Here is a 112,382-nt window from a genome sequence, read left to right on the forward strand (position 1 = left end):
CCGGCGTCCGACCAGATCGTGTCGGAAGGCGCGCGGCTGCGCTATCGCTCGGCCGGCCAGTTCATCGCACCGATGACGATCCGCATGCCGTGCGGCGGCGGCATCTACGGCGGCCAGACGCACAGCCAGAGCCCGGAGGCGATGTTCACGCAGGTGTGCGGGCTGCGCACGGTGATGCCGTCGAATCCGTACGACGCGAAGGGGCTCTTGATCGCATCGATCGAGAACGACGATCCGGTGATTTTCCTGGAGCCGAAACGGCTGTACAACGGGCCGTTCGACGGCCATCACGATCGGCCGGTCACGTCGTGGCTCAAGCATCCGGCAAGCGCGGTGCCCGAGGGCTACTACACGGTGCCGCTCGATACGGCCGCCGTGGTGCGGCCCGGCAACGACGTGACGGTGCTGACCTACGGCACGACGGTGCACGTGTCGCTCGCCGCGGCCGAGGAGACGGGCATCGACGCGGAGGTGATCGACCTGCGCACGCTGTGGCCGCTCGACCTCGACACGATCGTCGCGTCGGTGCGCAAGACCGGGCGCTGCGTCGTGGTGCACGAGGCAACGCGCACCTGCGGTTACGGTGCGGAACTGGTGTCGCTGGTCCAGGAACATTGCTTCTACCACCTCGAAGCGCCGGTCGAGCGCACGACGGGCTGGGACACGCCGTATCCGCATGCGCAGGAATGGGCGTACTTTCCGGGCCCGGCCCGGGTCGGTGAAGCGTTGCGACGCGTGATGGAGGCGTGAGATGGGGATTCATGTCATCAAGATGCCGGATATCGGCGAAGGGATTGCCGAGGTCGAGCTGGTGGCCTGGCACGTGGAAGTCGGGCAGACGATCAGGGAAGATCAGCCGCTCGCCGACGTGATGACCGACAAGGCGGCGGTCGAGATTCCGTCGCCCGTGACGGGCAAGGTGATTGAACTCGGTGGCCGGATCGGCGAGATGATGGCGGTCGGCAGCGAACTGATTCGCCTCGAGGTCGAAGGCGACGGCAACCTGAAGGCCGGTGCACCGGTGCGAGAATCAAAGGTAGAAACCTCACCGGTCGCGGCAGCGCCGTCGAAGGCAGTGGCCGAGGCGCCGGCAGAGTCGCCTGCAAGGCCGGCGGCGAAGCACGCACCCGCGGAGCCGCGTCGCGCGAAGCACGCCGAGCACACGGAGCACACGGAGCACACGGAGCACGTAGGGCTGCCGCGTGCGGCGCTCGCAGCGGGTGAGCGCCCGCTCGCGTCGCCGGCCGTGCGCCAGCGCGCATGGGACATGGGCATCGAGCTGCGCTATGTGCGCGGCACCGGTGAAGCAGGGCGGATCCTGCACGCCGATCTCGACGCGTATGCGCGCACCGGCAGCGGTGCGGCGCGCGGATCACGCGGATCGCAAGCGCATGGCTACGACGAACGCAACGACGAAACCGAAGTGCCGGTGATCGGCTTGCGGCGCGCGATCGCGCGCAAGATGCAGGAAGCGAAGCGCCGCATTCCGCACTTCAGCTACGTCGAGGAGATCGACGTCACCGAGCTCGAATCGCTGCGTACGGAACTGAACCGCCGCCACGGCGACACGCGCGGCAAGCTCACGCCGCTACCGTTGCTGATCCGCGCGATGGTGATCGCGCTGCGCGACTTTCCGCAGATCAACGCGCGCTTCGACGACGAAGCGGGTGTCGTCACGCGCTACGGCGCGGTGCACATGGGCGTTGCGACGCAGACGGACGGCGGCCTCACGGTGCCCGTGCTGCGTCACGCCGAAGCGCGCGACGTGTGGTCGATCTCTGCCGAGATCGCGCGGCTCGCCGATGCGGTGCGCGCGAACCGCGCGCAGCGCGACGAGCTGAGCGGTTCGACGATCACGATCTCGAGCCTCGGCGCGCTCGGCGGCATCGTGTCGACGCCGGTCATCAATCATCCCGAGGTCGGCATCGTCGGCGTGAACCGGATCGTCGAGCGGCCGATGATCCGCGACGGCGCGGTCGTCGCGCGCAAGATGATGAACCTGTCGTCGTCGTTCGACCATCGCGTCGTCGACGGGGCGGACGCGGCCGAATTCATCCAGGCCGTGCGCGCGGTGCTCGAACGCCCGGCACTGCTGTTCGTGGAGTGAGCGCGATGAAGAACGAACACACCACGCTGCTCGTGATCGGCGGCGGCCCGGGCGGCTACGTCGCCGCGATTCGCGCCGGCCAGCTCGGCATTCCGACCGTGCTCGTCGAGCGCGACCGGCTCGGCGGCACGTGCCTGAATATCGGCTGCATTCCGTCGAAGGCGCTGATCCACGTGGCCGACGCATTCGAGCAGGCCCGCGGTCATGCCGGCGAAGGCGCGCTCGGGATTCGCGTGCGTACGCCCGAGATCGACATCGCGAAAAGCGTCGCATGGAAGGACGGCATCGTCGACCGGCTGACGCGCGGCGTCGGCGCGCTGCTCAAGAAGAACGGCGTGCGCGTGCTGCACGGCGACGCGCAGGTGGTCGACGGCAAGACCGTCGACGTCGTCGCCGGCGGCCACGCGACGCGAATCAGCTGCGAGCACCTGTTGCTCGCGACCGGTTCCGAACCGGTCGCGCTGCCGTCGATGCCGTTCGGCGGGCATGTCGTTTCGTCCACCGAGGCGCTGTCGCCTGCGACGTTGCCGAAGCGGCTGGTCGTCGTCGGGGCCGGGTATATCGGGCTCGAACTCGGGATCGTCTATCGCAAGCTCGGCGTCGACGTGAGCGTCGTCGAAGCGGCGGAGCGCGTGTTGCCCGCATACGATGCGGAACTCGCGCGGCCGGTCGCCGATTCGCTCGCGCGGCTGGGCGTGCGGCTGTTGCTCGGCCACAAGGTGCTCGGGCTCGCGGAACACGGCGCGGTGCGCGTGCAGGCCGCCGACGGCGCGGAGCAGACGCTGCCGGCCGATCGCGTGCTGGTCGCGGTGGGCCGCCGGCCGCGAGTCGACGGCTTCGGGCTCGAGTCGCTGCCGCTCGATCGCAATGGTCGCGCGCTGTGGATCGACGACGAATGCCGGACGTCGATGCGCAACGTCTGGGCGATCGGCGATGTCGCCGGCGAGCCGATGCTTGCGCATCGCGCGATGGCGCAAGGCGAGATGGTGGCCGAGCTGATTGCCGGCAAGCGCCGCAAGTTCATGCCCGCGTCGATCCCGGCCGTGTGCTTCACCGATCCTGAGATCGTCACGGCCGGCTGGTCGCCGGACGACGCACGTGCGGCCGATGTCGATTGCGTGAGCGCCTCGTTCCCGTTCGCGGCGAACGGGCGCGCGATGACGCTGCAGGCGACCGACGGCTTCGTGCGCGTCGTCGCGCGGCGCGACAACCACCTGATCGTCGGCTGGCAGGCGGTCGGGCGCGGCGTGTCGGAGCTGGCCGCGGCGTTCTCGCAGTCGCTGGAGATGGGCGCGCGGCTGGAGGACATCGGCGGCACGATCCATGCGCATCCGACACTCGGCGAAGCGCTGCAGGAGGCCGCGCTGCGCGCGCTCGGGCATGCGTTGCATGTCTGACGCGCGGACGGGTGTCGCGCCCGGCGTGTCGCGGCAGGCGGCCGGTTCGTCGCGTGCGTCCTGTAACTTTTAGAGATGTTGGAGGGTTGCCGGCGCCGGGCCGGCCGACGATCATGTGGGAAGCCGGAAACCGGGCCGTTCCCGGCCCGCCAACGCAGGCTCCACACGGAAGAAACCGGACATGAAATTGCTGCTCGTCGGCGCGACCGGACTCGTCGGGCGACACGTCCTCGAAGTCGCGCTCGCCGATGCGCGGGTCGATCAGGTGATCGTCCTCGCGCGCCGCCCGTTGTCGCCGCATCCGAAGATGCGCGCGATCGAGGTCGATTTCGATCATCTGCCCGACGCGGCCGACTGGTGGCATGCCGATGCGGTGATCTGCACGCTCGGCACCACGATGCGGGCCGCCGGCTCGCAGGCGGCGTTCCGGCGCGTCGACCACGACTATCCGCTCGCGGTCGCGCGGCTCGCGCACCGCTACGGCACGCCGGCTTACGTGCTGAATTCCGCACTCGGCGCGGATCCGGCGTCGCGCATCTTCTACAACCGCGTGAAGGGCGAGGTCGAGCAGGCGCTGGCCGGCGTCGGGTTCGCGTCGCTCACCTGTGTGCGGCCCGGCCTGATCGGCGGCAGCCGCGACGAATTCAGGTTCGGCGAGCGTCTGTTCGTGTTCGCGTTGAACGTGGCCCGACCCGTGTTGCCGGCGAAGTGGCGCGTGAATCCCGCGTCGCGGATTGCCCGCGCGATGCTCGACGCGGCGATCGACGCGCGGCCGGGCGTGCAGGTCATCGCGTCGAGCCAGCTCGTCTGATGCGCAACGGGCGGCCCGCGCCGGTCACTGACCCGCGCAACCGTCGAGCCCGCCGAAGTGTCCGGCGAGCGCGGCCGTGCACGCGTCCGGCGCTTCGCTGCCGTCGCAGTTCCTCGGCGTCGCGAGCTGGAATTCGACCGTATGGCTCAACTTGCTCGCGGGCAGCCGGCGCATCTTCCCCGCGGCGACCCACGGCGCCGCGGCGTGGTCCGGCAGGAAGCCGACATGCGCGCCGGACAGGATGAAGATCACGTTGGCCTCGACTTTTTTGAACGATGACGGAACTCACCTGGCGCAAGGCCGTTCCCGACGATGCGGCCGCGTGCATCGCACTGCGCGGCAAGACGCGCGAGAACGCATTCACCGAGGCGCAGTTGCGCGGCCTCGGCATCACCGTCGAAAGCTGGGGCGACGGGATCCGCGACGGCCTGTTCTCGGGCCACGTATGCTGCGCGAACGGGCGCATGGTTGGCTACTGCTTCGGCGACACCGGTTCGGGCGAGATTGTCGTGCTCGCGATCCTGCCCGAGTACGAGGGGGCAGGAATCGGCAAGCGGCTGCTGCGGCAGGTGATCGACGCGCTCGCGGCGAACGGTTTCACGTCGCTGTTTCTGGGGTGCTCGACCGACCCCGCGTCACGCTCGCACGGCTTCTACCGGCATCTGGGCTGGATGCCGACGGGGATGCTCGACGACGCAGGCGATGAAATCCTGACGCTGCGAATCGGGCAGCACGCGTGACGGCACGCGTCGGGCGGCGCCCGGCGCATCATCGATTCGTAAAACTGTTTCGTCATACCAAGCGATAGCGCGGACGCGGCACCCGTGCTGACCTACGATGGAAGCGTTGCTTCCATCGTCCACACGAGCCGTGTGCACCCACTACCGCGCCCCTGGCGAAGACCCCGGCATCAGCGAACTCAAGATCGGCATCGGCGATCTGTTCCGCCGCGATCCGTGGGCACCCGACGTGTATCCCGACTACGCGGCGCCGGTCGCGCGCGCCGACGGCGACGGCCTCGAGGTCGTTGCGGCCGTGTTCGGCTTCTGGCCGAAATTCATGCAGCCGGAGCGGCTCGACGAGAACGGCCGTAAAAAGAAGAAACTCGATACGATGAACGCGCGGTCGGAAACGGTCGGCTCGTCGCGGCTCTACGGCACCGCGTGGCGCAACGGCCAGCGCTGCCTGATTCCGGTGTGCTGGATCTTCGAGCCCTGCTACGAAACCGGTCGCAACGTGTGGCACCGGATCGGCGTCACCGGCTGGCAACCGTGCTGCGTCGCCGGCATCTGGCGGCGCTACGAAGGCGACGACGGCCGCGAACGCGTGGGCATGGCGATGCTCACGGTCAACGCCGACGCGCACCCGCTGTTCGCGCGGATGCATCGGCCCGGCGAAGAGAAGCGGGGTGTCGTGATCCTGCGCCGGGACGATTACGACGAATGGCTGCATGCGGGTGACGTCGAGGCAGCCCGGCGCATGCTGAACCTGCTTCCCGCCGCCGACATGGCGGCCGAGCCCGATCAGGCATCGCCCGCCCGCACCTGACCTTTCATTATTCCGACGCCGGACTTTCGACTCGACAGGTCGAACGTATGCCGATTGCTCGGACAATTTCGAAAATGGGCCGATACCGGGTAATCACCGATACCTCGCAAGTTGTATATACAAAATCATCCGCTGGCAATGTCGGCACACGTCGTGCCGCTTGCGCGCCAGTGCGCAGACCATGCGTGCGTGGCGCATGCCGGCGTTCCACGGCGCCCCGCACCCGCAGAGCCGAAAGGGCGGCTCGCAGTTTCCCGTTTCGTTCAAACCATTTGTGATCCTGAGTATTTTGGAGATTTCCCCGTGTCAACGAATCCCAGTGGAAAAGCCGGCGGCCTGATCGAAGTACGTTCGATCGACTTCATTCCCGACGCCGAGCGCCACGGCGGCTTGCTGAGCCAGTTCACCCTGTGGCTGTCGGCCAACATGCAGATCACGGCCATCGTCACGGGCGCGCTCGCGGTGGTGCTCGGCGGCGACGTGTTCTGGTCGCTGGTCGCGCTGCTGCTCGGCCAGTTCATCGGCGGCGCGGTGATGGCGCTGCATGGCGCGCAGGGGCCGCAGCTCGGGCTGCCGCAGATGATCTCGAGCCGTGTGCAGTTCGGCGTCTATGGCGCGATGATCCCGATCGTGCTCGTATGCCTGATGTACATCGGCTTTTCCGCCAGCGGCTCGGTGCTGGCCGGGCAGGCCGTCGCGCAGCTGCTGCACGTCGACGACGCGGCCGGGATCCTGTTGTTCGCGGCCGTGATCGTCGTGCTGACCGTGTTCGGCTATCGTGCGATCCATGCCGTCGGCCGGATCGCGAGCGTGGTCGGCATCGCCGCGTTCGTCTACATGTTCACGCAGCTGTTCGCGAACCACGACATCGGCGCGCTGCTCGCGAACAAGCATTTCTCGCTCGCGAGCTTCCTGCTGTCGATGTCGCTGTCCGCGTCGTGGCAGATCGCGTTCGGCCCGTATGTTGCCGACTATTCGCGCTACCTGCCGCGCTCGACGTCGTCGGTCGCGACGTTCGTCGCGGTCGGCCTGGGCTCGGTGATCGGCGCACAGGCGGCGATGGTGTTCGGCGTGTTCGCGGCCGCGCTGGCCGGCAGCCAGTTCGCGCACCATGAAGTGTCGTATATCGTCGGCCTCGGCTCGACGGGCGCCGTGGCTGCGCTGCTGTACTTCAGCATCGCGTTCGGCAAGGTGACGGTGACGGCGCTCAACGCATACGGCAGCTTCATGTCGATGGCGACGATCGTCAGCGGCTTTCGCGGCAAGGGCGCCGTGTCGTCGAAGAGCCGCCTCGTCTACATCTTCGGGATGATCTGCGTATCCACGTTGATCGCACTCGCGGGCCGCCATTCGTTCCTGAAGGAATTCACTGCGTTCATCCTGTTCCTGCTCGCGTTCTTCACGCCGTGGAGCGCGATCAACCTGGTCGACTACTACTGCTTCACGCGCTCGCGCTACGACGTGCCGGCGCTGTCCGATCCGGACGGCCGCTACGGCCGCTGGAACGTGATGGCGATCACGATCTACGTGGTCGGCATCCTCGTGCAGTTGCCGTTCATGTCGACGCACATCTACACGGGGCCGCTCGTCGACGCGCTCGGCGGCACCGACATCTCGTGGATTCTCGGCCTGGTCGTGCCGGCCGTGCTGTATTACATCGGCGCGCGCACATCGCGCCGCAGCATTCCCGAACGCCTGATCCTGCCGCTCGAACGCGGCGAAGTTCACCACTGACCACACGTCACGCGCATCGGGCCGGCGGGCTGCCGGCCTGACTGTCGCGCGAGCCGGGCGCTGCCTGCGCCGGGCGCTTCCCCATGTTTCCTTTCCCGCGATACCGGTGCGGCGCGACTGCCGCACGAGGTGTCGTTTCATTCTCTGACCATTGAATAGTATGACTAAACAAATGAGAGCCCGCGGGAGCGATTCCCGGGCGCGGATGGTGCATGCCGGTCTTCGCATGACGGTGGCGGCGGCGTGCGTCGCCGGATCGGGCGCGGCGCTCGCGCAGGACGGCGTCACGCTGTACGGCGTGATCGACGAATTCGCGCAGTACGTGAATACGGGCAACGGCTACACGGCGGCGATCAATTCGGGCGGCCAGTGGGGCAGCCGGTTCGGGCTGAAGGGCGGCGAGGATATCGGCGGCGGGCAGAAGATCGAGTTCGCGCTGGAGAACGGCTTCAACCCGAACGACGGCTCGCTGGCGAGTTCGGGCAGCCTGTTCAACCGGCAGGCGTGGGTCGGCATCGCGGGGCAGTGGGGCAAGGTGCGCGCGGGCCGCCAGAATTCGCCGTTGTTCAACGACCAGGGCGGACAGGATGCGTTCGGCGGCGTCACGCAGGCGTCCGGCATGGACAACCTGACCGTGTTCGCGTTCCGCACCAGCAATACGCTGTCGTACCAGAGCCCGGAGATCGCAGGCTTCCAGGGCGGGCTGTACTTCGGGTTCGGCGATGCAGGCGGCGTGCGTTCGGCAGGCTCCAGCCAGCAGTTTGACCTGACCTACGAACACGGGCCGTTCGGTGCGTTCGTCGCGGGCCAGTGGCTGAAGAACGCGACGGCGACCACGACCGATCGCACGATCATGGCCGGCGCGTCGTACGAGATCGGCAAGGCAACCGTGTACGGCGGCTTCTCCGCGGTGAAGTGGGCCGATCTCGGCATCGATTCGCGCGTGTACGGGCTGTCGGTCAAATACCAGTTCAATCCGGCGAACTACGTGGCGCTCGGCTACGCGTATCTGCACGACCAGTCGTCGCAGGGCAACAATGCGGACCAGCTCGGGCTGATGTACGAGTACGACCTGTCGAAGCGCACGAGCTTCTACGGCGCGCTGTCGTACCTGCGCAACCGCAACCAGGCCGGCTATACGCTCGCCGGTGCGGCGAACCCCGGCCTGCCGCTCGCGTATCCGGGTGCGAATGCGCGCGGCGTGCAGCTCGGCATCGTGCATCGGTTCTGACGAAGCCGACGCGCCGGGCCGTGTGCGCCCGGCGCCTTCCGCGGGCGCGTTCGCGCCGTTACTTTCCCAGCCGCTCCGCGAGCGAATAGCGCTGCATGCAGCGCTCCATCGCGTCGAGAAACGCCAGCTCGGCCGCGTTCATCTTGCGATCGCGATGCCACAGCAGGAACACGTCGACATCGACGAGCCCGTCGTCGGGCGGCAGCCGCCACAGCCGCTGCTGCGCGATGTCGTCGCGCACGATGTGCTCGGGCAGGCAGCCGATCCCGTAACCCGCGAAGATCAGCCGCCGCACTTCCTCGAGGCTCGGCGACGACGCGACGATGCGCCCCGTGAAGCCCTTCTGGTCGCGGAACACGGTGAGCGGCGACAGGCTGTCGCCAATCTGGTCGCTCGTGAACGACACGAAATTTTCGGCGAGCAGATCGTCCATCCGCAGTTGCGTCTGCCCGAACAGCCGGTGATGACGGCCGCAGTAGATCGCATAGCGCTGACGCAGGAAGCAGCGCATCTCGAGCTTGTCGTGCGGCGTGCGGCACAGGCCGAGCCCGGCCGTGGCCGTCTTCTGCAGCAGTGAAGACAGAATGTCCGACGAGCGCATCACTTCGATCTGCAGGTCGATGCGCGGATATGCGCGATGGAATTCCGCGAGGAATTCGTCGTAGACGGGCGACTCGATGCGGCTCACCGTCAGGAGCCGGATCGAACCCGTCAGGTCGGCCGTGCTGTCGTCGATTTCGGTTTCGAGGCGCGAGATGCCGCCGTAGATGTCGCTCGCGATCCGGTAGACGGCTTCGCCGGCAGGCGTTGGCGCGAAGTGCGTGCCGCGCCGCTCGATCAGCTTGCGCTCGAGCGTGTCCTCGAGTCGCCGCAATGCCTGGCTCACGGCCGGCTGCGTCACGTGCAGGCGCGCGGCCGCGCGGCTCACGCTGCGCTCCTGAATGATCACCAGATAAGTGCGCAGCAGGTTCCAGTCGAGGCGGTCGTTCAGGAACGGGGCGAGGTCGGGGCGCATCGGGTCTCCGGGCGGGGTGTCAAGGCGGTATTAGTTGAATTTATACGGTGAATAATAACTTGAAATTTGACTAATGATTTGCGGCCACCGATAAAGGAGGGGTGCCGCAGTGTGCGGCGCAAGGCCGCGACAGACGGCCGTCCACGATATTGCGCGTCGCTCCGCAGTGGCGCGCATCAGGAGCCCGCATGACCCAGTCCCTTTCTTCCGCCCGCCAGCCGGGACGCGCCGCGACGGCCGCGTTCATCGGCACGATGATCGAGTGGTACGACTTCTACATCTACGCGACCGCCGCCGCGCTCGTGTTCGGCGAACTCTATTTCCCGTCGCACGACCGCTTCGTCAGCACGATGGCGTCGTTCGCGACATTCGCGGTCGGCTTCTTCGCACGGCCGCTCGGCGGCGTGATCTTCGGCCATCTCGGCGATCGCATCGGCCGCAAGAAGGCGCTGATGACGACGCTGATGATGATGGGCGTTGCAACCGTCTGCGTCGGGCTGCTGCCCGATTACTCGAAGGTCGGCATGCTCGCGCCGGTGCTGCTCGTCGCACTGCGCGTGGTGCAGGGGATCGCGGTTGGCGGCGAATGGGGCGGCGCGGTGCTGATGGCGGGCGAGCATGCGCCACAGGGGCGCCGCACGTTCTTCGCGTCGTTCGCGCAGCTCGGCAGCCCGGCCGGGCTGATCCTGTCGCTGATTGCGTTCCGCGCGGTGACGTCGATGGACAAGGCCGACTTCCTCGCGTGGGGCTGGCGCCTGCCGTTTCTCGCGAGTTCGGTGCTGCTCGTGGTGGGCATCCTGATCCGGCTCGGCGTGAACGAGTCGCCGGAATTCGCGCGCGTGAAGGAAACCCATCGCACGGTGAAGCTGCCGGTCGCGGAAGTGTTCCGCTCCTCGTCGGGGCTCGTGGCGCTCTGCATCGGCGCGAACACGATCGGCATCGCGGGCGTCTATTTCACGAACACGTTCATGATCGCGTACACGACGCAGTACGTCGGCGTCTCGCGTTCGCTGATCCTCGACAGCCTGTTCGCGGTCGCGATCATCCAGTTCGTCGCGCAGCCGATCGCCGCGTGGGTCGCCGAACGCATCGGCGGCGCGCGCTTCCTGAAGCTCGCGGCGCTGCTCGCGATGCTGTCGCCGTATCCGATGTTCATGCTCGTGCAGGGCGGCACGTCCGCATCGCTGATTGCCGGCATCGCGCTCGCGGTGGTCTGCATGGCCGGCTTCTATTCGGTGATCGCGGGCTTCGTGAGCGACGTGTTCCCCGCACACGTGCGCTATTCGGCGATCTCGCTCGCTTACCAGATCTGCGGCGCGATCGCGGGCGGGCTGACGCCGCTCGTCGGCACGTGGCTCGCGCATCGCTTCGCGGGCCAGTGGTGGCCGCTCGCGGTGTTCTACACGTGTCTGGCCGGCATTTCGCTGCTCTGCATCGTCGCGCTCGACGCGCGCCGCGCGGCACGGCCGGCCGCCGCCGAAGCGCTCGGCTCGCAGTGATCCCCAACGAACGAATTCATCCGGAGTGCACATGAAAGACCTGCTGGAAATCGACGGCGCCCGTTTGTGGCAGAGCCTGGCGGACATGGCGCGCATCGGCGCGACGCCGCGCGGCGGCGTGCGGCGCCTGGCGCTCACCGACGACGATCGTCGCGGGCGTGACCTGTTCGCGCAGTGGTGCCGCGACGCGGGGATGACGGTGAGCGTCGACGCTGTCGGCAACCTGTTCGCGCGGCGCGACGGCGTCGATGCGCAGGCCGCGCCGGTGCTGGTTGGCAGCCATCTCGACACGCAACCCGAAGGCGGCCGCTTCGACGGTGTCTACGGCGTGCTCGCTGCACTCGAGCTCGTGCGCACGCTGAACGACGCAGGCATCGCGACCGACAAGCCGCTGGAGATCGTGTCGTGGACCAACGAGGAGGGCGCGCGCTTCGCGCCGGCGATGCTCGGCTCGGCCGTGTTCACGGGCGCGTTGCCGCTCGACGATGCGCTTGCCAGGCAGGACGCCGACGGCGTCACGCTCGGCGCGGCACTGGACGCATGCGGCTATCGCGGCACGCGTACGGCGGGCGGTGCGGTCGATGCGTACTTCGAAGCGCATATCGAACAGGGCCCCGTGCTCGAGGCGAACGGCACGACGATCGGCATCGTCACGGGCGGGCAGGCGATCCGCTGGCTCGACGTGACGGTGACGGGCGTGGCCGCGCATGCGGGCACGACGCCGATGCCATATCGCAAGGACGCCTGTTTCGCGAGCGCGCAGATTGCGCTCGAACTCGAACGGATCGTCACCGGTTATGCGCCGCGCGGACTCGCGACGATCGGGCAGGTCGGCATCCGCAACGCGTCGCGCAACACCATTGCCGGCGATGTGACGTTCACGGTCGACCTGCGCCATCACGAGGATGCGCAAGTCGATGCGATGGAGCGCGAATTGCGCGATGCGTGCGCACGTATCGCCGCTGCGCGCGGCGTGCAGGTCGCGATCGATACCTGCTGGCGCAGCCCGGCGACACCGTTCGATCGCGACTGCGTGGAACTGGTCGCGCAGGCGTCCGCCGCGTTCGGCTATTCGAACGAGCGGATCGTCAGTGGCGCCGGGCACGACGCGATCCTGCTTGCGCGCCGCGTCCCGACCGCGATGGTGTTCATCCCGTGCGTCGACGGCCTGTCGCACAACGAAGCCGAGGATGCACTGCCCGACGACGTGACGCGCGGCACGAACGTGCTGCTGCATGCGGTGCTCGCGCGCGCCGGCGTCGCGGCGGGCGTTGCCGCGGCGGCCGCCGCGCTGGATGCGTGACGCGGCGAACCGTGAAATCGACAGATCGACAAACCGACGAGGGCGAACGATGAAGACCTATTTCCATCCCGAGCAGTTGCTGCACCATCCGCGCAGCTACCTGTCGCGCGGCCAGATGCGTGAGCCGCAGGAAGTGCCCGAGCGTGCGGCGCGGCTCGTCGCGGCCGTCCGGTCGCTCGACTTCGACGTGCGCGAACCGGCCGACCGCGGCACCGCGCCGATCGCGGCCGTGCATGACATGAATTACCTGCGCTTCCTGGAAGAAGCGCACCGCGACTGGAAGCAGATGCCCGACGACTGGGGCGACGAAGTGATGTCGAACGTGTTCGTGCGCGACCCGAACCCGCTACGCGGCGTGCTCGCGAAAGCCGCGCGCTACCTGGCCGACGGCAGTTGCCCGGTCGGTGCGAACACGTGGCGCGCCGCGTACTGGTCCGCGCAGGGCGCGCTTGCGGCCGCGGTCGACGTCAACGACGGCGCGCGCGAGGCATACGCTCTGTGCCGGCCGCCAGGCCACCACGCACGCCGCGACGCGGCCGGTGGCTTCTGCTACCTGAACAATGCGGCGATCGCCGCGCAGTCGCTGCTCGGCCGCCATCGCCGGGTCGCGATCCTCGACACCGACATGCATCACGGGCAGGGCGTGCAGGAGATCTTCTACGGCCGCGACGACGTGCTGTACGTTTCGATCCACGGCGACCCGACCAACTTCTACCCGGTCGTCGCGGGCTACGAGGAAGAGACGGGCACGGGGGCTGGCGACGGTTTCAACCTCAACCTGCCGATGCCGCATGGCGCGCCGGAGTCGGCGTTCTTCGAGCGGCTCGACGACGCGCTGCGTGCGCTCGCGCGGTTCCAGCCGGATGCGCTCGTGCTCGCGCTCGGCTTCGATATCTACAAGGACGATCCGCAGTCGCAGGTGGCCGTCACGACCGGCGGCTTCGGGCGGCTTGGCGGCGCGATCGGCGCACTCGGGTTGCCGACGGTGATCGTGCAGGAAGGCGGCTATCACCTCGACAGTCTCGACGCAAACGCGCGTGCGTTTTTCGGCGGGTTTGCCGCTGCCCGCTGACACATCCGGACGGCTGGTGTACGACGTTTGCCGCGCGGTATCGGCATGGCGAACGTCGGGGCCAGATTGCGTGCCGCCGATTCGAGCGTACGCTGGGCGGATCCAGGAAGGAGAGGGTTGAACCATGAAGGCCGCCGGACGGATCGGAAAGGGCGCGTTCGCACTCGCGATGCTGGGCGCGGGGCCGCTCGCCTGCGTGGCCGAGCCGTCGATCCCGCTCAGGGTCAGTCTCACGATTCCGGAAATCTGCACGATCGACGCGGCCGGTGGCCCGGGTGCGCGCGCTGGCACGGGAGGCGACGCCCCGAGCGTCAGTTGCGTGCACGGCACCCCGTTCCTGCTCAGCCGCGCGCAGGGGGAGCGCGCGGCCCTGCTGCCGCCACGCAGCCCTGGAATCGGTGGGCCCGCGGCCTGGACCGTCACGTTCTGAGCAGCGTATCGACCGCTTCGACCGTTAGAAACTGATCGTCGCGGTGATCATGTCGCTGTAGTTGCCGGGCGCGGGCGTGGTCTGTGCCGGCACCGCGCCGTACACGGTCACGACCTGCGACGTGCCGGTGCCGACGCCTGTGACCGTCGCGCTGCTGCCCGTGCCGTCGCCCCACGCGACCGCGTGCGTGGCGTCCGTGTAAAGCCCATAGCCGATCGTCCCGCCACCGCCGCTGCGCTGCATCTGGCGCGCCATCACGTTGCCGCTGCTGCCGGCGCTCAGCGCGATCTTCCACGCGTCGCCGTTGGTGCACTGCGCGGTGATCGTGCCGGTCGTCGCGAGCGTGCCCGACAGCACGCTCGCGGTGCCGAAGCTCACGTTGGTCGCGCTGATGTTGCAGTTGTTGACGACGTTCGCCGTCGCGCCGAACGGGAAGGTGCCGCTCGAGGCCGTCAGCGATGCGCAGGTCGGCGCACCGAGCAGGTAGAACCCCGTGTTGAGCGACGTCGTGTTGCCGCCGAACTGCTGCGAGTAGGTCGTGGTGCTGTTGCCGGTCGTCGGCACGGTCGGCTGGTTTCCGGTGATCTGTCCGTACACGGTGACCGTCGCGGACGCGCTCGTGCCGAGCGCGGGCTTGACCAGCGTGACGGACGCAGGTGTCGTGCCCGAATACACGGAGCCCCATGCGACGGAATGCCCGCCGTCGAGATAGAGGTCGTACTGCATCGCGTTGCTGCCGTTGACGAGGCTGCGCGGGCTCGTGCCGCCGAGGTTCAGGCATACGACCACGTTCGGCGTCAGCGAGACGGTCGACCACGTGCAGGTGATGCTGACCGTGCCGGTCGCGGTGACCGGCGCGTTCGAGATCGGGCTGACCGAGCCGAAGCTCACGTCCGACGCGGTGGCCGTGCAGCTTTCGGCGAGTGCGTGACGAGGCGAACCGCACCACGCGATGAAGGCCACGAGGATCAGCAGCGCGAGCCTCATTGCATCCCCCGGCACATGAGCGGCCCGATGGTCGGCAGCGTGCCGTTGCCGGGCGCGGTGAACGCGAACGCTGCTTCGCAGCGCTGCGTGCCGTAGTCGATCGCCAGATGGTTGTCGTCCTTCAATCCGTCGATGAACGTGAGCCCGTCGTAGCCGACGATCGTGTCCGTGCCGCTTTCCGCATGATGTACGCGCGCGCCGGCCGGCAGCGGGCGGCCGGCGGTGTCGTGCAGGATCACCGACGCCGCGCGATAGCGCGCCACGCCGAAATGCGCGACGACGCCCGATTGCGCCTGTGGCACGACCGTCATCGACGTGCGGGTGATCCGCGCATCGGCGGGCAGCTTCATCGCGTCGATCGCGATCTGGTTGTTCTGGTACGCGTTCAGGTCCGGCACGAGCAGATGCCCGGCACGATCGGTCGTGCCGATCACGCGGTTTTCGTGCAGCACCGGAATGCCCGCGACGCCGTCGGTCGATACCAGTGCGAAGCCATCGTTGATGCGGCGTGACAGTTGCAGGCTGCCGTCCAGGAACACCAATGCGCCGCTGACGTCGAGCGATGCGCCAGTCTGGCGGTCGATGCTCTGCGCGGCCGCGATGACTTCGCCTGCATGGCCGAGATAGCGCAGTTGCGCCTGCCGGTAGGGCACTGCGCCCGTGCCGCCGGTCTGCACGCCCCAGCCCCAGCCGCCGCCGTAGTCGGGCGGGCGGCTCGCGTCGACGGTGTAGTTCGACTGGCCGCGCTGGCGCCCGACGGTCGCATTGATCGACGTGTTGCGGCCGAGCCCGATGTTCAGCGATACGAACGCGCCGTTCGCGCCCTGCTGCGCGAAGTCGCGGTACGCGCTCACGCTCAGCGACGCGAGATCGCCGAAGCTCAGCGTGTACGACACCGTGCCGATCCGCGCGCTCGGGCCTTGCGGCAGCCGGAAGCCGATATAGCTGAGCGACAGCGTCTGGCGGTGCATGAACGGCAGCGCGAGCGTCGCCTGGTCCGTCACCGCCGGCACCGTCGCGCCGTCGCGCGACGCGAGGTCGCCGTAGCGGCCGAACGCGCGGATCGTCTGCGCGTTGATCGAGAAGCGCGGCTCGATCAGTTGATAGCCGACGCTTACCTGCGTGCCCGGATAGCGGCCGGCACTGCCGGCGACCGCGCCGCTCACGACGCCCGCGTAGCCGAGCCGCAGCAGCGCGCCGACGCCGGCGTTGAGCACGCCGCCGGTCGCTTCCGCATGCCCCTCGACAGTCAGCGCATCGGTGACGCCGCGCCGCATCGAGCCGCTGACGGCCGGCCGTGCGTCGTAGTCGAACGACTGCAGTCCGTAGTTGCGGCGCAGGAAGCCGGCTTCGAACGAATAGCTCGACAGCCCGGCGGACAGCATGCGCGTGTCGACATAGAGCGGCACGGACGTCGCGACGGTGCGCCCGAGTGCGTCGCGCGTGATGACGGTCGCCTGGCCGGCACCGGTGATGCCCGGCACGTCGTGGATGATGAACGGGCCGCTCGGCACGTTGCCGGTGTACTGGCGCACGTTGTTGATGTAGAGGTCGACGGCCGACGGTACGGCGGCGGAGCCCGCGAGCGACGGGATCGGGAACGTCACGAGATCGGGCCGCAGCGCGAAGTTGCTGCGCCACTGGAAGCCGCCGAGGCGCACCGAGCGCGTCCATGCGAGCGATCCCGAGATCGTGTCGCCGATCTGCGTCGTGCTCGGCCGCGCCGGGTCCGAGCGGCTCCATGACGTATCGAAGCGCGTGTAGCGCCGGTGGCCGTTGTAGAAGGTCGCGGCGCCCGTGGTGTCGAACACGCCGCCCGGATCGAAGTAGCGCACGTCGGTATAGAGCGAGTACTGCCGGTCGCCGAGCGTCTGCGCGTACGCCTCGTAGTTGATCGCGATTCCGCGCGACGCGCTGGCCGCCTGCGTGGGCGGCAACGCGCGGCTGTCGACCGCGTACGGCCGGCGCAGCGTGTCGGGCATCTGGAGGTCGATGCTCTGGTGTGCCGCGTCGTAGCGGTAGCGCAGGCCGGGAATCGTGTCGAGGTCGACCGTCGTCGCATCGGCGATGCCGAGCCGGTCGGTCGCGACGCCGATCGTGTGCAGGTCGGCGCCGCTCGCCGACAGGTGGCCGTCGCGTTCGCGGAAGTGCGCGAGCAGCGTCGTGTTTTCGCCGTTGACGCTGACTTCGAGGATCACGTCGTGCATGCTGTCGGTCATCACGAGTGTAGTCGGTTCGTCTGCGCGTGCGCAGCCGAGCGCGAGCAGGCCGCCGGCCCCGACGGCCGCGAGTGCGGCGCGCAGCGAGCGTCGCGGCGTCCCGCGTCCGTTGGCCGGGGGCGTGCCGGCGCGTGGCGAAGGGGAAGGGGCCGGGCGGCGCACCGGCGGTCTAGCCCGGCGGCTCCACCGCGACGACCGCACTGGCCGGCTGCGAATTGACGGCCGCCCGCACCGTGACCTTGCCGCCGAGCGCGACGCCGGCCGGCAGCGGCACGCTCCACTGGCCCGTGCGCCCCGCGAGCGCATAGCCGAGCAGGCCGCGCGTGAGCGGATAAGTCTGGCCGTCGCCGGTCACGAGTTCGACCGACGCCAGTTGTGCGCGCCGCGTGCCGCCGTTGTGCACCCGCAGCACCCAGCCGCCGTTGCCGCGCAGGAGCGCCCAGTCGAGCTGCGGTGCGCCGTTGGTCGCCGGCTCGACGAACACCGGAATCGAATAGCGCAGCCGGATCGACACGCCGTTGGCCGGCGCTTCGCCGGGCTGCGGCAGCTCGTCGATCAGCAGCCGGTAAGTCTGCTCGGCGCCGGCTGTCGTGCGCGACGCGCGCACGACGCGGATCAGCTGTTCGGACTGCGTGCCGACTTCGATGAGCGGTGGGCTGGCCAGCAGATCCTGGGTGGGCATCAGCGTGTCCTGGCCGTCGGCCTGGTCCCAGCGGAACACGCGCACCTGCCCGTACACGGGGCGCTCGCCCGGATTGCGCAGCGTGATGCCGGTGGCCGTATCGTCGGCGCCGAATTCGATCGTGACGGGGGAAATCTGCAGCGACGCGGCGTGCGCGGCACCGGCCGCACACAGCAGCGCGGCGAGCGTTCGACGTAATGCGGACATGGGGAGCAGCGCCGGTCAGAAGTAGACGGTTGCGGTGACGGTCGTCTGATAGGTGTCCGGCTTCGGCGTCGCTTGCGCAGGCACCTGGCCGTAGACGGTCAAGGATTGCGCGGCGCCCGTCCCGGTGCCGGCCACGGTGTCCGTGCCTTGCGTGTTGCCCCAGATCGTCGTGCGTCCGGCATCCTGGTAGAGCTGGAAGCCGACGGTCGTCGACGTGTTGCCGGTCGACGTGCCGGCCATCAGCCGGCTCGCGACGCTCGACCCGGTGACCGTGCCCGCGTCGAGACCGACGTTGTAAGGCGTCGTGTTGGTACAGGTGACACTCATGGTCGTCTGCTGGTTGATCGCGGTAGCCAGTACCCCGCTGGTGCCGAAGGCGAGCGGGTTCGCTGCGATCGTGCAGTTCGGCTGCAGCGTCAGCGTGACGTTGAAGGTGGCGGTCGCCGTGCCGTTCGAATAAGTGGCTGCGTCGGCGGCTGGTGTCGAAAGGCCGATTGATAGCGCGAGCGACAATGTTGTGGATGCGATGGCGACTTTCACACAGATCCCTCATCGATCGGATTTTCGTTGGATTTATGCCGCGCTTCGCATGCCACGGTATCGCAAATGCTGATACGAATCGGCAAGTCTTTCAATCTTAAAATTTGCGCTGTTTCATTTTGTTACATTTGAGCTGAATATTGATTGAATAAAGACAGGAAATATTTCGCTTTTCGATTTTTTGCGCATGCCGAGCGAAATATTATCTTGCGATGCAGCAATCGCTTCAAGGTTCATGCGGGATGCGTCATGGATTTGCGGCTGATTCGGCGCGATGAATCGGCCCGTACGGAATGGATAATTAATGCGTATTCTGGAGTGGAGTAGATGGAGGGTGAATCATTCAAGTGGATTGAATTGATTCCGGTGGTTGGTAAATGAATTGAATTCGGAGTGAAGCGGGATTTGCAGATATTCCGAATGTTCGGGATTGAAGGGTTGGTGAACCTGAATCGACGCCCGAAAAGAAAACGGCCGCATTGCGCGGCCGTGAGCGTGTTTGCCGCGAAGGGCAGCGGGCCGTCGCGCATCGCCGGCGCGCGACGTGTCGCGCTTACGAATTCGCGGCGGCCGGTGCGCGGCGCTGCTGCGCGATCTGCAGGAAGACGAGCGCGAGTCCGGCCGCGGCGATCAGCCCGCCGACGAGCGGCACGGCCGCGTAACCGAAGCCCGTCGAGATCGCCGCGCCGCCGGCGGCCGCGCCGAGCGCGTTGCCGAGGTTGAACGCGCCGATGTTGACGGCCGACGCGAGGCCCGGCGCTTCGTGGGCCGCCCGCATCACGCGCATCTGCAGCGGCGGCACGACCGCGAACGTCGCGATACCCCACACGAGCAGCGTGACGGCGGCACCGGCATGCGTGCTGGCAAGCACCGGGAACGCGGCCATCGTGGCGATCAGCAGCAGCAGGAAACCGATCAGCGTGCCGTCGAGCGAGCGGTCGGCCAGGCGCCCGCCTGCGATGTTGCCGATCGAGAAGCCGACGCCGATCAGCACCAGCATCGCGGTCACGAAGCCGGGCGTCGCGCCGGTCACGTGTTCGAGCGTCGGCGCGACATACGTGTAGAGCGTGAACATCGCGCCGGCGCCGAGCACGGTCGTCCCGAGTGCGCCGAGCACGACGGGGCGCGTCAGCACCGACAGTTCGGCGCGCAGGTCGGGCATCTTGCCGGCTTCGCCCTTCGGCAGTGCGGCGAACAGCCCGGCGATCGCAACCAGGCCGAGGCCGGCCGTCGCCGCGAACGACATGCGCCAGCCGATGATCTGGCCGAGCCAGGTCGCGGCCGGCACGCCGCCGACGTTCGCGATCGTGAGCCCCATGAACATCGTCGCGACTGCGCTGGCCTGCTTTTCGCGCGGCACGAGGCTGGCCGCGACCACCGAGCCGAGCCCGAAGAATGCGCCGTGGTTGAGGCTCGTCACGAGGCGGGCGAGCAGCAGCGTCGTGTAGCCCGGCGCGAACGCCGACAGCAGGTTGCCGATCGTGAAGATCGACATCAGCGCGATCAGCGCCGAGCGGCGCGACCAGCGCGCGAGCAGCAGCGTCATCAGCGGCGCGCCGACCATCACGCCGATCGCATAGGCGCTGATCAGCATGCCGGCTTGCGGAATCGATACGTGCACGCCGTCGGCGATCACGGGCAGCAGGCCCATCGGCGAGAACTCGGTCGTGCCGATGCCGAACGCGCCCGCGGCGAGTGCCAGCAGCGGTAGCGCGGCGCTGCCGCCCGGGCGGGAAGGAGAGGAAGTCGTGGGGTTCACGCGATGAATTCCTGTAGTCGAGGGGCCACGGCATGGAGCCGTTGAGGACAGGGTGAAGTGTGCCTGCATGACTTTTGCGGAAAAAGCCGCATCCGGACGAAATTATCTTGATTTCATCTCAACAATGCAGCGTGAGTACGAAGCCTGCTGCTGGCGTGGGCGACCCAGGGGGCCCCGCGAAAGCTTCGTGAAATAAGAAAGGCGCGGCTTTCGACCTGGAGATCGCGATCCATGGGTGCCTCGATGTGGGCTGACGGTCGCGCCGCCCGGCAATCCGGAAGCGGGCCGCCGATCGTCCGGCAGCGCCGACCGCGCGGATCGGGCGGGCCAGCCAGCTGACGGCCATCACCCCGCGCGAGCGCCGCATCATCGCCGAAAACCCCTTGCAGACAAGGCACACGGGCAAAAAAAGCCCCGGTCACAGGGGGACCGTGACCGGGGCAGAAAGGCATCCTCTCTTTGGCACGAGGGTTGGATGCGCGCGAAGTATATTTCGGCGCGTGACAGTTCGAACCGGCGTTAAACGGCCGTTTTTCGTGTCAATTTAAAAACACCGTCGGTGCGGCGCCGGAGGTCGGCAATCTGAAAGATTTTTTAGCAGACGTGATGCCGGTGTTTAGTGCATCAAGACAGCTAAGGAGGGAGGCGCCCGATCGTCGGTCGACGGTTCGAATCGCGCCGATCGATCGTATGCCTGACGCGTCGGACGAGCAGCATCCGGTCAGTTCGCTTCGCCGGCTGCATCGCGCACGGCCTCGAGAAACCGTGCGACGGCGGGCGACGGGGGCATTGCGGCACCGTCGAACACGAACTCGATGTCGAAGCGGCTCGCGAGCTCGTCGAGCGCGACGAGCCGGACCGTATGCGGGCAAGTTGGCGAGGCGCTTTCGGGCACGAACGCACAGCCCATTCCGGCCGCGACGAGGCCGATCAGCGTCGGGATATCGCTGCCGACCTGCGCGATGCGCGGCGAGAAGCCGGCCAGCTGGCACTGCGCCATCAGGAACCGGTGATGCGCGGCGGAGCGCTGCGCGTCGAACCAGACGAACGGCTCGTTCGCGACGTCGGCCAGCGTGCGCGGCGCGGTGAAGTGTCCGCCCGGCGGCGCGGGCATGGCGAGCACGAAGCGATCGCTCAGCAACCGAACGCCCGACAGGTGCGGCGCCTCGTCCCGACGCCACGCCATGATTCCGCCGTCGAGCTGGCCGCGCACCAGCGCGCTCGCCTGTTCGGCCGACAACATCGGCGCGATCGACAGCTTCACGTCCGGGCATGCGTCGCGAAACGCCTTGAGGACGTTCGCGACGACGGGCAGCGGCAGGCAGTTCGGCAACGCGCCGAGCCGCAGTTCGCCCAGCTGGCCGGCCGCGCTGCGCAATGCGCGCTCACGGCTGTCCTGCAGCGTCGCGAGCAGGCCGGTTGCGTCCTGCAGGAAGCTTGCGCCGGCCGCCGTGAGCGTGACGCCGGTGGCGCGGCGGACCAGCAGCGGCGTGCCGATCGCGTCCTCGAGTTCGCGGATCTGTCGCGACAGCGCGGGCTGGACGATGCCGGCCGCGCGGGCGCCGGCCATCACGCTGCCGGCTTGTGCGACGGCCACGAAGTAGCGCAGGTGACGCAATTCGATCTTGCGCATGCGGTATCCGTTCCGGTTCATGGTTATGGATATACCTGTGAAGCATAGCAGGCGCCATTCGATGGTATTGGAAAGCATGGGAAGCGTGCCGTACGATGACCGCCATCGCCGCTCGCCCTTGCGGGCCGCGTGCGCTCCCTCCGTCCCCATTGGTCTCGTCCCATGCCGCTTCATATCCCGACCCCTTATATCCGCTCGCAAATCGCGTCCCGCCGGCTCGGCAGGACCATCCGGCTGAAGCTCGACGCGCTGCAGCCGTCGGGCTCGTTCAAGCTGCGCGGCATCGGCGCCGCTTGCGAAGCGCGACATGCGGCCGGCGCGCGGCGGTTCGTGTCGTCGTCGGGCGGCAACGCGGGCATCGCGGTCGCGTATTGCGGCCGCGAACTCGGCGTGCCGGTGCTCGTCGTCGTGCCGGAAAGCGCATCGGCCCGCGCACGCGAGCTGATTCGTGTCGAGGGCGCGGAGGTGGTCGTGCACGGCGCGAGCTGGGCCGAGGCGAATGCGTTCGCGCAGTCGGTACTCGGCGAGCACGACGCGTTCGTGCACCCGTTCGACGATCCCGTGCTGTGGCAAGGCCACGCGACGATGATCGACGAGATGGCAGCGGCCGGCCCGAAGCCCGACGCGGTCGTGGTCGCGGTCGGCGGCGGCGGGCTGCTGTGTGGTGTGCTCGAAGGGCTGGCGCGCAACGGCTGGCACGACGTGCCGGTGGTCGCGGCCGAAACGGAAGGCGCCGATTGCTATGCGCGCTCGCTTGCGCAGGGGCGCCCGGTCGAATTGCCGGCGATCACGAGCATCGCGACGTCGCTCGGCGCGAAGCGGCCGTGCGATGCGGCGGTCGAATGGGCGACACGGCACGAGATTCATCCGGTCGTCGTGTCCGACGCCGACGCGGTGGCCGCGTCGCTGCGATTCCTCGATGAACACCGGATTGTTGTCGAGCCCGCATGCGGTGCCGCGCTGGCCGCGCTCGAGCGGCCGGTGCCCGTGCTCGCGTCGGCGACGGATATCGCCGTGATCGTCTGCGGCGGCGTGACGGCGACCGTCGAGCAGTTGCAGGCACTGAACGCGACATCGCGGTAGGCGGGGCGGGCGGCGCGCGTCGGCCTGTCGGGGGATGGCCGGACGGCCGTCGATCCCGGCGACTGTCGGCATCGGCCGGGCATGCCCGCCGCGATGCGTCGACGCAAAGTCGGCGACACAACGGGCAGGCAGCCCGACGCGCGGAAATTCCTGTGGGGAATGACGGGGGAGGGTGCGTATCGTCGCGCTGCGCCGGGTGCGGCCGGGCGCGACGATACGGGCGCCGGTCAGTTTGCGGCCGGTGCGCTCGCGCCGGACGGTGCGGACGATGCGACGGGGTTGGCGGCAGCAGGTGCCGGCGACGTGCTCGAAGGTGCCGATGCCGATACGGGGGCCGATGCGGTGGGCGCAGCCGCGGCCGGTGCGCGCGTCGCAGCGGCCGGCGCCGATGCTGCTGCGGCAGGTTGCGATGCCGGGCCGGAAGCCGATGCCGGTGCGGAAACCGGCACGGGAGCCAAAGCCGGCGTGGATGCCGACCCGGAGGCCGGTGCAGGCGCGATAGCCGGCGAGGGCATCGACGAGGCCGCCGGAGCATGCGCCGCACCCGCAGCCGGTACCGCCCCCGAACCGGACGCTGCCACCGGCGCCGCAGCGCGGGCCATCGCCGGCGCGACCACGGCCGACGCCGCGGCCGGCACCGCGCTCGCACCCGACTCGGGCGCGACGACCGGCAGCGACAGCGGCACCGGCGCCGCGGGCGGCGTCGGCACGACCGGCGTCGTCATCTTCATCGGCTCGCCCTGCGGCGTCGGCGCGGGTTCGGGCAGCGGCGCGACGGGTTCTTTCTCGGCGGCCTTGACGGTTGCACGGTCGCGGCGGGCCGGGTCGATCTTCAGGAAATGTTCGACGAGATTGAAGAAGCGTTCATAGAACACGCCGGCGGGAATCGTCTCGCTGGCGGTCTTGACGAGCGCGTCGTCGCTCGACCCGATCGGCAGCGACAGCGAGCCGAACACGCTGAGGCCGACGCTGGCCGACGTATTCGACTTCTTCAGCGTGTAGCGATCCTGCACCGCATTCACGTACGCGATGCTCGACGTGCCGTCCGCGTTCGCGTCCGCGCATACGACGTGAAACTCGATCACGACGTGCATGTCGTTGTTCGGCTGGAAATTCTTGCTGCCGTCGACCGCATCGTTGCGCGACGACGACACCACATAGCCCTGGCTCAGCAGCGCGCGCCGCGCGGCCTCGCAGGCCGCGTCGGATTTCGAGTGGAACGTATGCGCATACGGGCTGCTGGTCGCGTCGAACTGTTCCTGCTGGTAGATCGGCTTGGGCGGCGACGAGCACGCCGCCAGCACGGTCGCGGCCGCGAGCGCGCACGAAACGGAAAACAGGCGAAATCGGTTGTGCATGGCGTCTTTCAGAAGGCTTGGCGAGAGGTCGCGCAACGGCGGCGCCTGGATGAAGCGCGCGGCAATCTCGTAAGGCCGGGGCGCCATTATAGTTTCGTTTGATGTCGTGCTCACTTCAGTCGGCCGGCGCGCCGCGTGCCGCGGCCAGCAATTGCGACGTCAGCGGATGGTGTTCGCCGCGCCGCGAGCGGATCGCGTGGATCTCCTCGGTCACGTCGCCCGCGCGCCCGAGCCGGCGCAACCCGCGCAGCAGCGACGCGTCGTTCGCGCCGAGTTCGCTCAGCGGAAACACGCCGAGGCCGCGCGCCGCGAACACGGCCATCAGCGCACTGTCCTCGAATTCCCCGGCCACGCGCGGCACGATCCGTTCGCCTTCCAGCCACAGGTCGAGGCGCGCGCGCAGCGCCGAATGCGCGGTCGGCAGCAGCACGGGCAGGTCGGCCAGGCACTGCGGAAAGTGCTGCCGCGCGGCCGGCGTGACGAGCGCCGCGGGGCCATACCAGTCGACCGGCGACGCGACGAGCCGCTCGCTCGTCACGCGCAGGTTCGAACCGGACGGCGCGCCCTGGCCGGCCAGCACCAGATCGAGATGATGCAGCGCGAGCTCCGCGAGCAGCGCATCGTGCTCGCCCTCGTGGCACAGCAGCCGCAGCGTGGGTGTATCCAGCACAGGCGCGAGGATCGCGTGCGCGGCGAGCTTGGAGATGCCATCGGCGAGGCCGACCGCGAGCCGCACGGTCGGCTGGCTGGCCGCCGCGCGCACGTCGTCGGGAATCAGCCGCCCCATCTCGAAGATCACCTCCGCGCGCGCAAACGCGGCCTGACCGGCATCGGTCATCGTGACGCCGCGTCCGGCCGGGCGCAGCAACTGGTGCCCGAGCGCTTTCTCCAGCTCGCGCACCTGCGCGCTGATCGTCTGCACGGCCATGTCGAGCCGCCCGGCCGCCCGCGCGAAGCCGCCTTCCTTCACGACGACCCAGAAATAGTACAGATGGCGGAAATTGAGCATCGGATCGTAATTTCGGAAAAACCGAACCAAAAATCAGATTCTCTCTGATTTTTCCGAAGTGCAGGGCGGCATATCATCGGGTTTTCCACTTTCGTATCGGCCCATTTCATGGACTACCTGCTGACGCTTGCCGTTGACCCTGCCGTCTGGGCTGCGCTCCTGACGCTCGTCGTGATGGAAGTCGTGCTCGGCATCGACAACCTGATCTTCATCTCGATCCTCAGCAACAAGCTGCCCGAAGCGCAGCGCGCTCGCACGCAGCGCCTCGGCATCGCGCTCGCGCTGGTGATGCGCCTTGCGCTGCTCGGCAGCGTCGCGTGGATCGCGAGCCTGACCGAACCGGTGTTCACGCTGTTTGACCATGCGTTCTCGTGGCGCGACCTGATCCTGCTGTCGGGTGGCCTGTTCCTCGTCTGGAAGGCGACGACCGAGATCCATCACCACGTGTCGCACGACGGTGAAGGCGCGGGCGGTGCCGGCGGCGCGGTCGGCCTGACGATGTGGGCCGCGATCGGCCAGATCGTGATGCTCGACATCGTGTTCTCGATCGACAGCATCGTGACGGCGATCGGCATGACCGAACACGTGCCGATCATGTTCGTCGCGGTGATCGTCGCCGTCGCCGTGATGCTGTTCGCGGCACAGCCGCTCGCCCGTTTCATCGACCGCAACCCGACCATCGTGATGCTCGCGCTGTCGTTCCTGGTCGTGATCGGCATGACGCTGATCGCAGAAGGTTTCGGTTCGCATGTGCCGAAGGGTTACATCTACGCGGCAATGGCGTTCTCGGCTTTCGTCGAAGGCATGAACATGCTGGCGCGGCGCGCGAAGGCGAAGCGTTCGGCACCGACGGAAGGTCGCTGAGCTACCGCGCGTGAAGCCGGCCGCCGCGGCGGCAGGTTCGCGCGCCTCATACGGAATCCAGACGAAATTCGCACGGAAAGGAGAAGCGCGATGAAATGCCCAGTCTGCAAGACGCCCGACCTGCTGATGGCCGAGCGCCAGTCGATCGAGATCGACTACTGTCCGACCTGCCGCGGCGTGTGGCTCGATCGCGGCGAGCTCGACAAGCTGATCGCGCGCGAGACCGGCGACACACCGGTGCGTCGCGACGAGCCGCCTGTGCGGCACGATGCGCACGCGCCGCGCGGCCAAGAGGGCGGGTGGGGGCGCGACGCTCGCTCGCATGACGATCGTGACAGACGCGACGGCCGCTCGCACGGCGATCGCTACAAGCACGACGGCCAGCGTCGCCGGAAATCGGTGTTCGACCTGTTCGACTTCGACTGATTGCGCCGTGCGCCGTAAAGAAAAGCCCCGCCGGGCGCGTACCCGGCGGGGCTTTTTCATGCGTTCGCGGTGGTGGTACGCACCAATGCTTACGCGTTGCCCGCCGTCACGTCGATGCGGCGCGGACGCGTTTCCTCGCGGCGCGGAATCGTCAGCGTCAGCACGCCGTCGCGCAGGTTCGCGTCGATCCTCGACGTGTCGAGGTCGGCGCTCAGCACGAAGCTGCGCGCATAGCGCGTCGCCCGAACTTCGGCGTGACGCACGCGCAGGTCGGCCGGCGTGTCGAGGTGCGTGTCGGCCTCGATCGTCAGCGTGTTGTCGTGCACCTTCACGTCGAGGTTCTCGCGCGGCACGCCGGGCAGGTCGGCCCGCAGCGTGACGCCGAGATGATTCTCGACGATGTCGACGGCCGGCGTGATCGCGGGCCGGCGGGCGGCTTCGGCGGCAGCGGGGTGAACCGTGTTCGTCTGACGCTCGGCCAGGGTCGGGTTCGCATTCATGTCGGTATCCTCAATATTATTGAACGGTGATCGCGCGTGGCTTCGATGCCTCGCGCCGGCCGACGCGAATCAGCAGGCAGCCGTTTTCGTAGCGGGCGCTGACCTGGTCGGGATCCGCGTCCCGCGGCAGTTCGACGACACGGCGGAATGCGCCGTGAAAGCGCTCCTGTGCATAGGTGCGCAGATCGTCGCCTTCGCTGCGCGGCGCCGGCTTGCGCTCGCCGCTGATCGTCAGCAGATCCTTGTCGATCGATACGTCGAAGTCGGCCGCGGCCATGCCGGGCGCGAACGCGACGATCTCGATGGCGCCGTCGGTGGCGCCCACGTTGAGCGCGGGAAAGGCGCCGGGCCGCACCGCGCGAATGCCGGACGGACGTTCGCCGAGCAGGTTCGCCACCTGCCGCTGCACGCGGGCGAATTCGTCGAACAGGTCGCTGCCGAAATGGATACCGCTCATGTTGGTCCTCCTGAACAGGGAACGCGGGAGACGTGACGGCGCGACGCCTGCGGCGGGCGCGACGCGGGAGCTCCACTGGGTCGAAACGGGGGCAGTGCGTTGGTTGGTGCACGGCCCGACGACGTGTAATTAGTGGCCGCCGCAGCGCATTTCAAGGGGGGAGTCTGCAATCTGCATCAATGCATGCGCGTGCGATTCGATGCGACAATCGCCGCGATCTGTTTGCAGACCAACGACACGGGACAATCATGGACATTCGACGCATCGCGATCGTCGGCGCCGGCGTGATCGGCGCGAGCTGGGCCGCTTTCTATCTGACGCAGGGCTTCGACGTCGTCGCGACCGATCCGGCGCCGCAAGCCGACGCGCGGCTGCGCGACGCGCTGGCTGCATTTCTCGGCGACCGGGCCGCCGAACTTTCCGCGCGGCTGTCGTTCGACGCCGATCTCGCGCGCGCGCTCGACGGCGTCGACTTCGTGCAGGAGAACGGCCCGGAGCGGCTCGACCTGAAGCGGGCGCTGTACCGGCAGATGGACGATGTGCTGCCCGCGCACGTGCCGATCGCGTCGAGTTCGTCGGGCCTGAAAATGTCGGACATCCAGACCGCATGCGACAAGCATCCGGAACGTTGCCTGATCGCGCATCCGTTCAATCCGCCGCACCTGATTCCGCTCGTCGAGCTGGTTGGCGGCGATGCCACCAGCCAGGACGTGATCGCGCGCGTGAAGGATTTCTACGATGCGCTCGGCAAGCAGACGATCGTCCTCAACAAGGAGATGACCGGCCACGTCGCGAACCGGCTCGCGGCCGCGCTGTTCCGCGAGGTGTATCACCTCGTCGGCGAAGGTGTCGTGAGCGTGGCCGATGCGGACAAGGCCGTCGCATGGGGCCCCGGCCTGCGCTGGGGGCTGATGGGGCAGTGCCTGACCTATCACCTCGGCGGCGGCGCGGGCGGGATCGCGCACTTTCTCGAACACCTGTCGGGGCCGATCACGAGCTGGTGGGACGACCTCGGCACGCCTTCGTTCGATCCGGACGTCGATCGCAAGCTGAACGACGAATTGCGCGCGATCCAGGGCGCGCGTTCGATGCAGGAACTGGCGGCCGAGCGCGACCGGCTGCTCGTCGAATTGATCGACGCGCGGCGCCGCAGCTTCCTGCCCTGATCGCGCCGGAGCGTCGGCGTCCGGCTATTGCTGCGAGGTTGCCTGCGGCGCCGGCGGCGTCTGGGCCAGCCATGCGGGGCTGGCGGCCTGCACGAGTTCGCGGTTGCGCGCACGGGTCGCGGCGCTCGGCGGGTAGTTGCCGTCGTTCGTCGGCAGTTCGCCGTCGAGATAGGCCTGCTTGAGTTGCGCGATGACTTCCGCGCGGGTCAGCCCCTGTTCGGGCGCCGCGGTATCGGTCGTCTGGGCAAAGGCTGGGGACAGCAGGGCGGCGGCGGCGGTCGCGACGGCGAATCGCAGGATATTCATGGCGTGCTCCGATCAAGGGGAAGGGGTACCGGATGCGCGCGGCGGCTGGCCGTGCGTTCCGATGGGTCCCATTGTCGCGAGCGGGTGCTGCGCGGACGATGACGCGTTCCGGGCAAAGCTGTCAGTTGCGGGCGCGATCCCTCCTGCGTGTGTCGCGCCCGGTGCGGTTGGTTACAACTCTGATGCCGCCGTGATCAGCGTCGCTTCGAGTGCGAGCGTCGAACGCGACGCGGCTGTCGGCCGGTCGATCACGTATTCGAGTTCGCCGAGTTCGGGCAGCCCCGCGTCGAGCCGCGCGAGCCCGGCCGGGATCACGTAGCCGGCGAACGCGCTGACGCCGAGCCCCGCGCTTGCAGCGGCGCGCAACACCGCGACGCTGCTGCTCACGACCGCGATCCGGTACGGCCGCCCGACGGCTTCGAGCGATTCGAGCACGCGGCGGCGCGATACGCTCGGCTCCGGATGCATCGCGAGCGGCAGCACGGCCTCGTGGCCGGTGATCCGCGAATCAGGGCCCGTACACCAGTACAGCGGCTCGCTGCGGATCACGCGGCCGCGCCGGCTGCCTGCAATGCGCTTCGCAAACACGAGATCGTGCCGCCCTTCGTCGAGCGCATCGAACAGGTCGCCCGACAGCCCGGTCGAAATCGCGAGCTCGACTTCCGGATTGCGCTGCACGAAGCTCGCGAGCGCGGCCGTCAGGTGCGCCGACGCGAAATCCTCCGACATCGCGAGCCGCACCTTGCCCGACAGCGGCGGCCCGCACACCGACGTGACGGCTTCGTCCATCAGCTCGAGGATGCGCACCGCGTAGCGGAACAGCGCGTCGCCGTGCTGCGACAGGTGCACGTTGCGCGTGTCGCGTTCGAACAGCGGCCGGTCGAGCAGCTCCTCGAGGCGGCGGATATGCTGGCTGACGGTCGACTGCGACAGGCTCACGCGCTCGGACGCAGCAGTGAAGCTGCCGGACTGGGCGACGGCGACGAAGCTGCGCAGCAGCTCGGGCGGTAACGGACGCATTGCTAAATCCACTGAATCGGTTTCGACAACTTCATAAATGGCCGGATATTGCGGCGCTAGTATCGGATCACGCGCCGGTGCGGCCCATGCAAGGGGCACATCGGACGCGTAGCCCGTGTCGCGCCGCCAGCTCCATCGGTCAGTCTAAGCCATCCGGCGTCCGGCCCGAAACCGCATCATCCCATCGACCGCCCGAGAATGCGCTCGCACGACGAGCCGCCGGGTCGCGGCGCCCCGCCGCAGGAGACAGACTGTCCGCGCCCGGGACCGGCGTGCGGGCCTGGCTCCCGCACGCGTCAGGCGCCCGTCACGAAGAGACTGGAGACGACTCATGATCATCTACGGAACCGCGCTGCTGGCGTTCTGCCACCTGGCCGGACTGTTCCTCGGCGACCTGCTCGGCAGCGCGATCGGCGTGAAGACCAACGTCGGCGGCGTCGGCATCGCGATGCTGCTGCTGATCTGCCTGCGCCTGTGGCTGCACCGGCGCGGCTGGCTGCCGAAGGAGACCGAGGCCGGCGTCGGCTTCTGGGGCGCGATGTACATCCCCGTCGTCGTGGCGATGGCCGCGAACCAGAACGTCGTCGCCGCGCTGAAAGGCGGCCCGGTCGCGCTGCTGGCCGCCGTCGGCGCGGTCGCGATCTGCGCATGCTGCATCGCGGTACTCGTGCGCACCGGGCGCGACGACACGGCCTTCGCGGGCGTGCCGCAATTCGAAGAACAGTGAAGGAGGCCGCCATGCTGCAGATGCTCGAAAAAACCGTCGCCCACAACGGGCTCGTCGCGTCGTTCGCACTGGTCGGCCTGATCATGTGGCTGTCGTCGATCGCGTCGCGCAAGCTCACGTTCGGCCGCGTACACGGCTCCGCGATCGCGATCGTGATCGGCCTTGTGCTCGCCTATGTCGGCGGCGCGTTCACCGGCGGCGAGAAGGGGCTCGCCGACGTGCGGCTGTTCGCCGGTGTCGGCCTGATGGGCGGCGCGATGCTGCGCGATTTCGCGATCGTCGCGACCGCGTTCGAAGTGCAGCCGACCGAGGCGCGCAAGGCCGGCCTCGTCGGCGTCGTGTCGCTGCTGCTCGGCACCGTGCTGCCGTTCATCGTCGGCGCGAGCATCGCGCGCGCGTTCGGTTACACCGATGCGGTCAGCATGACGACGATCGGCGCGGGCGCCGTCACCTACATCGTCGGGCCCGTCACGGGCGCGGCGATCGGCGCGAGCTCCGACGTGATCGCGCTCAGCATCGCGACGGGGCTGGTCAAGGCGATCATCGTGATGGTCGGCACGCCGGTTGCGGCCAACTTCATGGGCCTGAAGACGCCGCGCTCCGCGATGATCTTCGGCGGCCTGGCCGGCACCGTGAGCGGCGTGAGCGCAGGCCTCGCCGCGACCGACCGCCGGCTCGTGCCGTACGGTGCGCTCGTCGCGACGTTCCATACCGGCGTCGGCTGCCTGCTCGGCCCGTCGGTGCTGTTCTTCACGACGCGCGCGCTGGTCGGCGCGTAGCACGTCGCGTGCGATTCGGGCGGCCCGCGCGTGCAGCCGGCGTGCGCGGGCCCGGGCACGCCGCATCCATCGCGGCGTCCTCTGAGTCGCATTCGTCAACATCATCAATCGGCGGCGGCGCCAGGCTTAGAATGCCGCTGAACCATCGAAGCGGGAGAACTGTTCATGACGGGATGGAATCACGCGCGGCAGGCGCGCGATGCACGCCTCGCGGCCGGTGCGCGTTTCGCGCAGGGCAAGCGGGTCGACGCGCGCGACACCGTGGCGTTGCTCGAAGCGGTGCTGCGGCCAGGCGACCGCGTCTGCCTCGAAGGCGACAACCAGAAGCAGGCCGACCTGCTCGCGACGGCGCTCGCCGACGTCGACAGCGCGAAGATCCACGACCTGCACATGGTGCAGTCGGGCGTCGTGCTGCCCGAGCATCTCGACGTGTTCGAGCGCGGCATCGCGAAGCGTCTCGACTTCGCGTATTCGGGCCCGCAGTCGCAGCGCATTGCGAAGCTGCTGTTCGGCGGCAAGATCGCGCTCGGCGCGGTGCATACCTATCTCGAGCTGTTTGCACGCTACTTCATCGACCTCACGCCGCAGGTCGCGCTGATCGCCGCGGTCAGTGCCGATCGCGACGGCAACCTGTACACCGGCCCGAACACCGAAGATACGCCGACCGTCGTCGAGGCCACCGCGTTCAAGGACGGCATCGTGATCGCGCAGGTCGATCGCATCGTCGACAAGGTGCCGCGCGTCGACATCCCGGGCGACCGCGTGCATTTCGTCGTCGAGGCCGGCCGGCCGTTCTACGTCGAGCCGCTGTTCACGCGCGATCCGGCCGCGATCACCGAAACGCAGATCCTCACCGCGATGCTCGCGATCAAGGGCGTCTACGAGCCGTACGGCATCAAGCGCCTGAACCACGGGATCGGCTTCAACACGGCCGCGATCGAGCTGCTGTTGCCGACCTACGGCGAGAAGCTCGGGCTGAAGGGCAAGGTCTGCTCGCACTGGGCGCTCAATCCGCACCCGACGCTGATTCCCGCGATCGAGTCGGGCTGGGTCGAGCAGATCCACTGCTTCGGCTCGGAGGTCGGGATGGACGACTACATCCGCGCACGCTCCGACATTTGGTTCACGGGCCCCGACGGGTCGCTGCGCTCGAACCGCGCGTTCTGCCAGACGGCCGGCCTCTATGCGTGCGACATGTTCATCGGCTCGACGCTGCAGATCGACCTGTCCGGCCATTCGTCGACGGTCACGGCCGAGCGCATTGCCGGCTTCGGCGGCGCGCCGAACATGGGCAGCGACGCGCGCGGCCGGCGCCACCCGAGCGAGCCATGGCTGAAGGCCGGCGCGGAAGCCGACCCCGACACGCCGGCGGCACTCAGGCGCGGCCGCAAGCTGGTCGTGCAGATCGGCGAGACGTTCGGCGACAAGAACGCGCCGATGTTCGTCGAGAAGCTCGACGCGCTGAAGCTCGCCGACAAGCTGCAGCTCGACCTCGCGCCGATCATGGTCTATGGCGACGACGTCACGCACATCGTCACCGAGGAAGGGATCGCGAACCTGCTGATGTGCCGCGACAAGGATGAACGCGAGCACGCGATCCGCGGCGTGGCCGGCTATACGGAGATCGGCCGGGGCCGCGACCGCAGGATGGTCGAGCGGCTGCGCGAACGCGGCGTGATCCGTCGCCCGGAGGATCTCGGCATCGATCCGCTCGACGCCGATCGGCGCTGGCTCGCCGCGCGTTCGATCAAGGATCTCGTGCACTGGTCGGGCGGGCTCTATGCGCCGCCGGCCCGGTTCCGCAACTGGTGAGGAAGAGGGCATGGAACAGTTGAACTATCGCTTCACTGCGCGCGAGCGCGCGAAGGGCGAGCAGGCCGCGGCGCTGGTCGGCGTCGTGGCATCCGGCAATCTCGAAGTGCTCGTCGAGCGCGTGCTGCCGGGCAATGAATGCGAGATCGACATCCGCACCGCGGCGGTCGGTTTCGGTGCGGTGTGGCAGGCCGTCGTCACGGATTTCGTCGAGCGGCGCACGCCGGGCGGGTTGAAGCTGTCGATCAACGACGGCGGCGCACGGCCCGACATGGTGTCGCTGCGGCTCGCGCAGGCCGTGCGCGCGATCGAGGGAGACGCCAAATGAACAATCCCCACGCTCACATTGATTCGCTGCCTCCCGCGGGGGCGGGCGCCTCCCCAGGGGCGGCCCATCGGGAGGCGCCGAACGACGCGATCCACGACACGCCCGCGTTCGTCGCGAACGGCGCGAGCTGGTACGAAGCATCGGCACGGCAGCGCATCGACGGGCTGCTCGACGCCGGCAGTTTCAGCGAATTCCTCGGCCCGGCCGAGCGCGTGACGAGCCCGCACCTGCCGCTGTTCGACCTGCCGCAGCAGTTCGACGACGGAATGGTGGTCGGCCACGGCCGGCTCGACGGGCAGCCGGTGTTCGTCGCCGCGCAGGAAGGCCGCTTCATGGGCGGCGCGTTCGGCGAAGTGCACGGCGCGAAGCTCACCGGGCTGCTGCGTGCCGCGCGCGAAGTCGGCAAGCCGGTGCTGATCCTGTTCGATACGGGAGGCGTGCGGCTGCAGGAAGCGAACGCAGGCGAACTCGCGATCGCCGAGATCATGCGCGCGCTCGTGGAAGCGCGCACGTCCGGCGTGCCGGTGATCGGGCTGATCGGCGGGCGCGCGGGCTGCTATGGCGGCGGCGGGTTGCTCGCCGCGTGCTGCTCGGCGCTCGCGGTGTCGGAGCAAGGCCGCATCAGCGTGTCGGGCCCCGAGGTGATCGAGACCAATCGCGGCGTCGAGGAGTTCGATGCGAAAGACCGCGCACTCATCTGGCGCACGATGGGCGGCAAGCACCGGCGGCTGCTCGGCGGCGCGGATCGCTACGTGGCCGACACACCCGATGCGTTCCGTGCGGCGGCGCTCGAGCTGATCGGCCGCGCGCCGAAGTTCGATGCGGCAATGCTGCGCGCGGAACAGGCCCGCCTTGAGGCGCGTGTCGAGCGATTCGGCGCATGCAAGGATGCGCTCGACGTGTGGCGCACGCTCGGTGCGGAAGCGCCCGAAGCGATTCCCGGAATGCCCGACGATGCGTTCGCCGCGCTCGCCGACCAACTGCAGGAGCCGCAGCATGACGCTCGATGAAGTCCTGACCTCGCTGTTTCCGAAAGGCCATGCGATCGCGCGCACCGGCGGCCTGCTGACGGGCCACGCGGAGCTGGCCGGCACGCGTGTCGACGTGATCGGTGTCGCCGACCGTTTGCCGTTCGGCATCGACGAGGCGCTGACGCTCGCGGCGCGCGTGCTCGACACGATCGCGCGCGGTGGCGACACGCCGATCCTCGTGCTGGTCGACAGCGACAGCCAGCGGATGAGCAAGCGCGACGAACTGCTCGGCCTGAACGAAGGGCTGTCGCATCTCGCGAAGTGCCTGATGCACGCGGATCTCGCCGGGCACCGGACGATCGGCGTCCTGTACGGCCACACGGCCGCGGGCGCGTTCATCGCGACCGCGCTCGCGACGCGCACGCTGCTCGCGGTGCCGGGCGCGGAGCCGGAAGTGATGGACCTGCCGTCGATGTCGCGCGTGACCAAGCTGCCGATCGACGTGCTGAAGGAGATGTCGCGCTCGACGCCGGTGTTCGCGCCGGGACTCGACAACCTCGTGAAGATGGGCGCCGTCGACGCCGTGCTCGATCCGGCCCGTGCGCTCGACGCGCAGGTCGGCGAATGGCTCGGCAAGCCGGCCGACCGCGTCGACCGGCGTGCGGCGCGCGGCCGGCCGGTCGCGACCGATGTCGCTCGGCGCGTCGAGGCACTCGCGCGTGCCGCACGCTGAGCTGCCGCTGCGCCGCCACACGCTCGTCACGCTGACGGCGGCGGGGTGGGGCGCGGCATTCGCGCGCGATCCCGCGCTCGCGGCGGATCCGCTCGTGCAGGCATGGGCCGCGCGTGGCTGGCCGCTGATCGTGCGCCGCGCGTCGCCCGACGAGGCCGATGCCGGCCGTGTGCCGCTCGGCCTGCCGCTGCCGCCTGCCGCGGGCAAGCGGCGCATCGCGCTGAACGCGGCGGCTGACGCGCTCGCGACGGTCGGCCCGCTGCCCGCGTTGGCCGACGTGCTCGCGGCCGCGCCCGACGCATGGCGCACGGCGTTGCGCGAGCTCGATGCGCTCGGCGCGCGTTGCGGCGTGCAGGGCCGCGTGTTCGGCAGCCTCGCATGGCAGGCACTGACGGGCGAGCGCTACCTGAGCGAGTCGTCCGATCTCGACATCGTGTTCCCGCTGCCGGACTCCGCATCGATCGCGCCGCTGCTCGACGGCCTCGCGGCGATCGACGCACGCGCGCCGATGCGCATCGACGGCGAACTGCTGCGCGACGACGGCGCGGGCGTCAACTGGCGCGAACTGCGTGCGCGGCAGCCTGAAGTCGCGGTCAAGACCGCAATCGCCGTCGAACTGATGCCGGCCGAAGCATTCACCGGAGGCGCGCGATGAGCGCATGGGCTGCCTGCCGCGTACCGGCGCCGTCCGAAGCCGAGCGCATCGCCGAACTGGCCGAGCGCAGCCTCGTGCTCGAGATCGAGACCTATCCGAAGCCGGGGCTCGTCAGTCATGTCGACACCGGCAGTCATTCGGACATGGATGCCGCGACGTTCGCCCGCAGCGCCGCCGTGCTGCGGCCGTACTTTGCAGAACTCGCCGACGCGGGCGCGCGCGATGCGGACATGGCCGTGCTGCGCAAGATCGGCCTGCGTGCCGAGCACGCGATGCTTGCCGCGACCGGCGGCGTCAATACGCATCGCGGCGCGATCTTCGGGCTCGGGCTGCTGTGTGCGGCCGCGGGCCGGCGCGCGATGCCGGGAACCCTGCCGGGCGGGATGACGCTCGGCGCGTTCGTTTCCCGTCGCTGGGGAGCCGATATCCTCGGCGGCCCGCGCTTGCCCGACAGCCACGGCGAGTGCGCGAGCCGCCGCTACGGCGTCGGCGGCGCGCGTCGCGAGGCGGCCGACGGTTTCCCGGCCGTCTATGCGGTCGGGCTGCCCGCACTGCGCCGCGCGCAGCGTGACCTGCCTGGCGATTCGGAAGCCGCGCGCGTCGATGCGTGCTTCGCGCTGATCGCCGCGCTCGACGATACGAACCTGCTGCACCGGGGCGGCCAGGCCGGCCTCGCGTTCGCACGGGCGGCCGCACGCGCGTTCGTGGCCCGCGGCGGCGTGCGTGCGCGCGACTGGCGGCTGCGCGCGGCTGCCGTGCATCGTGCGTTCGTGGCGCGGCGGCTGAGCCCGGGCGGCGCGGCCGACCTGCTCGCGATGAGCGTCTTCGTCGAAGCGCTCGAAGCCGACGGGGGCGCGCGATGACGCTGGCCATCCTCTGTTCGGGACAGGGCGCGCAGCGTGCCGACATGTTCGACCTGACCGGTGCCGCGCCGCAGGCCGATGCGCTGTTCGCGCACGCCGGCCGGCTGCTCGGCGAGGATCCGCGCGCCTGGGTCCGGCAGGCCGGGCCGGACGCGCTGCGTGAAAACCGTGCCGCGCAGATCCTCTGCACGGTCCAGGCACTCGCCGCCGCCGCGCTGCTCGACGCGATGTGGCCGCGCCGGCGCTGCGTTGCCGGCTACAGCGTCGGCGAAGTCGCGTCGTGGAGCGTCGCGGGGATGATCGAGCCGGCCGCCGCGCTCGACCTGGCCGATGCGCGTGCGCGTGCCATGGATGCCGCGAGCGGCGGCGACGAGCGGATGGTGTTCGTGCGCGGCCTGACGCGCGCGCAGCTAGCGCGCTTGTGCGACGGCCGCGACGCGGCGATCGCGATCGCGAACCCCGGCGACGCGTTCGTGGTCGCGGGGCGGCAGGCCGATGTCGATGCGGTGGCCGACGACGCGTCACGCGCCGGCGCGCTGCGCGTCGCGCCGGTCTGCGTGCGGATCGCGTCGCACACGCGCCGGCTCGCCGCTGCCGTGCCGGTGTTTCGTGCGTCGCTCGCCGCGACGCACGTGCGGCGGCCGCTGCCGGGCACGCGACTGCTTTCGGGCATCGACGGCGCATCGGTGCTCGATCCCGATACGGGCCTCGACAAGCTGGCCCGGCAGATCGCGGAGCCGGTCGAGTGGGCGGCCTGTCTTGCCGCCTGCGTGGAGGCCGGTGCGACTGCGTTCCTCGAGCTCGGCCCCGGCCGCGCGCTGGCCGAGATGGCTGGTGGCGCGTATCCGGCGCTGCCGGCGCGCAGCCTCGCGGATTTTCGTTCCGTCGACGGTGTGGCGAGCTGGCTCGCGCGCGTCGCGGCGGGCTGATCGACGGCGTGGAAAACGGGCTGTAACCCGTCCGCCGGGCGCCGGTTTTGCGTTGTGTGTTGCGCCGGCGCAGCAGCATCGCAGCCGGTGCTTGCCACGCGAATTGGCGTCGCTACAATGGCGCCCGCCATGAGACCAGCCGCCTTCCTTCTCGCCGCGCTTTGCTGCGCGGCGAGCGCCCACGCCGCCCAGATTCCGTCCGATGCCGGATCGGTCGGCACATACTTTTCGTATGACAACGCGGCGGCCGACGCGACCGTCGACCTGATCGGGCAGGCGCAGCACCGCGTGCTGCTGGCAGGCTATACGCACGTGCCGCCGGCGGTCGCGAGCGCGCTGCGCGCGGCCCGCTCGCGCGGGATCGAAGTGCGTGTCGTGCTCGTGCGTTCGCCGCGCGCGGGCAGGTACAGCGGCGCGGGCTATCTGAAGTCCTCGGGTATCGACGTGGCGATCGATTCGCGGCACGGTGATCCCGCGCCGCGCTTCGTGATCGTCGACGACAGTGTCGCGCTGACGACGCTGTCGGAGGGCGCGGCCACGCATGCGGAGACGGTGAATGTGTTCCAGCGTGCGCCCGAGCTTGCGCAATCCTATGCGCAGTCGTTCTGGCGGCTGTACCGGCAGGCCGGCGGCCTCTGACCCTTTCCTGCGACGCCACGCGCACCGGTGTGACCCCGCTTGCATCGGCGCTGCCGATGAACCATGCTCGTTGACAGGCGCCGGCGCGCGGTTCGCGCATCCGGCGCAACGGCAGGGAGCCGATCGTGTTCGAGTGTTTTGCCGATCGCGCCGACGCGGGTTACCAACTGGCCGGCGCATTGCGCGATTACGCGGGGCGTAGCAATGTCGTCGTGCTCGCATTGCCGCGCGGCGGCGTGCCCGTCGCGTACCCGGTCGCTTGCGCGCTGCACGCGCCGCTCGACGTGCTGGTCGTGCGCAAGCTCGGCGTGCCGTACGACCCCGAGCTCGCGATGGGCGCGATCGCGACGGGCGGCGCGATTCATCTGCAGCGTTCGGTGCTCCGCTCGATGAACGTGTCCGGCGAACAGCTCGCCGACGTGATCGCGCGCGAGACGGCCGAACTGCATCGACGCGAAGCGCTGTATCGCGGTGCCGCGCCGCCGCTGCCGGTCGAGGGGCGGATCGCGATCGTCGTCGACGACGGCATCGCGACCGGCGCGTCGATGCGCGTCGCGCTGCAGGCGTTGCGCGAGCGCCATCCGGCGCGGATCGTGGCGGCTGCCCCGGTCGCGCCGGCGGGTGCACGGCATGCATTCGACGATCTGGCCGATGCGTTCGTCACGGTGACGCAGCCGCTGCCGTTCTTCGGGATCAGCCAGTTCTACGCGCGCTTCGAGCAGACGAGCGACGACGAAGTACGGGCTTTGCTCGACGCGGCGCGGCTCTGATGCGGCGTCACGTCCGCCTGATGCGGCGTGGACGAGGGCGGCGGGTTTCGGCCCACGCGAACACGCGCTGCAGCATCGGATGGACATCCCCGTGCCAGCGCGCCCCCGTGAACAGCCCGTAGTGATCGCAGTCGTCGATGTCGACGCGATAGCGCTCGTCGTCGGCGAGGCCGCTGCACAGGTCGAGCGCCGCATGCGTCTGGCCGGCGCCCGTGACCTTGTCGCACGCGCCTTCGACGGTCAGCAGCGCGACGCCGCGCAAAGCCGCCGGCTCGACACGCCGGTCGCCCACGTCCCACGTGCCGAGCGCGAGGCTCATGCGCTGGAACACGACGTCGACCGTGTCGAGGAAATACTCGGCCGGCATGTCGAGCAGCGCCGTGTATTCGAGCAGCGCGCGCCGCGCGCCGGCGAGCCCGGCCATGTCGAAGCGCGACGCTGCCAGCGCATACGCTTCGATCAGCGACAGGAAGCGCTGCGGGTACACCAGCGCGATCTCGCCCTGCTGCAGATAGGTCGGAAATACGTGGCGGCCATGCCCCGCGAAGCCGGGCGGCACGACGTCGATCAGGTGGCGGCGGCACCAGCCGAGCGAATGGGCGGCGGCGGCGGTGCCGAGCGCACTCGGGTTCCGGCGCGCATCGAGCGGGCCGCCGATCAGCGTGACGCTCGCGGGCGGCGCGAGGCCGCGCGCGGCACGCAGCGCGAGCGCGCCGAGCACCGGCACGGTCGCCTGGCACACGGCGACGACATGCAGCGGCCGGTCGTCGTGCGCGAGCCCGTCGACGAAGCCGTCGAGCGTCGCGACATACTCGTCGAGCCCGAAGCGGCCCGAAGCGAGCGGCACGTCGCGCGCATTGCGCCAGTCGGTCACGCAGACGTCGCCGTCCGCAAGCAGCGTCTCGACGGTTTCCCGCATCATCACGGCCGCATGTCCGGCGAGCGGTGCGCACAGCAGCACCGTGCGCCGCGCATCGGCACGCGCGAAGCGCCGCAGGTCGCAGAACGGCGTGCGCGCGACGACGCGCTCGCCGGCGGCCGGCCACCCGATGTCGAAGTGCGGCGGCTTGTCCGGCGGCCCGAGCAGCGGCTCGAACAGGTCGTCGTAGCACGACGACGCGGCATGCGGCAGCGTGGCTGCGGGCCACGCGTCGAATGCGTGCCGGGTCGCCGCGCGCCAGGCGCGCATCCATTCCCGCTGCTGCTCGACGAGGGCATACCACATGGCGAACCTTGGGGCGGATGGGGCGTGAACTTGCATTATGGTCACTGTGGCCGGACAACGTGAGCCCCGCGTGCGGCAGGCCGATGCGCATCAGGCGCACGGGGCGGGGGCCGGCTGCACACGTTCCGCTGTTTCGGCGAACGCATTCGTGGAGCCGGCACCAGCCCGTTGCCGGCGGGAACGGGCCCTAGGCGACGCCGCGCGACGCTGCTACAGTCGTCGATCCCATTCCCCTCAAGCGGAGCGTTTGCGATGAAGCTGATCGGCATGCTGGATTCCCCGTTCGTGCGTCGTGTCGCCATTTCGGCGAAGCTGCTCGACCTCCCGTTCGAACACGAGTCGATCTCGGTGTTTCGTCACTTCGAGCAGTTCAGGGCGATCAACCCGGTCGTCAAGGCACCGACGCTCGTGACCGGCGACGGCGCGACGCTGCTCGATTCGTCGCTGATCGTCGACTATCTCGATCACCTGGTCGCGCCCGGGCGGCGCCTGCTGCCCGATGCCGCCGATGCCCGGCTGCGCGCGCTCGTGCCGGTCGGCTTCGCGCTGGCGGCCGCCGAGAAGACGGTGCAGGTCGTCTACGAGCAGGCGCTGCGTCCGGCCGACAAGCAGCACGCGCCGTGGCTCGAGCGCGTGCTGAGCCAGATCGAGGGCGCGTACGGCGCACTGGAGCCGCTCGTCGCGGCCGCGAACGGCTGGTTCGGCGGTGCGCGCCTGCTGCAGTCCGACGTGACGGTCGCGGTGGCATGGCGTTTCACGCAGTTCATGGCCGCCGACTATCCGGCGCTCGCGCGGATCGATCCGGCCCGTTATCCGGCACTGGCTGCGCATTCGGCACGGGCGGAAGCGCTGCCGGCGTTCGTCGAAACGCCGCTCGTCTAGGCGTCGCGGCGGCGCGCGACGCGGCTCCGCTCGCTACCCGCCGCCCGCTCGGCCTTGCCGGGCAAGCCTTTGCCGATTGTTCTCGGCGGCTGACAAGTGACTTCGCATTCGCGCTGTTTATCCGGAAGCAGCCGCTCCCTAGAATCCACTCCATCGAATATGCGTTGCCTGATGGAGCCGATGATGAAAGCCCTGATCGAATCGAGCCTGTACCACCCGTCCGTCGTGTTGCCGCTTGCCGCGCTGACACAGTTGATGGTCGAGCGCGATTTCAATCTCAGTCAGGTCGGGCTGATCGTCGCGGCGCGCGGTGCGCAGGCCGCCGTATCGCGCTCCCGTGCGCTGATTTTCTGCCGCGACGGCGCAGCGCAGGCATGACGGCGCTTGCGGCGCATGGATGAAAAAAAGCCCGGCCGGCGCAAGCCGGACGGGCGGATCGGGTTCGATCGGGCCCCGGCTTCGGCCGGGGCTTTTTCATGGGCGACGCTCAGGCGCGTGCCGGCGACACGGCACTGTACATCTCCGATTCGTCGTCCTCGCGCATCTGGCGCACGAGCTGATGGGCTTCGCGGCGCGTCGCGACGGCCGGCGGCGAGCCCTTGAGCGGCTGGCGCGCGGTTTCGGCGAGCGCGACGACCGACACGATGCCGATCACGGCGGCGCCCATCATGTAGTACGCGGGCATCATCAGGTTGTGCGTGACGTCGACGAGCCATGCGGTGACGAGCGGCGTCGTGCCGCCGAACAGCGACACCGACACGTTGAAGCCGATCGCGAGCGCGCCGTAGCGGATCTCGGTCGGGAACAGCGCCGGCAGCGCCGACGGCATCACGCCGGTAAAGCACGACAGCAGCACGCCGAGGATCAGCAGGCCGCCGAACACCGACGCCGTGGTGCCCGCATGGATCAGCATCATCGACGGGATCGACAGCGCCAGCAGGCCGACGCAGCCGGCGAGCATCACGGGCTTGCGGCCGATCCGGTCGGACAGGCGGCCGGCGGCGAGCGTCAGCGGCATCATCAGTACCATCACGATCAGCACGAGCACGAGGCTGTGCGATTCGTCGAAGTGCAGCGTCGACGACATGAAGCTCGGCAGGTACGACAGCACCATGTAGTCGGTCACGTTGAAGATCAGCACGAGGCCGACGCACAGCAGCAGCGCACGCCAGTTGCGCATCAGCGTTTCGCGGAAGCGCGCCTTCGGCACGGCCTTGTCCTGCGCTTCGCGCTCTTCGGCCTGGCGCTTGAATGCGGGCGTTTCCTCGAGCTTCATCCGGATGTAGAGGCCGATCAGGCCGAGCGGGCCCGCGATCAGGAAAGGCACGCGCCAGCCCCACGACAGCAGCGCTTCCTGCGACAGCGACGCGGTGAGCAGCGCGACGACGCCGGCGCCCAGCACGTATCCGATCAGCGTGCCGAACTCGAGGAAGCTGCCCATGAAGCCGCGACGCTTGTCGGTCGAGAATTCGGCGATGAAGGTGGCGGCGCCGCCGTATTCGCCGCCGGTCGAGAAGCCCTGCACGAGGCGGGCGACGAGCAGCAGCACGGGCGCCATGATGCCGATCGACGCGTAGCTGGGGATCAGGCCGATCGCGAACGTGCCGGCGGCCATCATGATCATCGTGGCGGCGAGCACGCGCTGGCGGCCGATACGGTCGCCGAGCGGGCCGAACACCATGCCGCCGAGCGGGCGCACGAGGAACGCGGCCGCGAACGTGCCGAAGGTCGCAAGCAACTGCGCAGACGGGCTGCTGGACGGGAAGAACACCTTGCCGAGCGTGACGGCGATGTAGCTGTAGACGCCGAAGTCGAACCATTCCATCGCATTGCCGATGGCCATTGCGCTGACGGCGCGCTTGAGGAGGCTCTGGTCGACGACGGTGATGTCGTCCGCGACGAGCGGGGCTTCGCCGGACGACGAAGCGGAGGAAGAGGCAGCGGTCGGGCTGACGTGTGTTGCGGTCAAGGTCATGCACTCCTTTGACTGCGCCGGACGGGCGGGCCGTCCGACACGGTTTGCCGGCGAGCGCGGTGTCGAGTGCGGCGCGTCGGGGCAGGCCATTAAGCACTTACTGCACAGGAGGCGGTAAAGGGCCGTAAGGGGCTGCTTCGACGCGGGCCCGATGGGCCGTCGCGACAGTGCGCTCATGAAGAATGGGCCGCGTGATGCAGGCGGCAGATGCCGGTGCGGACGATGTCCGGCGTTCCGGCAAGCGCCCCGGAGGGGCAACGAAACGAGAAAAGCGGGCCTGTCGGGCGGGCTTTCCTGTGAGTGCAATTTCGGTCGAAGGGCCGGCATGCGATGCGCGGACAGACTTCTCTCGAAATCGAATAGACAGAGATTGAATGTTGAAACAGGCGACATGATAGCACGATGACGGATGATCGTGCAAATTGCCGGGAAACGCCCGTCTGGCGGGGCGTCCGGCGGGGACGGCTCGGGTATGATCGGCGGCGCGCGGCGGGCCCGCGCAACCCCCGGTGAAGGGGGCGAATTCACGAGGAACCGGATGACCGAACTGATGAGGATCGCGGCGCTGTTCGCCGCCACCGCGCTGGCCGAAATCGTCGGCTGTTACCTGCCTTGGCTCGTGTTGAAGGATGGCCGGCCGGTGTGGCTGCTGGTGCCGGCCGCGCTGTCGCTTGCGCTGTTCGCGTGGCTGCTGACGCTGCACCCGAGTGCGGCGGGGCGCACCTATGCCGCGTACGGCGGCGTGTATATCGCGGTGGCGCTGGTCTGGCTGCGGGTGGTCGACGGCGTCGCGCTGACCCGCTGGGATGTGGCCGGCGCGGCGCTCGCGCTCGGCGGAATGGCGGTCATCGCGCTGCAGCCGCGCGCGTGAGCGCGGCCACGGCGCGGGCCGTGAGCCGTCTGCTTCAAGCCGTTTCGGTGGCGCCCGCGTCGGCGGACAAGCGCCACACGCAGGTACCCTTGACCGACTTGTCGAGCTCGTCGAGCTGCGCCAGGTGCGCGGCGAGCTCGTCGTCGCTCGCGGCCACCACAGCCAGGTCGAGCGCGGCGAGCGACACGCGCTGGCCGTTTGCTGCACCGCCGTCGGCGCCCGCGTCGTCGAGCATGTCGATCACGAGGCTGTCCTGGCCGCGCGTCATCGCGAGATACACCTCGGCGAGCAGCTCCGAGTCGAGCAGTGCGCCGTGCAGCGTGCGGTGCGCGTTGCTGATGCCGAAGCGGTCGCACAGCGCGTCGAGCGAGTTGCGCTTGCCCGGGAACATCTGCTTGGCCTGCACCAGCGTGTCGATCACGCCGCCGCAATGCTCGCTGAACGGCGGCAGGCCGAGCCGCGCGAATTCGGCGTCGAGAAAGCCCAGGTCGAACGGCGCGTTGTGGATGATCAGCTCGGCGTCTTTCACGAAGTCGCGGATCTGGTCGGCGACTTCCGCGAATTTCGGCTTGTCGCTGAGGAATTCGGTCGTGAGACCGTGCACTGCGAGTGCGCCCGGATCGCTGTCGCGCTCGGGGTTCACGTAGAAGTGCAGGTTGTTGCCGGTGAGCCGCCGGTTCAGCAGCTCGACGCAGCCGATTTCGATGAGGCGGTCGCCCGTGCGGGCGTTCAGGCCGGTGGTTTCGGTATCGAGAATGATCTGGCGCATGTCGGGAAAAACGAAGGAAACAGGGGAGCGGCCCGTGTTCAGGCCGTGAGCGATTCGACGCCGCGATTCGCGAGTGCGTCTGCGCGCTCGTTTTCGGGATGGCCCGCGTGGCCCTTGACCCAGCGCCACTCGACCTCGTGCTGTGCGACGAGGGCGTCGAGCCGCTTCCACAGGTCGGCGTTCTTCACGGGTGTCTTTGCCGCGGTGATCCAGCCTTTCTTCTTCCAGCCGTGGATCCACTCGCTGATGCCTTTCTGCACGTATTGCGAGTCGGTATGTACGATCACCTGGCACGGCCGCTTCAGCGCTTCGAGCGCGGCGATCACGCCCATCAGCTCCATGCGGTTGTTGGTCGTGTTGGGCTCGCCGCCGAACAGCTCCTTCTCCTTGTCGCCGTAGCGCATCAGTGCGCCCCAGCCGCCGGGGCCGGGGTTGCCCTTGCAGGCGCCGTCGGTATAGATGTCGATGGTATCGGTTGTCATGAATGTTCTTGATGGGTGGTCGGGGAGGCCGCCGGCGTCAGGCCCGGCGAGAGCACGGGCTTCTTCATCCTGATCTGGCCGACGAGACGCATGCCGCGCACGCGCTTGACGGCCGTCACCATGTAGACGGCGCCGAAGATCGGCCACCAGCGGTCGCCGGCGGCTTCCATGAAGCCGTAGCGGGACAGCCACTTGTCGGTGACGAGCGGCGGCCGGTAGCAGCCGAAGCGGCCGCGTTCGAGGTCGAAGCCGAGCAGCTTGATCCAGTCCTTGAGCCGGATGAACGCGATCTGGTCGCGCGTGGCCGGCACGAACGGGCGGTTCGCCATGCGCCCGAACGATTGCCGCATGCCCCACAGGCTCAGCGAATTGAAGCCGGTGATCACGAGCTGGCCTTCCGGCATCAGCACGCGCTCGGCCTCGCGCAGCAGGCGGTGCGGGTCGGACGTGAATTCGAGCGTGTGCGGCATCACGATCAAGTCGACGCTTTGCGACTCGAACGGCAGGTCGAGCAGGTCGCACCAGGTCGTGCTGCGGCCGTCGGGCGCGTGCTCGGGCGCACGCGCTTCGCGCGCCCACGGAAACTGGTACGGCGCGCTTGCGCCGCTTGCCGGATCGAGCACGAGGCCGCGATACGGCATGCGGTTCTCGCGCAGCGCGTCGAGCTGCGGCAGGCCGAGCTGCAGCGCGTGGAACCCGAAGACGTCGGACACGATCCGGTCGAGCTGCGCCTGCTCCCAGCCCAGCACGTAGCGGCCGGGAGGCGAGTCGGTCCAGGCGGGCCAGTCTATAATTTGACGGTCAGACATAACGATGATTGCGCGCCCATGAACGAGCTGGAATACGTGCCGGTTCCGGCATTCGATGACAACTATATCTGGCTCGTCTCGGACGGCCGCGATGCGATCGCCGTCGATCCGGGTGAAGCCGCGCCGGTACGCCGGGTTCTAGCCGAACGAGGCTGGCGGTTGACCGCTATTTTACTCACGCACCATCACGCCGACCACGTCGGCGGTGTCGCGGCACTGCGAGATAGCCAACCGGACGATGTTCCGCTCACTGTTTACGGCCCCGCGGCCGAGGCGATCGGCGTAGTCACGCGGCCGCTTTCGGGCGGCGCGCGCGTGACGCTCGACGCACCGGCCGTCGCGTTCGACGTGCTCGACGTGCCGGGCCATACGCGCGGCCACATCGCCTATTTCCAGGCGGCCGGGCAGGGCGCGGCGGCGCCGCACGTGTTTTGCGGCGACACGCTGTTCTCGTGCGGCTGCGGCCGCCTGTTCGAAGGCACGCCCGCGCAGATGCTCGCGTCGCTCGATGCGCTCGCGGCGCTGCCGGGCGACACGCACGTACATTGCGCACACGAATACACGCTGTCGAACATCCGCTTCGCGCTCGCGTGCGAGCCCGGCAATGCGGCGCTTGCCGCGTGGCGCGACGAAGCGCAGGCGCTGCGCGCGCGCGGCGTGCCGACGCTGCCCACTACGATTGCTCACGAGCGTGCCGTTAACCCGTTCATGCGGGCGGACAGCGCGGTGATTCATGCCACGCTCGAGGCCGAGCTGCACGAAACGGTGCCGGATCGTCTGGCGGCATTTACGCTGATGCGCGAGTGGAAAAACCGGTTCCGATGATGATTTCCGGAGGACTCCAAAGCTCAAGCGGTGTCTGTAAAAATTGCTCCAAATGTAGGATTTCGCTGAGTTTTCGGTGTTTTTATTGACGTGAAGCACGCACTTCCGTAGTATCGCCTGCAATTTCCAGCCGTCGGAAGCCGAGATTTTCATGCGACTTATATTGAGTGCGATGGTGGTGCTGCTACTCGCCGCTTGTGCGAGCCAGCCCCCTGTCGCCAACAACGCCGCCGATTCGCAGGCGACGTCCAACTACCTCCGTAAATCAGCCACCGCCAAAGAAACTGTCGACGTCGACAAGCAATCCGTCGGCGACCTGACCAGTGCCGACTCCGATCTGTGGGGTCGCATTCGCCGCGGCTTCCAGATGCCGGACCTGCAGAGCGACCTCGTCGACATGCAGACGACCTGGTACACGCAGCGTCCCGACTACGTGCAGCGCATGACCGAGCGCTCGCAGAAGTACCTGTACCACATCGTCGAGGAGCTCGAGGCGCGTCACATGCCGACCGAGCTCGCGCTGCTGCCGTTCATCGAGTCCGCGTACAACCCGCAGGCGCTGTCGGTCGCGAAGGCGGCCGGCATGTGGCAGTTCATGCCCGGCACGGGCCGTACGTACAACCTGAAGCGCAACATGTGGCAGGACGAGCGCCGCGACGTGCTCGCGTCGACGAGCGCCGCGCTCGACTACCTGTCGCGCCTGCATGACATGTTCGGCGACTGGTACCTGGCGCTGGCCGCGTACAACTGGGGCGAGGGCAACGTGCAGCGCGCGATCGCGCGCAACCAGGCGGCCGGCCTGCCGACCGACTACCAGAGCCTGCGGATGCCGAACGAGACGCGCAACTACGTGCCGAAGCTGCAGGCGGTGAAGAACATCATCGCAAGCCCGAAGCAGTATGGCCTGACGCTGCCGGACATCCCGAACCACCCGTATTTCGTGACGGTCACGACGTCGCGCGACATCGACGTCGCGGTGGCGGCGAAACTCGCGAACCTGCCGCTCGACGAGTTCCGTTCGCTGAACCCGTCGTTCTCGAAGCCGGTGATCCTCGGTGCGACCGAGCCGCAGATCCTGCTGCCGTTCGACAACGCGTCGGCATTCGAGAAGAACCTGAAGGGGTACAACGGCCAGCTTTCGTCGTGGACCACCTATACGGTCAGCGAACGTGCACGACCGGCAGCGATTGCCGAGAAGATCGGCGTCGACGCCGATACGCTGATGTCGATCAACAAGATTCCGGCCGGCATGCGCCTGAAGCCGGGCTCGACGATCGTCGTGCCGCGCGGCGATGACGACGACGAGGACATCAGCGCCGACGTCGCCGAAAACGGTGCGCTCGCGATGGAACCCGATGTGCCCGACACGCGCAAGATGCTGATCCGCGTGCGCCGCAAGCAGTCGATGGCGGCGATCGCCGGCCGCTACGGCGTGTCGGTCGGCCAGCTCAAGGCGTGGAACCGCACGCACCGCGATCTCGCGATGCCGGGCCAGGCGCTCGTGCTGCACGTGCCGGTCGGCCGTTCGGTGCCGGCGGAACCCGGTCCGGAGCGGATCGCGACGTCGGCCGGCGGTGCGCACATCGAGCGCGCGAGCCTGGCGGTGGGCGGCAAGTCGCACGGCGCGAAGCGCGGCGCGGCGAAGCCGGCGGCCAAATCGGCGAAGGCGGCTCCCGCGAAAGCGGCGCCGGCCAAGGCCGCCGCGCACAAGGGCAAGAAGAAGTAACGCCGCCGCGAACGCATCGTGCGGCCGGCCCGGTTCGCGCGATTGCGCTATCATCCGACGAAATGCGACGAAACGCCGTCACCGAGGTGACGGCGTTTTTGTTTGTGCGCAGCGCGGGGGCGCTGCGTCGCATGTCTTCATATAACGAGGGGAAGCGATGTCGTCGGTGCAGGTGAGGGTGCTCGCGCTGTTTTCGGTCGGGTATTTCGTGTCGTATGTGTTTCGCGGCGTCAATCTGGGCTTCGCGCCGTTCGTCACGCACGAGATCGGGTTGTCGGCCGCCGATCTCGGCCTGCTCACCAGTCTCTATTTCCTCGGCTTCGCGGGCGCGCAAATTCCGGCCGGCGTGATGCTCGACCACTTCGGCCCGCGGCGCGTGACGGCCGGCATGCTGCTGTTCGCGGCCGCCGGGGCAGCCGTGTTCGGCGCCGCGCACAGCCTCGGCACGATGATGGTCGGCCGGCTGCTGATTGGTGTCGGCGTATCGGTGTGTCTCGGCGCGGCGTTCAAGGCGCTCGCGCAGCATTTCCCGGTCGGCCGGCTGCCGCTCGTCAACGGCCTCGTGATGGCCGTGGGCGGCCTCGGCGGCGTGATGGTCGGCTCGCCGCTGACCTGGCTGCTCGGCTGGACGAACTGGCGCGCGATCTGTTTCGGCCTCGCGGTGCTGACGGTGATCGTCGCGGCGTCGATCGGCCTGGGCGCGCCGGAAGCGAAGCAGGTGCGCCACCAGGGCGGGCTCGTCAGCCAGTTCAAGGGCACATGGCACATCCTGAGTAGCCGCGCGTTCTGGAAGATCTCGTCGTTCTCCGTCGTCACGCAGGGCGTGTTCTACGCGATGCAGTCGCTGTGGGTCGGGCCATACCTACGCGACGTCGCGGGGTTCGATGCGCCGCATGCCGCGCGCCTCGTGTCGGTGCTCGGCTTTGCGATGATGGCCGGCTGCGTCGGCTTCGGCGCCGCGGCGCGCGTGCTCGAGCGGCGCGGCGTGCCCGTGTACGCGTTCTGCGGCGTCGGCATGGCGCTGTTCGTCGCGACGCAGGCCGCGATCGTCGCGCGCGTGCCGTTGCCGCCTGCCGTGCTATGGGCTGCATACGGGATGTTTGGTGGCGTCGGCATCCTGACCTACGCGGTGATGGCCGGGCATTTTCCCGCTCACCTGATCGGCCGCGCGAATACGACGCTCACGCTCGTGATCTTCCTGCTGATCTTTGCGTTCCAGATCGGTGTCGGTGCGGTGCTGTCGCACTGGCCCGCGGTCGACGGCCACTATCCGGCCGCCGCGCACTTCACCGCGTGGGGCGTGCTGCTCGCGCTGCAGCTCGCGAGCGCGGTCTGGTACGTCTGGCCCGCGCGCGGCGCTGGCCAAGCACACTGATCCGGCGGTACGCTGGCGGGTGGGGCGGCCGCGTAAACGGGGCCGCAGCGCGTTGCGCCGCGTCGCCGGGCGCGGCATGTGCACGATCGGACGGCCATATCGATTGAAGATAAGGCCATTTTCGGGCTATAATTTGAAAGTTTGTGCTGATCAACCTCGCACCCTAGCGCCTACCTCATTCATCCCGTTCATCCGCCGCACGCCGCCTGCCGGGCGATGCCGCGAAGCCTCGTGCGCCACGCGCCGGCTTCGCGTCTCGACAACGCAGGCCGCGTCCAGCAAGCGACCACGCGCGCCCACGCAGCGCGGCGCTCGCGCGGCAGGGTAAACAGGTCGGCAGCAGGGTGTTCCCCAAGGAGCCTCCCGTGTTGCCGTCTTTTACTCCCGCCTTGCTTGCACTCGCCGACGGCACGGTCTTTCGTGGTTATTCGATCGGGGCCGAAGGCCACACGATCGGCGAAGTCGTGTTCAATACCGCGATCACCGGCTATCAGGAAATCCTGACTGACCCGAGCTACTCGCGCCAGATCGTCACGCTCACCTACCCGCATATCGGCAACGTCGGCGTCAACGCCGAAGACGTCGAAGCCACGAAAGTCCATGCCGCCGGCCTGATCATCCGTGATCTGCCCACGCTCGCGTCGAATTTCCGCATGGAGCGCACGCTCGGCGATTACCTGCGCGACGAAGGCGTCGTCGCGATCGCCGGCATCGATACCCGCAAGCTGACCCGCATCCTGCGCGACAAGGGCGCGCAGAGCGGCTGCATCCTGGCCGGCTCGGACGACGAGGCGAAGGCGATCGAACTCGCGCGCTCGTTCGCAGGCCTTGCAGGCATGGACCTCGCGAAGGTCGTGTCGACCACGAAGCCGTTCGAGTGGAAGCAGACCGAATGGCGCCTCGAAGGCGGCTACGGCATGCAGGAAGCGCCGAAGTACCGTGTCGTCGCGTACGATTTCGGCGTCAAGTACAACATCCTGCGCATGCTCGCGGAGCGCGGCTGCCACGTGACGGTGCTGCCGGCACAGGCGAGCGCGGAAGACGCGCTCGCGCTGAATCCGGACGGTGTGTTCCTGTCGAACGGCCCCGGCGATCCGGAGCCGTGCGACTACGCGATCGCGGCCACGAAGCAGTTCATCGAGCGCGGCGTGCCGACCTTCGGCATCTGCCTGGGTCACCAGATCATGGGCCTCGCGGTTGGCGCGAAGACGCTGAAGATGAAGACGGGCCACCACGGCGCGAACCACCCGGTAAAGGATCTCGGCGACGGTCGTGTCGTGATCACGTCGCAGAACCACGGCTTCGCGGTCGATGCGGATTCGCTGCCGGCCAACGCGCGCGTGACGCACGTGTCGCTGTTCGACGGCACGCTGCAGGGCTTCGAGCTGACCGACAAGCCGGCATTCTGCTTCCAGGGTCACCCGGAAGCGTCGCCCGGCCCGCACGACATCGGCTACCTGTTCGACCGTTTCACCGCGCTGATGGACGCGGCGAAGCAGCGCAACGCTTAACGTCACCGACGCAACCGAAGGACGGGAGATTCGCATCATGTTCGGCCACGCACTCGGCATCACGGATATCTGGACCTACGTGTTCGGCGTGATCTTCATCATCCTGCTGCCGGGGCCGAACTCGATGTATGTGCTGTCGCTCGCGGCGCAGCGCGGCGTGAAGGCCGGCTATCGCGCGGCGTGCGGCGTGTTCGTCGGCGATACGGTGCTGATGGTGCTGTCCGCCGCCGGCGTCGCGTCGCTGCTGAAGGCGAATCCGCTGCTGTTCTCCGTCGTCAAGTACGGCGGCGCCGCGTATCTGCTCTACATCGGCACCGGCATGCTGCGCAGCGCGTGGCAGAAGCTGCGCGCGTCGGCTCATGCGCCGGCCGACGCGCCGCCCGCGGTCGACGGCGAGCGGCCGTTCCGCAAGGCGCTGATCGTGAGCCTGCTGAATCCGAAGGCGATCCTGTTCTTCATCTCGTTCTTCATCCAGTTCGTCGACCCGGCATTCCCGCATCCCGCGCTGTCGTTCGTCGTGCTCGGGGCGATCGCGCAATGCGCGAGCTTCCTGTACCTGAGCACGCTGATCTTCGCGGGTGCGCGGCTTGCCGAGCACTTCCGCCGCCGCCGCAAGCTTGCAGCAGGCGCGGCGAGCAGCGTGGGCGGCCTGTTCATCGGTTTCTCGGTGAAGCTCGCGCTCGCCACGATGAGCTGAGCGCAGCCGGCCGACCCACGACAACGATTACTTATTGAATTCACAAGCCATGCCAAAACGCACAGACATCAAGAGCATCCTCATCATCGGCGCCGGCCCGATCATCATCGGCCAGGCGTGCGAGTTCGACTATTCGGGCGCGCAGGCTTGCAAGGCGTTGCGTGAGGAGGGCTACAAGGTCGTTCTCGTCAACAGCAATCCGGCGACGATCATGACCGACCCGAATACGGCCGACGTGACCTACATCGAGCCGATCACGTGGGAAGTCGTCGCGCGCATCATCGAGAAGGAGCGCCCGGACGCGATCCTGCCGACGATGGGCGGCCAGACCGCGCTGAACTGCGCGCTCGACCTGCACCACCACGGCGTGCTCGAGAAGTTCGGCGTCGAGCTGATCGGCGCGTCGCCGGAAGCGATCGACAAGGCGGAAGACCGCCAGAAGTTCAAGGACGCGATGACCAAGATCGGTCTCGGTTCCGCGAAGTCGGGTGTCGCGCACTCGATGGAAGAAGCGACCCAGGTGCACGCCGAGATCATGGCGCTCACCGGCGGCAGCGGCTACCCGGTCGTGATTCGTCCGTCGTTCACGCTCGGCGGCTCGGGCGGCGGCATCGCGTACAACCGCGAGGAGTTCGAGGAGATCTGCAGGCGCGGTCTGGATCTCTCGCCCACGCGCGAGCTGCTGATCGAAGAGTCGCTGCTCGGCTGGAAGGAATACGAGATGGAAGTCGTGCGCGACCGCGCCGACAACTGCATCATCGTCTGCTCGATCGAAAACCTCGACCCGATGGGCGTGCACACCGGCGACTCGATCACGGTCGCGCCGGCGCAGACGCTCACCGACAAGGAATACCAGATCCTGCGTAACGCATCGCTCGCGGTGCTGCGCGAGATCGGTGTCGACACGGGCGGCTCGAACGTGCAGTTCTCGATCAACCCGAAGGACGGCCGCATGGTCGTCATCGAGATGAACCCGCGCGTGTCGCGTTCGTCGGCGCTCGCGTCGAAGGCCACCGGCTTCCCGATCGCGAAGGTTGCCGCGAAGCTGGCGGTCGGCTATACGCTCGACGAGCTGAAGAACGAAATCACCGGCGGCCAGACGCCGGCGTCGTTCGAGCCGACGATCGACTACGTCGTCACGAAGATCCCGCGTTTCGCGTTCGAGAAATTCCGCGAAGCCGATTCGCGCCTGACGACGCAGATGAAGTCGGTCGGCGAAGTGATGGCGATCGGCCGCACGTTCCAGGAATCGTTCCAGAAGGCGCTGCGCGGCCTCGAGGTCGGTGTCGACGGTCTCGACGAGAAGTCGACCGACCGCGACGAGATCGCGATCGAGATCCACGAGCCGGGCCCGGACCGCATCTGGTACGTCGGCGATGCATTCCGCATCGGCATGACGGCCCAGGAAATCTTCGCGGAAACCGCGATCGATCCGTGGTTCCTCGAGCAGATCGAGCAGATCATCCTGAAGGAAAAGGCGCTCGCCGGCCGCACGCTCGCATCGCTGACGTTCGACGAGCTGCGCTACCTGAAGCAGAGCGGCTTCTCCGACCGCCGCCTCGCGAAGCTGCTGGGCGCGACGCCGGAAGATGTGCGCAAGCGCCGCGTCGAGCTCAACGTGCGCCCGGTCTACAAGCGCGTCGACACCTGCGCGGCCGAATTCGCGACGAAAACCGCGTACATGTACTCGACCTACGAGGACGAGTGCGAGGCGCAGCCGACCACCAACAAGAAGATCATGGTGCTGGGCGGCGGCCCGAACCGGATCGGCCAGGGTATCGAGTTCGACTACTGCTGCGTGCACGCGGCGCTCGCGATGCGCGAGGACGGTTACGAAACGATCATGGTCAACTGCAACCCGGAAACGGTGTCGACCGACTATGACACGTCCGACCGCCTGTACTTCGAGCCGCTGACGCTCGAAGACGTGCTCGAGATCGTCGACAAGGAAAAGCCGGTCGGCGTGATCGTCCAGTACGGCGGCCAGACGCCGCTGAAGCTCGCGCTCGACCTCGAGGCGCACGGCGTGCCGATCGTCGGCACGTCGCCGGACATGATCGATGCGGCCGAAGACCGCGAACGCTTCCAGAAGCTGCTGCAGGACCTCGGCCTGCGCCAGCCGCCGAACCGCACCGCGCGCGCCGAAGACGAAGCGCTCGCACTGGCCGCCGAAATCGGCTATCCGCTGGTCGTGCGCCCGTCGTACGTGCTGGGCGGCCGCGCGATGGAAATCGTCCACGAGCCGCGCGACCTCGAACGCTACATGCGCGAGGCCGTGAAGGTGTCGAACGATTCGCCGGTGCTGCTCGACCGCTTCCTGAACGACGCGATCGAATGCGACGTCGATTGCATCTGCGACGGCGAAGCGGTGTTCATCGGCGGCGTGATGGAGCACATCGAGCAGGCAGGCGTCCACTCGGGCGACTCTGCATGCTCGCTGCCGCCGTACTCGCTGTCGAAGGAAACGGTTGCCGAGCTGAAGCGCCAGACGGGCGCGATGGCGAAGGCGCTGAACGTGGTCGGCCTGATGAACGTGCAGTTCGCGATCCAGCAGGTGCCGCAGGCGGACGGTTCGAAGCAGGACATCATCTACGTGCTGGAAGTGAACCCGCGCGCATCGCGCACGGTGCCGTACGTGTCGAAGGCGACCAGCCTGCCGCTCGCGAAGATCGCGGCGCGCGCGATGGTCGGCCAGAAGCTCGCGCAGCAGGGCGTGACGAAGGAAGTCGAGCCGCCGTACTTCAGCGTGAAGGAAGCCGTGTTCCCGTTCGTCAAGTTCCCCACCGTCGATCCGGTCCTCGGGCCTGAAATGCGTTCGACGGGCGAAGTGATGGGTGTCGGCCAGACGTTCGGCGAAGCGCTGTTCAAGTCGCAGCTCGCGGCCGGTTCGCGCCTGCCGGAGTCGGGCACGGTGCTGCTGACCGTGATGGATGCCGACAAGCCGAAGGCGGTCGAAGTCGCGCGCATGCTGCACGACCTCGGCTACCCGATCGTCGCGACCAAGGGCACGGCTGCCGCGATCGAAGCGGCCGGCGTGCCGGTGAAGGTCGTGAACAAGGTGAAGGACGGCCGTCCGCACATCGTCGACATGATCAAGAACGGCGAGATCGCACTCGTGTTCACGACGGTCGACGAAACGCGCCAGGCGATCGCCGATTCGCGTTCGATCCGCATGAGTGCGCAGGCGCACAAGGTCACGTACTACACGACGATGTCGGGCGCGCGCGCGGCGGTTGAAGGCTTGCGCTACCTGAAGGATCTGGAAGTCTATGATTTACAAGGTCTTCACGCTCGCCTAAACTAAGCAGTCAGTTACCTGTCGAAGCAATACGTGCCGCGATTAGGCGGTGTTTCCAGTGCATCGGAAGCGCGCTTAATCGCGGTGATTTTTTTTAAAGCCGTTTTTAGCGATTGAGCCGTTTATGAGCACCATTCCGTTGACAAAGCGTGGCGCAGAGCAACTGCGCGATGAATTGCAGCGCCTCAAGTCCGTCGAGCGGCCGGCCGTGATCAACGCGATCGCGGAGGCCCGCGCACAGGGCGACCTGTCCGAAAACGCCGAATACGATGCCGCGAAGGAAAAGCAGGGCTTCATCGAGGGTCGTATCGCGGAAATCGAATCGAAGCTGTCGGCCGCACAGGTCATCGATCCCACCGTGCTCGATGCCGAGGGCCGCGTGGTTTTCGCATCGACCGTCGAACTCGAGGATCTCGAGTCAGGCGACACCGTCAAGTACCAGATCGTCGGTGACGACGAAGCCGATATCGATCACGGCCTGATCTCGGTCAGCTCGCCGATCGCGCGCGCGCTGATCGGCAAGTCCGAAGGCGACGTCGCGGCCGTGCAGGCGCCGAGCGGCGTGCGCGAGTACGAAATCATCTCGGTCAGCTACATCTGAAGCGGGGCGACGTGATGCCGCATCGCGTGTTCCGTCTGCTGTCGGCCGTGTGGGTCGGCAGCCTGTTGACGATCGGGTATGCGGTCGCGCCCGTGCTGTTCAAGACGCTGGAGCGGATGACGGCCGGTTCGGTCGCCGCCCAGCTGTTCCGTATCGAGGCGATCCTCGGTGTCGTGTGCGGCGTGCTGCTGCTCGCCTTGTCGAACCAGCAGGTGCGGCGCGGCAGCAGCGAATATCGCCGCGTGCGCTGGATCGTCGCCGCGATGGTCGTGTGCGTGCTGGTCGGGTATTTCGCGCTGCAGCCGTTCATGAACGCGCTGCGGGTAGCCGCGATGGATGCCGGCACCGATATCGCGAACTCGCCGTATGCGAGCCGTTTCGGGATGCTGCACGGCGTCTCGAGCGTGTTCTACCTCGTCGAGAGTGTGCTGGGGCTGATGCTGATCTGGCGTCTGCCGGCGCGCGACGCCTGACGCGAGTGCCACACAGGCCCGATCGATGCCGGGCCCGCGGGCAGGGCGGCGGTACGGTGGTGCCGCGCCGCCCCGATGCTTACTTGTCCTGGAACGGACGCTTCGTGCTGGCCTGGCGCTTCTTGGCGCGCTTCACGTTACCGCCTGCCGTCACGCGCTCGTTGCCGCGCACGACGACCTTCGTCGGCTTCGGGCGGCGCACCGGGCTTGCGTTCGGCGACACCTTGACGACCTTGACGGTACGCGGTGCGCGGCCTTTCTTGTCGTCGGCGGCTTCGGCTGCGCTCGGCAGCGTGCCGGCACGACGGCCGCGGGCCGGGGCCGCTGCGGCGGCTTCGGGCTTCCAGATCACCAGCAGCTTGCCGATGTGCTGGATCGGCGCCGCGCTCAGGCGATCGCAGATCTCGTCGTAGATCGCGATGCGCTCGTCGCGCTCGTCGCCGAACACGCGGATCTTGATCAGCTGGTGCGCGTTGAGGTGCACCTTGATTTCCGTCAGCACGGCGTCGGTCAGCCCTTCGGCGCCGATCAGCACGACGGGCTTGAGCGCATGGGCCTGGGAGCGCAGCGCGGAGCGCTCGGCGGGAGAAAGCGAAAGGGCGGGCATGGAAATGTCGAAATCTAAATAAGGGCGCGCTGACTGAAAAGCGATCGCGGAAAGTTACCGCGTCAGTCGTGCGCCGAAACCACGTAAAATCGCGGCTTGGGCCTGAAAAGGGGCCGCAGCCGCGCGAAGAAGACGCGTATTATCCGCTAAAAGCGCGGCTTCACGAAGCAATTGGCAGCAATCTCTCTCTCGAATGGCAAAAAACCGCTTCAACCAGCACTGGCTGCACGACCACATCAACGACCCGTACGTCAAAATGGCGCAGCGGGAGGGCTATCGCGCGCGCGCCGCGTACAAGCTGAAGGAAATCGACGAGCAGGACAAGCTGATCCGTCCGGGCCAGGTGATCGTCGACCTCGGCGCAACGCCGGGCAGCTGGAGCCAGTATGCCCGCAACAAGCTCGCGCAGGGCAAGAAGCGTGACGCGGAACGCGAAGGCGGCATCGACGGCACGATCGTGGCGCTCGACATCCTGCCGATGGAGCCGATTGCCGACGTCCACTTCCTCCAGGGCGACTTCCGCGAGGATGAAGTCCTTCACCAGCTCGAGGAAGTGCTCGAAGGGCGCGCGGTGGACCTTGTTATTTCCGACATGGCCCCCAACCTCTCTGGCGTGGCCTCGGCGGACGCGGCGCGCATCGAGCATCTGTGCGATCTGGCGCTCGAATTCGCACAGAATCACCTGAAGCCGGACGGTGCGCTGCTCGTGAAATGCTTTCACGGCAGCGGCTACAGCCAGATCGTCGAGAAATTCAAACAGCAGTTTAAGACCGTCGCGCCGCGCAAGCCGAAGGCGTCCCGCGACAAATCGTCCGAAACGTTCATTTTGGGTCGGCATCTGAAACGTCCGCGCTGATGCGCAGCAGGGTGCCGCAAACGGGCTCCGGCCCTTGCCAGACAAGCGAAGCGCTATCGCGGCGGTTGTCAATGCTTATGGCGAGGGTGGTCGGACTGGATTAGAATGACCGAGGGGCGCCGCAAGGAAAATGTAGGCGCTCGTCTACGAGTGAAGGAGTGGTGCTTTGAACAACAATATGTTTTCGAAGGCAGCGGTGTGGCTGGTAATCGCACTGGTGCTGTTTACGGTGTTCAAGCAGTTCGACAAGCCCCGCGTCCAGGAAGGCGTGTCCTATTCGCAGTTCATGGACGACGCCAAGAACGGCAAGGTCAAGAACGTCATCGTTCAGGGGCGCAACCTCACCGTCACTCCGGCTGATGGCCAGAAATACCAGATCGTGTCGCCCGGCGACATCTGGATGGTTGGCGATCTGATGAAGTACGGCGTGCAGGTCAGCGGCAAGGCCGACGACGAGCCGAATGCGCTGATGTCCGCGCTGTACTACCTCGGGCCGACGATCCTGATCATCGTGTTCTGGTTCTACATGATGCGGCAGATGCAGGGAGGCGGCAAAGGCGGCGCGTTCTCGTTCGGCAAATCGCGCGCGCGGCTGATCGACGAGAACAACAACGCGGTGAACTTCTCCGACGTCGCAGGCTGCGACGAAGCAAAGGAAGAGGTGTCCGAGCTCGTCGACTTCCTGCGCGATCCGCAGAAATTCCAGAAGCTGGGCGGTCGCATTCCGCGCGGCGTGCTGCTCGTCGGCCCCCCGGGTACCGGCAAGACACTGCTGGCCCGTGCGATCGCCGGTGAAGCGAAGGTGCCGTTCTTCAGCATCTCGGGTTCGGACTTCGTCGAAATGTTCGTCGGCGTCGGCGCGGCCCGTGTGCGCGACATGTTCGAGCAGGCGAAGAAGCATGCGCCGTGCATCGTGTTCATCGACGAAATCGACGCGGTCGGCCGTCATCGCGGCGCCGGCATGGGCGGCGGCAACGACGAACGCGAGCAGACGCTGAACCAGATGCTCGTCGAGATGGACGGCTTCGAGGCGAACTCGGGCGTGATCGTGATCGCCGCAACCAACCGTTCCGACGTGCTCGACAAGGCGTTGCTGCGTCCGGGCCGTTTCGACCGTCAGGTCTACGTCGGCCTGCCGGATATCCGCGGCCGCGAGCAGATCATGCGCGTGCACCTGCGCAAGGTGCCGATCTCGAACGACGTCGATGCGGCAGTGATCGCGCGCGGCACGCCGGGCTTCTCGGGCGCCGATCTCGCGAACCTCGTGAACGAGGCTGCGCTGTTCGCCGCACGCCGTGGCAAACGCATCGTCGAGATGCAGGATTTCGAGGACGCGAAGGACAAGATCTTCATGGGTCCGGAGCGCAAGTCGGCCGTGATCCGCGAGGAAGCGAAGCGCGCCACCGCGTATCACGAGTCGGGCCACGCGGTGATCGCGAAGCTGTTGCCGAAGGCCGACCCCGTGCACAAGGTCACGATCATTCCGCGCGGTCGCGCGCTGGGTGTCACGTGGCAGCTGCCGGAGCATGACAACGAAACGTACTCGAAGGACTACCTGATGGATCGCCTCGCGATCCTGTTCGGTGGTCGGGTAGCGGAAGAGCTGTTCATGAACCTCGTCAGCACCGGCGCATCGGACGACTTCAACAAGGCAACGCAGACGGCACGCGCGATGGTGGCCCGTTTCGGCATGACCGATGCGCTCGGGCCGATGGTTTACGTCGACGACGAGAACGATGCATCGCCGTTCGGCCGTGGCTTCACGCGCACGATCTCGGAAGCGACGCAGCAGAAGGTCGATTCGGAAATCCGCCGCGTGCTCGACGAACAGTACGGCCTTGCGCGCCGCCTGCTCGAAGAGAACCGCGACAAGGTCGAAGCGATGACCGCCGCACTGATGGAGTGGGAGACGATCGATGCCGATCAGATCAACGACATCATGGAAGGCCGTCCGCCGCGCTCGCCGAAGAGCTCGCCGGCTGTCGGCGGCGATTCGTCGGGTGGTGGCAGCAGCACCGAGGTGAAGCCCGGCAACGCGCCGGCGCCTGCTACGCCGGCGGCATAATCTCCGCTTTAGCGCCGTTCACGGGCTGGTGTGGCTTCACACCGGCCCGTTTTGCATTCATTCACGCCAGTTTCTCGTGTCCGATTCCGCCGTTTCCCCATTCATTCCTGCGCCACTCCAGTGCGGCCGCTTCGAACTGACGTTCGAACGCCCGCTCGTGATGGGCATCCTCAACGCGACGCCCGATTCGTTCTCCGACGGCGGCCGCTTCCTTGCGCGCGACGATGCGCTGCGCCAGGCCGAGCGGATGATTGCCGAAGGCGTCGACCTCCTCGATATTGGCGGCGAATCGACGCGCCCCGGCGCGCCGCCCGTGCCGCTCGACGAGGAACTCGCGCGCGTGATCCCGCTCGTCGAAGCGCTGCGGCCGCTGAACGTGCCGTTGTCGATCGATACTTACAAGCCGGCCGTGATGCGCGCGGCGCTCGCCGCAGGCGCCGACCTGATCAACGACATCTGGGGGTTTCGCCAGCCGGGTGCGATCGACGCGGTGCGCGAGGGCAACTGCGGGTTGTGTGCGATGCATATGCTCGGTGAGCCACAGACGATGCAGGTCGGCGAACCCGATTACGGCGACGTCGTGACCGACGTGCGCGATTTTCTCGCGGCGCGCGCGCAGGCGCTGCGCGATGCGGGGATTGCGCCGGAACGGATCTGTGTCGATCCCGGCTTCGGGTTCGGCAAGGCGGTCGTCGACGACAACTACGCCCTGCTGGCCGCGTTGCCGCGCACGGCACCCGCGCGGCCCGACGGGCGCGCGTATCCGATACTCGCGGGCATGTCGCGCAAGTCGATGCTCGGTGCGGTGATCGGCGGCAAGCCGCCGATGGAGCGCGTCGCGGCGAGCGTGGCAGCCGCATTGTGCGCGGTCGAGCGCGGGGCGGCGATCGTGCGCGTGCACGACGTCGCGGCGACGGTCGATGCGCTGAAAATCTGGAATGCCGTGCGCGAAGCCGCGCGGCAACGATAAGTCAGAAGACGAAGGAGGAAGATTCGCTATGGGACGTCGATATTTCGGCACGGACGGCATTCGCGGCACGGTGGGCGAGGCGCCCATCACGCCGGATTTCGTGTTGCGTCTCGGCTACGCGGCCGGCAAGGTGCTGGCCAGCTCGGCCGATGTCGCGGCAGGCTCGCGTCCGACCGTGCTGATCGGCAAGGACACGCGCGTGTCGGGCTACATGCTCGAAGCCGCGCTCGAGGCCGGATTCTCGGCGGCCGGCGTCGACGTGATGCTCGCCGGCCCGATGCCGACGCCGGGCGTCGCGTACCTGACGCGTGCGCTGCGCCTGTCGGCGGGTGTCGTGATCAGCGCATCGCACAACCCGTATCACGACAACGGGATCAAGTTTTTCTCCGCTGACGGCAACAAGCTGCCGGACGACACCGAAGCCGCGATCGAAGCGTGGCTCGACAAGCCGCTCGAATGCGCGACGTCCGACGGTCTCGGCAAGGCGCGCCGCCTTGACGACGCGGCCGGCCGCTACATCGAGTTCTGCAAGAGCACGTTCCCGGCTGCGTTCAACCTGCGCGGGCTGAAGCTCGTGATCGACTGCGCGCATGGCGCCGCATACCAGATCGCGCCGCACGTGTTCCACGAACTCGGCGCGGACGTGATCCCGATCGGCGTCGCGCCGAACGGCTTCAACATCAACGACGGCGTCGGTGCGACCGCGCCGGACGCGCTGATGCGTGCGGTGCGCGCGAATCACGCCGATCTCGGTATCGCGCTCGACGGCGATGCGGACCGCCTGCAGGTCGTCGACTCGACCGGCCGCCTGTACAACGGCGACGAGCTGCTCTACGTGCTCGTGAAGGACCGGATCGCGACCGACGGCAAGGTCGAAGGTGCGGTCGGCACGCTGATGACGAACCTCGCCGTCGAAGTCGCGCTGCAGCGCGAGGGCGTGAAGTTCGTCCGGGCGGCAGTCGGCGACCGCTACGTGCTCGAGCAGTTGCGCGAGCACGGCTGGCAGCTCGGCGCGGAAGGCTCGGGCCACATCCTGTCGCTCGACCGCCACTCGACCGGCGACGGCATCGTGTCGGCGCTGCTCGTGCTGGCCGCGCTGAAGCGCAGCGGCCAGACCCTCGCGCAGATGCTCGATGGCGTCACGCTGTTCCCGCAGAAGCTGATCAACGTGAGGATGAAGCCGGGCGCCGACTGGAAGGGCAGCACGTCGATTCGCGCCGCGATCGACGCCGCCGAAGCCGCACTCGCCGGCAGCGGCCGCGTGCTGATCCGCGCATCGGGCACGGAGCCCGTGCTGCGTGTGATGGTCGAAGCGCAGCAGGCGGCTGATGCAGTCCGCCATGCGGAGATGATCGCCGACGCGGTACGCGCGGCGACGACCTGACGCGCAGGCCGGGCGCGGGGCGGTCAAACGCCCGCGCGCCGGCTTTCCGCTGAACCGGCATGCGGCGCCTTCGGGGCGCCGCGATTTCGTCAGACGCAAAGGTTTGCGATACCTATAAGAAGGGTTCGTCGATCACCGTACTCCGGGGGCGAAAAATCGTCGGACCCCTGATATCGGGCCCGCCACGCGTGGCGGCTTTCCGTGCCGCCGACACTGCGCTACGATCCGCTCGTACCCACGTGAAACGGTTCGTCTCCCGTCCCTTCCAGGGCAGGCAATTCTTGCCGCCATTGCCGTTCCGGTGCCGTCCGGGCGCAGCCCACGCCCCCCTGATACTCCCTTTCAACCAGTCATGTTACTGTCACGCCAGTTTCATCGATTGTCACATTACCGTCATGAGGAGCCCCTAACCTTCGCGGTGCCGTAGTCATCCGCTCACACACTGGAGGTCTCATGAAATTGATGCAAACCGCGATTGCCGGCCTGGCTGGCGCGCTTTTCGCCGTCGCCGCCCACGCTGCCGACATCACGGGCGCAGGCAGCACGTTCGCGATGCCGATCTATACGAAATGGGCTGCTGACTACCAGCAGACCGGCGGCGCGAAGGTCAACTATCAAGGTATCGGTTCGTCGGGCGGCCTGAAGCAGATCGTCGCGAAGACGGTCGATTTTGCCGGTTCGGACGCTCCGCTGAAGGATGAAGAGCTCGCGAAGGAAGGCCTGTTCCAGTTCCCGACGGTGGTCGGCGGCGTGGTGCCCGTCGTCAACGTGCCGGGCGTGAAGGCCGGTGAACTGACGCTGTCGGGCCCGGTGCTCGGCGACATCTACCTCGGCAAGATCAAGAAGTGGAACGACCCGGCGATCGCAGCGCTGAACCCGAAGGTCAAGCTGCCGGACACGGACATCGCCGTGGTTCGCCGTGCTGACGGCTCGGGCACGAGCTTCATCTGGACGAACTACCTGTCGAAGGTCAACGACGAGTGGAAGTCGAAGATTGGCGAAGGCACGACGGTCAACTGGCCGACGGGCACGGGCGGCAAGGGCAACGACGGCGTGGCAGCCTTCGTGCAGCGCCTGCCGGGCGCAGTCGGCTACGTCGAATGGGCGTACGCTAAGAAGAACAACATGGTCTACACGGCCCTGAAGAACTCGACGGGCACGGTGGTCGAGCCGAAGACGGAAACGTTCAAGGCCGCTGCTGCCGGCGCGAACTGGTCGAAGTCGTTCTACCAGATCCTGACGAACCAGCCGGGCAAGGAAGCATGGCCGGTCGTCGGCGCGACGTTCGTGCTGCTGCACGCCAAGCAGGAAAAGCCGGAGCAGGGCGCGGAAACGCTGAAGTTCTTCAGCTGGGCGTTCAAGAACGGCGAGAAGGCTGCTGACAGCCTGGACTACATCTCGCTGCCGCCGGCAGTCGAAGCGGAAATCCGCAAGCAGTGGAAGGTCAAGGTGACGGACGCGTCGGGCAAGTCGGTCGCCGCCGAGTAAGCATTGCAGCGGTTCGCTGCCCGGCCGCGCCGGTCGGGCAGTGTGTGCGGTAAAGCCGGGCGTTACGGCGCCCGGCAATCAAAAGCAGGCACCCATGTCTGATATTTCCTATACGTCCTCACGGTCCGCCGACGTTGCGCAGCAACGCGCGCCGAGCCGCCTCGGGGATGTCGTATTCGGCGGTCTTGCACGGCTTGCCGCCGTCGTGACCCTGCTGCTGCTCGGCGGGATCATCGTTTCCCTGATCATCGCGTCGATGCCGACCATCCAGAAGTTCGGCCTCGGCTTCCTGTGGCAATCCGAGTGGGATCCCAACTCGGACATCTACGGCGCGCTCGTGCCGATCTACGGCACGATCGTCACGTCGGTCATCGCGCTCGTCATCGCCGTGCCGGTCAGCTTCGGCATCGCGCTGTTCCTTACCGAGCTCTCGCCCGTGTGGCTGCGCCGCCCGCTCGGCATCGCGATCGAACTGCTCGCCGCGATTCCGTCGATCGTGTACGGCATGTGGGGCCTGCTCGTATTCGCGCCGATCTTCGCGGAATATTTCCAGAAGCCGCTCGGCCACCTGTTCAAGGATGTCTGGATTATCGGCCCGCTTACCGCCGGCCCGCCGATCGGTATCGGCATCCTGGCAGCGGGCGTGATCCTCGCGATCATGATCATCCCGTACATCGCATCGGTGATGCGTGACGTGTTCGAAGTCACGCCCGTGCTGCTGAAAGAGTCGGCGTACGGGATTGGCTGCACGACCTGGGAAGTGATGTGGAAGGTCGTGCTGCCCTATACGAAGACCGGCGTGATCGGCGGCGTGATGCTCGGCCTCGGCCGCGCGCTCGGCGAGACGATGGCCGTGACCTTCGTGATCGGCAACACGAACCTGCTCGACAGCGTGTCGCTGTTCGCACCGGGCAACAGCATCACGTCGGCACTGGCAAACGAATTCGCGGAGGCGCAACCGGGCCTGCATACGTCCGCGCTGATGGAACTGGGCCTGATCCTGTTCGTGATCACGTTCATCGTGCTGTCCATCTCCAAACTGCTGCTGCTTCGTCTCGAGAAGGGAGAGGGCAAGAAATGAGCGAGCCCATCATGAATTTCCCCGGGCCGGACGGCGCCGTGCTCGAAGCGATGCGCAACCGCTTGCAGCGCAAGCGCAAGGCCGTGAACGCGATCGCGCTGGCCGCATCGCTCGGCGCGATGGCGTTCGGCCTGCTGTGGCTCGTGTGGATTCTCTACACGACGGTGCATCTCGGCGTCAGCGGCCTGTCGCTGCAACTGTTCACGGAATCGACGCCGGCACCGAACACGGAAGGCGGCGGTCTCGCGAACGCGATCGTCGGCAGCCTGCTGCTGTGCGGTTTCGGCACGCTGGTCGGCACGCCGATCGGCATCCTCGCGGGCGTCTATCTCGCCGAATACGGCCAGAAGAACCTGCTGGCGAGCACGATCCGCTTCATCAACGACATCCTGCTGTCCGCGCCGTCGATCGTCATCGGCCTGTTCGTGTACGCGATCGTCGTCGCGAAGTCGGGTCGCTTCTCGGGCTGGGCCGGCGTGATCGCGCTCGCCCTGCTGCAGATCCCGATCGTGATCCGCACGACCGAGAACATGCTGAAGCTCGTGCCGAACGCGCTGCGCGAAGCGGCCTTCGCGCTCGGCACGCCGAAGTGGCGCATGGTGCTGAAGATCACGCTGCGCGCATCGGTCGGCGGGATCGTGACGGGTGTGCTGCTCGCCATCGCCCGGATCGCCGGCGAAACGGCGCCGCTGCTGTTCACGGCCCTGTCGAACCAGTTCTTCTCGTGGGATATGGGCCAGCCGATGGCGAACCTGCCCGTCACGATCTACAAGTTCGCGATGAGCCCGTTCGCGGAATGGCAGTCGCTCGCATGGGCGGGCGTGTTCCTGATTACGCTCGGGGTGCTCGGACTCAACATCCTGGCGCGCTCGATCTTCTCGAAAAAGTAACGGCGGAGCAATCCGATGAATATGGCAGAAAGCCACCTGAATCCCGTCGAGCGCACCGCTGCGCCCGCCGGCACGCAAGATGCGGCGCACGGCCGTCCGCTGGCGCCGCTGAACGCGAAGATCGAGGTCAACAACCTCAACTTCTTCTACAACAAGTTCCATGCGCTGAAGAACATCAACCTGCGCATTCCCGAAGGGAAGGTGACGGCGTTCATCGGCCCGTCGGGCTGCGGCAAGTCGACACTGCTGCGCACGTTCAACAAGATGTTTGCGCTCTACCCGGAGCAGCGCGCCGAAGGCGAAATCCTGATGGACGGCGAGAACCTGCTGACGACGAAGCGCGACATCTCGCTGCTGCGCGCGCGTATCGGCATGGTGTTCCAGAAGCCGACTCCGTTCCCGATGTCGATCTACGACAACATCGCGTTCGGCGTGAAGATGTTCGAAAAGCTCACGCGTTCGGAAATGGACGACCGCGTCGAGTGGGCGCTCACGAAGGCCGCGCTGTGGAACGAAGTGAAGGACAAGCTGAACCAGAGCGGCTACGGCCTCTCCGGCGGCCAGCAGCAGCGTCTGTGCATCGCGCGCGGCATCGCGATCCGCCCGGAAGTGCTGCTGCTCGACGAACCGTGCTCGGCGCTCGATCCGATCTCGACGGGCCGCATCGAGGAACTGATCGCGGAGCTGAAGAGCGACTACACGGTCGTGATCGTTACGCACAACATGCAGCAGGCCGCACGCTGCTCGGATTACACGGCCTACATGTACCTGGGCGAGCTGATCGAATTCGGCGATACCGAAAAGATCTTCATCAAGCCGGTGCGCAAGGAAACGGAAGACTACATCACCGGCCGCTTCGGCTGATGACGGAGAACAACAGCCATGTCGGATAAACATCTGTCGAGCCAGTTCGACGCGGACCTGAATGCCGTGTCGTCGAAAGTGCTGGAAATGGGCGGGCTCGTCGAGTCGCAGATCGTCGGTGCGATGTACGCGCTGAACGAATTCGATCGCGATACGGCCGAGAAGGTGATCGCGGCCGAGGAAACGCTGAACGCGATGGAAGTCGACATCGACCAGGAGTGCGGCAACATCATCGCGCGGAGGCAGCCTGCCGCGCGTGACCTGCGCCTTTTGATGTCGATTTCGAAAACGATTACGAACCTCGAGCGCGCAGGCGACGAGGCCGAGAAGATCGCGAAGCGCGTGCGCCGCCTGGTCGACGAGCCGGCCGCACGCACGGTCAACATCGCCGAGATCAAGGTGTCGGGCGAGATGGCCGTGACGATCCTGCGCCGCGCGCTCGACGCGTTTGCGCGTCTCGATACGGTGGCCGCCGCGCAGATCGTCAAGGACGACAAGGAAATCGACCTGGAATTCCGTGCGTTCGTGCGCAAGCTCGTGTCGTACATGCAGGAAGATCCGCGCACGATTTCGGTCGGCCTCGAATACCTGTTCATCGCGAAAGCGATCGAGCGGATCGGCGACCACGCGAAGAATATCGCCGAATTCATCATCTACATCGTGAAGGGCACGGACGTGCGGCACCAGCCGCGCGACACGCTCGATCGCGAAGCCAACAGTTAATCGACTCCGTAAGGAAGAACAGAGGTGCCGATGCCCAGCAACATTCTCGTCGTTGAAGATGAGCCCGCGATTTCCGAACTGATCTCGGTGAATCTCCAGCACGCCGGTCACTGCCCGATTCGTGCGTACAACGCCGAACAGGCGCAAAACCTGATCAGCGACGTGCTGCCCGATCTCGTGCTGCTCGACTGGATGCTGCCGGGCAAGTCCGGTATCGCGTTCGCGCGCGACCTGCGCAACAACGAACGGACCAAGCACATCCCGATCATCATGCTGACTGCGCGCGGCGATGAGCAGGACAAGGTGCTCGGCCTCGAAATCGGCGCGGACGATTACGTGACGAAGCCGTTCTCGCCGAAGGAGCTGATGGCGCGGATCAAGGCCGTGCTGCGTCGCCGTGCGCCGCAGCTGACCGAGGACGTCGTGTCGATCAACGGGCTGCGCCTCGACCCGGCCACGCATCGCGTTGCCGCGCATGCGGAAGGCAGCGAGATCAAGCTCGATCTCGGCCCGACCGAGTTCCGCCTGCTGCATTTCTTCATGACGCATCCGGAGCGCGTGCACAGCCGCACGCAACTGCTCGACCAGGTGTGGGGCGACCACGTGTTCGTCGAGGAGCGTACCGTCGACGTGCACATCAAACGATTGCGCGCGGCCTTGAAACCGGCCGGCTGCGATGCGATGATCGAGACCGTGCGCGGCAGCGGCTACCGGCTCGCCAAGCACGCGTAACGTATCCGCGCATGCCGTGTGCCACGGCATGTCGTTCATTCTTTCGGGCGCTGAATCATGAACATCATCTGGGCGCGCTTTCTGGTGTCGCTCGTGCTGCTCGTGCTGATCGGCGTATTGGTCGGCGTGTTCGCCGGCCCGACCGCGGGCCTCGTGTTCGTGGTCGTGATGCTGGTCGCGCAGGGCTTTTTCAGTACCTTTCATACGCAGCGTCTGTGGCGGCTGCTCGACGCGCCGGTCTATGGCGAGGTGCCGAGTGCGCCGGGCATCTGGGGCGAGATCTACTATCGTCTGCACAAGCTCGCGAAGCAGTGGCACGCGCAGGTGCGTCAGGTCGAGCAGCAGCATTCCCGCTTCATCCAGGCGATCCAGGCGTCGCCGAACGGCGTCGCGATGCTCGACGACCACGACCAGATCGAGTGGTGCAATGCGATCGCCGAGGTCCATTTCGGCCTCGACGCGAAGCGCGACCTGCGCCAGCACATCACCAACCTGGTTCGCCATCCCGAGTTCGTCCGCTACCTGAACGCACAGCATTACGACGAGACGCTCGTGATGCGCGGCATGGGCGACTCGCGGCAGAACGTGCTGGAAGTGCAGGTGTTTCCGTACGGCGAGAACCGCAAGCTGCTGCTCACGCAGGACATCACCGAGCTCGAGCGTACCGACGCGATGCGGCGCGATTTCGTCGCGAACGTGTCGCACGAATTGAAGACGCCGCTCACCGTGCTGTCGGGCTTCCTCGAGACGATGCGCGAGCTGCCGCTGAACGAGGAAGACCGCGCGCGTTATCTCGAGATGATGGAGCAGCAGGCATCGCGGATGCGGCACATCGTCACCGACCTGCTGGTGCTCGCGAAGCTGGAAGGCGAGAGCAAGCCGCCGCTCGATCACGCGATCGACATGCGCGCCGTGTTCGACCATCTGAAGGAGGACGCGCAGACGCTGTCGAACGGGCATCACGACATCGCGTTCTCGATCGACGAGACACTCGGCGTCACCGGCGCGCAGACGGAGCTGTTCAGTGCGTTCGCGAATCTGGTCACCAATGCGATTCGCTATACGCCGGAAGGCGGCAAGATCGTCGTCACCTGGCGGCGCGAAGGCGCGCAGGGTGTGTTTTCCGTCACGGACAGCGGCTTCGGGATTCCGGCCGCCGACCTGCCGCGGCTGACCGAACGCTTCTATCGCGTCGACCGCAGCCGTTCGCGCGATACGGGCGGCACGGGGCTCGGGCTCGCGATCGTCAAGCACGTGCTGCAGCGGCACGACGCGCACCTGTACGTGCAGAGCGAGGAAGGGCGCGGCAGCACGTTCACCGCGCGGTTCCCGGGCTCGCGCGTCATCGCGATCCGGCCGGCCACGTACGAGGCATGATCGCGTAGCGGCATGTCTGGCCCGCAACAAAAAATGCAGCCCGCGGGCTGCATTTTTTATTTGGAGCGACGCGGCACGCGACTCGCGCCGCGCTGCCGGTTCAAGAGCAGAACTTCGCGAGCAGCCCGAGTTGCGCGTTGCGGATCGTCTTGCCTGCGCGGCGCCGGCGATAGTGGCCGTCGCTGTGCATCTGCCACGCCGACTGGTTGTCGCCGAGGCACACCGACAGCCCTTCCGCGATCACGCGCCGCTTGAGCTTGCGATCGCGGATCGGGAACGCGACTTCGACGCGACGGAACAGGTTGCGATCCATCCAGTCGGCGCTCGACAGATAGACGTCCTCGACGCCGTTCGCGTGGAAATAATAGATCCGGTGGTGCTCGAGGAAGCGGCCGACGATCGAGCGCACGGTGATGTTTTCCGACAGCCCCGGCACGCCGGGCTTCAGCGCGCAGACACCGCGCACGATCAGGTCGACCTTGACGCCGGCCTGCGACGCTTCGTACAGCGCGGAGATCACCGACGGCTCCAGCAGCGCGTTCATCTTCGCGACGACGCGCGCGCGCTTGCCGGCCCGTGCATTGTCGATTTCCGCGCGGATCGAATCGATGATGCGCGGATGCAGCGTGAACGGCGACTGCCACAGCTCGTGCAGCATGAGTTCCCCGCCGATGCCGGTCAGCTGCTGGAACACGTGATGCACGTCCTCGCAGATTTTCTGGTCGGCCGTCATCAGCCCGAAGTCGGTGTAGAGGCGCGCCGTGCGCGGGTGGTAGTTGCCGGTGCCGAGGTGCACGTAGCGGCGCAGCGACGCCTTGCCGGCCTGCACGACACGCCGCACGATCAGCATCATCTTCGCGTGGCACTTGTGACCGACCACGCCGTACACGACATGCGCGCCGACGGCTTCGAGCTGCGACGCCCAGTTGATGTTGGTTTCCTCGTCGAAGCGCGCGAGCAGTTCGACGACGACGGTCACTTCCTTGCCGTTGCGCGCGGCTTCCATCAGCGCGTCCATCAGCGGCGAATCGGTGCCGGTGCGGTAGATCGTCTGCTTGATCGCGACGACGCTCGGATCCTTCGCGGCCTGCTGCAGCAGTTCGAGCACCGGCTGGAAGCTTTCGTACGGATGGTGCAGCAGGATGTCGCCGTTGTCGATCGCATCGAACATCGTCGGCGCGTTCGTGATCGCGGCCGGGGTCGACGCGGTGAACGGCGTGAACTTCAGGTCGGGGCGGTCGACGAGATCGGGAATCTGCATCAGCCGCACGAGGTTCACCGATCCGGCCACGCGATAGCAGTCCTTCTCGCCGAGTTCGCTTTCCTCGAGCAGGCGCCGCACGATGTGCAGCGGCGTGTCGGCCGACACCTCGAGGCGCACCGCGTTGCCGAGGTGGCGCGCGGGCAGTTCGCCCTGCAGCGCGACGCGCAGGTTCGTGATTTCGTCTTCGTCGACGAACAGTTCGCTGTTGCGCGTGATGCGGAACTGGTTGCAACTTTTCACGACGAGCTGCGGGAAGAGTTCGCCGACGAAGCGCTGCATGAACGTGCTCAGCAGCACGAAGCCATGCTCGAAGCCCGACAGCGCGTGCGGCATGCGCACGACGCGCGGTAGCGCGCGCGGCGCCTGCACGATGCCCATCACGGCCTGGCGGCCGAATGCGTCGCGGCCTTCGAGCTCGACGACGAAGTTCAGGCTCTTGTTCAGTACGCGCGGGAACGGGTGGGCGGGATCGAGGCCGATCGGTGTCAGCACGGGCAGCAACTCGTCGAGGAAGTAGTGCCGCGCCCATTCGAGCTGCGCGTCGTTCCACGTGTCGCTCGCATGGAAGTAGATGCCTTCCTGTTCGAGCGCGGGCAGCACGGTTTCGTGCAGCATCGTGTACTGTCGATGGACGAGCCGTTGCGCGCGTTCGACGACGAGATCGTAAGCATGTTGTAACGACATGCCGTCGGGCGTCAGTGCGCCGGGGTTGTCGCGGATCTGCTCCTGCAGGCCGGCCATCCGGACTTCGAAGAATTCGTCGAGGTTGCTGCTGGTGATGCAGATGAAGCGGAGGCGCTCGAGCAACGGGACTTGAGGATCGGCAGCTTGGGCCAGCACGCGCTCGTTGAAGCCGAGGATGCCGAGTTCACGATTGAGGAGCGGATAACGGACGGACATCGGCAGAGTAGGGGGTGATTCGGGCGATGATTCGAAAGGACGCTCGGAAACTCTCACGGTACGATGACGTGCTGATGACAATAGTGTTATTTATATCGGGAAATTCTACGTTGTAACCGTTTCGTCTCATAAATGTTTCGACGATATGCAAACGAGCGGTGTGCATGCCCGTGAAGCGTGGTAATGGCAAGCGTTCCACGCTTAAAATGTCGCCTTTGATTGATCGCCCACGGTTGTCGCACCGGCCGCCGCGGGCGAACGCGCACGGAGCCCCCTTCTGATGGTTACAACCCCCCACTTGCTGGCTGCCGTGGATCTCGGCTCGAACAGCTTCCGGCTGATCGTCGGGCGTGTCGAGGAAACGCCGGCGGGCAGCCAGATCTATCCCGTCGACGCACTGCGCGAGCCCGTCCGGCTGGCCGCGGGCCTGTCGAGCGACAAGATGCTCGATCGCGCGTCGCAGGAGCGTGGCTGGGAGGCGCTCAAGCGGTTCGGCGAGCGCCTGCGCGATTTCCATCCCGATCATGTGCGCGCGGTGGCGACCAACACGCTGCGCGTCGCGAAGAACGCGGGCGAATTTCTCGGCGAGGCCGAAGCGGCGCTCGGTTTCCCGATCGAAGTGATTGCAGGCCGCGAAGAAGCGCGGCTGATCTACGCGGGTGCCGCGCACTCGGTGCCGGCGAGCGCCGGCAAGCGGCTCGTCGTCGACATCGGCGGCGGCTCCACCGAATTCATCATCGGCTCGCACTACACGCCGATCGTGATGGAGAGCCTCTATATCGGCTGCGTGAGCCACAGCCGCACCTTCTTCCCGGCCGGCAACGTCGACGAATACACGATGCGGCAGGCCGAACTCGCGGCCAAGCGCGAGATCCAGATCATTTCGAGCGAGTACAAGAAGGCCGGGTGGGACCAGGCGATCGGTTCGTCCGGCACCGCCCGTGCCCTCGCGGAGCTCGTCGAGGCAAACGGCTTCAACGATCCGGGCATCACGCACGGCATTTCGCGCGGCGGCCTCGAGCGCCTGAAGCGTGCGCTGATCAAGTCGGAGAACGTCAACCGGCTGAAGCTGATCGCGCTGAAGCCCGACCGCGTGCCGGTGCTCGCGGGCGGCCTCGCGATCATGCTCGCGGTGTTCGAGGAACTCGGCGTCGACTACGTCGATACGACCGACGGCGCGTTGCGCCTGGGCGTGCTGTACGACCTGCTGGGCCGCACGCAGCACGAGGACATGCGTGCGGTGACCGTCGAGGGCTTCACGCGCCGCTACGGTGTCGATCGTGCGCAGGCCGAGCGGATCGGCGCGCTGGCGGGGCGTTTCTACGACGAGCTCGAGGAAGCTGACGACGAAGCGCGCGAGGAAGGGCGGATGTTCCTCGGCTGGGCGGCTGCGTTGCACGAGATCGGCCTGTCGATCTCGCACAGCGCGTATCACAAGCATTCGGCCTATATCGCGAGCAACGCGGACATGCCGGGTTTTTCGCGCACCGACCAGGCGCGCCTTGCCGCACTCGTGCTCGGTCACGCGGGCAAGCTCGGCAAGCTGTCGCAGGCGCGCGAGGTCGAGTGGCCGCTGCTGTTCTGCCTGCGGCTCGCAGCGCTGCTGTGCCGGCGCCGGACCGATGCGGGGCTGCCGGACATTTCCGTTTCGCAGATGAAGAAGGGCGGGTATGAAGTGCGCCTGCCGAGCGCATGGGTCGAGCAGAACCCGCTGACCGACTACAGCCTGAGTCAGGAAGCGGCCGAGTGGGAGAAGGTCGGTATCCCGTATCGCGTGGTGTATACCGGCGCGTAAAAGGTCGATGGCGGGGCTGGGAGGGGCTGGGCCGCAGGTTGGCTCAGGTGCCCCTCAGGATTGCCGCATGATCGCCGTGACGGCCGCTCAGTCCGAAGAACAGACGATCGCAGTCAGGAACGGAAACGCCTGCTTGACGGTCGCGTCGCTGCCGGCCTTGCGCACGGCTTCTTCCACCGAGCTTTTCGTGCCGCGCACCACGACGCCATAGGCCCAGTCGCCGATCGGCGTGCCGTCGCCGGTGCGGAAGATCGGGTCGTTCGCCTGGTATCCGAGTACGACGTACACGCCGAAGCCGTACGCCGTCAGCGCGTGGCTCGTGCGGAATGCATTGACCGAGTTCGATTCGACGTGCATCGGCTCCGACTGGATGTCGCCGGCGGCGAGCAGCGGCGCGACGAACTTGTGACCGGTGGAGTGGCAGTCGAGTGCGTCGTCGAGTGCCTTGGCCGACGCGGTGCCGACAGTCGCGAGCGCGAGCAGCGATGCGCAGAGGGCGGTCTTGAGAATGTTGTTTTTCATGCGCTGAGGCAAGGTTGTCCTTGCGCATTATCGCGTGTTCCAGCAAGTGCCGTATGCGGGCTGCGGATGGCTCGCAGGCCCGTTGCCGTCGGCAACCCGACGGGCCGGCCACGCAAGCGCTCAATCATTTCCAGCCAGTTTTTCCTGCATCGAAAGCGCAGGGCCACAAGCGATTTGCTTTGTGCTGACCGTCGAAACATGGCCGCCGGGGGCTGCGCGGACGTTGTAGCGTCGATGCCCCAATTGATCCCTACAATGAACTAAGGCGCTGCGAGCCGGGAATCCAGGTCGACCCTCAAAGGGCCCAGAAACGGAAAAGGGGCTACGGTGTTTAACCGTAACCCCTTGATTCCTTTGGTCGGAGCGATAGGATTCGAACCTACGACCCTCTGATCCCAAATCAGATGCGCTACCAGGCTGCGCTACGCTCCGACGAGCCAAAGATTCTATCGTCGAATGGCTGATCCGGTCAATCCCTATATGCGGGTAAATGCCGCGGCGGCCAACCGGCCGCAATTTGCGACAATTCGCACGGCAATCGGCCGGCCCGGACGCCGGGGCGCGAGGCCGCTCGCCGAAGCAAGGAGAACATCATGATGAACCTGATCCTGTGGCGACACGCCGAAGCCGAAGACTACGCGGCGAGCGATCTCGCGCGTCAGTTGACCGTCCGAGGCCGCAAGGACGCGCAGGCGATGGCCAAATGGCTGCGTGGCCGGCTCGAGACGAACACGGTGATCCTCGCGAGCCCGGCAGCCCGTACCGTGCAGACCGTCGAGGCGCTGACCGACCAGTACCGGACGGTCGACGCGCTCGCGCCGGGCGGCAGCGTCGACGACGTGCTGGCGGCGGCCGGCTGGCCGGAAGGCATCTCGCCGACGGTCGTGATCGTCGGGCACCAGCCGACGCTCGGCAGTGTCGCTGCGCAGCTGATCGCCGGCGACGACGATAGCTGGAGCGTCAAGAAGGGCGGAATCGTGTGGCTGGCGAGCCGCACGCGTGACGGCAACCGGCAGGCCGTGCTGCGGGCGGTAATGACGCCCGACCTGGCGTGAGGCCGGCCTGAAGCGCTTTGAAGGGATTCGTCATACGGTTTTGCAAGCTTTCTGCTAAAGTCAATTCGGCGACACGTCATTGAAAGGACACGGTCGTGCCACATAACGGTCACGGCCGATTACTACATTGGCGGGCATGTCGCCCTATTCCTTACGACCAGGAAAGCCTAATGCGAGAACTGCCGACGCCTACGCTCCCTTTTGCCTCGCTGCCCCTCGACACGTCGCGACGCCACCTGCCGCGCGCTGCTGAAACCGTCACATCGGAGTATCGCCTGCGCGCCGCGTGGGCGCGTACGGAAGATGAATTGCGCGAAGCCCAGCGCCTGCGTTACAGCGTGTTCGCCGAAGAGATGGGCGCGCAGGTCAGCGGCCCCTCCGGTCTCGACGTCGATCCGTTCGATGCGTACTGCGACCACCTGCTGGTTCGCGATCTCGACACCCTGAAGGTCGTCGGCACGTACCGCGTGTTGCCGCCGCACCAGGCAGCGCGTGTCGGCCGCCTGTACGCCGAAGGCGAATTCGACCTGTCGCGCCTCACGCACCTGCGCGGCAAGATGGTCGAGGTCGGCCGCTCGTGCGTGCACAGCGACTACCGCAGCGGCGCCGTCATCATGGCGCTGTGGGGCGGCCTTGGCGCGTACATGATGCAGAACGGCTACGAGACGATGCTCGGCTGCGCGAGCGTGTCGATGGCCGACGGCGGCCACTATGCGGCGAACCTGTACCAGTCGCTGTCGGCAGGCTCGCTGACGGCGCCCGAGTATCGCGCGTTCCCGCACACGGCCCTGCCGGTCGACGAACTGCAGACGGGCACCGTCGTGGCGCCGCCGCCGCTGATCAAGGGCTACCTGCGTCTCGGCGCGAAGATCTGCGGTGCGCCGGCCTGGGATCCCGATTTCAACTGCGCGGATTTCCTGACGCTGTTCCGCTTGTCCGACATCAACTCGCGCTACGCCCGCCACTTCCTGGGCTGAGCCGTCCGAACCGCGTTGCGACCGCCCGGGCGCGCGCGGGCGAACGCCGTCGCGTGGCCTGAGCCGCGCGACGGCGTTCGTCCATCTGATCAGCGTGTGTGAATCGAACCCCGTTAATTTCAGCGATACGCGATCACCAGCGTGCCGCGGGACGGCACGTTTGCGAACGGCCCGGGGGAGGGCCGGACGGCAGCGGCGCGCCTAGTGCTTGCGCCGCCAGTCGAGCAGGTGGTGTTCGGCCATCCAGTGATGGATCATCCCTTCGCCGCCATGGCTGCGCTTGTATTCGCGCGACTCGAAGAACGACAGGGCGACGAGCACCATCAGACCGATGAACAGGCCGATCAGGCCGGCAATTTCCTCAGACGACATGGCAGCCTCCTTTCTACGGCACAGCGCCATGCGTACATAGTAGGACATGTGCGGCGCGACTCCGAAACAGGATTTCCGCTAGACTCGGCGCGGTCCCGGCGTGCGATGGGCGCGCCGATTTCCGGAGCCATACCCGATGACCCGTTTCATGCTGGCCGTGCTGGCCGCATCCTTCCTCGCCGGCTGTACCAGCGATCCGCATCAGGCCCGTCGCGGTCACCCGCCGGAAGATCCGGCCGACTATCACGGCGTGCCGACCGACATGACGCCGCCGTCGATGCTCGACGCGCCGCCGCCGAAGCCGGTGCAGTAACGGCCGATTCGGCCCGCCGTCAGGCGCGGGCCGCGGGCGCGTCGGTGCCGATGTGCCGCAGCAGCCCCGGCAGGTAGCGCGCCAGCGTCGCGCCGCGCGCGGCCATGAACAGCAGCAGCGCGAACCAGAGGCCGTGATTGCCGAATGTGCCGACGGCGGCGAGCGTCGCCACGACGAAGATCGACAACGACGCGACCATTGCGCGCATCAGCGATTGCGTCTGCGTGGCGCCGATGAAGACGCCGTCGAGCAGGAAGCCCCAGACCGACACGATCGGCGAAATCGCGGCCCACGGCAGGTAGCGCAGCGCCACTTCGCGGATCTCGGCCTGGTCGGTCAGGCGCGCGACGATCCAGCCGCCGGCTGCCCAGTACACCAGCGCGAACAGCAGCGCGCCGAGCGCCGACCAGAACAGCGTGACGCGCACGGCCTGCCGGAAGGCGCCGCGGTCGCGCGCGCCGGCCGCCGCGCCGACGAGCGCTTCAGCCGCATGCGCGAAGCCGTCGAGGCCGTACGCCATGAACGTCTGGAAATTCAGCAGCAGCGCGTTTGCCGCGAGCGTCGCATCGCCCTGTTTCGCACCGAGGTGCGCGAACCAGCCGAATGCGCCGAGCAGGCACAGCGTGCGCAGGAAGATGTCGCGATTGAGCGCGATCAGCCGCTTGAGCGCGACGCGATCGGCGAGCGCGCGTACCGCGATCGGCGCGAGGCCGCGCGGCCGTAGCCGCCATAGCATCCATGCGCCGAGCGCGAAGCCGCACGCGTCTGCGGTGGCCGTCGCGGCGCCGATGCCGGCGATACCCCAGCCGAAGCCATACACGTAGAGCAGCACGGCGCCGATGTTTACCGCATTGATGAACACCTGCGCGACGAGCGCAAGCCTCACGCGCTGCACGCCGAGCAGGTAGCCGAGCACGACGTAGTTCGCGAGCGCGAACGGCGCGCTCCAGATCCGCGCGTGGCTGTAGGCAAGCGCCGTTGCGCGGACGGCATCGCTGCCGCCCAGCGCGGACAGTACAAATGACAGCAGCGGCACCTGCAGGGCGAGCACTGCGGCGCCGAGTGCGAACGCGACGATCAAGGCGCGCAGCAGGTTCAGCCGGATCGCGGCGGCGTCGCCGGCGCCATGCGCCTGCGCGACGAGGCCGGTCGTTCCCATCCGCAGGAAACCGAACCCCCAGAACACGAAATTGAAGAACAGCCCGCCGAGTGCGACGCCGCCGAGGTACTGCGCGCCGTCGAGGTGGCCGGCGACGGCCGTGTCGACGGCACCGAGGATCGGCTGGGTCAGGTTCGCGAGGACGATCGGGAACGCGAGCGCGAGGACGCGCCGGTGCGTGACAGTGGCCGAGGTGGCCGCGCCCGTGCCGGCCCCGTGCGGTAACGCGGATTCGGACATGGCGGACGCGTCAGGCGCGTTCCTGGACGCACACCCACGGCGATACGACGACTGCCCACAGCTCCGGGTTGCGCGCCGCGTAATCGGCGGCGGTCTCGGCCGGCATGCGCGCGACGAGGCCTGCCGACAGCCAGCGCGTGACCTGCTCGGCATCGTCGTCGGCAACCGCTTCCGCGACGCTGACGAGATCGAGGTCGCGCGCAACGGACAGCAGCTTGCCCTGCGCAAAGAAGCGTTCGAGATCGCACCAGTCGATCTTGGCGGTTTCGCCGAGGAGTTTGGCGTAGAGCGGGCTGTGCGACGCGCCCGCGCCGGAGTGGTGATCAGAGGACATCGTTTTCTTGGAAAGACTGCGTGGTGGCGCCACTATAAACCATCCGGCGGGACGGGCGACGCGGGTGGCGGCCGGCCTACGCGTCGCGCAGCGCGCGGCGCACGATCTTGCCCGTCGCGGTCATCGGCAGGCTGTCGACGAACGCGATCGCGCGCGGATACTCGTGGGCGGCGAGGCGCGTGCGCACGTGCGCCTGCAGCGCTTGCACGAGCGCATCGTCGCCGGTGTGGCCGGGATTCAGCACGACGAACGCCTTGACGATCTCGGTGCGCGTTGCATCGGGCACGCCGACGACGGCCGCCATCCGTACCGCCGGATGCGTAAGCAGGCAGTCCTCGATCGGGCCCGGGCCGATCCGGTAGCCGGCGCTCGTGATCACGTCGTCGTCGCGGCCGACGAAGCGTACGAAACCGTTGGCGTCGATCATGCCCGTATCGCCGGTGAGCAGGTAGTCGCCCGCGAACTTGTCGCGCGTCGCGTCGGCGTTGCGCCAGTATTCGAGGAACATCACCGGGTCGGGGCGGCGCACCGCGATGCGCCCTTCGACGCCGGGCGGCAGCGGCGTGCCGTCCGCATCGACGATCGCGACTGCATGGCCGGGCACCGCCCTGCCGATTGCGCCGGGCTGCGCATCGAACAGCGCCGCGCACGACGACAGCACCATGTTGCACTCGGTCTGCCCGTAGAACTCGTTGATCGTCACGCCGAGCGCGTCGCGGCCCCAGGCCGTCAGTTCGGTGCCAAGCGATTCCCCGCCGCTCGCGACCGATTTCAGCGACAGTGCGTAGCGTTCGCGCGGTGCCGGGACGGTGCGCATCAGCTTCAGCGCGGTGGGCGGCAGGAACGCGTGGGTGACGCCGTGCCGTGCCATCAGCGCGAACGCCGCGTCGCCGTCGAATTTCTCGAAGCGGCGGGCGAGCACGGGCACGCCGTGATGCCATGACGGCAGCAGCACGTCGAGCAGGCCGCCGATCCATGCCCAGTCGGCGGGCGTCCAGAACAGGCGTGCGTCGCGGGGGAAGCACTGTTGCGACATCTCGACGCCCGGCAGGTGGCCCAGCAGCACGCGATGCGCGTGCAGTGCGCCCTTCGGTTTGCCCGTCGTGCCGGACGTATAGATGATGACCGCCGGATCGTCCGCGGTCGTATCGGCTGGTACGAAGTCGGGCGTTTCGGCGGCGAGCGCCGCGTCGTAGCGCAGCACGCCCGGCGCGTCGGGCGCATCGTCGCCGATGCAGTAGACGGTATGCAGTGCCGGAAGCTGCGCGCGCAGGGGCGCGATTTTCGCGTAGCCGGCCGCGTCGGTGACGAGCGCAGCCGCCTCGCTGTTCGCGAGCCGGTATTCGAGCGCATCGACGCCGAACAACGTGAAGAGCGGCACCGCGATCGCGCCGAGCTTGTAGGCGGCGAGGTGGGCGATGGCCGTTTCGGGGCCCTGCGCGAGAAAGATGCCGATGCGGTCGCCGCGCTGCAGGCCGGCACGCACAAAGCTGTTCGCGAGCCGGTTAGAAGCATTCCTCAGGTCGTCGAACGTGATGCGAATAACGTCGCCTTGCGCCGTTTCGTGGATCAGCGCGAGGCGTCCGCTGCCGTCGGCCCATTTGTCGCAGACGTCCACGCCGATGTTGTAGAGCGCCGGAACGTCCCACGCGAAGCGGGAGAGCAGGTCGTCGTAGCGGTCGGCGGTGGGCAGCATCGCGTTGTCTCCGGGGTGGTGAACGTGGTGTCGGGCGCACGGCTTACATCAGGAATTCACGCAGACGAATCCACAATGACGTCTGAGGGTAGGGATTCTTCGCACTCGTCCGATAGCCGCGGTTCAGTGCAGGATTCCACAATGACGCATAAGATCACTTAAAAAATCAGTGTGTGACCATGGATTTGCTTCTGATAGCTGCGGGGTTCAGCCTGATCGGAATCGGCGTACTGGTAGCGTTTGCCCGTCACGTCGATCCGTTGTCCGGCCGTTTCACCGGACGTCTGCGCAAGCGCTGACACCACCTTTCCCGATTTTCACCGCGACGGCACGCGATGCGCGCCGGCATCGCGTGTCGTCCATCGATGGCTCAGCGCGCCGGCAAGTAGCGTGACGGGTCGATCGATCGGCCGCCGTAGCGCAGCTCGAAATGCAGCGCGACGCGGTCGGCGTCGCTGTTGCCCATCTCGGCGATCGACTGCCCCTGCGTGACCGACTGGCCTTCCTTCACCAGCAGTGCGCGGTTGTGCGCGTAGGCGGTCAGGTAATCGGCGTTGTGCTTGAGGATGATCAGGTTGCCGTAGCCGCGCAGCCCGTTACCCGCATAGACCACCACACCCGGCGCAGCCGCGACCACCGGCGTGCCCGGCGCGTTCGCGATGTCGATACCCTTCGATTTCGAGCCGTCGAACGTGCGGACCACGTTGCCGGCTGCCGGCCAGATCAGTGCGATGCTCGTGGCCGGCTTGACAGCCGATTCAACCGGTGAGGAAGGCGCGGGGCGGGCCCGGCCGGCACTGCCGGTGCCGGTGGTCGACGGCGTCGATGCGGTGGTCGTGCCGGGCGGCGGCGCGACGCGCAGCACCTGGCCGACTTCGATCGCATCGGGGTTCGTCATCTGGTTCCAGCGCACGACGTTCGATACCGACGTGCGGTTGTCGCGCGCGATCTTGTAGAGCGTGTCGCCGCGCTCGACGCGATAGAACCCGGGGCCGACAGGCGCGGAGCCGCACGCGACGAGCAGGGCGGCGCAGGCGGCTGCGAAGAGTCGCTTCGTTGTTGTTCCGAACATTGAACCTCGCAAAACCCTGCCGCTCGTGACGCGGCAGGCAACACAAAACGTCCGATTTTAACGGGTTCGACCCGCGCACCGCAGTTTGGGCCGTTGCAGGGGCCGTCGCGCGCCGGTTCGGCGCGTTGCGAATGGCGTATCAGCTGGTGTATCAGTCGGCGAGCGGAAGGACACGAATCCGCAGCGTGGCGGTTTCGGTCGCCCCCGGCGCGAGCATGCGCAGCCCGAGGCCGTTGTGGATCGCATCGGGCAGGCCGAGCCACGGTTCGACGCAGTAAAAGTCCGAATCCGGCTTTTCGGTCCACGTCGTGACCGCGTACCACGGGATCGAGCCCGGCACGTCGAGCGCGATCTCGATCGTGCGGCGGCGGCCCGGCATCACGATGCGCACCGGGGTGGCCGGCACGCCGTCGAGGCAGTGGAAGCGGTCGAGGATGTCCGCGTTGTCGAGCTGATAACGGGCTTCGCCCGGTTCGGGCGTGCTGATCGAACCGTCCGCCTGCTGTGCGCAACGATGCGTCGGCGGCAGTTCGAGCGTGGTTTCGGCGCGTTCGCCGTGCGGCAGCGCGAAATAGAAATGGTGGCCGGCGTAATAGGGTAGCGGCGTGTCGCCGCGATTGGTCGTCGTCAGTGCGACGTCGAGCGTATGCGAGTCGGCCAGCCGGTAGGACGTTTCGAACCGGAAATCGAACGGGTAGCTCGCCCGTAGCGCGTCGGTCGCGTCGAGCGTCATCGACAACGCGGTGCCATCGGCCGACGGTTGCGCGGCGAACGGCAGGTCGCGCGCGAAGCCGTGCATCGGCAGGTCGCGCACCACGCCGGCGGCATCGCGCCAGCGGCCGAGTTCGCCGTCGACGCGGTGACGGCCGAGGAACGGGAACAGCAGCGGGTTGCCGCCGCGCACGCGCGCGAGGTTGCTCCAGTCAGCCGTGTCCGGCCAGAAGATCACCGGTTCGCCGTCGACATGCCATGACAGCAGGCGGCCGCCGAATTGCGGAGCGACCCGGACGAGCGACGGACCGGCGTGAAGTTCGTGAATGTCGTGTTGCTGGAAGATCGGCATGGCGAATCGGGTTGGGCGGGTGGACGGGAACGGCGCGCTCCATTATCGGGCCGCGGCGGCTCGGGGAAAACCCTTCTCGGGAAATCGCGAGTTTTTAAGACTGTCAACGGTCGGGATAATGCCTCTAAACCGGTGAAGTTGCCGGGTCATGACACTTCGTGGAGGGGGCCATGGATCTGGCAATGGCAATGGGTATCGCACTGTTCGGCATGTTCACCGGCAGCACGGTATTATTTTTCTATCAGCTCGGCCGCTGACGGCAATTCCTGCCGAAATCGAAAGGCCCGCCATGCAAATGGCGGGCTTTTTGCTTTCTGAGTGCTTACAAATTGCAAGCATTTGTGTGCATTGCCGCAATATCCAGCCAAATGCCTTGGCGCAGTAATCCGGGCTCGGCATAATCGGGACGCGTTTTTTCGGACGCGCATCGCGTCGTCCGCTTTTCTTCCCGCTCAATCTTCACTAAAAGGACCGACGCGTGAGTCTCTGGTTTCTGGTATTCCTGAGCGTCCTGCAGGGCGTCACCGAACTCTTTCCGGTCAGCAGCCTTGGCCATACGCTGCTCGTGCCGGCGCTGTTCGGCATGCACATCGACAAGCACGCACCACAACTGCTGCCGTTCCTCGTCGCGCTGCACCTCGGCACCGCGCTGGCGCTGCTGTGGTATTTCCGCGCGCGCTGGATCGCGCTGATCGGCGGTTTCTTCGCGCAGCTCGGCGGCCGCAAGAACGACGACGGGCACCTGATGTGGGCGCTGATCATCGGTACGATTCCGACCGGCATCGTCGGGCTGCTCCTCGAGAAGCGCATCGAGCGCGTGTTCCACGACCTGCGGATCGTCGCGATCGCGTTGATCGTGAACGGCGTGCTGCTGTGGCTCGGCGATCGTATTCAGCGCAGCCGTGCGCATCAGGCGCCGGAGAAGATGACGTTCAAGCAGGCGTTCTTCGTGGGTCTCGCGCAGATCGGCGCGCTGATTCCGGGCTTCTCGCGCAGCGGGCTGACGATGATCGCCGGCAATGCAGCGGGGCTGACGGCGGAGAAGGCCGCGGAATTCTCGTTCCTGCTCGGTACGCCGATCATCTTTGCGGCGGGTGTGCTCGAACTGCCGAAGCTGTTCCATGCGCGCGACCAGCTCGCCGATGCGCTGCTCGGCGGCGTGCTGACGGCGATCGCCGCGTACCTGAGCGTGCGATTCCTGATGCGCTATTTCGAAGGGCGCGGCCGGCTGGCTTCGTTCGGCGTGTATTGCGTGATCGCCGGCGTGTTCTGCCTCGGCTGGTTCATGCTGCATCCGCAGCCGGTTTGATGCGAAGGCCGGTCTCGCGTGATGTGACGCCATGATCGGGTATAATTTAGGGCTCGGCTTCATGCCGGGCCCGTTTTGTTTCGGGGCTTCGAGTTGGGTGGTTCTGCTGTCGATCGAAGCCTTGTGTCAAATGCGGCCCGTGTTGGCCGTGTCATTTCTCCCCGACCGCCCTTAGCTCAGTTGGATAGAGCAACGGCCTTCTAAGCCGTAGGTCACACGTTCGAATCGTGTAGGGCGGGCCAGTGAAATCAAGCACTTATCTCCGCTTCCTCTCTGTCTCAGCCATCAATCCTTCGTCCATGTAACCATGGTGTAACCGGATTTGGTCAATTCATCACGACGCTGTTGGTGTCTCGGTCGCATCGCCATCCGATGTCACATTGCCCGTCACCTCATCAACTCCGATAATGCTTTCGACTAATAGAAAGAAACGGGGGCAGACGTGAGCAGCAACGATAGCGGAAGCGGTGCCTTGGGCGTTATTGTCATTGCGGCCGCGGTCGCATGGGGAGCGAGTAAGGGCTGGTTCTACCAGACGGGGCAGGAATGGTTTGATACCTGTTGGGCGTCAATCAACACAAAAGCTCCGACGACGGCGGCAGAGGCAACGGCATGGGCGCAGTGCGAACCGCAGACCAAGAAAGCCTTGTTTGATGCCGGATATGCATTCGGCGGGAATCCGCAATATGCCGCGACGCCAGAGTTGAAGGCTCTGGAGGCTTCGTGTCCAAGCAATTGGACAGATATTCCACTGTCCGGTGTGCATGTGCTGGCTATTGACCTGTTACAAAAGGACGGCGGGCCACAGTGGCTCGATAAATTCTTGCCCCCTGACCGGATGATTGTACGGACGTTCGATAAGCGCTGGCCCAACTGCAACACGGTGCGAGCTTCCAACGGATTTCCGAAGATTGTCCAGAAGGGAGACGGGTTCGACTGGGCCGCCCCATGCCAGCCTTGCGAGGCAGAAAAGTCCAGCATGGGCAAATAGGCATATAACGTTCCCGCGTTTCTCGGTGGCATGCGGAAACGTCGGAGAGCTTGGCACCCCTGCATGACTCTTCTCTAACGTCGGAGAGGCTGGTGAGGCTAGGGGGGCAGCGCCTCTTGCATAGCGATACGCCGCGGTACCTTGATGCCGTCACTTGCAGACCGCACGTTCAACTACTTGCGCAATGGTGTCCGGGGTTATATCAGATGTGCCAGTGGTGGGCGCAGTGACAACGATTCGACCGAGTTTATCGTAGTACGAAATCGATGCTGCTGACCACGTGTCATTGGCGCAGTTGATATGCCACTTGGCCACAATTGAGATGTAGGGCTTCCCGGACAAGGTCTTCTGAGTCTTCTTGTAGTCTTGTTTGGTCCAGAAGTCGCGGTTATCGCCGCTCGCCTTGTAAGTCTCTGAGTCGACGCCCATCGTATATTCGTTTTCATTTACGACGGGAACCCAACTTGAGGCGGACGCTGCTGTCGTGATACCGGCAAGCGTAATGCAAATCAATGCGCGCTTCATCTTTTCCCCCGACTGTCTTCATGTTTTCTAGTGCGACAATCATACCGAGTCCACGGTTCGTCAGTACATATCTGTGGCGTTTTCGATATGCCGCCGCCGGGGTAACAAACCGCTAAACAGGTTGGTGCCGCGCTGAGGGCGTTCGCGAAGTTGGGGGCTATAAAACCGTCGAGCAGTCCAGGGGATGGTTCGCTGTTATTTCGCTGTTACCAGCCAAACGGGGAAATGCGCCGTCTGTTTTCTGTCTGTTACCAGACGGCGCGCGGTACTTCCCTTTGCTGCGTTAGCGGCCACCGGTCACATGTGCATGTACGGCTGCGTCGACTGCATCGGCGGAGCTTGGACGGCAGGGCGCCCGAATCCGAACGGAGCGACCGGCGCGGGCGCTGGCCCTGCTTGTTGCCGATTATGAGACGTGGCGATGAGACCCAGACCAGCCAGACCAGCTGCACCGAGCATCCAGGGCGCCGCATTGAAACCGCCCATCGTTGCGCCGCCAATCGGAGCCGCCCCATTCACCGCTCCCGAGATGCCGCCGCCGAGCGCGCCGCTTTGTGTTGCACTCATCCCGCCACCAGGAAGGAAACCGCCGAACAGCCCCGCGGGCGCGAAACCGAGTGCGCCTCCGAGATTGCCGCTCATTCCCGAGTTGAGCCCCGAGCCGTTCGCCGTCACGCTTCCCGTCAGACCCGTATCGCCTGCCGGGCACAACTACTTTACAGTTTGATCCGCCGCTTGGGCGCAAGGATTTCCCCCAATCTTGCAACGCTGATGCCCTCGCGCTCTTCTTCGCAGACTCTGCACTCGTTTAAGGTTCCCTCACGATGGACCATCTCGCGAAGGTAAGTATCTTCGACGCATGCGTAACAGATGTGGTCAGGCAAGGTGGTTACTACGAGCGCGGACCAATTCGCATCGGATAACCCCGTGTACATCCTCAGCGTCGACCACCTAGACCGTCTCATTGAAGCAGTGCGTCGAGGGCAGTGCCGATTCGCATCCTTCTTCGAAGACTACTCGCGGAGGCGACGCGAGCCCGAAAGACGCCTTTTGTTGCTTTCGGAACTCTTGAACGAGAAGCCGTATCTGGGCCCCGAACTGCCAGCGCGCCTCTTTGAAATCTACGAGCCGTTTTACGAGAAATTGGCGGAGCGGGCCCGGCCGGAGCAAAGGTCGTCGCCCTTTGACGGGTAGGTGACGGGCATTGGGGGTTGAAAGGCCGAAGGGGGCAGCTCAGGCCGACAACGAGGCCGAGAACGTCCGCTTAGTGGGGCGTCGCTCCTGTGGAATTTGTGAAATCTGCAAGACAATCGCAAAAAAGTGGCGCCGAAAAAAGCTCCGGCGCCACTTTGACAACAGTTTCAGTTACGCCTTGTTAGGAGAGGCTTGGCGGCACAAAAGGCCGTCGTAACCAAACCTGAATCGGGTGTCCGTAACCGAAATTAATGCACCTCACCAATCCGTCCCGGTTACCCAACCCCCTCACTCAACCGTCACCGATTTCGCCAGATTCCTCGGCTTGTCGATATCCGCCCCACGCAAACACGCCGCGTGATAGGCGAGCAACTGCAACGGCACGACATGCAGGATCGGCGACAGCAGCCCGTAGTAATCCGGCATCCGCAGCACCGACACGCCTTCGCTGCTGTCGATCCGTGTATCGGCGTCGGCGAACACGTAAAGCTGGCCCCCACGCGCCCGCACTTCCTGCATGTTCGACTTCAGCTTTTCGAGCAGCGAGTCGTTCGGCGCGATCGTCGCGACGGGCATCGTGTGGGTTACGAGCGCGAGCGGCCCGTGCTTCAGCTCGCCCGCGGGATACGCCTCCGCGTGGATATACGAAATCTCCTTCAGCTTCAGCGCACCTTCGAGCGCGATCGGGTAGTGCAGCCCGCGCCCGAGAAACAGCGCATTCTCGTGCTGCGAGAATTCCGCCGCCCAGCGCTCGATCTGCGGCTCGAGCCCGAGCACATCCTCGAGCGCGCTGGGCAGCCGCCGCAACTGCATCGTGTAGCGCGCGAGCTGCGCATCGTCGACATAGCCGCGCAGCCGCCCGAGCGTGACGGCGAGAATGAACAGCGCGACGAGCTGCGTCGTGAACGCCTTGGTCGACGCGACGCCGATTTCCGGGCCGGCCCGCGTCAGGAAGCGCAGGCCGGTCTGCCGCATCATCGCGCTGGTCGGCACGTTGCAGATCGCCAGCGTGTCGATGTGGCCGAGCGCCTGTGCGTACTTGAGCGCGGCGAGCGTATCAGCGGTCTCGCCGGATTGCGATACGCTCACCACCAGCGTATTCGGCATCGCGAGCGCGTCGCTGTAACGGTATTCGCTCGCGATCTCGACCTGCGCGGGCACGCGCGCGATCGTTTCGAGCCAGCGGCGCGCGGTCAGGCCGGAATAGTGACTCGTGCCGCACGCGAGAATCAGCACGTTGTCGATCTGTTCGAACGCCCGCGCAGCGTCGGGGCCGAATACGGCCGGATCGAACAGCCCCGCATCCGGGATGGTCGCCGCCACCGCCTGCGGTTGCTCGAAAATCTCCTTCTGCATGAAATGCCGGTACGGCCCGAGTTCGACCGCCGCCTGCGCGGAGGAAATGGTTTGCACCGCGCGCTCGACCGGTGCGCCGCCGTGATCGAGCACGCGCACGCCGCCCGGCGTCAACTCGACGATGTCGCCTTCCTCGAGAAAGATGAAGCGGTCGGTGATGCCGGCGAGCGCGAGCGCGTCGGACGCGAGAAAGCATTCGCCGTCCTTCACGCCGACGACGAGCGGCGAGCCGACCCGCGCGCCGATCAGCCGCTGCGGCTCGTGCTTGCTGAACACGGCGATCGCGTAGGCGCCGTGCAGCTGAGACGTCGCCGCGCGCACGGCGGCGAGCAGGTCGCCGCGATACACGCTGTGGATCAGGTGCGCGACGACTTCGGTGTCGGTCTGGCCATCGAACTCGTAGTGCTCGTCTGAAAGTTGCTTGCGCAACGTTTCGTGATTCTCGATGATGCCGTTGTGCACGAGCGCGATTTCGTCTCGCGAGAAGATCGGATGCGCGTTGCAGGTTGCCGGCGCGCCGTGCGTTGCCCAGCGCGTGTGCGCGATGCCGGTACTGCCGGCGAGGCCGGCGGTGCGCACGTGCGCGTCGAGATCGGCGACGCGCGACACGCTGCGTTCGCGGCGCGCCTGGCCGTCGACGACCGTCGCCACGCCGCATGAATCGTAGCCGCGATATTCGAGGCGACGCAAACCTTCAATCAGAATCGGGACGATGTCCCGTTGCGCGACCGCGCCGACGATGCCACACATACACGTCTCCCCCTTTCAGTGATCATGAACCGCGCGCACCGTTGCGTCAGTGCGATGCGGTTGTCGTTGCTGCCGCCGTCGTGAATCCGCATCGCGCGGGTACGACGGGGGCGGCCATCCGGTTTTCGAATGCCAGATAAAGCGATTCCTCCAGTACATTCCAGTGTGCGTCGTGCCGGTACGGCCCCGATCGTGCTTGCCAGCAGGCGAACGTGCCCCAGTCGTTCATCTTGAGCGCGACCAGCGCGATCAAGCTCCACGGGTAATCGGAGTCGGCGAGTTGATGCCAGCTCTTGCCGTACTTGCGCATCCACTGCGAATAGATCGTCTCGTTCGATTGTTCGGGCACCTGAATACCTGACAAGAGCGGGAGAATCTGCGCGATCTTCGCCGGATAAAAGCTCGTATCGCTGACCTGCAGCGTGCTGGCGCGAAAGCCGGATGCGGTACCGCGCCAGAACACCTTCAGGATCGCGGATGCAAGCTGGTCGGCGCGCTGGGTCCACGGGCCCGCATGCGCGTAGTCGGCGCGCCGGATGTAGTACGCCGCGAGCGCCTGGAACGCACTGTGTACCTCGACGTTGTCCATCAGCAACGCGACGTGCAGCGACGACGAGATCTGATAGACGCCTGATGGCTTGTCGAGCAGCGTGTCCAGATGCATGCCGGCGCGGTTCAGGCTGAGTTCCCACGCGGCGGGCAAGCCGTCGGGCGGCGCGAAGCGGGCGAGCAATTCGATCCAGGTCGCCATCATCGCGTCGTCGGTCTCCGCTTCGGCACATGCGCGGTAGCGGCCGTTCTTCACGCAGTAGCGATCGAAGCCACCGTCCGGGCGCTGGTGCGGCAGCAACCAGGCGATCCACGCAAGTGCAGCCTGACGGGCATCGAGTTGTGCGTCGGACGCGGCGAGCAGCGCCTTCGCCGCGAAATATGGATCGATGCCGATGCCGTTCAGGCGCACGGTGATCGCACCGTCGGCGCGCTGGTATTGCCCGTTGAGCCGGAGTTCGGCGGCGCTCGCGTGCAGTGCGAAGCCGCACGCGGCGATACAGCAGGCGACGTGCCACAGGCGGCACAGCGCGACGGTGGCCGCTACGCGCGAACGTGCGGTCGGGCAAAGCGCGGGCCGGTTCATGATCTGGGGCTCCTGCGCGGCGGTCCGGTGCAATCGTCGCCGGGCGCGGCGTTGGCCGCGTCGCGCCCGGCGAGCGTGTCGACGTTGTGGCTCGGTTCACCGGGGTGCCGGTAAACCCGAGGCTGCTAGCGATATTTGCGTTCACGGTCCGGTTCTTGACATCGGAACCGGAACCAGGCTCGCAGATCGCGCGTACTTCAATAGGACACTTCGGCACGTTCGGCGCGCAGGAGCGCTTGTCTTTCGCTCCACGCGGACGCGTCGCGTTTCGTCCCGGTTTCGTTGCCTGGATGTCCTCGTTCGTTCGCTGTCGGGCGAGCGCATCGAGGCACACCTGACTGTCATTAAGCAAGGCGTGAGCCATCGGCCGCGATGCCGCGCGCAGCAAGGGGCAGGGGGGAGGCCGGGTGCGTGGCGTCGACGGCGGCGGTAATTTTTGATTCATCGAAGAATCAGCGTGCGCGCAGGCCGAATGTCCGCGCGCGATCGGCGTTGCGCCCGCGTGCGTCGTGCGAATTGTCTGTCGAACCGGTGCTGTCTTGGCAGCACGACTCTACGCGGCGGTGTGCCTCGCGCCGTTCGTTGCGTGTGCACCGGCCGGGATGCCGGTGCGGTGCGTGCGGTCGCGTGCTTTGCATGAACCGGGTCCCGGTGTAATGACCCCGTTCCGGATCTGCGTTACACATTCGCAACATTTCCGACCCGCCGATTCGTGCGACGTGAACGCGGTTGCGTATCGGGTAAATCCCTCATGCATGACCGCGGCAGGGCGGTCGATTGCGTCGCCCGCTGCACAGACAAAAGGAGCGGATCAAGGAAAGGCAATGCGTTTCGACAGATGCGTGAGATTCGTTGCGCACTGGACGCTCGACATGAGTTCGCGATTCATCGGACGACGATGCGAAAGGGACCGTGCGATTGCCCGGATGGTTGCCTGTATCGCGCTCGACCGGCGATGGGAAACGCGTAGCAGTTGTGAAACATTCCGTCGCGCGCCACGCGTGCGCGGTGCGTGCAGCGCGAACCGGACGCGGCCGCAGGGCGGCTGGTTTGAATATTGCTGTAGTGGAGGGACGTGATGTGACGAACAAACGTGACGCCTGGCCCAGCGAGGAACGAATCATGACGTGACGGACCAAGTGCAACGGGACACCGGTAGTACGACGATTCGCGTGGCGTAGACCACGCAGACAGGGCGGCGCGCTCGCTCCGCGACACCGCAACGTGTCGACCGCGTGCGAGTACGGGAGGCGCCACCTGATTACATGCTTCGCGCCACGAGCAGGGTCATTCAGCGCGAAATGGCTCAACGAGGATAACGATGAAAAAGATTTTGCTTGTGTTCGGGACTCGGCCGGAGGCCATCAAGATGGCACCGCTGGTGCGTGCATTGAAGGCACAATCGGGTGTCGACGCCAGGGTATGCGTGACCGCGCAGCACCGCGAAATGCTCGATCAGGTGCTGACGCTATTCGACATCAAGCCCGACTACGATCTCAACGTGATGCGGCAAAGTCAGACGCTCACCGATGTGACGACCGGCATCCTGCAGGCAATCGGCATCGTCTTCGACGAATTGCGTCCGGACGTCGTGCTGGTACATGGCGATACGACGACCACGCTGGCGGTCAGCCTCGCGGCGTTCTACCGTTATCTGCCGGTCGGGCACGTGGAGGCAGGCTTGCGCAGTGGCGACATCTGGTCGCCGTGGCCGGAGGAGTTGAACCGCCGGGTGACGGATGCGGTGTCGTCATGGCATTTCGCGCCGACCGGGCAGGCACGCGACAACCTGCTCAGCGAGGGCGTGCCGGGCGGCGCGGTCGTGCTGACCGGCAATACCGTGATCGATGCGCTGCACGACGTCAAGCGCATGCTGGATCACACCACCGAGTTGTCGGAGAAGGTCGCGCGACAGTTTCCGTTTCTCGAACCGTCGCGGCGTGTCGTGCTGATCACCGGGCATCGTCGTGAGAGTTTCGGCGAGCCGTTCCAGAATTTCTGCGATGCGCTGTGCACGCTCGCAAACCGTTATCCCGACGCGCAGTTCGTCTATCCGCTGCACATGAACCCGAATGTGCGGGAGCCGGCGCGCGCACGGCTCGGCCACCTGCCGAACATCTACCTGATCGAGCCGCAGGAGTATCTGTCGTTCGTATTCCTGATGTCACGCGCGCATTTCATCATCACCGATTCGGGCGGCATTCAGGAAGAAGGGCCGGCACTGGGCAAGCCGGTGCTGGTCACGCGCGAGACGACGGAGCGGCCCGAGGCGATCCAGGCGGGCACGGCGCGGCTCGTCGGCACCGACCACGAGCGGATCGTGTGGGAGGCGTCGCGGCTGTTCGACAGCGAGAGCGCTTACGGGGAAATGGCGCGTGCGAGCAATCCATACGGCGACGGTCATGCGAGCGAGCGGATCGTTCATGCGCTGATGCGGAATCCGGGGGTGCCCACGAAAGCAACGAGCTTTTCGTTGGGGGCAGCGGAGATGCCGTTCAACGCGCTCACGTTGGGGTTGCAGGCGTTGAGGTCGCCCTGAGCGTGATGGCGCGCTAGCGTCCGAATGGCTCGTTGCAGTCATGCGATGATCCGGTCCGGCCGATAGGCCGGCCGGACGTTTGCGTTTGCGCGATCCCGCCGTGCAGCGAGACGGGCGCATTCGTGTGTCAGCGTGAACGACCGGACGAACTCAAACAGCGAACGTTTTCGGGCGAGCCGGTGATTCCCGTCGGTTCGCGGCATGGTTCGATGGATTGCGACATCGTAACCATCGATACCTGTATCACCGGCCAACCTCACCGGCAAGCGTGACCGGTCGCGGCATGCCATCCCCGGGCGAATTTCCCGCCCCGATTCCCTGAAGTGCCCGAATCGCCCCAATCCGACGGCAAATCCGAAATGGTTCGATAATGCGGATCGGCGATCCATGCGGACGAGCGAGCGGCCGGGAAGTCGTTGTCATGTTGCGCAGGCAACCGGGCGGCAGCATCGTTTGCAGCATCAGCCGGGCCGTGTTTGCAGGCAACACGGCCCACGACTCGGCGCCCCGCCTGCCCTGGTTGTCCGGAATGTGCGCCGCGCCGTTCGAATCCCCACCCGATGCCTGCCCGACGCGGGCATCGCAACCAGGAGGTGAACGATGATCACGCTGACCGTCAACGGTAGCGAGCAGCACTTCGACGGCAATCCCGACATGCCGTTGCTCTGGTATCTGCGCGATGTTCTCGGCCACACCGGCACCAAGTTCGGCTGCGGCATGGCACTGTGCGGCGCATGCACCGTGCACCTCGACGGCGTTGCGATCCGGTCGTGCATCACGCCAGTCGCGGCCGCTTCCGGCAAGCGCGTGACGACGATCGAGGGACTGTCGACGGACCTGACTCACCCGCTGCAGCAGGCCTGGCAGGAACTGAACGTCGCGCAGTGCGGCTACTGCCAGTCCGGGCAGATCATGCAGGCCGCGTCGCTGCTGAAGACGAATCCCCATCCGACCGACGCCGACATCGACGATGCGATGTCCGGCAACATCTGCCGCTGCGGCACCTACACACGCATTCGCGCGGCGATTCGCCTGGCCGTACGCCGCGGAGGTGCCGCATGAGCGCGCCCGAACTCTCCGTCCAGAACGAAAGCCGCCGAGCGCTGCTGCTCGGCTTCGCGTCCGGCGGGCTGTTGCTCGCGTTCGGCATGCCGTCGCTCGTCCATGCGGCCGCGCCGGTGCAGCCGCCCGTCAGCGCGAATCCGCAGTATGGCGGCGCCGGGATGCCGCACGGGTTGCGCGACGATCCGCACCTGTTCGTCTCGATCGCGCCGGATGGCACGGTCACCGTGACCTGCATCCGCTCCGAGATGGGGCAGGGCGTGCGCACGAGTGTTGCGCTCGTAGTGGCGGACGAACTGGGCGCGGACTGGGCTCGCGTGAAGGTTGCGCAGGCCGTCGGCGACGAGCCGCGCTACGGCAACCAGAACACCGACGGGTCGCGCAGCCTGCGCCAGAGCTTCGCCGCGTTGCGCCGCGCGGGCGCGGCCGCGCGCACGATGCTCGAACAGGCTGCCGCCGCGGCATGGGGCGTCGATGTGCGTCAGGTCAAGGCGACGGTGCACGAGGTCGTCGACACGAAGAGCGGGCGCAAGCTCGGTTTCGGCGAACTGGCAGCGAAAGCGGCCGCGCTGCCGGCGCCGGATCCGGCAACGGTGATGCTGAAGGCGCCGGCCGAATTCCGCTATATCGGCAAGGGCGAAACGGCGCTGATCGACGGGCGCGACATCGTCGGCGGCCGCGCGCACTACGGGATCGACACGCGGCTCGACGGGATGCTGTATGCGGTCGTTGCGCGACCGCCGGCCTACGGCGACACGGTGGCGTCGTTCGACGCATCGACGGCGGAGAAGCTGAGGGGCGTCGTCAAGGTCGTGCAGCTCGCGCCAACGGCGCTGCCATCCGGTTTCCAGCCACTCGGTGGTGTAGCGGTCGTCGCGCGCGATACGTGGACGGCGATCCAGGCACGCGCGCAACTGAAGATCGACTGGAAGCGCGGGCCCAACGCGAACTACGACTCGGCCGCGTATCGCAAGACGCTCGAAGCGGCCGCCGCGCAACCGGGCGACGTGATCCGCAACGACGGCGACGCGGCGGCAGCGCTGGCCGGCGCCGCGAAACGCGTGCGTGCGACGTACTACATCCCGCATCTCGCGCACGCGACGATGGAGCCGCCTGCGGCCGTCGCGCGCGTGGCCGACGGCCGCTGCGAAGTGTGGACCTGCACGCAGGCGCCGCAGACCACGCGCGACGAGGTCGCGAAAGCGCTCGGGTTGCCGACGGAACGGGTGACGGTCAACGTGACATTGCTCGGCGGCGGTTTCGGCCGCAAGTCGAAGCCTGACTATGTGGTGGAGGCAGCGCTGCTGTCGAAGGCGGTCGGCGCGCCTGTCAAGCTGACGTTCACGCGCGAGGACGACATCGCGCACGACTATTTCCACGCGGTGTCGCTCGAAGCGTTCGACGGCGGGATCGATGCGGCGGGGAAAGTGGTCGCGTGGCAGCATCGCACGGTCGCGCCGTCGATCCAGTCGACGTTCAGGGCCGGCGTCGTGCACGAGCAGCCGGGCGAACTCGCGCAGGGGATCGCGGACCTGCCGTTCGCGATTCCGAACGTGCGGATCGAGAATCCGGCTGCGGAAGCACACACGCGGATCGGCTGGTTCCGCTCGGTCTACAACATCCCGCATGCGTTTGGCATCCAGAGCTTCGTGTCGGAGCTGGCGCATGCGGCCGGTCGCGACCCGAAGGATTTCCTGCTCGATCTGATCGGGCCCGCGCGGCGTTTCGAGCCGCACATCACGGTGAAGAACGTGAACTACGGCGAGGATCCGGCGCTGTATCCGGTCGATACCGGGCGGCTGCGGCGCGTGGTCGAGACGGTCGCGCGCGAAGCCGGCTGGGGGCGCAAGCTGCCGAAAGGGCACGGGCTCGGGATCGCTGCGCATCGCAGCTTCGTGTCGTATACGGCGGCGGTGTGCGAGGTGCAGGTGGATGCCGACGGCAAGATCACGGTGCCGCGGGTCGACATCGCGATCGACTGCGGGCCACAGGTCAATCCGGAGCGCGTACGCTCGCAGCTCGAGGGCGCGGTGGTGATGGGGCTCGGCATCGCGCTGCACGGCGAGATCACGTTCAAGGATGGCCATCCGGAGCAGAGCAACTTCAACGGCTTCCAGGTGCTGAGAATGAACGAAGCACCGCGCGAAATCCGCGTGCATCTCGTCGCGCCGGACGATTTTGCGACGCCGCTCGGCGGCGTGGGCGAGCCGGGCCTGCCGCCCGTTGCGCCGGCGCTGACCAATGCGATCTTTGCGGCAACCGGCACGCGCATCCGCAGCCTGCCGGTTGCCGATCAGCTCGCGAAGCCGCACGCGGGTTAACGCAGCGTATCCCCCACGCCGGGCCGCATCGTGCGGCCCGGTGCACATCGACCCCTGAGCAAGGAGCGTGACGTGGCCTCATCCGAAGTCAGTGTGAAGCAGTCGGTTTCCCCCGCCGAATGGGACGCGCGAGTCAACCTCGCGGCGGCCTATCGTCTCACCGCGCTGTTCGGCTGGGACGATCTGGTGTTCACCCATATTTCCGCGCGCGTGCCCGGCCCGGAGCACCATTTCCTGATCAACCCTTACGGCATGATGTTCGACGAGATCACGGCATCGTCGCTGGTGAAGGTGGATCTCGACGGAAGCAAGGTGTCCGAATCACCGTGCGAGATCAACCCGGCCGGCTTCACCATCCACAGCGCGGTGCATGCGGCTCGCGACGACACGCTGTGCGTGATGCATACGCATTCGATCAACGGTGTCGCCGTGTCGGCGCAGGAAGCGGGGCTGTTGCCGCTGTCGCAGCAGTCGCTCGGCGTGCTCGCGTCGCTCGGCTATCACGACTATGAAGGCATTGCGCTCAACGAGGGCGAGAAGGCGCGCCTCGTGCGCGACCTCGGCGCCAACACGAACCTGATGCTGCGCAACCACGGCCTGCTGACCGTCGGCGCGACGCCGGCGGACGCGTTCGTCGCGATGTACTTCTTCGAAGCGGCCTGCATGATCCAGGTCCGCGCGCAGGCCGGCGGCACCGCGCTGCTGCCGATCGCGCAACCGATTCTCGACGGCATCAAGCAGCAGATCGCCGCGGTGACGCGCGGGATGGGTGCCGGCGCGCTCGTCTGGCCCGGCCTGCTGCGCCGGCTCGATCGACACAATCCCGGTTACGCGGACTAGCGTATCCGTCGTTGTCGTTTTCGAACGATCGTGCTAAATTCCTGCCAGCACTCGCATTCACGGACCCTACATTCGGCTGACGAAGCCGGCACCCCGGGAGGCAGCACGATGAGCTTGTTGATGTCGCGACGCGATCTCGCGTTCCTGCTGTATGACTGGCTCGACGCGGAAGCGCTCGTCGCGCTGCCGCGTTACGCCGAGCACAGTCGCGAGACGTTCGACGCGGTGCTCGATACCAGCGAGCGGATTGCCGAAGACCTGTTCGCGCCGCATGCGGCGCGTGGCGATCGCGAGGAGCCGCAGTTCGACGGCGAGCGCGTGACGCTGATCCCGGACGTCGAACCGGCCGTGCGTGCCTTTGCGGACGCCGGGCTGATCGCCGCGGGCCATGATGAAGCGCTTGGCGGCATGCGTTTGCCGAAGCTGGTCGAAGCCGCGTCGTTCCTGTTCTTCCAGGCCGCGAACATCGCGACGGCCGCCTATCCGTTCCTGACCGCTGCCAACGCGAACCTGCTCGTCGCGCACGGCAGCCCCGCGCAGATCGACGCGTTCGCACGCCCGGAACTGGAAGGGCGCTACTTCGGCACCATGTGCCTGTCCGAGCCGCAAGCCGGTTCGTCGCTGTCGGACATCGCGACGCGCGCGGATTTCGAAGGCGACTCGCCGCTCGGCCCGCGCTACCGGCTGACCGGCAACAAGATGTGGATCTCGGGCGGCGAACACGAACTGACGGAGAATATCGTCCACCTCGTGATCGCGAAGATTCCCGACGAACACGGCCGGTTGCTGCCCGGCACACGCGGCATCTCGCTGTTCATCGTGCCCAAGTACCTGCCGGGCGCCGACGGCGCGGCGCAGGGCGAGCACAACGACGTGGTGCTCGCCGGGCTGAACCACAAGATGGGCTACCGCGGCACCACCAACTGCCTGCTGAACTTCGGCGAAGGCACACGCTACCGCCCGGAAGGGCGTGCGGGCGCGATCGGCTATCTGGTCGGCCAGCCGAACCGCGGCCTCGCGTACATGTTCCACATGATGAACGAAGCGCGCATCGGCGTTGGCGCGGGTGCGGTGGCGCTCGGTTACACGGGTTATCTGCACGCACTCGACTACGCACGGAACCGGCCGCAAGGGCGCCCGCTCGGGCCGGCGGGCAAGGATGCCGCCGCGCCGCAGACGCCGATCGTCGAGCATCCGGACGTGCGGCGCATGCTGCTCGCGCAGAAGGCCTATGTCGAAGGCGGTCTCGCGCTGATCCTGTACTGCGCGAAGCTGGTCGACGAAGCAGGCGCGCACGACGACGCGGACGTGCGCGCCCAGGCCGCGCGCCTGCTCGACATCCTGACGCCGATCGCGAAAAGCTGGCCGTCGCAGTGGTGTCTCGTTGCGAACGACCTCGCGATCCAGGTGCACGGCGGCTACGGCTACACGCGCGATTACGCGGTCGAGCGGCTCTATCGCGACAATCGGCTCAATCCGATTCACGAAGGCACGCACGGGATCCAGGCGCTCGACCTGCTGGGCCGCAAGGTCGCACAGGACGACGGCGCATTGCTGCACGCACTCGACGCACGAATCGGCGCGACTGTCGAACGTGCGCGCACGCTCGATGCCGGCCTGCGCGAGCAGGCCGATGCGCTGGCGCAGCGCTGGGCGCGGCTCGGCGATGTCACGCGACAGCTGGGCGCGATCGGCGATCCGCAGGCGCGGCTCGCGAACGCGAGCGTCTATCTGGAAGCGTTCGGCCATCTCGTCGTCGCGTGGCTGTGGCTCGACGTGACGCTCGCCGCGCACGGGCACGTCGATGATTTCCACGACGGCAAGCGTGCGGCCGCCCGTTATTTCTTCCGTTGGGAATTGCCGAAAGTGGATGCGCAGTTCGATCTGCTCGCGAGCGTCGATACGACGACGCTCGATATGCGCGACGCATGGTTCTGATCGTTGCTTCACCGACATTCCGGAATGCAGACGATGTTGCGGATGCCGATTCCGTCGGCTGTCGCGTACTCGTCGTGAACCGGCCGTGCGGGCGTGCCCCGCAGGCTGACCCGATGCCCGCATACGCCGCACAAGGAGAGAGACGAACATGAAAGCCCTGTTGTGTACCGCATTCGGCCCGATCGACCGCTTGCGCATCGAGGACGTGGCGATTCCCGAACCGGCCGCGGGCCAGGTCCGGGTTCGGGTGAAGGCTGCGTCGCTCAATTTTCCCGACGCGCTGATCGTCCAGGGGTTGTATCAGGTGAAGCCGGCGCTGCCGTTTTCGCCGGGCGCCGAATTTGCCGGCGTGATCGACGCGGTGGGCGAAGGCGTGACTGCGTGGCGGCCGGGTGATTCGGTGGTCGCGTTTACCGGGCACGGCGGGTTCGCGCAACAGTGCGTGGCCGACGTGCACCAGATTGCCGCGCTGCCGCCGGGCATGACGTTCGAGCAGGGCGCGGCGCTCGTGCTCGCGTACGGCACGTCGCTGCACGCCTTGCAGCAGCGCGCGCGGCTGCAACCGGGCGAGACGTTGCTCGTGCTGGGCGCGGCGGGCGGCGTCGGGCTCGCCGCGATCGAGATCGCGAAGGCGCTCGGCGCGCGCGTGATCGCGGCGGCGTCGAGCGCGGACAAACTGGCACTGTGTCGTGACGCCGGCGCCGACGAGACGATCGACTATACGACCGAAGACCTGCGCCGCCGCGTGGACGAATTGACCGGCGGGCGCGGTGCCGACGTCGTCTACGATCCGGTGGGCGGCGCCTACAGCGAAGCGGCGTTGCGCGCGACTGCGTGGCACGGCCGGTTCCTCGTGGTCGGTTTCGCGGCCGGCGAGATCCCGAAGATCGCGCTGAACCTGGCGCTGCTCAAGGAGCGCGACATTCTCGGCGTGTTCTGGGGCGATGCGGTGCGCCGCGACCCGAAGCAGCATGTCGCGAACATGCGCCTGCTCGCCGAATGGTTCGCGGCCGGCAAGGTGCGACCCGCGATCACCGAACGCGTGCCGCTGGCCGACGCGGCCGATGCGATTGCGCGGATGGCGAACCGGCAGGTGAAGGGCAAGGTGGTGATCCTGCCGGAAGCCTGACGGGTCTTCCGCGCGCGTCCGCACCCACCGGTGGACGCCGCGCGGCTGCGGTCCGGCGCTCGCGCGCGTTACGCGATCTGCTGTAGAAGGGCCGCGACCCGCTGCCCGAGCGCGCGATGCTGATCGGCTGCGAAGTGAACGCCGTCCACCGGGCTGACCTCGATGATTGCGCCGGCATCGAGAAAGTGCGCGCCGGCATCGCTTGCCACCTGTTCGTACCGCTTGGCGAGCTGCCGCGACTTCGCTGCGCCGCCCGCGAAGATCTCGCCGAGGAAACCGACCTCGACGATCGGGGCCGGCGCCATCAGCACGAGCTTCGGCGACCCACCGGCCGGGCCGGCACGGCACGCAGCGATCTCGGCAAGCAGCACGCCGACCGACGTCGCGATGTCGGCGGGCGTGACCGAGAAGCGTGTCTTCAGATCGTTCGTCCCGAGCATCAGCACGACGACATCGACGGGCAAGTGGCTTTCGATGCACGGGCGCAGATACGACAAACCGTTCTTGTGCCGGCCTTCGATCGGATCGTCATGCACGGTCGTTCGCGCGGGCAATCCTTCTTCAACGACCCGCCAGCCTGAGCCCAGCGTTTGCGCCAGCACGCCGGTCCAGCGTTCTTCGTGTGCGAACCGCTCCAGTATGCCGGCACGCGTCATCGGGCGCGTGCCGTGCGTGTTCGAATCGCCGTAGCAGAGCACGGTTTTCTGCGTCATCGTCATTTCTCCGTCAGTCGTTCAATCTTTCGGCAAGCGCAGCACGTCGAGCGCATGCTGCGAAAACTCGACCCAGAACCGTTCGTTCGCGATGCCGGCCTGCAGTACCAGATGCTGAAGGCGCTTCGTACGCGAATCCGACTCCTCCGAAAAATCGCGCGCCTCGATCCGCAGGTACAGGTCGAGCTTCTCCTGGTGCAGCGCGATGCGCCGCCTGATTTCGTCCTCGAGGCCGGCCGGGCCGAGCACCGCTTCCGCGCGCAGGCGCACCATCAAGGCTTCGCGCAGCGGCGTCGGATCTTCCTGTTCGGCGATCCAGCGCCGCAACTCCTTCTTGCCGGCCGGCAGGATCCGGTATGCGCGCTTGCGGCCGCGCCCCGATTCGGCCGGCAGCGACTCGATCCAGCCCGTTTCCTCGAGGCGCCCCAGCTCGCGATAGATCTGCTGGTGCGTCGCCTGCCAGAAATAGCCGATCGAGCGATCGAAACGGTCGGCGAGTTCGGAGCCCGAACCGGGACGTTCGGCGAGGGCGGTGAGGAGTGCGTGGGGCAGGGACATGTCGGATCGGAGGAGGCCGAAGAATGAACCGCATCTTGCCATATCGGGGCCATAGTACAAGATGATGAACGCGTTTATGCAACGAGTTGCATAAACGAAGGCGGTGGAATAATATCTTTGCAACTTGTTGCATAAAAATGGAGCCCCCCGATGACATCGCGTTATCCGCATCTGACGACCCCGCTCGAGCTTGGCTTCACGTCGCTCAGGAACCGTGTGCTGATGGGGTCGATGCACGTGGGTCTCGAGGAAGCGCCGAACGGCTTCGAGCGGATGGCGGCGTTCTATGCGGAGCGCGCGCGCGGCGAGGCCGGCCTGATCGTCACGGGTGGATTCGCGCCGAACGAACGTGGTCGTCCGGCGCCGGGCGGCGCGATGCTGACGACCGAAACGGAGGCTGAGCGTCACCGTGTCGTGACGCGTGCGGTGCACGCGGAAGGCGGCAAGATCGCGCTGCAGATCCTGCATTTCGGGCGCTACGCGTATCACCCGGCGCTCGCCGCGCCGAGCGCGTTGAAGGCGCCGATCAATCCGTTCACGCCGCATGCGTTGAGCAGCGATGAGGTCGGCGAGACGATCGCCGATTTCGTGCGATGCGCGGCGCTTGCGCAGCATGCGGGCTATGACGGCGTCGAGATCATGGGATCCGAAGGCTACCTGATCAACGAATTCATCGCCGCGCGCACGAACCATCGCGACGACGCATGGGGCGGCGCTTACGAGAACCGCATCCGTTTTCCGGTCGAGATCGTGCGGCGCGTGCGCGAGCGGGTGGGCACGAACTTCATCGTGATCTACCGGCTGTCGATGCTCGATCTCGTCGAAGGCGGCTCGACGCTCGACGAGGTGATCCGGCTCGCGCAAGCGATCGAAGCGGCCGGTGCGACGATCATCAATACGGGTATCGGCTGGCACGAGGCGCGCATTCCGACCATCGCGACCAAGGTGCCGCGTGCCGCGTATGCATGGGTCACCCGGCAGTTGATGGGCAAGGTCGGCATCCCGCTCGTCGCAACCAACCGGATCAACACGCCGGAAGTCGCCGAGCAGCTGCTCGCCGACGGCTATTGCGACATGGTGTCGATGGCGCGGCCGTTCCTCGCCGACGCCGAGTTCGTCCGCAAGGCGCGGGAAGGGCGTGCGGATGAAATCAACACATGCATCGGCTGCAACCAGGCGTGTCTCGACCATACGTTCAGCGGCAGGATCACGTCGTGTCTCGTGAATCCGCGCGCGTGCCATGAAACCGAGCTCGTGATTCGCCCCGCGCAGCAACGCAAGCGGATCGCCGTGGTCGGCGCCGGGCCGGCGGGGCTCGGCTTCGCGGTCGCCGCGGCCGAGCGCGGCCATGCGGTGACGCTGTACGAAGCCGGCGCCGAGATAGGCGGCCAGTTCAATATCGCGAAGAAGGTGCCCGGCAAGGAAGAATTCAACGAGACGCTGCGCTATTTCCGCCGGCAGATCGAACTGCGTGGCGTGACGCTCCACCTCAATACGCGTGTGACCGCCGAGATGCTGTTGCAACGCGAATTCGACGAAGTGGTGATCGCGACGGGCATCGTGCCGCGTACGCCGCCGATCGACGGCGTCGCGCATGCGAAGACGCTCGGCTACCTCGACGTATTGCGCGACGACCAGCCCGTGGGCCGCAATGTCGCGATCGTCGGCGCCGGCGGCATCGGTTTCGACGTCGCGGAATATCTCGTTCATCGAGACGACGGCGAACGGGTCGACGCGGGCCGGTTCTTCGCCGAGTGGGGTGTCGACCCGTCGTATGCGAACGCAGGCGGCTTGCGCCATGCGCGGCCCGAACCGGCGGCGCGGCAAATTCATCTGCTGCAGCGCAAGGCGTCGAAGGTCGGCGACGGGCTCGGCAAGACCACCGGATGGATCCACCGCACGGCACTGAAGGCGCGCGGCGTCGGGATGTCGTCCGCGGTGACGTACGGGCGCATCGACGACGACGGCTTCCACGTGACGATCGACGGCGTCGAGCAGACGCTGCCGGTGGACAACGTCGTGATCTGTGCGGGGCAGGAACCATTGCGCGAACTGGCGGAGCAACTGGAGGCGGCAGGGCGCAAGGTTCACGTGATCGGTGGCGCGCACGAAGCCGCCGAACTCGATGCGAAGCGCGCGATTCACCAGGGCACGACGCTTGCCGCCAACCTTTGAGATGTGAGACCGATTCGTTTCTTTTCCGCCCGACGATACAGGAGTCTTCGATGACGAACGCACCGCTGCATCTTCAACCCGCTGTCGCGCGATCGCTCGACACGTGGCACGCGATGGTCGAACGCAAGGATTTTGACGCACTGGAATCGATCGTCCATCCGGACGCGGTATTCCGTTCGCCGATGGCGTTCAAGCCTTACGGGCCGGCGCCCGCGCTGTTGATGGCGCTGCGCACGGTGATTACGATCCTCGAGCATTTCACCTATCACCGCCAGTTCGTCGCCGACGACGGCAAGAGCGTGGTGCTGGAGTTCAGTGCGGCCGTCGGCGACAAGGCGCTGAAGGGGATCGACATGATCCGCTTCGACGACGAAGGGCGGATCGTCGAATTCGAGGTCATGGTCCGGCCGTTCAATGCGCTGCAGGCACTCGGCGCAGCAATGGGCGCGCGGCTCGGGCAGCAGTTGCCGGCGTTCAAGGTCGGCGGGTGAGCCAGGCTCCGGCCCGTCCGCGAGCAGCGTGGCGGGGCATCACGCCGCGTGCGCGCGCGATCGGCCGGTAGGCGAAGCACCAGCCGCTTTGGCTGCCGAACATGTTGACGGTGCCTGGTACGCGCTCGATTCGGTATTCATGCGGGTTGTTTCCGTGAGGGTGTCGTTTGTCGGTTTGCCGTGCGTTCGGCCCAGCGCGCGGTCGAGCGGGGCAGGTTGCCGTCGAAGGCGTCCTGCAGTGGCGCGCAGGCTGGCGCGTTCGGTGGGGCGCGCATTCCAGGCCGCGGGGCGACAAGCTGTGGGTGCCGTTCAACTGCCCGTCGTAGACGCACAGTGCACCCCGGCCGGGGCAACCTGACAAAGTGCTGACGAATCAAGATGATATATTGTATCATCCGAGGTTTGCGTTACCGCGGGCCGGGCTGACTGGCACGGCCGCGTGCGGCGACACCATCCGAAGATCGATACGACGTGACGAAAACCAGACACAACCCGGCGCGCGGGGAGCGGCACCACGCCGCGTCGCGCCGGCGCGCGGGCGCCTGGCGCGTTCGCGCGGCACGCGGCTGCACGACCCTGCTGGGTTGCGCGATGGCGACCTCCGGCGCGTTGGCCGCCGAAGCGGCCGCACTCGCTCCGGACGAGCGGCACGCGCTGCCGGCGATCAACGTCAGTGCGCAATCCGCACCGGCCGACCCGCTGACGCAACCGCTTGAAACGGGTTCGCGCCTCGGGCTCGCGAGCCTCGACACGCCCGCGAGCGTCGAGACGGTTACGGCCGGCACGATCGAGGCGAGGGGCGATCGCTCGATACTCGACGCAGTGACGCGCACGGCCGGCTTTGCGAGCGCGATGGCGCCCGGCACCGGTGGGACAGCATTGAGCGTGCGCGGCTTCAGCGGGCAGGAATCGGTGATGACGTTGCTCGACGGCGTGCGGCTGATGCCCGCCGCCGGCACGATCACGTTTCCGTTCGATACGTGGTCGGTCGAGCGCATCGAGGTGCTGCGCGGCCCGGCGTCGGTCCTGTACGGCGAAGGGGCGATCGGCGGTGTCGTCAACGTGGTGCCGAAGCGGCCGCAGCGCACGCGCGAGACGGTGCTGCAGGTCGGTGTCGGCCCGGACGGCGCGAAGCGCGTCGCGTTCGATACGACGGGCGCGCTCGGCCCGCGGCTGTCGTATCGCTTCTACGCGAGCGACGCGCGCGCGAACGGTCTCGCCGAGCGGGCCGATACGCATACGACCGCCGTCGGCGGCGCGTTGAAGTTCGACGTGAGCCCGAAGCTCACGCTGACGCTCGATTTCGACTACGGCCGCCAGATGCCGGCGGCCTACTATGGCGTGCCCGCGCCGAACGGGGTGCTCGATCCGTCGCTGCGCAAGCTCAACTACAACGTCGGCGATGCGACGATCGCCTACTACGACCAGTGGACGCGCCTGTCGGCCAGCTACCGGCCGACGGCCGGCGTGACGATCGACAACCAGCTTTACTACCTGACGTCGAACCGCCACTGGCGCAATGCCGAATCGTATGTGCTCGACCCCGCGCGGGGTCTCGTCACGCGTGGCGACTATCTCGACATCGGCCACCACCAGCGGCAGATCGGCGATCGGCTGAGCGCACGCTTCGACGGCACGCTGTTCGGCCGCGCGAACCGCTTCGTCGTCGGCACGGAATTCAGCCAGGTCACGTTCGACGGCACCAACAATTCGCCGTACGGCGGCGATTCGACGGTGGCCGCGCACGGCTTCGATCCCGGCGTGTTCACGAGCCCCGACCCGACGGTGCCGCAGTTCGGCACGCGGGCGCGGCAGGCGGCGGTGTTCGCCGAGAACCGGCTCGAAGTGCTGCCGCGGCTCGCGTGGGTGAGCGGCCTGCGCTACGACCACATCGCGTTCAGCCGCGAGCAGGCGGCGGCCGGCGCGGGCTTCGACAAGCGCTTCGCGAACGTCGGCTGGCGCACGGGCTTCGTGTTCGAAGTCGCGCCGACGCTCAGCGCCTATGCGCAGTACACGACGGGCGCGGAGGGTCTCGGCTCGCTCGTGACGCTGTCCGCGTCGCAGGCGAACTACCGGCTTGCGACCGGCGAACAGTGGGAAGCCGGCGTCAAGCAGACGCTGCTCGACGGCCGCGCGTACTGGACGTTCGCGGTGTACGACATCACGAAGCGAAACCTGCTCAGCACCGATCCGTTCAATCCCGCACTGCGCCAGCAGGTCGGCCGGCAATCGTCGCGCGGCATCGAGCTGACGGGCGGCGCGCGGCTGCCGCACGGCTGGACGATCGATGCGAACGCAGCGCTGCTGCGCGCGCGCTACGACGAGTTCAACCAGAAGCTCGGCAGCGCGACGGTGTCGCGCGCCGGCAATGCGCCGGCCAACGTGCCGCAGCAGACGGCGAACCTGTGGCTCGGCTGGGCGTTTGCCGAGCGCTGGCAGGCGAATGCGGGCGTGCGTTACGTCGGCTCGACGTACGGCGACGACGCGAACCGCGTGCCGGTGCCGTCGTACACGGTGTTCGATGCATCGCTGCGCTGGCAGCCGACGTCGCGCACCGAGCTGGCGCTGTACCTGCGCAACCTCGCGAACCGCACGTATGCGGTGACGACGTCGAACGGCGGCGAGCAATGGCTGCTCGGCCCGTCGCGCTCCGCGGAGCTCGTCGCGACGATGCGCTTCTAATGCGGCGCGGCGAGCTTCCCGTGGCGCACATGCTCGACATCGAACGCGTAAGCTGGTCTCCCGGCGGTGCGATCGCCGTGCTCGATTCGGTGACGCTGGGCGTGGCCGAAGGCGAGTTCGTCGGGCTGGTCGGCCCGAACGGCAGCGGCAAGACGAGCCTGCTGCGCTGCGTGTTCCGATACGCGCGGCCCGATGCAGGCCGCGTCGCGCTCGATGCGCAGGACGTGTGGCGCATGCGGCCGCGCGCGGTCGCGCAGCGCATTGCGGTGCTGCAGCAGGAGACGCCGGACGATTTCGGGCTGACGGTCGACGAACTGGTCGGCATGGGGCGCACGCCGCACAAGCGGCCGTTCGATGCGGAGACGGCGGACGATCGCCGGATCGTCGAATCGGCACTGCGCGACGTCGGCCTCGTCGAGCGCCGTGCGCAGCGCTTTGCGTCGCTATCGGGCGGCGAGAAGCAGCGCGCGCTGCTGGCTCGCGCGCTCGCGCAGCAGCCCGAACTGCTGCTGCTCGACGAACCGACCAACCATCTCGACCTGCGCCATCAGCTCGAACTGCTCGCGCGCGTGCGGCGCCTCGGCATCGCGACGCTCGCCACGATTCACGACCTCAATCTCGCGGCCGCGTATTGCGACCGGCTCCACGTGCTCGCGCATGGCAGGGTCGTCGCATCGGGCGCGCCGGCCGACGTGCTGACCGAAGCGCTGCTGCGCGATGTGTTCGGCGTCGTCGCGCTCGTCGATCGCCATCCCGTCACGGGCCGGCCGCGCATTACGCCGCTTCATCCGGAATGACCGCCATGCCGTTTCCTGTCTTGTCCTCAGTATCCCGCAGGCTGGTTGCCGCGACCGTGCTCGGCTGCGCGGCCGCTCATGCGGGGGCCTATCCCGTCACGGTGCGCAGTTGCGATCGCGACGTGACGTTCGAGCGCGCGCCGGCGCGCGCGGTGAGCAACGACGTGAACCTGACCGAGATGATGCTCGTGCTGGGCCTGAAGGACCGGCTCGTCGGCTATACCGGCATCGGCGGCTGGAAGACGGGCACCGCGCGCGTGCGCGACGCGTTGCGCGGCGTGCCCGAACTGGCGAGCCAGTATCCGTCGCTCGAGGTGCTGGCGGCCGCGCGTGCCGACTTCTATCTCGCGGGCTGGAACTACGGGATGCATGTCGGCGGCCCGGTGACGCCCGCGACGCTCGCGCCGTTCGGCATCCGTACATACGAGCTGACCGAATCGTGCTCGCACGTGATGAAGCAGGCGGCCGCGTCGTTCGACGACGTGTTCCGCGACCTGGACAATCTGGGCCGGATCTTCGGCGTCGACGCGCGCGCCGCGCAGGTCGTCGCCGCGATGCGCGCGCGTCTCGCGGCGGTGTCGCGCGCAATCGGGCATCCGCGGCCGCTGCGCGTGTTCGTCTATGACAGCGGCACCGACAAGCCGATGACGGCGGGCGGGCTTGCGATGCCGACCGCGCTGCTGGCGGCGTCCGGGGCGCGCAACGTGATGGCCGACCTGCCGCGCAGCTGGACGCAGGTGAGCTGGGAAAGCGTGGTCACGCGCGATCCGCAGGTGATCGTGATCGTCGACTATTCGGCCGTGACGGCTGCGCAGAAGCAGCAGTTCCTGCTGAGCCAGCCGTCGCTCGCGCGTGTGGCCGCGATCCGCGACCGGCGCTTTGTCGTGATTCCGTACGATGCGGCGACGCCGGGCCCCGAGAACGTCGCGGCCGTCGAGACGCTGGCGCGCGCGCTGTATCCGGCCGCGTTCGCCGGGCCGGCGCGATGAGCGTGCACGTGCGTGCATCGCGGCCCGGCATGCGCGTGGTGCTGCCGGCGCTGGCGTTGCTGCTGGCCGTATCGATCGTCGCGTCGGCCGCGTTCGGCCCGGCGCCGATCGCGATGCCGGCTGCGGTGCGGATCGTCGCCACGCACCTCGCGTCGGCGTTCGGCGGGGCGGGTGCGTTCGCGGCAGGGGCGGGCGACGACAGCATCGTCTGGCTGATCCGGATGCCGCGTGCGCTGCTGGCCGCGATCGTCGGCGCGACGCTGGCAGCGGTCGGTGTTGCGCTGCAGGCGGCGACCGCGAACCGCCTGGCCGATCCGCACCTGCTCGGCGTGAGCGCGGGCGCGATGCTCGGCGCCGTCGCGGTTACGGTGATGGCCGGCGCGGCCTTCGGCCCGTTCACGCTGTCGGCGGCCGCGTTCGCGGGCGCGCTCGCGGCGACCGCCTGCGTCATCGCGCTCGCTTACCGGCGCGGCCGGCTCGAATCGGACCGGCTGCTGCTCGCGGGCGTATCGGTATCGTTCATGATGGCGGCGTTCGGCAACCTGCTGCTGTATCTCGGCGATCAGCGCGCCGCGTCGTCGGTGCTGTTCTGGATGCTCGGCGGCGTCGGGCTCGCGCGCTGGGACCTGTTGCCGGTGCCGGCCGTGTGCGCGGTGCTCGCCGGCGGCGCGCTGTACGCGCGCCGGCGCGAACTGAATGCGCTGATGTCGGGCGACGCCGCTGCGGCGTCGCTTGGCGTGCCCAGCGCGCGGATGCGGCGCGAAGTGTTCGTCGTCGCGTCGTTCGCGACGGGCGCGATGGTGGCGGTGAGCGGGGCGATCGGCTTCGTCGGGCTCGTGACGCCGCATCTGTGCCGTCGCGTGGTCGGCGCCGAGCACGGCAGGCTGCTGCCGGTGGCCGCGCTGACGGGCGCGATCCTGCTCGTATGGGCCGATGTGGCCGCCCGCACGCTCGCGGCACCGGAGGATCTGCCGATCGGGATCGTGACCGCGATGTTCGGTAGCCTGTTCTTCGTCGCGCTGCTGCGCCGCCGCTGAGCGGCGGCGCCGTCAGGCGAGGGCATGCGCGGGTGGGGGGGGGGGCCGCCGGCTTCACCGAACCGGCGTGATCGCACCCGTGCCGTCGCGACGGCGCGCGTCGGCGTGCGTGCTCGCCACGTCCTGCGCGACGTCGAAGAGGTTGTCCGGCAGCGCGCGCATGGGCAGCGTGATCACGAAGCGCGCGCCGCCGAGCGGCGAATCCTCGAGCCGCACGTCGCCGCCGTGCACCTGCGCGACGCGCCGTACGATCGCGAGCCCGAGCCCGAAGCCGCCCGTCTGCCGGTCGCGGCTGGAGTCCAGCCGCTGGAACGGTTCGAACACGCGCTCGCGCTCGGCGGCCGGAATGCCGGGGCCATCGTCGTCGACGCTCAGCACGAGCGCGCCGGACCGGTCACGGGTGGCGGCCAGCAAGACCTTGCGCGACGCATAACGCGCGCCGTTGCGGATCAGGTTCAGCAACGCGCGGGCGACGAGCTTCGGATCGCAGACGTGGGTTGCCGGGGCATCGAGCGTCGACACGTCGAGCGCGATGCCGCGATCGGCGATGTCGTCCGCGACGTTGCCGGCGACGCTGTCGATCAGCGCGTCGACGACCACTTCCATCGGCGCGAGCTCGCTCGCGCCTTGCTCGAGCCGGCCGATCGTCAGCAGCTCGGTAACGAGCTCGTCGAGTTCGCGCACGTCGCGCCGCAGCGCGTCGCGACGCTCGCGCATCCGTCCGGTTTCGTCGGGTTCGGCGAGCAGCGCGAGCCCGAATTCGAGCCGGGCGAGCGGCGTCTTCAGTTCATGCGAGATGCCGTGCATCATTTCGCGCTGCTGCTTCATCGATGCCTCGATGCGCGCGGCCATGTCATTGAACTGCTGCGACAGCTCGAAGATGTTCGACTTGCCCGACAGCTTCACGCGCGTCGACAGCGTGCCGGCGCCGAACGCGCGTGCGGCGTCCTGCAGCCTGCGCAGGTCGCGCCAGTGATAGTGAATCCACAGCACCACCGCGAACAGCGTGCCGAGCGCGAGCAGCAGGTACGCATAGATCCGGATGTCGAGATCGGAGGCTTCGATCGGCCGCGCATGCAGGACCGAACCGTCTGCGAGCGGCATGTAGTAATCCTTGCCGTTGTAGCTGATCGCGATCCGGCCGGCATCGAGATCGCGCAGCGGCGCGCCGCTCAATTGCGCACGGGCGGCGGCCATCGACAGGAAGCCGAACCCTTCGTTGCCGTGTCTCGCGAGTTCGCGCAGCGCGAGCTCACGCTGCCCGCCCGGATGGCGCTCGAGGTAGTCGTTGAGCACGAACGCATAGGTCGTCAACGAGTCGCGCTGCGCCTGCGCGCTGCGATCGTAGAAGATCCGGTCGAACGACAGCTGGATGAACAGGATCGACGCGGCGACGAACAGGATCACGACGAGGTACAGCCTGATCAACGGGCGCAGCATTTACTCGTCCCACGCAGAAGGGCTGAACAGGTAGCCGCGGCCCCAGATCGTCTTGATCTTGTGCGGCTCCGACGACGCATCCTCGAAGCGGCGGCGCAGCTTCGAGATGCCGGAATCGACCGAGCGGTCGAGTCCGTCGAACTCGATCCCGCGCAACTGCTTCAGGATGTCGTCGCGGCTCAGCACGGTGCCGGCCGCGCGCGCGAGGATCAGCAGCAGGTTGAATTCGGCGGTCTTCAGGTCGACCGGCTCGCCGTGCCACGTGACGGTGCGGTTCGGCGGCGAGATCGCCAGCTCGCCGAACACGAGCGCTTCGGGCGCGGCCACCGGCGCTTCGGCGGCGGCCGGCTGCGCACGGCGCAGCAGCGCGCGGGCGCGTGCGACCAGCACGCGCGGCTCGATGGGCTTCGTCACGTAGTCGTCGGCGCCCGTCTCGAGGCCCGCGACCTGGTCGTAGACGTCCACGCGCGCGGTCAGGATCAGCACGGGGACGTTGGTGAACGCGCGGATGCGTCGGCACACCTCCATGCCGTCGAGGTTCGGCAGCATCAGGTCGAGGATCACGAGAGCCGGCTGGTGCTCGCGCACCGCCGCGACGGCGAGGTCGCCGCGCCGTACGACCGTCACCGCGAATTCATAGCCGTCGAGGTATTCGCGGACGAGCTGCGCAAGGCGGTCGTCGTCCTCGATCAGCAGTACGCGGTATTTGAGCGGATCTTCGTTCATGGTCTCCTCAGGATGCGCGCGCCATCTCACAGCCGGGCAAGCCGGTGCGCGGCGCGGCACGCAAATTCTATCCGGCGCACCGAAGGCCGGGGGAGCGGGACGACAATCTCGAACAATCGAACACAATTGAGCACAGATTCTCCGTAGATTCAGGACAGTCTCGGCGGAGAGCGGCACCTAGACTGCGGGCTCCGTCACTTTTATCTCAATATTGTGCGCCCAATACTCCGCCGCTACTGCTATTGCATGCCGCTCGCCGGCCTGACCCTCGCCGCCGCCGCTCACGCGGAAAACCAGTATTCGCTGTCGCTCGGTGGCGGTTTCGCGCCGCGCTACCAGGGCAGCAACCAGTATCGCGGCGTCGTTGCGCCGGGGTTTTCCGCGAAGTTCGGCAACGGCTTCTTCATCGACAGCACCGAGGGCGCCGGCTACCGGCTGGACCTGCCGCACGGCGTGTTCGTGTCGGCGGCTGTGAGCTACGACGCGGGCCGCACTGACGAGAACCGCTTCGACATGCCGGGCTCCGACTACCTGAAGGGCATGGGCCGGATTCCGGGCTCGGTGCTGGTCGGCGTGCGCGCGGGCGTGACGCTCTTCGACACGGCGCAATTGAGCGTCACGATCGACACACCTGTTACGCACACGTCGCGCGGCGTGTCGGGGCACGTGGATCTCGCGCTGCCGGTGTTCAAGACCTCGCAGCACGAGATCATCGTGACGGGCACCGTGCACGCGGGCTCGGGGCGCTATACGCAGACGTTCTACGGCGTGACCGACGCCCAGTCGATGACGAGCCGG

At 67.2% G+C, this 112,382-nt stretch carries 103 protein-coding genes and 2 tRNA genes (2 of these 105 only partly in view); 69 read left to right on the top strand and 36 right to left on the bottom strand.

Annotation, left to right across the window (positions count from 1 at the left end):
* The 4 genes from B7G54_RS18830 to B7G54_RS18845 form a co-directional block, all read left to right on the top strand.
* Positions 1-750, top strand: the 3' portion of a protein-coding gene (locus tag B7G54_RS18830; RefSeq protein WP_425266503.1) for an alpha-ketoacid dehydrogenase subunit beta. The gene continues 297 nt to the left of window position 1, outside the view; the window shows 750 of its 1,047 coding nt (coding positions 298-1,047); its start codon lies off the left edge, out of view; the stop codon is at positions 748-750.
* Between the two features lies 1 nt (position 751).
* Positions 752-2,107, top strand: coding sequence for a dihydrolipoamide acetyltransferase family protein (locus B7G54_RS18835; protein ID WP_085040450.1), 1,356 nt, complete (start codon positions 752-754; stop codon positions 2,105-2,107).
* 5 nt (positions 2,108-2,112) lie between these two features.
* Positions 2,113-3,504: a dihydrolipoyl dehydrogenase gene (lpdA, locus tag B7G54_RS18840; protein WP_085040451.1), complete on the top strand. Its 1,392-nt coding sequence runs from the start codon at positions 2,113-2,115 to the stop codon at positions 3,502-3,504.
* 181 nt (positions 3,505-3,685) lie between these two features.
* Positions 3,686-4,315 (top strand): NAD(P)H-binding protein, encoded by a 630-nt coding sequence (locus tag B7G54_RS18845; RefSeq protein ID WP_085040452.1) that lies wholly within the window; start codon positions 3,686-3,688, stop codon positions 4,313-4,315.
* Positions 4,316-4,339: 24 nt separating this feature from the next.
* On the opposite strand, the gene B7G54_RS39340 is transcribed toward B7G54_RS18845, so the two are convergent.
* Positions 4,340-4,567 carry a type 2 periplasmic-binding domain-containing protein gene (locus B7G54_RS39340; protein ID WP_175130498.1) on the bottom strand — a complete coding sequence of 76 codons (228 nt, stop codon included), beginning with the start codon at positions 4,565-4,567 and terminating at the stop codon, positions 4,340-4,342.
* A 23-nt stretch (positions 4,568-4,590) separates the two neighbouring features.
* Between B7G54_RS39340 and B7G54_RS18855 the strand changes: the two genes are divergently transcribed.
* The 4 genes from B7G54_RS18855 (at position 4,591) to B7G54_RS18875 (ending at position 8,828) form a co-directional block, all read left to right on the top strand.
* On the top strand, positions 4,591-5,055 hold the full coding sequence (locus B7G54_RS18855) for a GNAT family N-acetyltransferase (RefSeq protein WP_085040453.1): 465 nt from the start codon (positions 4,591-4,593) through the stop codon (positions 5,053-5,055).
* 130 nt (positions 5,056-5,185) lie between these two features.
* Positions 5,186-5,863 (top strand): SOS response-associated peptidase family protein, encoded by a 678-nt coding sequence (locus B7G54_RS18860; RefSeq protein WP_085040454.1) that lies wholly within the window; start codon positions 5,186-5,188, stop codon positions 5,861-5,863.
* Between the two features lie 303 nt (positions 5,864-6,166).
* Positions 6,167-7,597 carry a purine-cytosine permease family protein gene (locus B7G54_RS18870; protein ID WP_085040456.1) on the top strand — a complete coding sequence of 477 codons (1,431 nt, stop codon included), beginning with the start codon at positions 6,167-6,169 and terminating at the stop codon, positions 7,595-7,597.
* A 160-nt stretch (positions 7,598-7,757) separates the two neighbouring features.
* A complete protein-coding gene (locus B7G54_RS18875; RefSeq protein ID WP_085040457.1) occupies positions 7,758-8,828 on the top strand; it encodes a porin in 1,071 nt (356 codons plus the stop codon).
* Positions 8,829-8,886: 58 nt separating this feature from the next.
* On the opposite strand, the gene B7G54_RS18880 is transcribed toward B7G54_RS18875, so the two are convergent.
* The gene (locus B7G54_RS18880; RefSeq protein ID WP_085040458.1) at positions 8,887-9,843 is read right to left on the bottom strand and encodes a LysR family transcriptional regulator; all 957 of its coding nucleotides are present in this window, start codon (positions 9,841-9,843) and stop codon (positions 8,887-8,889) included.
* Between the two features lie 188 nt (positions 9,844-10,031).
* On the opposite strand from B7G54_RS18880, the gene B7G54_RS18885 reads away from it, so the two are divergent.
* From B7G54_RS18885 to B7G54_RS18900, 4 genes are all read left to right on the top strand, one after another.
* The gene (locus tag B7G54_RS18885; RefSeq protein ID WP_085040459.1) at positions 10,032-11,342 is read left to right on the top strand and encodes an MFS transporter; all 1,311 of its coding nucleotides are present in this window, start codon (positions 10,032-10,034) and stop codon (positions 11,340-11,342) included.
* A 31-nt stretch (positions 11,343-11,373) separates the two neighbouring features.
* Positions 11,374-12,645 carry a Zn-dependent hydrolase gene (locus tag B7G54_RS18890; RefSeq protein WP_085040460.1) on the top strand — a complete coding sequence of 424 codons (1,272 nt, stop codon included), beginning with the start codon at positions 11,374-11,376 and terminating at the stop codon, positions 12,643-12,645.
* A 49-nt stretch (positions 12,646-12,694) separates the two neighbouring features.
* On the top strand, positions 12,695-13,717 hold the full coding sequence (locus B7G54_RS18895) for a histone deacetylase family protein (RefSeq protein ID WP_085040461.1): 1,023 nt from the start codon (positions 12,695-12,697) through the stop codon (positions 13,715-13,717).
* A 124-nt stretch (positions 13,718-13,841) separates the two neighbouring features.
* Positions 13,842-14,147, top strand: coding sequence for a hypothetical protein (locus B7G54_RS18900; RefSeq protein WP_085040462.1), 306 nt, complete (start codon positions 13,842-13,844; stop codon positions 14,145-14,147).
* A 24-nt stretch (positions 14,148-14,171) separates the two neighbouring features.
* Here the strand turns inward: B7G54_RS18900 and B7G54_RS18905 are convergent, their stop codons facing one another.
* The 6 genes from B7G54_RS18905 to B7G54_RS18930 all read right to left on the bottom strand — a co-directional run bounded on the left by B7G54_RS18905 (position 14,172) and on the right by B7G54_RS18930 (position 22,174).
* Positions 14,172-15,134, bottom strand: a complete 963-nt coding sequence (locus B7G54_RS18905) for a Csu type fimbrial protein (protein ID WP_085040463.1) — start codon at positions 15,132-15,134, stop codon at positions 14,172-14,174.
* Positions 15,131-17,353, bottom strand: a complete 2,223-nt coding sequence (locus B7G54_RS18910) for a fimbria/pilus outer membrane usher protein (protein WP_244289379.1) — start codon at positions 17,351-17,353, stop codon at positions 15,131-15,133. Before B7G54_RS18910 ends, B7G54_RS18905 begins: the two co-directional genes overlap by 4 nt.
* A 169-nt stretch (positions 17,354-17,522) precedes the next feature.
* Positions 17,523-18,242 (bottom strand): fimbrial biogenesis chaperone, encoded by a 720-nt coding sequence (locus tag B7G54_RS18915; protein ID WP_085040465.1) that lies wholly within the window; start codon positions 18,240-18,242, stop codon positions 17,523-17,525.
* Positions 18,243-18,257: 15 nt separating this feature from the next.
* Positions 18,258-18,755 (bottom strand): Csu type fimbrial protein, encoded by a 498-nt coding sequence (locus B7G54_RS18920; RefSeq protein ID WP_085040466.1) that lies wholly within the window; start codon positions 18,753-18,755, stop codon positions 18,258-18,260.
* A gap of 580 nt (positions 18,756-19,335) precedes the next feature.
* The gene (locus tag B7G54_RS18925) at positions 19,336-20,541 is read right to left on the bottom strand and encodes an MFS transporter (protein WP_085040467.1); all 1,206 of its coding nucleotides are present in this window, start codon (positions 20,539-20,541) and stop codon (positions 19,336-19,338) included.
* Between the two features lie 721 nt (positions 20,542-21,262).
* Entirely contained in the window at positions 21,263-22,174 is a 912-nt protein-coding gene (locus B7G54_RS18930; protein ID WP_085040585.1) for a LysR family transcriptional regulator, read from the bottom strand.
* A 162-nt stretch (positions 22,175-22,336) separates the two neighbouring features.
* Here B7G54_RS18930 and B7G54_RS18935 point away from each other — a divergent pair, with 162 nt between their 5' ends.
* Positions 22,337-23,257, top strand: a complete 921-nt coding sequence (locus tag B7G54_RS18935; RefSeq protein WP_085040468.1) for a pyridoxal-phosphate dependent enzyme — start codon at positions 22,337-22,339, stop codon at positions 23,255-23,257.
* A gap of 227 nt (positions 23,258-23,484) precedes the next feature.
* Here B7G54_RS18935 and B7G54_RS18940 read toward each other — a convergent pair whose 3' ends face one another.
* Positions 23,485-24,615, bottom strand: a complete 1,131-nt coding sequence (locus B7G54_RS18940; protein WP_085040586.1) for a DUF2242 domain-containing protein — start codon at positions 24,613-24,615, stop codon at positions 23,485-23,487.
* A gap of 115 nt (positions 24,616-24,730) precedes the next feature.
* A complete protein-coding gene (locus tag B7G54_RS18945) occupies positions 24,731-25,624 on the bottom strand; it encodes a LysR family transcriptional regulator (protein WP_085040469.1) in 894 nt (297 codons plus the stop codon).
* 108 nt (positions 25,625-25,732) lie between these two features.
* On the opposite strand from B7G54_RS18945, the gene B7G54_RS18950 reads away from it, so the two are divergent.
* Both B7G54_RS18950 and B7G54_RS18955 read left to right on the top strand, forming a co-directional pair.
* A complete protein-coding gene (locus tag B7G54_RS18950) occupies positions 25,733-26,488 on the top strand; it encodes a TerC family protein (protein ID WP_085040470.1) in 756 nt (251 codons plus the stop codon).
* 90 nt (positions 26,489-26,578) lie between these two features.
* Complete coding sequence (locus B7G54_RS18955; RefSeq protein WP_085040471.1) at positions 26,579-26,914, top strand: TFIIB-type zinc ribbon-containing protein; 336 nt, start codon at positions 26,579-26,581, stop codon at positions 26,912-26,914.
* 89 nt (positions 26,915-27,003) lie between these two features.
* On the opposite strand, the gene B7G54_RS18960 is transcribed toward B7G54_RS18955, so the two are convergent.
* The gene (locus B7G54_RS18960; RefSeq protein ID WP_085040472.1) at positions 27,004-27,414 is read right to left on the bottom strand and encodes an Hsp20/alpha crystallin family protein; all 411 of its coding nucleotides are present in this window, start codon (positions 27,412-27,414) and stop codon (positions 27,004-27,006) included.
* 16 nt (positions 27,415-27,430) lie between these two features.
* Entirely contained in the window at positions 27,431-27,871 is a 441-nt protein-coding gene (locus tag B7G54_RS18965) for an Hsp20/alpha crystallin family protein (RefSeq protein ID WP_085040473.1), read from the bottom strand.
* A 248-nt stretch (positions 27,872-28,119) separates the two neighbouring features.
* Between B7G54_RS18965 and B7G54_RS18970 the strand changes: the two genes are divergently transcribed.
* The gene (locus B7G54_RS18970; protein ID WP_085040474.1) at positions 28,120-29,037 is read left to right on the top strand and encodes a 3-hydroxyacyl-CoA dehydrogenase NAD-binding domain-containing protein; all 918 of its coding nucleotides are present in this window, start codon (positions 28,120-28,122) and stop codon (positions 29,035-29,037) included.
* A 24-nt stretch (positions 29,038-29,061) separates the two neighbouring features.
* On the opposite strand, the gene B7G54_RS18975 is transcribed toward B7G54_RS18970, so the two are convergent.
* Both B7G54_RS18975 and B7G54_RS18980 read right to left on the bottom strand, forming a co-directional pair.
* Entirely contained in the window at positions 29,062-29,343 is a 282-nt protein-coding gene (locus B7G54_RS18975; protein WP_085040475.1) for a DUF4148 domain-containing protein, read from the bottom strand.
* A gap of 171 nt (positions 29,344-29,514) precedes the next feature.
* Positions 29,515-30,363 (bottom strand): LysR substrate-binding domain-containing protein, encoded by an 849-nt coding sequence (locus tag B7G54_RS18980; RefSeq protein ID WP_085040476.1) that lies wholly within the window; start codon positions 30,361-30,363, stop codon positions 29,515-29,517.
* 331 nt (positions 30,364-30,694) lie between these two features.
* Here B7G54_RS18980 and madL point away from each other — a divergent pair, with 331 nt between their 5' ends.
* The 11 genes from madL to B7G54_RS19035 all read left to right on the top strand — a co-directional run bounded on the left by madL (position 30,695) and on the right by B7G54_RS19035 (position 39,569).
* Positions 30,695-31,090 carry a malonate transporter subunit MadL gene (gene madL / locus B7G54_RS18985; protein WP_034186756.1) on the top strand — a complete coding sequence of 132 codons (396 nt, stop codon included), beginning with the start codon at positions 30,695-30,697 and terminating at the stop codon, positions 31,088-31,090.
* 11 nt (positions 31,091-31,101) lie between these two features.
* The gene (gene madM / locus B7G54_RS18990; RefSeq protein ID WP_085040477.1) at positions 31,102-31,869 is read left to right on the top strand and encodes a malonate transporter subunit MadM; all 768 of its coding nucleotides are present in this window, start codon (positions 31,102-31,104) and stop codon (positions 31,867-31,869) included.
* A gap of 165 nt (positions 31,870-32,034) precedes the next feature.
* Positions 32,035-33,681 carry a malonate decarboxylase subunit alpha gene (mdcA, locus tag B7G54_RS18995; RefSeq protein WP_085040478.1) on the top strand — a complete coding sequence of 549 codons (1,647 nt, stop codon included), beginning with the start codon at positions 32,035-32,037 and terminating at the stop codon, positions 33,679-33,681.
* Between the two features lie 10 nt (positions 33,682-33,691).
* Entirely contained in the window at positions 33,692-34,009 is a 318-nt protein-coding gene (gene mdcC, locus B7G54_RS19000) for a malonate decarboxylase acyl carrier protein (protein WP_085040479.1), read from the top strand.
* Positions 34,006-35,019 (top strand): biotin-independent malonate decarboxylase subunit beta, encoded by a 1,014-nt coding sequence (locus B7G54_RS19005; protein WP_244289380.1) that lies wholly within the window; start codon positions 34,006-34,008, stop codon positions 35,017-35,019. The genes mdcC and B7G54_RS19005 overlap by 4 nt, the downstream gene beginning before the upstream one ends.
* The gene (gene mdcE / locus B7G54_RS19010; RefSeq protein WP_085040480.1) at positions 35,006-35,713 is read left to right on the top strand and encodes a biotin-independent malonate decarboxylase subunit gamma; all 708 of its coding nucleotides are present in this window, start codon (positions 35,006-35,008) and stop codon (positions 35,711-35,713) included. The genes B7G54_RS19005 and mdcE overlap by 14 nt, the downstream gene beginning before the upstream one ends.
* Positions 35,700-36,368, top strand: a complete 669-nt coding sequence (gene mdcG / locus B7G54_RS19015) for a malonate decarboxylase holo-[acyl-carrier-protein] synthase (protein WP_085040587.1) — start codon at positions 35,700-35,702, stop codon at positions 36,366-36,368. Before mdcE ends, mdcG begins: the two co-directional genes overlap by 14 nt.
* The gene (gene mdcB, locus B7G54_RS19020) at positions 36,365-37,231 is read left to right on the top strand and encodes a triphosphoribosyl-dephospho-CoA synthase MdcB (RefSeq protein WP_085040481.1); all 867 of its coding nucleotides are present in this window, start codon (positions 36,365-36,367) and stop codon (positions 37,229-37,231) included. Before mdcG ends, mdcB begins: the two co-directional genes overlap by 4 nt.
* Positions 37,228-38,160, top strand: a complete 933-nt coding sequence (locus B7G54_RS19025; RefSeq protein WP_085040482.1) for an acyltransferase domain-containing protein — start codon at positions 37,228-37,230, stop codon at positions 38,158-38,160. Before mdcB ends, B7G54_RS19025 begins: the two co-directional genes overlap by 4 nt.
* A gap of 117 nt (positions 38,161-38,277) precedes the next feature.
* On the top strand, positions 38,278-38,799 hold the full coding sequence (locus B7G54_RS19030) for a phospholipase D-like domain-containing protein (RefSeq protein ID WP_085040483.1): 522 nt from the start codon (positions 38,278-38,280) through the stop codon (positions 38,797-38,799).
* Between the two features lie 125 nt (positions 38,800-38,924).
* Entirely contained in the window at positions 38,925-39,569 is a 645-nt protein-coding gene (locus tag B7G54_RS19035) for a phosphoribosyltransferase (RefSeq protein WP_085040484.1), read from the top strand.
* A 7-nt stretch (positions 39,570-39,576) separates the two neighbouring features.
* Here the strand turns inward: B7G54_RS19035 and B7G54_RS19040 are convergent, their stop codons facing one another.
* On the bottom strand, positions 39,577-40,794 hold the full coding sequence (locus B7G54_RS19040; protein WP_085040485.1) for a polyhydroxyalkanoate depolymerase: 1,218 nt from the start codon (positions 40,792-40,794) through the stop codon (positions 39,577-39,579).
* A gap of 252 nt (positions 40,795-41,046) precedes the next feature.
* On the opposite strand from B7G54_RS19040, the gene B7G54_RS19045 reads away from it, so the two are divergent.
* Both B7G54_RS19045 and B7G54_RS19050 read left to right on the top strand, forming a co-directional pair.
* Positions 41,047-41,676 (top strand): glutathione S-transferase family protein, encoded by a 630-nt coding sequence (locus B7G54_RS19045; protein WP_085040486.1) that lies wholly within the window; start codon positions 41,047-41,049, stop codon positions 41,674-41,676.
* 183 nt (positions 41,677-41,859) lie between these two features.
* Positions 41,860-42,054: a hypothetical protein gene (locus B7G54_RS19050; RefSeq protein WP_085040589.1), complete on the top strand. Its 195-nt coding sequence runs from the start codon at positions 41,860-41,862 to the stop codon at positions 42,052-42,054.
* A 109-nt stretch (positions 42,055-42,163) separates the two neighbouring features.
* Here the strand turns inward: B7G54_RS19050 and proP are convergent, their stop codons facing one another.
* Positions 42,164-43,651, bottom strand: a complete 1,488-nt coding sequence (proP, locus tag B7G54_RS19055) for a glycine betaine/L-proline transporter ProP (protein WP_085040487.1) — start codon at positions 43,649-43,651, stop codon at positions 42,164-42,166.
* A gap of 538 nt (positions 43,652-44,189) precedes the next feature.
* Here proP and B7G54_RS19065 point away from each other — a divergent pair.
* Positions 44,190-44,522: a YnfA family protein gene (locus B7G54_RS19065; protein WP_085040488.1), complete on the top strand. Its 333-nt coding sequence runs from the start codon at positions 44,190-44,192 to the stop codon at positions 44,520-44,522.
* A 34-nt stretch (positions 44,523-44,556) separates the two neighbouring features.
* Here the strand turns inward: B7G54_RS19065 and dnaQ are convergent, their stop codons facing one another.
* The 3 genes from dnaQ to B7G54_RS19080 are packed head-to-tail and all read right to left on the bottom strand — an operon-like array spanning position 44,557 to position 46,582.
* Positions 44,557-45,291, bottom strand: coding sequence for a DNA polymerase III subunit epsilon (gene dnaQ / locus B7G54_RS19070; protein WP_085040489.1), 735 nt, complete (start codon positions 45,289-45,291; stop codon positions 44,557-44,559).
* A 38-nt stretch (positions 45,292-45,329) separates the two neighbouring features.
* Positions 45,330-45,773: a ribonuclease HI gene (gene rnhA / locus B7G54_RS19075; RefSeq protein ID WP_011351593.1), complete on the bottom strand. Its 444-nt coding sequence runs from the start codon at positions 45,771-45,773 to the stop codon at positions 45,330-45,332.
* On the bottom strand, positions 45,770-46,582 hold the full coding sequence (locus B7G54_RS19080; RefSeq protein ID WP_085040490.1) for a class I SAM-dependent methyltransferase: 813 nt from the start codon (positions 46,580-46,582) through the stop codon (positions 45,770-45,772). The genes rnhA and B7G54_RS19080 overlap by 4 nt, the downstream gene beginning before the upstream one ends.
* 18 nt (positions 46,583-46,600) lie before the next feature.
* Here B7G54_RS19080 and gloB point away from each other — a divergent pair, with 18 nt between their 5' ends.
* The 8 genes from gloB to B7G54_RS19125 all read left to right on the top strand — a co-directional run bounded on the left by gloB (position 46,601) and on the right by B7G54_RS19125 (position 57,088).
* Positions 46,601-47,407 (top strand): hydroxyacylglutathione hydrolase, encoded by an 807-nt coding sequence (gloB, locus tag B7G54_RS19085; protein ID WP_085040491.1) that lies wholly within the window; start codon positions 46,601-46,603, stop codon positions 47,405-47,407.
* Positions 47,408-47,558: 151 nt separating this feature from the next.
* Entirely contained in the window at positions 47,559-49,133 is a 1,575-nt protein-coding gene (locus B7G54_RS19090) for a transglycosylase SLT domain-containing protein (RefSeq protein WP_085040492.1), read from the top strand.
* A 157-nt stretch (positions 49,134-49,290) separates the two neighbouring features.
* Complete coding sequence (locus B7G54_RS19095) at positions 49,291-50,508, top strand: MFS transporter (protein WP_085040493.1); 1,218 nt, start codon at positions 49,291-49,293, stop codon at positions 50,506-50,508.
* 365 nt (positions 50,509-50,873) lie between these two features.
* Entirely contained in the window at positions 50,874-52,019 is a 1,146-nt protein-coding gene (gene carA / locus B7G54_RS19105) for a glutamine-hydrolyzing carbamoyl-phosphate synthase small subunit (protein WP_085040494.1), read from the top strand.
* A 37-nt stretch (positions 52,020-52,056) separates the two neighbouring features.
* Positions 52,057-52,716: a leucine efflux protein LeuE gene (leuE, locus tag B7G54_RS19110; protein ID WP_085040495.1), complete on the top strand. Its 660-nt coding sequence runs from the start codon at positions 52,057-52,059 to the stop codon at positions 52,714-52,716.
* A 49-nt stretch (positions 52,717-52,765) separates the two neighbouring features.
* Complete coding sequence (gene carB, locus B7G54_RS19115; protein WP_085040496.1) at positions 52,766-56,020, top strand: carbamoyl-phosphate synthase large subunit; 3,255 nt, start codon at positions 52,766-52,768, stop codon at positions 56,018-56,020.
* 118 nt (positions 56,021-56,138) lie between these two features.
* Positions 56,139-56,615 carry a transcription elongation factor GreA gene (greA, locus tag B7G54_RS19120; RefSeq protein WP_021163362.1) on the top strand — a complete coding sequence of 159 codons (477 nt, stop codon included), beginning with the start codon at positions 56,139-56,141 and terminating at the stop codon, positions 56,613-56,615.
* 14 nt (positions 56,616-56,629) lie between these two features.
* Positions 56,630-57,088 carry a DUF4149 domain-containing protein gene (locus B7G54_RS19125; RefSeq protein WP_006497614.1) on the top strand — a complete coding sequence of 153 codons (459 nt, stop codon included), beginning with the start codon at positions 56,630-56,632 and terminating at the stop codon, positions 57,086-57,088.
* A gap of 79 nt (positions 57,089-57,167) precedes the next feature.
* Here the strand turns inward: B7G54_RS19125 and B7G54_RS19130 are convergent, their stop codons facing one another.
* Positions 57,168-57,695, bottom strand: coding sequence for a YhbY family RNA-binding protein (locus tag B7G54_RS19130; RefSeq protein WP_085040497.1), 528 nt, complete (start codon positions 57,693-57,695; stop codon positions 57,168-57,170).
* A gap of 193 nt (positions 57,696-57,888) precedes the next feature.
* Here B7G54_RS19130 and B7G54_RS19135 point away from each other — a divergent pair, with 193 nt between their 5' ends.
* From B7G54_RS19135 to phoR, 11 genes are all read left to right on the top strand, one after another.
* Entirely contained in the window at positions 57,889-58,551 is a 663-nt protein-coding gene (locus tag B7G54_RS19135; protein WP_046545366.1) for an RlmE family RNA methyltransferase, read from the top strand.
* A gap of 166 nt (positions 58,552-58,717) precedes the next feature.
* Positions 58,718-60,616: an ATP-dependent zinc metalloprotease FtsH gene (ftsH, locus tag B7G54_RS19140; RefSeq protein ID WP_085040498.1), complete on the top strand. Its 1,899-nt coding sequence runs from the start codon at positions 58,718-58,720 to the stop codon at positions 60,614-60,616.
* 76 nt (positions 60,617-60,692) lie between these two features.
* Entirely contained in the window at positions 60,693-61,586 is an 894-nt protein-coding gene (folP, locus tag B7G54_RS19145) for a dihydropteroate synthase (protein ID WP_425266504.1), read from the top strand.
* 28 nt (positions 61,587-61,614) lie between these two features.
* Positions 61,615-62,970 carry a phosphoglucosamine mutase gene (gene glmM, locus B7G54_RS19150; protein WP_085040500.1) on the top strand — a complete coding sequence of 452 codons (1,356 nt, stop codon included), beginning with the start codon at positions 61,615-61,617 and terminating at the stop codon, positions 62,968-62,970.
* Positions 62,971-63,423: 453 nt separating this feature from the next.
* On the top strand, positions 63,424-64,458 hold the full coding sequence (gene pstS, locus B7G54_RS19160) for a phosphate ABC transporter substrate-binding protein PstS (RefSeq protein WP_085040501.1): 1,035 nt from the start codon (positions 63,424-63,426) through the stop codon (positions 64,456-64,458).
* A gap of 94 nt (positions 64,459-64,552) precedes the next feature.
* The gene (gene pstC / locus B7G54_RS19165) at positions 64,553-65,539 is read left to right on the top strand and encodes a phosphate ABC transporter permease PstC (protein WP_085040502.1); all 987 of its coding nucleotides are present in this window, start codon (positions 64,553-64,555) and stop codon (positions 65,537-65,539) included.
* Positions 65,536-66,429, top strand: coding sequence for a phosphate ABC transporter permease PstA (gene pstA, locus B7G54_RS19170; RefSeq protein ID WP_085040503.1), 894 nt, complete (start codon positions 65,536-65,538; stop codon positions 66,427-66,429). Before pstC ends, pstA begins: the two co-directional genes overlap by 4 nt.
* A gap of 15 nt (positions 66,430-66,444) precedes the next feature.
* Entirely contained in the window at positions 66,445-67,293 is an 849-nt protein-coding gene (gene pstB, locus B7G54_RS19175; RefSeq protein ID WP_085040504.1) for a phosphate ABC transporter ATP-binding protein PstB, read from the top strand.
* A gap of 18 nt (positions 67,294-67,311) precedes the next feature.
* Entirely contained in the window at positions 67,312-68,016 is a 705-nt protein-coding gene (gene phoU / locus B7G54_RS19180; RefSeq protein WP_085040505.1) for a phosphate signaling complex protein PhoU, read from the top strand.
* A 30-nt stretch (positions 68,017-68,046) separates the two neighbouring features.
* Positions 68,047-68,748, top strand: coding sequence for a phosphate regulon transcriptional regulator PhoB (gene phoB, locus B7G54_RS19185; protein WP_027787869.1), 702 nt, complete (start codon positions 68,047-68,049; stop codon positions 68,746-68,748).
* A gap of 57 nt (positions 68,749-68,805) precedes the next feature.
* Positions 68,806-70,125, top strand: a complete 1,320-nt coding sequence (gene phoR, locus B7G54_RS19190; protein ID WP_085040506.1) for a phosphate regulon sensor histidine kinase PhoR — start codon at positions 68,806-68,808, stop codon at positions 70,123-70,125.
* 100 nt (positions 70,126-70,225) lie between these two features.
* On the opposite strand, the gene ppk1 is transcribed toward phoR, so the two are convergent.
* Positions 70,226-72,289: a polyphosphate kinase 1 gene (gene ppk1 / locus B7G54_RS19195; protein WP_085040507.1), complete on the bottom strand. Its 2,064-nt coding sequence runs from the start codon at positions 72,287-72,289 to the stop codon at positions 70,226-70,228.
* A 280-nt stretch (positions 72,290-72,569) separates the two neighbouring features.
* On the opposite strand from ppk1, the gene ppx reads away from it, so the two are divergent.
* Positions 72,570-74,084, top strand: coding sequence for an exopolyphosphatase (ppx, locus tag B7G54_RS19200; protein ID WP_085040508.1), 1,515 nt, complete (start codon positions 72,570-72,572; stop codon positions 74,082-74,084).
* An 87-nt stretch (positions 74,085-74,171) separates the two neighbouring features.
* Here the strand turns inward: ppx and B7G54_RS19205 are convergent, their stop codons facing one another.
* Both B7G54_RS19205 and B7G54_RS19210 read right to left on the bottom strand, forming a co-directional pair.
* On the bottom strand, positions 74,172-74,606 hold the full coding sequence (locus B7G54_RS19205) for a hypothetical protein (RefSeq protein ID WP_085040509.1): 435 nt from the start codon (positions 74,604-74,606) through the stop codon (positions 74,172-74,174).
* A 355-nt stretch (positions 74,607-74,961) separates the two neighbouring features.
* Positions 74,962-75,038 (bottom strand) — tRNA-Pro (locus B7G54_RS19210).
* A 161-nt stretch (positions 75,039-75,199) separates the two neighbouring features.
* Between B7G54_RS19210 and sixA the strand changes: the two genes are divergently transcribed.
* Together sixA and B7G54_RS19220 are read left to right on the top strand one after the other, a co-directional pair.
* On the top strand, positions 75,200-75,661 hold the full coding sequence (gene sixA, locus B7G54_RS19215) for a phosphohistidine phosphatase SixA (RefSeq protein WP_085040510.1): 462 nt from the start codon (positions 75,200-75,202) through the stop codon (positions 75,659-75,661).
* 170 nt (positions 75,662-75,831) lie between these two features.
* The gene (locus tag B7G54_RS19220) at positions 75,832-76,638 is read left to right on the top strand and encodes a GNAT family N-acetyltransferase (RefSeq protein ID WP_085040511.1); all 807 of its coding nucleotides are present in this window, start codon (positions 75,832-75,834) and stop codon (positions 76,636-76,638) included.
* Between the two features lie 201 nt (positions 76,639-76,839).
* Here B7G54_RS19220 and B7G54_RS38205 read toward each other — a convergent pair whose 3' ends face one another.
* Positions 76,840-77,010, bottom strand: a complete 171-nt coding sequence (locus tag B7G54_RS38205; RefSeq protein ID WP_165765590.1) for a hypothetical protein — start codon at positions 77,008-77,010, stop codon at positions 76,840-76,842.
* 136 nt (positions 77,011-77,146) lie between these two features.
* Here B7G54_RS38205 and B7G54_RS39085 point away from each other — a divergent pair, with 136 nt between their 5' ends.
* On the top strand, positions 77,147-77,323 hold the full coding sequence (locus B7G54_RS39085) for a hypothetical protein (protein ID WP_165765591.1): 177 nt from the start codon (positions 77,147-77,149) through the stop codon (positions 77,321-77,323).
* A 19-nt stretch (positions 77,324-77,342) separates the two neighbouring features.
* On the opposite strand, the gene B7G54_RS19225 is transcribed toward B7G54_RS39085, so the two are convergent.
* The 5 genes from B7G54_RS19225 to B7G54_RS19245 form a co-directional block, all read right to left on the bottom strand.
* On the bottom strand, positions 77,343-78,722 hold the full coding sequence (locus B7G54_RS19225; RefSeq protein WP_085040512.1) for an MATE family efflux transporter: 1,380 nt from the start codon (positions 78,720-78,722) through the stop codon (positions 77,343-77,345).
* A 10-nt stretch (positions 78,723-78,732) separates the two neighbouring features.
* The gene (locus tag B7G54_RS19230; RefSeq protein WP_069256317.1) at positions 78,733-79,056 is read right to left on the bottom strand and encodes a DUF2288 domain-containing protein; all 324 of its coding nucleotides are present in this window, start codon (positions 79,054-79,056) and stop codon (positions 78,733-78,735) included.
* A gap of 76 nt (positions 79,057-79,132) precedes the next feature.
* On the bottom strand, positions 79,133-80,752 hold the full coding sequence (locus tag B7G54_RS19235; protein WP_085040513.1) for an acyl-CoA synthetase: 1,620 nt from the start codon (positions 80,750-80,752) through the stop codon (positions 79,133-79,135).
* A 370-nt stretch (positions 80,753-81,122) separates the two neighbouring features.
* Complete coding sequence (locus tag B7G54_RS19240; protein WP_085040514.1) at positions 81,123-81,824, bottom strand: peptidoglycan DD-metalloendopeptidase family protein; 702 nt, start codon at positions 81,822-81,824, stop codon at positions 81,123-81,125.
* Positions 81,825-81,975: 151 nt separating this feature from the next.
* Positions 81,976-82,887, bottom strand: a complete 912-nt coding sequence (locus tag B7G54_RS19245; protein ID WP_085040515.1) for an aldose epimerase family protein — start codon at positions 82,885-82,887, stop codon at positions 81,976-81,978.
* A 478-nt stretch (positions 82,888-83,365) separates the two neighbouring features.
* Here B7G54_RS19245 and B7G54_RS19250 point away from each other — a divergent pair, with 478 nt between their 5' ends.
* The 3 genes from B7G54_RS19250 (at position 83,366) to B7G54_RS38685 (ending at position 85,187) form a co-directional block, all read left to right on the top strand.
* Entirely contained in the window at positions 83,366-84,196 is an 831-nt protein-coding gene (locus B7G54_RS19250; protein ID WP_021157259.1) for an undecaprenyl-diphosphate phosphatase, read from the top strand.
* 165 nt (positions 84,197-84,361) lie between these two features.
* Positions 84,362-84,438: transfer RNA gene (locus B7G54_RS19255), tRNA-Arg, on the top strand.
* 200 nt (positions 84,439-84,638) lie between these two features.
* Complete coding sequence (locus B7G54_RS38685; RefSeq protein WP_133059190.1) at positions 84,639-85,187, top strand: hypothetical protein; 549 nt, start codon at positions 84,639-84,641, stop codon at positions 85,185-85,187.
* Positions 85,188-85,337: 150 nt separating this feature from the next.
* Here the strand turns inward: B7G54_RS38685 and B7G54_RS19260 are convergent, their stop codons facing one another.
* From B7G54_RS19260 to B7G54_RS19275, 3 genes are all read right to left on the bottom strand, one after another.
* A complete protein-coding gene (locus B7G54_RS19260; protein ID WP_133059191.1) occupies positions 85,338-85,712 on the bottom strand; it encodes a surface-adhesin E family protein in 375 nt (124 codons plus the stop codon).
* Between the two features lie 1,482 nt (positions 85,713-87,194).
* Complete coding sequence (gene glmS, locus B7G54_RS19270; protein ID WP_085040518.1) at positions 87,195-89,012, bottom strand: glutamine--fructose-6-phosphate transaminase (isomerizing); 1,818 nt, start codon at positions 89,010-89,012, stop codon at positions 87,195-87,197.
* 46 nt (positions 89,013-89,058) lie between these two features.
* A complete protein-coding gene (locus B7G54_RS19275) occupies positions 89,059-90,147 on the bottom strand; it encodes a prenyltransferase/squalene oxidase repeat-containing protein (RefSeq protein WP_085040519.1) in 1,089 nt (362 codons plus the stop codon).
* A 1,321-nt stretch (positions 90,148-91,468) separates the two neighbouring features.
* Between B7G54_RS19275 and wecB the strand changes: the two genes are divergently transcribed.
* From wecB to B7G54_RS19305, 6 genes are all read left to right on the top strand, one after another.
* Positions 91,469-92,686 carry a non-hydrolyzing UDP-N-acetylglucosamine 2-epimerase gene (gene wecB / locus B7G54_RS19280; protein WP_085040520.1) on the top strand — a complete coding sequence of 406 codons (1,218 nt, stop codon included), beginning with the start codon at positions 91,469-91,471 and terminating at the stop codon, positions 92,684-92,686.
* 600 nt (positions 92,687-93,286) lie between these two features.
* Positions 93,287-93,748, top strand: coding sequence for a (2Fe-2S)-binding protein (locus B7G54_RS19285; RefSeq protein ID WP_034186692.1), 462 nt, complete (start codon positions 93,287-93,289; stop codon positions 93,746-93,748).
* A complete protein-coding gene (locus B7G54_RS19290; protein ID WP_085040521.1) occupies positions 93,745-96,069 on the top strand; it encodes a xanthine dehydrogenase family protein molybdopterin-binding subunit in 2,325 nt (774 codons plus the stop codon). Before B7G54_RS19285 ends, B7G54_RS19290 begins: the two co-directional genes overlap by 4 nt.
* A 72-nt stretch (positions 96,070-96,141) precedes the next feature.
* Positions 96,142-96,909 carry a class II aldolase/adducin family protein gene (locus tag B7G54_RS19295; RefSeq protein ID WP_085040522.1) on the top strand — a complete coding sequence of 256 codons (768 nt, stop codon included), beginning with the start codon at positions 96,142-96,144 and terminating at the stop codon, positions 96,907-96,909.
* 108 nt (positions 96,910-97,017) lie between these two features.
* On the top strand, positions 97,018-98,847 hold the full coding sequence (locus B7G54_RS19300) for an acyl-CoA dehydrogenase (protein ID WP_085040523.1): 1,830 nt from the start codon (positions 97,018-97,020) through the stop codon (positions 98,845-98,847).
* Positions 98,848-98,995: 148 nt separating this feature from the next.
* Complete coding sequence (locus B7G54_RS19305; protein WP_085040524.1) at positions 98,996-99,976, top strand: NADPH:quinone oxidoreductase family protein; 981 nt, start codon at positions 98,996-98,998, stop codon at positions 99,974-99,976.
* A gap of 68 nt (positions 99,977-100,044) precedes the next feature.
* On the opposite strand, the gene B7G54_RS19310 is transcribed toward B7G54_RS19305, so the two are convergent.
* Together B7G54_RS19310 and B7G54_RS19315 are read right to left on the bottom strand one after the other, a co-directional pair.
* The gene (locus B7G54_RS19310; protein ID WP_085040590.1) at positions 100,045-100,689 is read right to left on the bottom strand and encodes an SGNH/GDSL hydrolase family protein; all 645 of its coding nucleotides are present in this window, start codon (positions 100,687-100,689) and stop codon (positions 100,045-100,047) included.
* A 21-nt stretch (positions 100,690-100,710) separates the two neighbouring features.
* Entirely contained in the window at positions 100,711-101,247 is a 537-nt protein-coding gene (locus B7G54_RS19315) for a PadR family transcriptional regulator (RefSeq protein ID WP_175130497.1), read from the bottom strand.
* A gap of 150 nt (positions 101,248-101,397) precedes the next feature.
* On the opposite strand from B7G54_RS19315, the gene B7G54_RS19320 reads away from it, so the two are divergent.
* The 6 genes from B7G54_RS19320 to B7G54_RS19345 all read left to right on the top strand — a co-directional run bounded on the left by B7G54_RS19320 (position 101,398) and on the right by B7G54_RS19345 (position 109,418).
* On the top strand, positions 101,398-103,422 hold the full coding sequence (locus tag B7G54_RS19320) for an NADPH-dependent 2,4-dienoyl-CoA reductase (protein ID WP_085040526.1): 2,025 nt from the start codon (positions 101,398-101,400) through the stop codon (positions 103,420-103,422).
* A 50-nt stretch (positions 103,423-103,472) separates the two neighbouring features.
* Positions 103,473-103,913, top strand: coding sequence for a nuclear transport factor 2 family protein (locus tag B7G54_RS19325; protein WP_085040527.1), 441 nt, complete (start codon positions 103,473-103,475; stop codon positions 103,911-103,913).
* 591 nt (positions 103,914-104,504) lie between these two features.
* Positions 104,505-106,595 (top strand): TonB-dependent receptor, encoded by a 2,091-nt coding sequence (locus B7G54_RS19330; protein WP_085040591.1) that lies wholly within the window; start codon positions 104,505-104,507, stop codon positions 106,593-106,595.
* Positions 106,595-107,392, top strand: coding sequence for an ABC transporter ATP-binding protein (locus B7G54_RS19335; RefSeq protein WP_085040528.1), 798 nt, complete (start codon positions 106,595-106,597; stop codon positions 107,390-107,392). The genes B7G54_RS19330 and B7G54_RS19335 overlap by 1 nt, the downstream gene beginning before the upstream one ends.
* The gene (locus tag B7G54_RS19340) at positions 107,389-108,381 is read left to right on the top strand and encodes an ABC transporter substrate-binding protein (RefSeq protein WP_085040529.1); all 993 of its coding nucleotides are present in this window, start codon (positions 107,389-107,391) and stop codon (positions 108,379-108,381) included. Before B7G54_RS19335 ends, B7G54_RS19340 begins: the two co-directional genes overlap by 4 nt.
* On the top strand, positions 108,378-109,418 hold the full coding sequence (locus B7G54_RS19345) for a FecCD family ABC transporter permease (RefSeq protein WP_085040530.1): 1,041 nt from the start codon (positions 108,378-108,380) through the stop codon (positions 109,416-109,418). Before B7G54_RS19340 ends, B7G54_RS19345 begins: the two co-directional genes overlap by 4 nt.
* Positions 109,419-109,472: 54 nt before the next feature.
* Here B7G54_RS19345 and B7G54_RS19350 read toward each other — a convergent pair whose 3' ends face one another.
* Both B7G54_RS19350 and B7G54_RS19355 read right to left on the bottom strand, forming a co-directional pair.
* A complete protein-coding gene (locus tag B7G54_RS19350; RefSeq protein WP_085040531.1) occupies positions 109,473-110,858 on the bottom strand; it encodes an ATP-binding protein in 1,386 nt (461 codons plus the stop codon).
* Positions 110,859-111,584, bottom strand: coding sequence for a response regulator (locus tag B7G54_RS19355; RefSeq protein ID WP_085040532.1), 726 nt, complete (start codon positions 111,582-111,584; stop codon positions 110,859-110,861).
* A 246-nt stretch (positions 111,585-111,830) separates the two neighbouring features.
* Here B7G54_RS19355 and B7G54_RS19360 point away from each other — a divergent pair, with 246 nt between their 5' ends.
* Positions 111,831-112,382, top strand: partial view of a MipA/OmpV family protein gene (locus B7G54_RS19360; RefSeq protein WP_085040533.1) — the 5' portion only. 195 nt of this gene lie beyond the right edge of the window; the window shows 552 of its 747 coding nt (coding positions 1-552); the start codon lies at positions 111,831-111,833; the stop codon falls past the right edge of the window.

The sequence above is a fragment of the Burkholderia puraquae genome (assembly GCF_002099195.1).
GTDB lineage: Bacteria > Pseudomonadota > Gammaproteobacteria > Burkholderiales > Burkholderiaceae > Burkholderia > Burkholderia puraquae.

What these genes read in the sequence shown, in the direction of transcription:
- B7G54_RS18835 (WP_085040450.1), top strand. Translation starts at nt 752, where the DNA reads ATGGGGATTCATGTCATCAAGATGCCGGATATCGGCGAAGGGATTGCC.
- lpdA (WP_085040451.1), top strand. Translation starts at nt 2,113, where the DNA reads ATGAAGAACGAACACACCACGCTGCTCGTGATCGGCGGCGGCCCGGGC.
- B7G54_RS18845 (WP_085040452.1), top strand. Translation starts at nt 3,686, where the DNA reads ATGAAATTGCTGCTCGTCGGCGCGACCGGACTCGTCGGGCGACACGTC.
- B7G54_RS18855 (WP_085040453.1), top strand. Translation starts at nt 4,591, where the DNA reads ATGACGGAACTCACCTGGCGCAAGGCCGTTCCCGACGATGCGGCCGCG.
- B7G54_RS18875 (WP_085040457.1), top strand. Translation starts at nt 7,758, where the DNA reads ATGACTAAACAAATGAGAGCCCGCGGGAGCGATTCCCGGGCGCGGATG.
- B7G54_RS18880 (WP_085040458.1), bottom strand. Translation starts at nt 9,843, where the DNA reads ATGCGCCCCGACCTCGCCCCGTTCCTGAACGACCGCCTCGACTGGAAC.
- B7G54_RS18885 (WP_085040459.1), top strand. Translation starts at nt 10,032, where the DNA reads ATGACCCAGTCCCTTTCTTCCGCCCGCCAGCCGGGACGCGCCGCGACG.
- B7G54_RS18890 (WP_085040460.1), top strand. Translation starts at nt 11,374, where the DNA reads ATGAAAGACCTGCTGGAAATCGACGGCGCCCGTTTGTGGCAGAGCCTG.
- B7G54_RS18895 (WP_085040461.1), top strand. Translation starts at nt 12,695, where the DNA reads ATGAAGACCTATTTCCATCCCGAGCAGTTGCTGCACCATCCGCGCAGC.
- B7G54_RS18900 (WP_085040462.1), top strand. Translation starts at nt 13,842, where the DNA reads ATGAAGGCCGCCGGACGGATCGGAAAGGGCGCGTTCGCACTCGCGATG.
- B7G54_RS18905 (WP_085040463.1), bottom strand. Translation starts at nt 15,134, where the DNA reads ATGAGGCTCGCGCTGCTGATCCTCGTGGCCTTCATCGCGTGGTGCGGT.
- B7G54_RS18910 (WP_244289379.1), bottom strand. Translation starts at nt 17,353, where the DNA reads ATGACCGACAGCATGCACGACGTGATCCTCGAAGTCAGCGTCAACGGC.
- B7G54_RS18915 (WP_085040465.1), bottom strand. Translation starts at nt 18,242, where the DNA reads ATGTCCGCATTACGTCGAACGCTCGCCGCGCTGCTGTGTGCGGCCGGT.
- B7G54_RS18930 (WP_085040585.1), bottom strand. Translation starts at nt 22,174, where the DNA reads ATGCGCAAGATCGAATTGCGTCACCTGCGCTACTTCGTGGCCGTCGCA.
- B7G54_RS18935 (WP_085040468.1), top strand. Translation starts at nt 22,337, where the DNA reads ATGCCGCTTCATATCCCGACCCCTTATATCCGCTCGCAAATCGCGTCC.
- B7G54_RS18940 (WP_085040586.1), bottom strand. Translation starts at nt 24,615, where the DNA reads ATGCACAACCGATTTCGCCTGTTTTCCGTTTCGTGCGCGCTCGCGGCC.
- B7G54_RS18945 (WP_085040469.1), bottom strand. Translation starts at nt 25,624, where the DNA reads ATGCTCAATTTCCGCCATCTGTACTATTTCTGGGTCGTCGTGAAGGAA.
- B7G54_RS18950 (WP_085040470.1), top strand. Translation starts at nt 25,733, where the DNA reads ATGGACTACCTGCTGACGCTTGCCGTTGACCCTGCCGTCTGGGCTGCG.
- B7G54_RS18955 (WP_085040471.1), top strand. Translation starts at nt 26,579, where the DNA reads ATGAAATGCCCAGTCTGCAAGACGCCCGACCTGCTGATGGCCGAGCGC.
- B7G54_RS18960 (WP_085040472.1), bottom strand. Translation starts at nt 27,414, where the DNA reads ATGAATGCGAACCCGACCCTGGCCGAGCGTCAGACGAACACGGTTCAC.
- B7G54_RS18965 (WP_085040473.1), bottom strand. Translation starts at nt 27,871, where the DNA reads ATGAGCGGTATCCATTTCGGCAGCGACCTGTTCGACGAATTCGCCCGC.
- B7G54_RS18970 (WP_085040474.1), top strand. Translation starts at nt 28,120, where the DNA reads ATGGACATTCGACGCATCGCGATCGTCGGCGCCGGCGTGATCGGCGCG.
- B7G54_RS18975 (WP_085040475.1), bottom strand. Translation starts at nt 29,343, where the DNA reads ATGAATATCCTGCGATTCGCCGTCGCGACCGCCGCCGCCGCCCTGCTG.
- B7G54_RS18980 (WP_085040476.1), bottom strand. Translation starts at nt 30,363, where the DNA reads ATGCGTCCGTTACCGCCCGAGCTGCTGCGCAGCTTCGTCGCCGTCGCC.
- madL (WP_034186756.1), top strand. Translation starts at nt 30,695, where the DNA reads ATGATCATCTACGGAACCGCGCTGCTGGCGTTCTGCCACCTGGCCGGA.
- madM (WP_085040477.1), top strand. Translation starts at nt 31,102, where the DNA reads ATGCTGCAGATGCTCGAAAAAACCGTCGCCCACAACGGGCTCGTCGCG.
- mdcA (WP_085040478.1), top strand. Translation starts at nt 32,035, where the DNA reads ATGACGGGATGGAATCACGCGCGGCAGGCGCGCGATGCACGCCTCGCG.
- mdcC (WP_085040479.1), top strand. Translation starts at nt 33,692, where the DNA reads ATGGAACAGTTGAACTATCGCTTCACTGCGCGCGAGCGCGCGAAGGGC.
- B7G54_RS19005 (WP_244289380.1), top strand. Translation starts at nt 34,006, where the DNA reads ATGAACAATCCCCACGCTCACATTGATTCGCTGCCTCCCGCGGGGGCG.
- mdcE (WP_085040480.1), top strand. Translation starts at nt 35,006, where the DNA reads ATGACGCTCGATGAAGTCCTGACCTCGCTGTTTCCGAAAGGCCATGCG.
- mdcB (WP_085040481.1), top strand. Translation starts at nt 36,365, where the DNA reads ATGAGCGCATGGGCTGCCTGCCGCGTACCGGCGCCGTCCGAAGCCGAG.
- B7G54_RS19025 (WP_085040482.1), top strand. Translation starts at nt 37,228, where the DNA reads ATGACGCTGGCCATCCTCTGTTCGGGACAGGGCGCGCAGCGTGCCGAC.
- B7G54_RS19030 (WP_085040483.1), top strand. Translation starts at nt 38,278, where the DNA reads ATGGCGCCCGCCATGAGACCAGCCGCCTTCCTTCTCGCCGCGCTTTGC.
- B7G54_RS19040 (WP_085040485.1), bottom strand. Translation starts at nt 40,794, where the DNA reads ATGTGGTATGCCCTCGTCGAGCAGCAGCGGGAATGGATGCGCGCCTGG.
- B7G54_RS19045 (WP_085040486.1), top strand. Translation starts at nt 41,047, where the DNA reads ATGAAGCTGATCGGCATGCTGGATTCCCCGTTCGTGCGTCGTGTCGCC.
- B7G54_RS19050 (WP_085040589.1), top strand. Translation starts at nt 41,860, where the DNA reads ATGAAAGCCCTGATCGAATCGAGCCTGTACCACCCGTCCGTCGTGTTG.
- proP (WP_085040487.1), bottom strand. Translation starts at nt 43,651, where the DNA reads ATGACCTTGACCGCAACACACGTCAGCCCGACCGCTGCCTCTTCCTCC.
- B7G54_RS19065 (WP_085040488.1), top strand. Translation starts at nt 44,190, where the DNA reads ATGACCGAACTGATGAGGATCGCGGCGCTGTTCGCCGCCACCGCGCTG.
- dnaQ (WP_085040489.1), bottom strand. Translation starts at nt 45,291, where the DNA reads ATGCGCCAGATCATTCTCGATACCGAAACCACCGGCCTGAACGCCCGC.
- rnhA (WP_011351593.1), bottom strand. Translation starts at nt 45,773, where the DNA reads ATGACAACCGATACCATCGACATCTATACCGACGGCGCCTGCAAGGGC.
- B7G54_RS19080 (WP_085040490.1), bottom strand. Translation starts at nt 46,582, where the DNA reads ATGTCTGACCGTCAAATTATAGACTGGCCCGCCTGGACCGACTCGCCT.
- gloB (WP_085040491.1), top strand. Translation starts at nt 46,601, where the DNA reads ATGAACGAGCTGGAATACGTGCCGGTTCCGGCATTCGATGACAACTAT.
- B7G54_RS19090 (WP_085040492.1), top strand. Translation starts at nt 47,559, where the DNA reads ATGCGACTTATATTGAGTGCGATGGTGGTGCTGCTACTCGCCGCTTGT.
- B7G54_RS19095 (WP_085040493.1), top strand. Translation starts at nt 49,291, where the DNA reads ATGTCGTCGGTGCAGGTGAGGGTGCTCGCGCTGTTTTCGGTCGGGTAT.
- leuE (WP_085040495.1), top strand. Translation starts at nt 52,057, where the DNA reads ATGTTCGGCCACGCACTCGGCATCACGGATATCTGGACCTACGTGTTC.
- carB (WP_085040496.1), top strand. Translation starts at nt 52,766, where the DNA reads ATGCCAAAACGCACAGACATCAAGAGCATCCTCATCATCGGCGCCGGC.
- greA (WP_021163362.1), top strand. Translation starts at nt 56,139, where the DNA reads ATGAGCACCATTCCGTTGACAAAGCGTGGCGCAGAGCAACTGCGCGAT.
- B7G54_RS19125 (WP_006497614.1), top strand. Translation starts at nt 56,630, where the DNA reads ATGCCGCATCGCGTGTTCCGTCTGCTGTCGGCCGTGTGGGTCGGCAGC.
- B7G54_RS19130 (WP_085040497.1), bottom strand. Translation starts at nt 57,695, where the DNA reads ATGCCCGCCCTTTCGCTTTCTCCCGCCGAGCGCTCCGCGCTGCGCTCC.
- B7G54_RS19135 (WP_046545366.1), top strand. Translation starts at nt 57,889, where the DNA reads ATGGCAAAAAACCGCTTCAACCAGCACTGGCTGCACGACCACATCAAC.
- glmM (WP_085040500.1), top strand. Translation starts at nt 61,615, where the DNA reads ATGGGACGTCGATATTTCGGCACGGACGGCATTCGCGGCACGGTGGGC.
- pstS (WP_085040501.1), top strand. Translation starts at nt 63,424, where the DNA reads ATGAAATTGATGCAAACCGCGATTGCCGGCCTGGCTGGCGCGCTTTTC.
- pstC (WP_085040502.1), top strand. Translation starts at nt 64,553, where the DNA reads ATGTCTGATATTTCCTATACGTCCTCACGGTCCGCCGACGTTGCGCAG.
- pstA (WP_085040503.1), top strand. Translation starts at nt 65,536, where the DNA reads ATGAGCGAGCCCATCATGAATTTCCCCGGGCCGGACGGCGCCGTGCTC.
- pstB (WP_085040504.1), top strand. Translation starts at nt 66,445, where the DNA reads ATGAATATGGCAGAAAGCCACCTGAATCCCGTCGAGCGCACCGCTGCG.
- phoU (WP_085040505.1), top strand. Translation starts at nt 67,312, where the DNA reads ATGTCGGATAAACATCTGTCGAGCCAGTTCGACGCGGACCTGAATGCC.
- phoB (WP_027787869.1), top strand. Translation starts at nt 68,047, where the DNA reads ATGCCCAGCAACATTCTCGTCGTTGAAGATGAGCCCGCGATTTCCGAA.
- phoR (WP_085040506.1), top strand. Translation starts at nt 68,806, where the DNA reads ATGAACATCATCTGGGCGCGCTTTCTGGTGTCGCTCGTGCTGCTCGTG.
- ppk1 (WP_085040507.1), bottom strand. Translation starts at nt 72,289, where the DNA reads ATGTCCGTCCGTTATCCGCTCCTCAATCGTGAACTCGGCATCCTCGGC.
- ppx (WP_085040508.1), top strand. Translation starts at nt 72,570, where the DNA reads ATGGTTACAACCCCCCACTTGCTGGCTGCCGTGGATCTCGGCTCGAAC.
- B7G54_RS19205 (WP_085040509.1), bottom strand. Translation starts at nt 74,606, where the DNA reads ATGAAAAACAACATTCTCAAGACCGCCCTCTGCGCATCGCTGCTCGCG.
- sixA (WP_085040510.1), top strand. Translation starts at nt 75,200, where the DNA reads ATGATGAACCTGATCCTGTGGCGACACGCCGAAGCCGAAGACTACGCG.
- B7G54_RS19220 (WP_085040511.1), top strand. Translation starts at nt 75,832, where the DNA reads ATGCGAGAACTGCCGACGCCTACGCTCCCTTTTGCCTCGCTGCCCCTC.
- B7G54_RS38205 (WP_165765590.1), bottom strand. Translation starts at nt 77,010, where the DNA reads ATGTCGTCTGAGGAAATTGCCGGCCTGATCGGCCTGTTCATCGGTCTG.
- B7G54_RS39085 (WP_165765591.1), top strand. Translation starts at nt 77,147, where the DNA reads ATGACCCGTTTCATGCTGGCCGTGCTGGCCGCATCCTTCCTCGCCGGC.
- B7G54_RS19225 (WP_085040512.1), bottom strand. Translation starts at nt 78,722, where the DNA reads ATGTCCGAATCCGCGTTACCGCACGGGGCCGGCACGGGCGCGGCCACC.
- B7G54_RS19230 (WP_069256317.1), bottom strand. Translation starts at nt 79,056, where the DNA reads ATGTCCTCTGATCACCACTCCGGCGCGGGCGCGTCGCACAGCCCGCTC.
- B7G54_RS19235 (WP_085040513.1), bottom strand. Translation starts at nt 80,752, where the DNA reads ATGCTGCCCACCGCCGACCGCTACGACGACCTGCTCTCCCGCTTCGCG.
- B7G54_RS19240 (WP_085040514.1), bottom strand. Translation starts at nt 81,824, where the DNA reads ATGTTCGGAACAACAACGAAGCGACTCTTCGCAGCCGCCTGCGCCGCC.
- B7G54_RS19245 (WP_085040515.1), bottom strand. Translation starts at nt 82,887, where the DNA reads ATGCCGATCTTCCAGCAACACGACATTCACGAACTTCACGCCGGTCCG.
- B7G54_RS19260 (WP_133059191.1), bottom strand. Translation starts at nt 85,712, where the DNA reads ATGAAGCGCGCATTGATTTGCATTACGCTTGCCGGTATCACGACAGCA.
- glmS (WP_085040518.1), bottom strand. Translation starts at nt 89,012, where the DNA reads ATGTGTGGCATCGTCGGCGCGGTCGCGCAACGGGACATCGTCCCGATT.
- B7G54_RS19275 (WP_085040519.1), bottom strand. Translation starts at nt 90,147, where the DNA reads ATGAACCGGCCCGCGCTTTGCCCGACCGCACGTTCGCGCGTAGCGGCC.
- wecB (WP_085040520.1), top strand. Translation starts at nt 91,469, where the DNA reads ATGAAAAAGATTTTGCTTGTGTTCGGGACTCGGCCGGAGGCCATCAAG.
- B7G54_RS19285 (WP_034186692.1), top strand. Translation starts at nt 93,287, where the DNA reads ATGATCACGCTGACCGTCAACGGTAGCGAGCAGCACTTCGACGGCAAT.
- B7G54_RS19290 (WP_085040521.1), top strand. Translation starts at nt 93,745, where the DNA reads ATGAGCGCGCCCGAACTCTCCGTCCAGAACGAAAGCCGCCGAGCGCTG.
- B7G54_RS19300 (WP_085040523.1), top strand. Translation starts at nt 97,018, where the DNA reads ATGAGCTTGTTGATGTCGCGACGCGATCTCGCGTTCCTGCTGTATGAC.
- B7G54_RS19305 (WP_085040524.1), top strand. Translation starts at nt 98,996, where the DNA reads ATGAAAGCCCTGTTGTGTACCGCATTCGGCCCGATCGACCGCTTGCGC.
- B7G54_RS19310 (WP_085040590.1), bottom strand. Translation starts at nt 100,689, where the DNA reads ATGACGCAGAAAACCGTGCTCTGCTACGGCGATTCGAACACGCACGGC.
- B7G54_RS19315 (WP_175130497.1), bottom strand. Translation starts at nt 101,247, where the DNA reads ATGTCCCTGCCCCACGCACTCCTCACCGCCCTCGCCGAACGTCCCGGT.
- B7G54_RS19320 (WP_085040526.1), top strand. Translation starts at nt 101,398, where the DNA reads ATGACATCGCGTTATCCGCATCTGACGACCCCGCTCGAGCTTGGCTTC.
- B7G54_RS19325 (WP_085040527.1), top strand. Translation starts at nt 103,473, where the DNA reads ATGACGAACGCACCGCTGCATCTTCAACCCGCTGTCGCGCGATCGCTC.
- B7G54_RS19330 (WP_085040591.1), top strand. Translation starts at nt 104,505, where the DNA reads ATGGCGACCTCCGGCGCGTTGGCCGCCGAAGCGGCCGCACTCGCTCCG.
- B7G54_RS19335 (WP_085040528.1), top strand. Translation starts at nt 106,595, where the DNA reads ATGCGGCGCGGCGAGCTTCCCGTGGCGCACATGCTCGACATCGAACGC.
- B7G54_RS19340 (WP_085040529.1), top strand. Translation starts at nt 107,389, where the DNA reads ATGACCGCCATGCCGTTTCCTGTCTTGTCCTCAGTATCCCGCAGGCTG.
- B7G54_RS19345 (WP_085040530.1), top strand. Translation starts at nt 108,378, where the DNA reads ATGAGCGTGCACGTGCGTGCATCGCGGCCCGGCATGCGCGTGGTGCTG.
- B7G54_RS19350 (WP_085040531.1), bottom strand. Translation starts at nt 110,858, where the DNA reads ATGCTGCGCCCGTTGATCAGGCTGTACCTCGTCGTGATCCTGTTCGTC.
- B7G54_RS19355 (WP_085040532.1), bottom strand. Translation starts at nt 111,584, where the DNA reads ATGAACGAAGATCCGCTCAAATACCGCGTACTGCTGATCGAGGACGAC.